The sequence below is a fragment of the Bacillus sp. FSL K6-1006 genome (assembly GCF_038593175.1).
In the GTDB taxonomy this organism is placed as follows: Bacteria; Bacillota; Bacilli; order Bacillales; family Bacillaceae; genus Bacillus; species Bacillus safensis.
The window spans coordinates 2,301,053-2,416,395 of the sequence record NZ_CP151970.1; the positions used below are offsets into that span (position 1 = coordinate 2,301,053).

General features: G+C 39.9%; 126 protein-coding genes and 4 pseudogenes (2 of these 130 running past the window's edge). 22 read left to right on the plus strand and 108 right to left on the minus strand.

Annotated elements, in window-relative coordinates; all coding sequences use genetic code 11:
* The 17 genes from glyS to rpsU all read right to left on the minus strand — a co-directional run.
* Nucleotides 1-54, minus strand: the start of a protein-coding gene (glyS, locus tag NSS65_RS11890; RefSeq protein WP_120208221.1) for a glycine--tRNA ligase subunit beta. The gene continues 1,992 nt to the left of window position 1, outside the view; the window shows 54 of its 2,046 coding nt (coding positions 1-54); the start codon lies at nucleotides 52-54; its stop codon lies off the left edge, out of view.
* Nucleotides 47-934 carry a glycine--tRNA ligase subunit alpha gene (gene glyQ, locus NSS65_RS11895; protein ID WP_012010611.1) on the minus strand — a complete coding sequence of 296 codons (888 nt, stop codon included), beginning with the start codon at nucleotides 932-934 and terminating at the stop codon, nucleotides 47-49. The genes glyS and glyQ overlap by 8 nt, the downstream gene beginning before the upstream one ends.
* Before the next feature lie 328 nt (nucleotides 935-1,262).
* Complete coding sequence (recO, locus tag NSS65_RS11900; RefSeq protein ID WP_034280128.1) at nucleotides 1,263-2,033, minus strand: DNA repair protein RecO; 771 nt, start codon at nucleotides 2,031-2,033, stop codon at nucleotides 1,263-1,265.
* Between the two features lie 35 nt (nucleotides 2,034-2,068).
* Entirely contained in the window at nucleotides 2,069-2,212 is a 144-nt protein-coding gene (locus NSS65_RS11905) for a YqzL family protein (RefSeq protein WP_003217288.1), read from the minus strand.
* A gap of 148 nt (nucleotides 2,213-2,360) precedes the next feature.
* Complete coding sequence (gene era / locus NSS65_RS11910) at nucleotides 2,361-3,266, minus strand: GTPase Era (protein ID WP_007501305.1); 906 nt, start codon at nucleotides 3,264-3,266, stop codon at nucleotides 2,361-2,363.
* On the minus strand, nucleotides 3,259-3,657 hold the full coding sequence (locus tag NSS65_RS11915; protein WP_008356263.1) for a cytidine deaminase: 399 nt from the start codon (nucleotides 3,655-3,657) through the stop codon (nucleotides 3,259-3,261). Before NSS65_RS11915 ends, era begins: the two co-directional genes overlap by 8 nt.
* A gap of 113 nt (nucleotides 3,658-3,770) precedes the next feature.
* Complete coding sequence (locus NSS65_RS11920) at nucleotides 3,771-4,157, minus strand: diacylglycerol kinase family protein (protein ID WP_024423020.1); 387 nt, start codon at nucleotides 4,155-4,157, stop codon at nucleotides 3,771-3,773.
* Nucleotides 4,135-4,614, minus strand: coding sequence for an rRNA maturation RNase YbeY (ybeY, locus tag NSS65_RS11925; RefSeq protein ID WP_024423021.1), 480 nt, complete (start codon nucleotides 4,612-4,614; stop codon nucleotides 4,135-4,137). The genes NSS65_RS11920 and ybeY overlap by 23 nt, the downstream gene beginning before the upstream one ends.
* Nucleotides 4,615-6,702 (minus strand): HD family phosphohydrolase, encoded by a 2,088-nt coding sequence (locus NSS65_RS11930; RefSeq protein WP_186365570.1) that lies wholly within the window; start codon nucleotides 6,700-6,702, stop codon nucleotides 4,615-4,617.
* A gap of 138 nt (nucleotides 6,703-6,840) precedes the next feature.
* Nucleotides 6,841-7,800 carry a PhoH family protein gene (locus NSS65_RS11935; RefSeq protein WP_046311804.1) on the minus strand — a complete coding sequence of 320 codons (960 nt, stop codon included), beginning with the start codon at nucleotides 7,798-7,800 and terminating at the stop codon, nucleotides 6,841-6,843.
* A gap of 3 nt (nucleotides 7,801-7,803) precedes the next feature.
* Complete coding sequence (gene yqfD, locus NSS65_RS11940; protein WP_041118008.1) at nucleotides 7,804-8,994, minus strand: sporulation protein YqfD; 1,191 nt, start codon at nucleotides 8,992-8,994, stop codon at nucleotides 7,804-7,806.
* An 18-nt stretch (nucleotides 8,995-9,012) separates the two neighbouring features.
* Nucleotides 9,013-9,294: a sporulation protein YqfC gene (gene yqfC, locus NSS65_RS11945; RefSeq protein ID WP_012010618.1), complete on the minus strand. Its 282-nt coding sequence runs from the start codon at nucleotides 9,292-9,294 to the stop codon at nucleotides 9,013-9,015.
* 205 nt (nucleotides 9,295-9,499) lie between these two features.
* On the minus strand, nucleotides 9,500-9,997 hold the full coding sequence (locus NSS65_RS11950; protein WP_024427958.1) for a hypothetical protein: 498 nt from the start codon (nucleotides 9,995-9,997) through the stop codon (nucleotides 9,500-9,502).
* Nucleotides 9,998-10,028: 31 nt separating this feature from the next.
* A complete protein-coding gene (gene floA / locus NSS65_RS11955) occupies nucleotides 10,029-11,021 on the minus strand; it encodes a flotillin-like protein FloA (RefSeq protein WP_024423026.1) in 993 nt (330 codons plus the stop codon).
* Nucleotides 11,022-11,048: 27 nt separating this feature from the next.
* Complete coding sequence (locus NSS65_RS11960) at nucleotides 11,049-12,362, minus strand: nodulation protein NfeD (RefSeq protein ID WP_070326492.1); 1,314 nt, start codon at nucleotides 12,360-12,362, stop codon at nucleotides 11,049-11,051.
* Nucleotides 12,363-12,501: 139 nt separating this feature from the next.
* Nucleotides 12,502-12,951 (minus strand): GatB/YqeY domain-containing protein, encoded by a 450-nt coding sequence (locus tag NSS65_RS11965; protein ID WP_034280115.1) that lies wholly within the window; start codon nucleotides 12,949-12,951, stop codon nucleotides 12,502-12,504.
* A 14-nt stretch (nucleotides 12,952-12,965) separates the two neighbouring features.
* Nucleotides 12,966-13,139, minus strand: coding sequence for a 30S ribosomal protein S21 (gene rpsU, locus NSS65_RS11970; protein WP_003152957.1), 174 nt, complete (start codon nucleotides 13,137-13,139; stop codon nucleotides 12,966-12,968).
* Nucleotides 13,140-13,321: 182 nt separating this feature from the next.
* Here rpsU and NSS65_RS11975 point away from each other — a divergent pair, with 182 nt between their 5' ends.
* On the plus strand, nucleotides 13,322-14,251 hold the full coding sequence (locus NSS65_RS11975; RefSeq protein WP_144496227.1) for a Na/Pi symporter: 930 nt from the start codon (nucleotides 13,322-13,324) through the stop codon (nucleotides 14,249-14,251).
* A gap of 42 nt (nucleotides 14,252-14,293) precedes the next feature.
* Here the strand turns inward: NSS65_RS11975 and mtaB are convergent, their stop codons facing one another.
* From mtaB to gpr, 12 genes are all read right to left on the minus strand, one after another.
* Entirely contained in the window at nucleotides 14,294-15,652 is a 1,359-nt protein-coding gene (gene mtaB / locus NSS65_RS11980; RefSeq protein WP_024423030.1) for a tRNA (N(6)-L-threonylcarbamoyladenosine(37)-C(2))-methylthiotransferase MtaB, read from the minus strand.
* On the minus strand, nucleotides 15,652-16,422 hold the full coding sequence (locus NSS65_RS11985; RefSeq protein ID WP_024427953.1) for a 16S rRNA (uracil(1498)-N(3))-methyltransferase: 771 nt from the start codon (nucleotides 16,420-16,422) through the stop codon (nucleotides 15,652-15,654). Before NSS65_RS11985 ends, mtaB begins: the two co-directional genes overlap by 1 nt.
* 23 nt (nucleotides 16,423-16,445) lie before the next feature.
* Nucleotides 16,446-17,381, minus strand: coding sequence for a 50S ribosomal protein L11 methyltransferase (gene prmA / locus NSS65_RS11990; RefSeq protein WP_034280111.1), 936 nt, complete (start codon nucleotides 17,379-17,381; stop codon nucleotides 16,446-16,448).
* 22 nt (nucleotides 17,382-17,403) lie between these two features.
* The gene (gene dnaJ, locus NSS65_RS11995; protein WP_144496228.1) at nucleotides 17,404-18,537 is read right to left on the minus strand and encodes a molecular chaperone DnaJ; all 1,134 of its coding nucleotides are present in this window, start codon (nucleotides 18,535-18,537) and stop codon (nucleotides 17,404-17,406) included.
* Between the two features lie 165 nt (nucleotides 18,538-18,702).
* Complete coding sequence (gene dnaK / locus NSS65_RS12000) at nucleotides 18,703-20,541, minus strand: molecular chaperone DnaK (RefSeq protein WP_041086261.1); 1,839 nt, start codon at nucleotides 20,539-20,541, stop codon at nucleotides 18,703-18,705.
* 24 nt (nucleotides 20,542-20,565) lie between these two features.
* Entirely contained in the window at nucleotides 20,566-21,123 is a 558-nt protein-coding gene (gene grpE / locus NSS65_RS12005) for a nucleotide exchange factor GrpE (RefSeq protein ID WP_024423035.1), read from the minus strand.
* Nucleotides 21,124-21,186: 63 nt separating this feature from the next.
* The gene (gene hrcA, locus NSS65_RS12010; protein ID WP_003217350.1) at nucleotides 21,187-22,218 is read right to left on the minus strand and encodes a heat-inducible transcriptional repressor HrcA; all 1,032 of its coding nucleotides are present in this window, start codon (nucleotides 22,216-22,218) and stop codon (nucleotides 21,187-21,189) included.
* 81 nt (nucleotides 22,219-22,299) lie between these two features.
* Nucleotides 22,300-23,439 carry a radical SAM family heme chaperone HemW gene (gene hemW / locus NSS65_RS12015; RefSeq protein WP_075623535.1) on the minus strand — a complete coding sequence of 380 codons (1,140 nt, stop codon included), beginning with the start codon at nucleotides 23,437-23,439 and terminating at the stop codon, nucleotides 22,300-22,302.
* A gap of 114 nt (nucleotides 23,440-23,553) precedes the next feature.
* On the minus strand, nucleotides 23,554-25,392 hold the full coding sequence (gene lepA, locus NSS65_RS12020) for a translation elongation factor 4 (protein ID WP_024423038.1): 1,839 nt from the start codon (nucleotides 25,390-25,392) through the stop codon (nucleotides 23,554-23,556).
* Between the two features lie 141 nt (nucleotides 25,393-25,533).
* A complete protein-coding gene (locus tag NSS65_RS12025) occupies nucleotides 25,534-25,866 on the minus strand; it encodes a YqxA family protein (RefSeq protein ID WP_024423039.1) in 333 nt (110 codons plus the stop codon).
* A 13-nt stretch (nucleotides 25,867-25,879) separates the two neighbouring features.
* Complete coding sequence (locus NSS65_RS12030; RefSeq protein WP_046311822.1) at nucleotides 25,880-27,088, minus strand: stage II sporulation protein P; 1,209 nt, start codon at nucleotides 27,086-27,088, stop codon at nucleotides 25,880-25,882.
* Nucleotides 27,089-27,154: 66 nt separating this feature from the next.
* Nucleotides 27,155-28,270, minus strand: coding sequence for a GPR endopeptidase (gpr, locus tag NSS65_RS12035; RefSeq protein ID WP_144496229.1), 1,116 nt, complete (start codon nucleotides 28,268-28,270; stop codon nucleotides 27,155-27,157).
* A gap of 198 nt (nucleotides 28,271-28,468) precedes the next feature.
* Here gpr and rpsT point away from each other — a divergent pair, with 198 nt between their 5' ends.
* Entirely contained in the window at nucleotides 28,469-28,735 is a 267-nt protein-coding gene (rpsT, locus tag NSS65_RS12040) for a 30S ribosomal protein S20 (RefSeq protein ID WP_024423042.1), read from the plus strand.
* Between the two features lie 134 nt (nucleotides 28,736-28,869).
* Here rpsT and holA read toward each other — a convergent pair whose 3' ends face one another.
* On the minus strand, nucleotides 28,870-29,889 hold the full coding sequence (gene holA, locus NSS65_RS12045) for a DNA polymerase III subunit delta (RefSeq protein WP_034280095.1): 1,020 nt from the start codon (nucleotides 29,887-29,889) through the stop codon (nucleotides 28,870-28,872).
* A gap of 236 nt (nucleotides 29,890-30,125) precedes the next feature.
* On the opposite strand from holA, the gene NSS65_RS12050 reads away from it, so the two are divergent.
* Nucleotides 30,126-30,260 (plus strand): YqzM family protein, encoded by a 135-nt coding sequence (locus NSS65_RS12050; protein ID WP_012010638.1) that lies wholly within the window; start codon nucleotides 30,126-30,128, stop codon nucleotides 30,258-30,260.
* A gap of 39 nt (nucleotides 30,261-30,299) precedes the next feature.
* Here the strand turns inward: NSS65_RS12050 and NSS65_RS12055 are convergent, their stop codons facing one another.
* The 3 genes from NSS65_RS12055 to NSS65_RS12065 form a co-directional block, all read right to left on the minus strand.
* On the minus strand, nucleotides 30,300-32,627 hold the full coding sequence (locus tag NSS65_RS12055; protein WP_144496339.1) for a DNA internalization-related competence protein ComEC/Rec2: 2,328 nt from the start codon (nucleotides 32,625-32,627) through the stop codon (nucleotides 30,300-30,302).
* Nucleotides 32,620-33,189, minus strand: a complete 570-nt coding sequence (locus NSS65_RS12060; RefSeq protein ID WP_024423045.1) for a ComE operon protein 2 — start codon at nucleotides 33,187-33,189, stop codon at nucleotides 32,620-32,622. Before NSS65_RS12060 ends, NSS65_RS12055 begins: the two co-directional genes overlap by 8 nt.
* Before the next feature lie 65 nt (nucleotides 33,190-33,254).
* Nucleotides 33,255-33,884, minus strand: coding sequence for a helix-hairpin-helix domain-containing protein (locus tag NSS65_RS12065; RefSeq protein ID WP_046311827.1), 630 nt, complete (start codon nucleotides 33,882-33,884; stop codon nucleotides 33,255-33,257).
* 90 nt (nucleotides 33,885-33,974) lie between these two features.
* Here NSS65_RS12065 and comER point away from each other — a divergent pair, with 90 nt between their 5' ends.
* Nucleotides 33,975-34,823, plus strand: a complete 849-nt coding sequence (comER, locus tag NSS65_RS12070; RefSeq protein WP_024423047.1) for a late competence protein ComER — start codon at nucleotides 33,975-33,977, stop codon at nucleotides 34,821-34,823.
* A 48-nt stretch (nucleotides 34,824-34,871) separates the two neighbouring features.
* Here comER and NSS65_RS12075 read toward each other — a convergent pair whose 3' ends face one another.
* From NSS65_RS12075 to NSS65_RS12110, 8 genes are read right to left on the minus strand one after another with little or no spacing between them, the layout of a single operon-like run.
* On the minus strand, nucleotides 34,872-35,615 hold the full coding sequence (locus NSS65_RS12075; protein WP_041106941.1) for a class I SAM-dependent methyltransferase: 744 nt from the start codon (nucleotides 35,613-35,615) through the stop codon (nucleotides 34,872-34,874).
* Nucleotides 35,612-35,968: a ribosome silencing factor gene (gene rsfS, locus NSS65_RS12080; RefSeq protein WP_003217467.1), complete on the minus strand. Its 357-nt coding sequence runs from the start codon at nucleotides 35,966-35,968 to the stop codon at nucleotides 35,612-35,614. Before rsfS ends, NSS65_RS12075 begins: the two co-directional genes overlap by 4 nt.
* Nucleotides 35,969-35,981: 13 nt before the next feature.
* Complete coding sequence (yqeK, locus tag NSS65_RS12085) at nucleotides 35,982-36,545, minus strand: bis(5'-nucleosyl)-tetraphosphatase (symmetrical) YqeK (protein WP_111926437.1); 564 nt, start codon at nucleotides 36,543-36,545, stop codon at nucleotides 35,982-35,984.
* Nucleotides 36,535-37,104: a nicotinate-nucleotide adenylyltransferase gene (locus tag NSS65_RS12090; RefSeq protein ID WP_070326485.1), complete on the minus strand. Its 570-nt coding sequence runs from the start codon at nucleotides 37,102-37,104 to the stop codon at nucleotides 36,535-36,537. Before NSS65_RS12090 ends, yqeK begins: the two co-directional genes overlap by 11 nt.
* A 13-nt stretch (nucleotides 37,105-37,117) precedes the next feature.
* The gene (gene yhbY / locus NSS65_RS12095; RefSeq protein WP_008342507.1) at nucleotides 37,118-37,408 is read right to left on the minus strand and encodes a ribosome assembly RNA-binding protein YhbY; all 291 of its coding nucleotides are present in this window, start codon (nucleotides 37,406-37,408) and stop codon (nucleotides 37,118-37,120) included.
* Complete coding sequence (aroE, locus tag NSS65_RS12100; protein WP_061109378.1) at nucleotides 37,402-38,244, minus strand: shikimate dehydrogenase; 843 nt, start codon at nucleotides 38,242-38,244, stop codon at nucleotides 37,402-37,404. The genes yhbY and aroE overlap by 7 nt, the downstream gene beginning before the upstream one ends.
* Before the next feature lie 21 nt (nucleotides 38,245-38,265).
* Entirely contained in the window at nucleotides 38,266-39,366 is a 1,101-nt protein-coding gene (yqeH, locus tag NSS65_RS12105; protein WP_034661381.1) for a ribosome biogenesis GTPase YqeH, read from the minus strand.
* 2 nt (nucleotides 39,367-39,368) lie between these two features.
* Nucleotides 39,369-39,890, minus strand: coding sequence for a YqeG family HAD IIIA-type phosphatase (locus NSS65_RS12110; RefSeq protein WP_008356191.1), 522 nt, complete (start codon nucleotides 39,888-39,890; stop codon nucleotides 39,369-39,371).
* 361 nt (nucleotides 39,891-40,251) lie between these two features.
* On the opposite strand from NSS65_RS12110, the gene NSS65_RS12115 reads away from it, so the two are divergent.
* A complete protein-coding gene (locus tag NSS65_RS12115) occupies nucleotides 40,252-40,392 on the plus strand; it encodes a sporulation histidine kinase inhibitor Sda (RefSeq protein ID WP_003217327.1) in 141 nt (46 codons plus the stop codon).
* A gap of 135 nt (nucleotides 40,393-40,527) precedes the next feature.
* Here NSS65_RS12115 and NSS65_RS12120 read toward each other — a convergent pair whose 3' ends face one another.
* The 4 genes from NSS65_RS12120 to NSS65_RS12135 form a co-directional block, all read right to left on the minus strand.
* Entirely contained in the window at nucleotides 40,528-40,677 is a 150-nt protein-coding gene (locus NSS65_RS12120) for a hypothetical protein (RefSeq protein ID WP_162842499.1), read from the minus strand.
* Nucleotides 40,678-40,755: 78 nt separating this feature from the next.
* Nucleotides 40,756-41,484: a GDSL-type esterase/lipase family protein gene (locus NSS65_RS12125; RefSeq protein WP_259455941.1), complete on the minus strand. Its 729-nt coding sequence runs from the start codon at nucleotides 41,482-41,484 to the stop codon at nucleotides 40,756-40,758.
* Between the two features lie 84 nt (nucleotides 41,485-41,568).
* Nucleotides 41,569-42,309, minus strand: a complete 741-nt coding sequence (locus NSS65_RS12130; RefSeq protein WP_144496230.1) for a polysaccharide deacetylase family protein — start codon at nucleotides 42,307-42,309, stop codon at nucleotides 41,569-41,571.
* 157 nt (nucleotides 42,310-42,466) lie between these two features.
* On the minus strand, nucleotides 42,467-43,588 hold the full coding sequence (locus NSS65_RS12135; protein ID WP_024427938.1) for a tetratricopeptide repeat protein: 1,122 nt from the start codon (nucleotides 43,586-43,588) through the stop codon (nucleotides 42,467-42,469).
* Nucleotides 43,589-43,809: 221 nt separating this feature from the next.
* On the opposite strand from NSS65_RS12135, the gene sigK reads away from it, so the two are divergent.
* Both sigK and NSS65_RS12145 read left to right on the plus strand, forming a co-directional pair.
* Nucleotides 43,810-44,538: an RNA polymerase sporulation sigma factor SigK gene (gene sigK / locus NSS65_RS12140; RefSeq protein ID WP_034738387.1), complete on the plus strand. Its 729-nt coding sequence runs from the start codon at nucleotides 43,810-43,812 to the stop codon at nucleotides 44,536-44,538.
* Between the two features lie 663 nt (nucleotides 44,539-45,201).
* Nucleotides 45,202-45,684: a DinB family protein gene (locus tag NSS65_RS12145; protein WP_144496231.1), complete on the plus strand. Its 483-nt coding sequence runs from the start codon at nucleotides 45,202-45,204 to the stop codon at nucleotides 45,682-45,684.
* Nucleotides 45,685-45,706: 22 nt separating this feature from the next.
* On the opposite strand, the gene NSS65_RS12150 is transcribed toward NSS65_RS12145, so the two are convergent.
* From NSS65_RS12150 to NSS65_RS12180, 7 genes are all read right to left on the minus strand, one after another.
* On the minus strand, nucleotides 45,707-45,997 hold the full coding sequence (locus tag NSS65_RS12150) for a DUF3986 family protein (RefSeq protein WP_227001671.1): 291 nt from the start codon (nucleotides 45,995-45,997) through the stop codon (nucleotides 45,707-45,709).
* Nucleotides 45,998-45,999: 2 nt separating this feature from the next.
* Nucleotides 46,000-46,428, minus strand: a complete 429-nt coding sequence (locus NSS65_RS12155; RefSeq protein ID WP_061109382.1) for a hypothetical protein — start codon at nucleotides 46,426-46,428, stop codon at nucleotides 46,000-46,002.
* Between the two features lie 35 nt (nucleotides 46,429-46,463).
* The gene (locus tag NSS65_RS12160) at nucleotides 46,464-46,889 is read right to left on the minus strand and encodes an NUDIX hydrolase (RefSeq protein WP_041118041.1); all 426 of its coding nucleotides are present in this window, start codon (nucleotides 46,887-46,889) and stop codon (nucleotides 46,464-46,466) included.
* A gap of 279 nt (nucleotides 46,890-47,168) precedes the next feature.
* Nucleotides 47,169-47,360 (minus strand): hypothetical protein, encoded by a 192-nt coding sequence (locus NSS65_RS12165; protein ID WP_034280052.1) that lies wholly within the window; start codon nucleotides 47,358-47,360, stop codon nucleotides 47,169-47,171.
* 107 nt (nucleotides 47,361-47,467) lie between these two features.
* Nucleotides 47,468-48,871 carry a polysaccharide deacetylase family protein gene (locus NSS65_RS12170; protein ID WP_065214611.1) on the minus strand — a complete coding sequence of 468 codons (1,404 nt, stop codon included), beginning with the start codon at nucleotides 48,869-48,871 and terminating at the stop codon, nucleotides 47,468-47,470.
* A 159-nt stretch (nucleotides 48,872-49,030) separates the two neighbouring features.
* A complete protein-coding gene (locus NSS65_RS12175; RefSeq protein WP_144496233.1) occupies nucleotides 49,031-49,585 on the minus strand; it encodes a delta-aminolevulinic acid dehydratase in 555 nt (184 codons plus the stop codon).
* Between the two features lie 16 nt (nucleotides 49,586-49,601).
* Nucleotides 49,602-50,168, minus strand: coding sequence for a GNAT family N-acetyltransferase (locus NSS65_RS12180; RefSeq protein WP_313960052.1), 567 nt, complete (start codon nucleotides 50,166-50,168; stop codon nucleotides 49,602-49,604).
* Between the two features lie 261 nt (nucleotides 50,169-50,429).
* Between NSS65_RS12180 and NSS65_RS12185 the strand changes: the two genes are divergently transcribed.
* From NSS65_RS12185 to NSS65_RS12205, 5 genes are all read left to right on the plus strand, one after another.
* Nucleotides 50,430-50,756, plus strand: a complete 327-nt coding sequence (locus NSS65_RS12185; protein ID WP_034280046.1) for an uberolysin/carnocyclin family circular bacteriocin — start codon at nucleotides 50,430-50,432, stop codon at nucleotides 50,754-50,756.
* 933 nt (nucleotides 50,757-51,689) lie between these two features.
* Complete coding sequence (locus NSS65_RS12190) at nucleotides 51,690-52,595, plus strand: hypothetical protein (protein ID WP_231122779.1); 906 nt, start codon at nucleotides 51,690-51,692, stop codon at nucleotides 52,593-52,595.
* Complete coding sequence (locus NSS65_RS12195) at nucleotides 52,558-53,097, plus strand: stage II sporulation protein M (RefSeq protein WP_241770699.1); 540 nt, start codon at nucleotides 52,558-52,560, stop codon at nucleotides 53,095-53,097. Before NSS65_RS12190 ends, NSS65_RS12195 begins: the two co-directional genes overlap by 38 nt.
* A gap of 21 nt (nucleotides 53,098-53,118) precedes the next feature.
* Nucleotides 53,119-53,664, plus strand: coding sequence for a hypothetical protein (locus NSS65_RS12200; protein WP_034280043.1), 546 nt, complete (start codon nucleotides 53,119-53,121; stop codon nucleotides 53,662-53,664).
* Nucleotides 53,657-54,325, plus strand: a complete 669-nt coding sequence (locus NSS65_RS12205) for an ABC transporter ATP-binding protein (RefSeq protein ID WP_144496235.1) — start codon at nucleotides 53,657-53,659, stop codon at nucleotides 54,323-54,325. Before NSS65_RS12200 ends, NSS65_RS12205 begins: the two co-directional genes overlap by 8 nt.
* A gap of 37 nt (nucleotides 54,326-54,362) precedes the next feature.
* On the opposite strand, the gene NSS65_RS12210 is transcribed toward NSS65_RS12205, so the two are convergent.
* Entirely contained in the window at nucleotides 54,363-54,656 is a 294-nt protein-coding gene (locus NSS65_RS12210; RefSeq protein WP_024423071.1) for a spore coat protein, read from the minus strand.
* Nucleotides 54,657-54,906: 250 nt separating this feature from the next.
* Here NSS65_RS12210 and NSS65_RS12215 point away from each other — a divergent pair, with 250 nt between their 5' ends.
* Nucleotides 54,907-55,119, plus strand: coding sequence for a hypothetical protein (locus tag NSS65_RS12215; protein WP_024427922.1), 213 nt, complete (start codon nucleotides 54,907-54,909; stop codon nucleotides 55,117-55,119).
* Between the two features lie 40 nt (nucleotides 55,120-55,159).
* On the opposite strand, the gene NSS65_RS12220 is transcribed toward NSS65_RS12215, so the two are convergent.
* The 4 genes from NSS65_RS12220 to NSS65_RS12235 all read right to left on the minus strand — a co-directional run bounded on the left by NSS65_RS12220 (nucleotide 55,160) and on the right by NSS65_RS12235 (nucleotide 60,344).
* Nucleotides 55,160-56,500, minus strand: a complete 1,341-nt coding sequence (locus NSS65_RS12220) for a sugar porter family MFS transporter (RefSeq protein WP_034280034.1) — start codon at nucleotides 56,498-56,500, stop codon at nucleotides 55,160-55,162.
* 81 nt (nucleotides 56,501-56,581) lie between these two features.
* The gene (gene araA, locus NSS65_RS12225) at nucleotides 56,582-58,003 is read right to left on the minus strand and encodes an L-arabinose isomerase (RefSeq protein WP_144496236.1); all 1,422 of its coding nucleotides are present in this window, start codon (nucleotides 58,001-58,003) and stop codon (nucleotides 56,582-56,584) included.
* A gap of 17 nt (nucleotides 58,004-58,020) precedes the next feature.
* Nucleotides 58,021-58,725, minus strand: a complete 705-nt coding sequence (locus NSS65_RS12230; RefSeq protein ID WP_070326478.1) for an L-ribulose-5-phosphate 4-epimerase — start codon at nucleotides 58,723-58,725, stop codon at nucleotides 58,021-58,023.
* The gene (locus NSS65_RS12235) at nucleotides 58,719-60,344 is read right to left on the minus strand and encodes an FGGY-family carbohydrate kinase (protein WP_144496237.1); all 1,626 of its coding nucleotides are present in this window, start codon (nucleotides 60,342-60,344) and stop codon (nucleotides 58,719-58,721) included. The genes NSS65_RS12230 and NSS65_RS12235 overlap by 7 nt, the downstream gene beginning before the upstream one ends.
* A gap of 273 nt (nucleotides 60,345-60,617) precedes the next feature.
* On the opposite strand from NSS65_RS12235, the gene NSS65_RS12240 reads away from it, so the two are divergent.
* On the plus strand, nucleotides 60,618-61,706 hold the full coding sequence (locus NSS65_RS12240) for a GntR family transcriptional regulator (protein WP_070326476.1): 1,089 nt from the start codon (nucleotides 60,618-60,620) through the stop codon (nucleotides 61,704-61,706).
* Nucleotides 61,707-61,724: 18 nt separating this feature from the next.
* Here the strand turns inward: NSS65_RS12240 and NSS65_RS12245 are convergent, their stop codons facing one another.
* From NSS65_RS12245 to NSS65_RS12300, 12 genes and pseudogenes are all read right to left on the minus strand, one after another.
* On the minus strand, nucleotides 61,725-62,735 hold the full coding sequence (locus tag NSS65_RS12245) for a serine hydrolase (RefSeq protein ID WP_070326475.1): 1,011 nt from the start codon (nucleotides 62,733-62,735) through the stop codon (nucleotides 61,725-61,727).
* Between the two features lie 6 nt (nucleotides 62,736-62,741).
* Nucleotides 62,742-63,191 carry a MarR family transcriptional regulator gene (locus NSS65_RS12250; protein ID WP_081338912.1) on the minus strand — a complete coding sequence of 150 codons (450 nt, stop codon included), beginning with the start codon at nucleotides 63,189-63,191 and terminating at the stop codon, nucleotides 62,742-62,744.
* Nucleotides 63,192-63,291: 100 nt separating this feature from the next.
* A complete protein-coding gene (locus tag NSS65_RS12255) occupies nucleotides 63,292-64,017 on the minus strand; it encodes a DsbA family oxidoreductase (RefSeq protein ID WP_034280019.1) in 726 nt (241 codons plus the stop codon).
* A 140-nt stretch (nucleotides 64,018-64,157) separates the two neighbouring features.
* Nucleotides 64,158-64,715 carry a 6-phospho-3-hexuloisomerase gene (gene hxlB / locus NSS65_RS12260; protein WP_034280016.1) on the minus strand — a complete coding sequence of 186 codons (558 nt, stop codon included), beginning with the start codon at nucleotides 64,713-64,715 and terminating at the stop codon, nucleotides 64,158-64,160.
* On the minus strand, nucleotides 64,712-65,344 hold the full coding sequence (gene hxlA, locus NSS65_RS12265; RefSeq protein ID WP_024423080.1) for a 3-hexulose-6-phosphate synthase: 633 nt from the start codon (nucleotides 65,342-65,344) through the stop codon (nucleotides 64,712-64,714). The genes hxlB and hxlA overlap by 4 nt, the downstream gene beginning before the upstream one ends.
* 239 nt (nucleotides 65,345-65,583) lie before the next feature.
* On the minus strand, nucleotides 65,584-65,940 hold the full coding sequence (locus tag NSS65_RS12270; RefSeq protein WP_029708013.1) for a winged helix-turn-helix transcriptional regulator: 357 nt from the start codon (nucleotides 65,938-65,940) through the stop codon (nucleotides 65,584-65,586).
* A 77-nt stretch (nucleotides 65,941-66,017) separates the two neighbouring features.
* The gene (locus NSS65_RS12275; RefSeq protein WP_034280011.1) at nucleotides 66,018-66,887 is read right to left on the minus strand and encodes an alpha/beta hydrolase; all 870 of its coding nucleotides are present in this window, start codon (nucleotides 66,885-66,887) and stop codon (nucleotides 66,018-66,020) included.
* 240 nt (nucleotides 66,888-67,127) lie between these two features.
* Complete coding sequence (locus NSS65_RS12280) at nucleotides 67,128-67,475, minus strand: YxiJ family protein (protein ID WP_034280008.1); 348 nt, start codon at nucleotides 67,473-67,475, stop codon at nucleotides 67,128-67,130.
* 66 nt (nucleotides 67,476-67,541) lie between these two features.
* A pseudogene (locus NSS65_RS12285) lies at nucleotides 67,542-68,150 on the minus strand (hypothetical protein).
* A 94-nt stretch (nucleotides 68,151-68,244) separates the two neighbouring features.
* Nucleotides 68,245-68,859: a hypothetical protein gene (locus tag NSS65_RS12290; RefSeq protein WP_034280005.1), complete on the minus strand. Its 615-nt coding sequence runs from the start codon at nucleotides 68,857-68,859 to the stop codon at nucleotides 68,245-68,247.
* A 103-nt stretch (nucleotides 68,860-68,962) separates the two neighbouring features.
* A complete protein-coding gene (gene blaBPU, locus NSS65_RS12295) occupies nucleotides 68,963-69,751 on the minus strand; it encodes a BPU family class D beta-lactamase (RefSeq protein ID WP_034280751.1) in 789 nt (262 codons plus the stop codon).
* 125 nt (nucleotides 69,752-69,876) lie between these two features.
* Nucleotides 69,877-71,040, minus strand: a complete 1,164-nt coding sequence (locus NSS65_RS12300) for an acyl-CoA dehydrogenase family protein (RefSeq protein ID WP_034280002.1) — start codon at nucleotides 71,038-71,040, stop codon at nucleotides 69,877-69,879.
* Between the two features lie 144 nt (nucleotides 71,041-71,184).
* Between NSS65_RS12300 and NSS65_RS12305 the strand changes: the two genes are divergently transcribed.
* Genes NSS65_RS12305 through NSS65_RS12320 form a run of 4 tightly spaced genes read left to right on the plus strand, consistent with a single transcriptional unit; the run spans nucleotide 71,185 to nucleotide 74,227 of the window.
* Nucleotides 71,185-71,949 (plus strand): amino acid ABC transporter ATP-binding protein, encoded by a 765-nt coding sequence (locus NSS65_RS12305; RefSeq protein WP_034280000.1) that lies wholly within the window; start codon nucleotides 71,185-71,187, stop codon nucleotides 71,947-71,949.
* Nucleotides 71,946-72,806: an amino acid ABC transporter substrate-binding protein gene (locus NSS65_RS12310; protein WP_326134823.1), complete on the plus strand. Its 861-nt coding sequence runs from the start codon at nucleotides 71,946-71,948 to the stop codon at nucleotides 72,804-72,806. Before NSS65_RS12305 ends, NSS65_RS12310 begins: the two co-directional genes overlap by 4 nt.
* Nucleotides 72,803-73,501 carry an amino acid ABC transporter permease gene (locus NSS65_RS12315; protein WP_025092844.1) on the plus strand — a complete coding sequence of 233 codons (699 nt, stop codon included), beginning with the start codon at nucleotides 72,803-72,805 and terminating at the stop codon, nucleotides 73,499-73,501. The genes NSS65_RS12310 and NSS65_RS12315 overlap by 4 nt, the downstream gene beginning before the upstream one ends.
* 12 nt (nucleotides 73,502-73,513) lie before the next feature.
* Entirely contained in the window at nucleotides 73,514-74,227 is a 714-nt protein-coding gene (locus NSS65_RS12320) for an amino acid ABC transporter permease (RefSeq protein ID WP_034279995.1), read from the plus strand.
* A gap of 35 nt (nucleotides 74,228-74,262) precedes the next feature.
* Here NSS65_RS12320 and NSS65_RS12325 read toward each other — a convergent pair whose 3' ends face one another.
* From NSS65_RS12325 to NSS65_RS12430, 22 genes and pseudogenes are all read right to left on the minus strand, one after another.
* On the minus strand, nucleotides 74,263-75,093 hold the full coding sequence (locus NSS65_RS12325; protein WP_034280749.1) for a manganese catalase family protein: 831 nt from the start codon (nucleotides 75,091-75,093) through the stop codon (nucleotides 74,263-74,265).
* Nucleotides 75,094-75,219: 126 nt separating this feature from the next.
* Nucleotides 75,220-76,260, minus strand: a complete 1,041-nt coding sequence (locus NSS65_RS12330) for a 2,3-butanediol dehydrogenase (protein WP_024427903.1) — start codon at nucleotides 76,258-76,260, stop codon at nucleotides 75,220-75,222.
* 70 nt (nucleotides 76,261-76,330) lie between these two features.
* Complete coding sequence (locus tag NSS65_RS12335) at nucleotides 76,331-77,551, minus strand: MFS transporter (RefSeq protein ID WP_065214601.1); 1,221 nt, start codon at nucleotides 77,549-77,551, stop codon at nucleotides 76,331-76,333.
* A gap of 371 nt (nucleotides 77,552-77,922) precedes the next feature.
* The gene (locus NSS65_RS12340; RefSeq protein ID WP_144496238.1) at nucleotides 77,923-78,672 is read right to left on the minus strand and encodes an SDR family oxidoreductase; all 750 of its coding nucleotides are present in this window, start codon (nucleotides 78,670-78,672) and stop codon (nucleotides 77,923-77,925) included.
* Between the two features lie 138 nt (nucleotides 78,673-78,810).
* Entirely contained in the window at nucleotides 78,811-79,932 is a 1,122-nt protein-coding gene (locus tag NSS65_RS12345; protein WP_144496239.1) for an ABC transporter permease, read from the minus strand.
* Nucleotides 79,925-81,091, minus strand: coding sequence for an ABC transporter permease (locus tag NSS65_RS12350; protein WP_065214599.1), 1,167 nt, complete (start codon nucleotides 81,089-81,091; stop codon nucleotides 79,925-79,927). The genes NSS65_RS12345 and NSS65_RS12350 overlap by 8 nt, the downstream gene beginning before the upstream one ends.
* A 19-nt stretch (nucleotides 81,092-81,110) precedes the next feature.
* On the minus strand, nucleotides 81,111-82,049 hold the full coding sequence (locus tag NSS65_RS12355) for an ABC transporter ATP-binding protein (RefSeq protein WP_070326604.1): 939 nt from the start codon (nucleotides 82,047-82,049) through the stop codon (nucleotides 81,111-81,113).
* A gap of 5 nt (nucleotides 82,050-82,054) precedes the next feature.
* Nucleotides 82,055-82,912 carry a dTDP-4-dehydrorhamnose reductase gene (gene rfbD / locus NSS65_RS12360; RefSeq protein WP_268480905.1) on the minus strand — a complete coding sequence of 286 codons (858 nt, stop codon included), beginning with the start codon at nucleotides 82,910-82,912 and terminating at the stop codon, nucleotides 82,055-82,057.
* Nucleotides 82,913-82,952: 40 nt separating this feature from the next.
* Nucleotides 82,953-83,897, minus strand: a complete 945-nt coding sequence (gene rfbB, locus NSS65_RS12365; RefSeq protein WP_268480907.1) for a dTDP-glucose 4,6-dehydratase — start codon at nucleotides 83,895-83,897, stop codon at nucleotides 82,953-82,955.
* Nucleotides 83,894-84,451, minus strand: a complete 558-nt coding sequence (gene rfbC / locus NSS65_RS12370) for a dTDP-4-dehydrorhamnose 3,5-epimerase (protein WP_070326467.1) — start codon at nucleotides 84,449-84,451, stop codon at nucleotides 83,894-83,896. Before rfbC ends, rfbB begins: the two co-directional genes overlap by 4 nt.
* 22 nt (nucleotides 84,452-84,473) lie before the next feature.
* Nucleotides 84,474-85,343 carry a glucose-1-phosphate thymidylyltransferase RfbA gene (rfbA, locus tag NSS65_RS12375; protein ID WP_070326466.1) on the minus strand — a complete coding sequence of 290 codons (870 nt, stop codon included), beginning with the start codon at nucleotides 85,341-85,343 and terminating at the stop codon, nucleotides 84,474-84,476.
* A 43-nt stretch (nucleotides 85,344-85,386) separates the two neighbouring features.
* A complete protein-coding gene (locus NSS65_RS12380) occupies nucleotides 85,387-87,843 on the minus strand; it encodes a beta-ketoacyl-[acyl-carrier-protein] synthase family protein (RefSeq protein ID WP_070326465.1) in 2,457 nt (818 codons plus the stop codon).
* A gap of 8 nt (nucleotides 87,844-87,851) precedes the next feature.
* Nucleotides 87,852-88,880 carry an aminomethyltransferase family protein gene (locus NSS65_RS12385; RefSeq protein WP_081338909.1) on the minus strand — a complete coding sequence of 343 codons (1,029 nt, stop codon included), beginning with the start codon at nucleotides 88,878-88,880 and terminating at the stop codon, nucleotides 87,852-87,854.
* 20 nt (nucleotides 88,881-88,900) lie between these two features.
* The gene (locus tag NSS65_RS12390; protein WP_070326464.1) at nucleotides 88,901-90,208 is read right to left on the minus strand and encodes a DUF6365 family protein; all 1,308 of its coding nucleotides are present in this window, start codon (nucleotides 90,206-90,208) and stop codon (nucleotides 88,901-88,903) included.
* A gap of 1 nt (nucleotide 90,209) precedes the next feature.
* Nucleotides 90,210-93,386: a hypothetical protein gene (locus tag NSS65_RS12395; RefSeq protein WP_070326463.1), complete on the minus strand. Its 3,177-nt coding sequence runs from the start codon at nucleotides 93,384-93,386 to the stop codon at nucleotides 90,210-90,212.
* A 3-nt stretch (nucleotides 93,387-93,389) separates the two neighbouring features.
* Entirely contained in the window at nucleotides 93,390-93,911 is a 522-nt protein-coding gene (fabZ, locus tag NSS65_RS12400; protein ID WP_081338908.1) for a 3-hydroxyacyl-ACP dehydratase FabZ, read from the minus strand.
* A complete protein-coding gene (locus NSS65_RS12405) occupies nucleotides 93,908-94,204 on the minus strand; it encodes a phosphopantetheine-binding protein (RefSeq protein WP_170825866.1) in 297 nt (98 codons plus the stop codon). Before NSS65_RS12405 ends, fabZ begins: the two co-directional genes overlap by 4 nt.
* 24 nt (nucleotides 94,205-94,228) lie before the next feature.
* Entirely contained in the window at nucleotides 94,229-94,972 is a 744-nt protein-coding gene (gene fabG / locus NSS65_RS12410) for a 3-oxoacyl-[acyl-carrier-protein] reductase (RefSeq protein ID WP_070326461.1), read from the minus strand.
* Entirely contained in the window at nucleotides 94,972-95,907 is a 936-nt protein-coding gene (locus NSS65_RS12415; protein WP_070326460.1) for an ACP S-malonyltransferase, read from the minus strand. The genes fabG and NSS65_RS12415 overlap by 1 nt, the downstream gene beginning before the upstream one ends.
* A 2-nt stretch (nucleotides 95,908-95,909) precedes the next feature.
* Complete coding sequence (locus tag NSS65_RS12420; protein WP_070326459.1) at nucleotides 95,910-96,320, minus strand: acyl-CoA thioesterase; 411 nt, start codon at nucleotides 96,318-96,320, stop codon at nucleotides 95,910-95,912.
* A 669-nt stretch (nucleotides 96,321-96,989) separates the two neighbouring features.
* Nucleotides 96,990-97,241 (minus strand): annotated as a pseudogene (locus NSS65_RS12425) (formaldehyde dehydrogenase, glutathione-independent); the annotation flags it as partial.
* A gap of 56 nt (nucleotides 97,242-97,297) precedes the next feature.
* On the minus strand, nucleotides 97,298-97,531 hold the full coding sequence (locus NSS65_RS12430; protein WP_326254156.1) for an SDR family NAD(P)-dependent oxidoreductase: 234 nt from the start codon (nucleotides 97,529-97,531) through the stop codon (nucleotides 97,298-97,300).
* 21 nt (nucleotides 97,532-97,552) lie between these two features.
* Between NSS65_RS12430 and NSS65_RS12435 the strand changes: the two are divergent.
* A pseudogene (locus NSS65_RS12435) lies at nucleotides 97,553-97,749 on the plus strand (IS5/IS1182 family transposase); the annotation flags it as partial.
* Between the two features lie 137 nt (nucleotides 97,750-97,886).
* Here the strand turns inward: NSS65_RS12435 and NSS65_RS12440 are convergent.
* From NSS65_RS12440 to NSS65_RS12460, 5 genes are all read right to left on the minus strand, one after another.
* Nucleotides 97,887-99,605 (minus strand): ABC transporter ATP-binding protein, encoded by a 1,719-nt coding sequence (locus tag NSS65_RS12440; protein WP_046311874.1) that lies wholly within the window; start codon nucleotides 99,603-99,605, stop codon nucleotides 97,887-97,889.
* Nucleotides 99,605-100,168: a GNAT family N-acetyltransferase gene (locus NSS65_RS12445; protein ID WP_268480941.1), complete on the minus strand. Its 564-nt coding sequence runs from the start codon at nucleotides 100,166-100,168 to the stop codon at nucleotides 99,605-99,607. Before NSS65_RS12445 ends, NSS65_RS12440 begins: the two co-directional genes overlap by 1 nt.
* Nucleotides 100,169-100,894: 726 nt before the next feature.
* A complete protein-coding gene (locus tag NSS65_RS12450) occupies nucleotides 100,895-101,668 on the minus strand; it encodes a class I SAM-dependent methyltransferase (RefSeq protein WP_268480944.1) in 774 nt (257 codons plus the stop codon).
* Nucleotides 101,669-101,766: 98 nt separating this feature from the next.
* Nucleotides 101,767-102,981, minus strand: coding sequence for a formaldehyde dehydrogenase, glutathione-independent (gene fdhA, locus NSS65_RS12455; RefSeq protein ID WP_024423097.1), 1,215 nt, complete (start codon nucleotides 102,979-102,981; stop codon nucleotides 101,767-101,769).
* Between the two features lie 400 nt (nucleotides 102,982-103,381).
* Nucleotides 103,382-103,984: a class I SAM-dependent methyltransferase gene (locus tag NSS65_RS12460; RefSeq protein ID WP_034279979.1), complete on the minus strand. Its 603-nt coding sequence runs from the start codon at nucleotides 103,982-103,984 to the stop codon at nucleotides 103,382-103,384.
* A 320-nt stretch (nucleotides 103,985-104,304) separates the two neighbouring features.
* Between NSS65_RS12460 and NSS65_RS12465 the strand changes: the two are divergent.
* A pseudogene (locus tag NSS65_RS12465) lies at nucleotides 104,305-104,379 on the plus strand (YjcZ family sporulation protein); the annotation flags it as partial.
* A gap of 43 nt (nucleotides 104,380-104,422) precedes the next feature.
* On the opposite strand, the gene NSS65_RS12470 reads toward NSS65_RS12465, so the two are convergent.
* The 7 genes from NSS65_RS12470 to NSS65_RS12500 form a co-directional block, all read right to left on the minus strand.
* A complete protein-coding gene (locus NSS65_RS12470) occupies nucleotides 104,423-104,578 on the minus strand; it encodes a hypothetical protein (protein ID WP_223251019.1) in 156 nt (51 codons plus the stop codon).
* Nucleotides 104,579-104,743: 165 nt separating this feature from the next.
* Nucleotides 104,744-104,878, minus strand: a complete 135-nt coding sequence (locus tag NSS65_RS12475; protein WP_065214597.1) for a YrzI family small protein — start codon at nucleotides 104,876-104,878, stop codon at nucleotides 104,744-104,746.
* Between the two features lie 450 nt (nucleotides 104,879-105,328).
* Entirely contained in the window at nucleotides 105,329-105,559 is a 231-nt protein-coding gene (locus tag NSS65_RS12480) for a YrhC family protein (protein ID WP_070326454.1), read from the minus strand.
* 72 nt (nucleotides 105,560-105,631) lie between these two features.
* Nucleotides 105,632-106,780 (minus strand): bifunctional cystathionine gamma-lyase/homocysteine desulfhydrase, encoded by a 1,149-nt coding sequence (locus NSS65_RS12485; protein ID WP_326134825.1) that lies wholly within the window; start codon nucleotides 106,778-106,780, stop codon nucleotides 105,632-105,634.
* A gap of 1 nt (nucleotide 106,781) precedes the next feature.
* Complete coding sequence (locus tag NSS65_RS12490) at nucleotides 106,782-107,705, minus strand: cysteine synthase family protein (RefSeq protein WP_326134826.1); 924 nt, start codon at nucleotides 107,703-107,705, stop codon at nucleotides 106,782-106,784.
* Between the two features lie 46 nt (nucleotides 107,706-107,751).
* Nucleotides 107,752-108,447: a 5'-methylthioadenosine/S-adenosylhomocysteine nucleosidase gene (mtnN, locus tag NSS65_RS12495; RefSeq protein WP_024423101.1), complete on the minus strand. Its 696-nt coding sequence runs from the start codon at nucleotides 108,445-108,447 to the stop codon at nucleotides 107,752-107,754.
* Between the two features lie 15 nt (nucleotides 108,448-108,462).
* Entirely contained in the window at nucleotides 108,463-109,104 is a 642-nt protein-coding gene (locus NSS65_RS12500; RefSeq protein ID WP_326134827.1) for a methyltransferase domain-containing protein, read from the minus strand.
* Nucleotides 109,105-109,290: 186 nt separating this feature from the next.
* On the opposite strand from NSS65_RS12500, the gene NSS65_RS12505 reads away from it, so the two are divergent.
* A complete protein-coding gene (locus NSS65_RS12505) occupies nucleotides 109,291-109,494 on the plus strand; it encodes a YrzA family protein (RefSeq protein WP_024423103.1) in 204 nt (67 codons plus the stop codon).
* A gap of 38 nt (nucleotides 109,495-109,532) precedes the next feature.
* Here the strand turns inward: NSS65_RS12505 and NSS65_RS12510 are convergent, their stop codons facing one another.
* The 3 genes from NSS65_RS12510 to greA all read right to left on the minus strand — a co-directional run bounded on the left by NSS65_RS12510 (nucleotide 109,533) and on the right by greA (nucleotide 112,532).
* Entirely contained in the window at nucleotides 109,533-110,198 is a 666-nt protein-coding gene (locus NSS65_RS12510) for a YrrS family protein (protein WP_268416834.1), read from the minus strand.
* Between the two features lie 67 nt (nucleotides 110,199-110,265).
* A complete protein-coding gene (locus tag NSS65_RS12515) occupies nucleotides 110,266-112,008 on the minus strand; it encodes a penicillin-binding protein 2 (protein WP_034279959.1) in 1,743 nt (580 codons plus the stop codon).
* 50 nt (nucleotides 112,009-112,058) lie between these two features.
* Nucleotides 112,059-112,532 carry a transcription elongation factor GreA gene (gene greA / locus NSS65_RS12520; RefSeq protein ID WP_008358505.1) on the minus strand — a complete coding sequence of 158 codons (474 nt, stop codon included), beginning with the start codon at nucleotides 112,530-112,532 and terminating at the stop codon, nucleotides 112,059-112,061.
* 789 nt (nucleotides 112,533-113,321) lie between these two features.
* Here greA and NSS65_RS12525 point away from each other — a divergent pair.
* The gene (locus tag NSS65_RS12525) at nucleotides 113,322-113,504 is read left to right on the plus strand and encodes an Ig-like domain-containing protein (RefSeq protein ID WP_255290962.1); all 183 of its coding nucleotides are present in this window, start codon (nucleotides 113,322-113,324) and stop codon (nucleotides 113,502-113,504) included.
* A gap of 52 nt (nucleotides 113,505-113,556) precedes the next feature.
* Here NSS65_RS12525 and udk read toward each other — a convergent pair whose 3' ends face one another.
* Together udk and NSS65_RS12535 are read right to left on the minus strand one after the other, a co-directional pair.
* Entirely contained in the window at nucleotides 113,557-114,189 is a 633-nt protein-coding gene (gene udk / locus NSS65_RS12530) for a uridine kinase (RefSeq protein ID WP_024423106.1), read from the minus strand.
* A 7-nt stretch (nucleotides 114,190-114,196) separates the two neighbouring features.
* Nucleotides 114,197-115,343, minus strand: partial view of a U32 family peptidase gene (locus NSS65_RS12535; protein ID WP_065214592.1) — the 3' portion only. It continues 122 nt past the right edge of the window; 1,147 of the gene's 1,269 nt are visible here — the last part of the coding sequence; its start codon lies beyond the right edge, outside the window; the stop codon is at nucleotides 114,197-114,199.

The window sequence follows — 115,343 nt, forward strand, 5'->3', positions numbered from 1 at the left end:
ACGAGCCGGCATCTCTTCTAAGCCGATTTCAAGTAATACATCTTGTTTATTCATGAGAAGCCGCCTCCTCTTTTAGCATAGGGAATCCCAGTTTTTCGCGTTCTTCATAATAGGTTTTGGCTACTTTTCTTGCTAACTGACGCACTCTTCCGATATAACCAGTTCGCTCAGTCACAGAAATAGCACCCTTTGCATCGAGCAGGTTAAACGTATGAGAGCATTTGAGGACATAATCGTATGCCGGGTGAACAAGCCCTTTGTCCATTTGGCTATGTGCTTCTTTCTCATAGGTTGTAAATAGCTCGAACAGCATGTCAGTATTAGATGTTTCAAATGTATAAACAGAGTGCTCATATTCAGCCATTAAGAATAAATCTCTGACCGTAAATCCGTCTGTCCATTCAAGATCGAAGACATTTTCTTTGTCCTGGATGTAAGAAGCAAGACGTTCAATACCGTATGTGATTTCAACAGAAACGGGCTTACATTCTAAGCCGCCGACTTGTTGGAAATACGTGAACTGCGTAATTTCCATCCCATCAAGCCATACTTCCCAGCCAAGTCCTGCACAACCAAGAGATGGATTTTCCCAGTTATCTTCCACAAAACGAATATCATGTTTCAGCGGGTCAATGCCAAGTGCCTTCAATGATTCAAGATATAGCTCTTGAATATTGTCAGGTGATGGCTTAATGATCACTTGAAATTGGTGATGCTGATACAATCTATTTGGGTTTTCTCCATATCTGCCATCAGCCGGGCGTCTTGAAGGCTCTACATAAGCTACCTTCCACGGCTCTGGGCCGATGCTTCTGAGGAACGTGTATGGACTCATCGTTCCGGCACCTTTTTCTGTGTCATACGCCTGCATTAATACGCAGCCTTCATTTGACCAATGCTTTTGCAGCGTCAAAATCATGTCTTGAATATTCAATGATCGCACCTCCATCTTTTCTAGACCAACCGCTATGTATGGCGGGTGGGATGAGAACCTTGTAAGAGAACACAAAAACTCCCGTCTCTATGCTCGCAAGGTTCTTGCAAACATAGGGACGAGAGTTTTTCCCGCGGTTCCACCCTATTTGCTGGTGTAGTAGCACCCAGCCGCTTTGTTTTACGTTGCTCAAGAATGCCTTTCGTTACGCCTCCATCCTTAGCTCACACCGCCCTAAGGTCGCTTTTATGGATTTTACGTAAGTACTTCTTTCTGTCAATGCAACATATTTTATCTTAGATGATCTTACAAAAAGTCATGGGAGATGTCAACTTTTGTTTTCCCCGCCCATTAGCTTTTTCATGGATTCCATCTGATTCATGAATTTTTTTGATTTTAAATAGAGGCCGGAATATTCGTCATAGTAGTGATCAAGCACTTGACGAATTTCTTGTTTCGTCTGCTGTTTCACATCAACCTGACCAAGCCTTGATAAATCAAAATAATGAAACAACCGGAGCAGCCTTGCAGCTGCGGGGGATAAGGGCAGTTTATATGGATCTTTCGAAAAACAATTTTGGCAAATGAAGCCGTTATCTCTTATTGAGAAATGGAACTGTCCTTCTTTTTGACCACAGTGCACACATTGATCAAGTTCAGGCTTCATCCCCATCACTGATAACATTTTGACCTCTACGATAAATAAAATAATATCAGCATCTGTACCTTCGTTGAGATGACGCAGAGATTGAAGCAGAAGCTCAAACAAATAAGGGTTTGGCTTTTTTTCTTCTGTCCCTTTATCCATCAATTCCGTCATATATGCGGCATATGCGGTCAGAAATAAGTCTTCCCGAATGGCCCGCATACTTTCAATCATTTCGCCTTGCTGGAGCGTTCCAAGTCCTGTTGATGATTGGATGAGAAAGGTGCCGTATAAAAACGGCTGGCTTATGGCTGACAGGCGGCTGTTTGATTTTTTTGCGCCTCTTGCCATGACACCAATTTTCCCATGTTCTCTAGTGAGCAGCGTGACAATTTTGTTTGTTTCGCCATAATCTGTTGTTCTAAGGACGATTCCTTCACTTTTAATGAGCATTTGTCTACACTCCGAGCATTGGAGGGGGTCAAGAATTATAAGATTGGAAAATCAAATCGTGCTATCTCTTCTTCAAGTACATCGGGTCTTTCCAGGTTCTCCTTTTCTAACTCTTTGAAAAGCAGATACGTGTCAACGCTTCCTGTTTGTGAAAATACGTTCCATGTAAAATTCAACATAAAAACCCCACCTTTCTTTATTAGAAGCAGCAACGCTACATCCAACATATTAATTTTATCTTGACCAGGCTACCTCCATTTCATGATAAACAATTTTTACTAATCGAACCGCACCATTGTCAGATTTGCTGACAAATGCAGCGATTTTTTAATATTCGTCTTCTCTAAATCCAAAATCACGCAGGTGAGTGGATTTATTACGCCAGTCCTTCTGAACTTTGACCCAAAGCTCTAAATACACTTTTGAGCCTAGAAGTGCTTCAATATCTCTGCGCGCTTTTTGTCCCACTTCTTTTAACAAGCTGCCTCGTTTACCAATGACGATCCCTTTTTGCGAATCACGTTCTACGACAATGGTCGCCGCGACATGGATCTTGCCATTTTCATCTGGCTTAATCGATTCAATCGCAACCGCAATACTGTGCGGAATCTCTTCTCTCGTTAAATGCAGCACTTTTTCACGAATTAATTCAGAAATAATAAACCGTTCTGGATGATCTGTTACTTGATCTGCCGGATAAAATTGAGGGCCCTCTGGAAGATAACCTTCAATCTGCTGAAGAAGCGTGTCGATATTGTTTCCTTCAAGTGCTGAAATTGGCACAATTTCCTTGAATGGGTAACGTGTGCGGTATTCATCAATTAAAAGGAACAGTTCATCTGGGTGAATTTGGTCAATTTTATTAACGACTAGGAACACCGGTGTAGATGTTTGCTTTAGTCGTTCAATGATGAATTCATCACCTTTGCCATAGCCTTCCTGTGCGTTAATCATAAACAAGATCAGGTCGACTTCCTTCAGTGTATTTTGAGCCACCCTCATCATAAAATCACCAAGCTTATGCTTAGGTTTATGAATCCCCGGTGTATCGATAAAGATCGTTTGTGATGTGTTTGTTGTCAGAACACCTTGCACTTTGTTTCGCGTCGTTTGGGGCTTATCGCTCATGATGGCGATCTTTTGTCCAATGACACGATTAAGAAAGGTTGATTTCCCTACATTTGGTCTTCCAATAATTGATACAAATCCTGATTTGAAGCTTTCGTTAGTCATTTAAATCCTCCGGTGAAAATGCGCCTGGCAATAGTTCGTTTACTGTTGTTTCGTATATATGTCCTTTTAAGTTCGTTAGAATCACTGGCATATCAGGTGCACATAGCTCTGAAATGACCTGTCTGCATGCGCCGCACGGCGAAACAGGACGGTCTGTATCAGCCACCACTGCTAACATTTGAAAAGATGTAATGCCTTCTGAATAGGCTTTAAAAAGTGCAGTTCTTTCCGCACAATTACACATACCATATGCTGCATTTTCAATGTTGCAGCCGCCATACACTTTTCCATCATTCGACAGTAATGCTGCACCGACTTTGAATTTAGAATAGGGTACATATGCAAAATCTCTTGCTTTGATTGCTTCTGAAATCAACTCTTGTTTGTTCATTCCTAGTTCCCACTTTCAGAAGAAATGGTACCACTGTCACATTTATATTTTACATAATTCTCGTGACATTTTCACGCCCATTTCTAAAAATGTTAATAAATAGTAATATTGTTCTATTGCATGATCTTCGGTAAGAAGATGATCAACCCAATCATAACCGAAATCGCGGCGTAAACGCAAACAGCGCCTGCCGCAGCGTCCTTCGCTCTCTCTGCAAGCGGGTGCCTTTCTTCTGTCATCAGATCCACTGTATGTTCAATGGCTGTATTGACAAGTTCAAGCGCAAACATCCCCCCGCAAAGAAGAAGAACGATCAGCCATTCAAATGGGTCAATGCGGAACCAAAAGCCGCAGATCACCACGATGATGGCTGCGACTGTGTGAAATCGAAAATTCCGTTCATTCAAGAATGTTCGCCATATTCCTCTAAATGCATAGTAAAAACTCCGAAAAAAACGGGCGAGCGGCCTTCTTTTCTTACGATGATCTCGAAAGGCCATAATCATCCAGGATTTTTGTCTGTTTGGCGAACATTTCTTTTTCATCTTCCTCTGTCATATGATCGTACCCGAGCAAATGGAGGAAGCCATGAATCGTTAAGAATCCAAGCTCTCTCATAAAGGAATGTCCATATTCCTCTGCCTGCTCTTTCGTTCGATCCACACTAATGATAATGTCACCAAGTACAGGCGGGATATCATCTGCTCCAATGATTTCAATCTCCCCTTCTCCTTCTTCCTCAAGTGCAAAGGAGATTACATCTGTTGGTGCGTCTTTTCCGCGGTATTCTTTATTGATTTGATGAATCTCTTCATTCGAAACGATCGTCACTGATACTTCCGCTTGATCCTTGACCTCAAGTTCGTCTGCAGCAAACTGAAGAAGCTTTTCCACTTCTTCAAGCTGCTCTTTTGATACTTGTCCTGTTTCATCTATTAAATCGATTAACAATGTCATTTACTTCACCTTCTGCTTCGGGGCATCTGGATATTCAATCCGAGAATGGAAAATCCCCTTTAATGTTGTACAAATCGTTTGGCTGATAATATTTAATTCTTTAAATGTGAGGTCACATTCACTAAATTGCCCGTCCTGCATTTTATCTGAAATAATGCCTTTGACAAGCTTTTCAATCCGCTCTGGATTTGGATTATGCATCGAACGAACCGCCGCTTCAACGCTGTCAGCCACAGAAATAATCGCTGCTTCTTTTGATTGCGGCTTTGGACCAGGGTAACGGAATTCTTCTTCTGTCACCTGATCATCACGCTCTTTCGCCTTATAGTAAAAGAACTTTAAAAGAGACTTCCCGTGATGCTGTTCGGCAATGTCGACAAGTTCTTCAGGAAACTTCTTTTCTCTCAGCATATCAGCGCCATCTGTCGTATGGGCAATAATAATATTTTTACTCAGCTGAGGAGAAAGCTTGTCATGCGGATTATCAATGTTCATTTGGTTTTCGATAAAGTACTGCGGTCTTTTCGTTTTCCCAATGTCATGATAATAAGCACCGACCCTTGCTAAAAGACCATTTGCGCCGACTGCTTCACATGCAGCATCCGCTAAATTCGCCACCATGACACTATGATGATATGTACCTGGTGTCTCGGTTAAAATCTTTTTGAGCAGCGGATGATTTGGATTGGATAATTCAATCAGTTTCATTGTGGAAAGAATACCAAACATGCTCTCAAAAACAGGCATTAACCCAATGACCAAGATAGATGATGCAAACCCTGAAACAATCGCCATCATGAGGTTCACACCGATTTCAAGCCCTGATGGTGAAGAATTTTGGATGAGTGTAATGGATAAAACCACAAGTACATTCACCAAAGCAACCAAAAGCCCAGCCTGCAATATTTTTGATCTTGCATTATGTTTTCTTAAAAATAAAATACCCGCCATCCCGCTCATCAGATAATAAGCGCAGATCACATAGTTAAAGACGCCGGTTACTCCTTGATTAAACATCATACTGCCGCAAAGAGCAAATACAAGACCGGAGAAGATCGCCAGCCGCTCATTAATGAGCAGCTTGATCAGCATCGTGCCAAGTGCCACTGGCACGACATAGCCTATCGTCGTATACTTCGTTTCCTGGAAGAGGCTGAACACTTCCATGATAATTAATATAATCGTGAAAATAAGCGTGTAAAGCAGTAACGACTTATTCTTATGGACAAGCGATTTTTTCCTCGATTCAAGGGAATGAACAATCGCTGCTAAGAAAAGTCCAATTAATATGAGAAGACCACTTACAGGCTTAAATAAATTTGAGCTGTTTAACAGACCCGTGAGTTCTAATTTGCGATAAACTTCCCGGTCAATGAGCTCTCCTTCTTCAACTAAGATTTGCCCCTGCTTAATTTGCACAGGCTGAATATTGTCAGCCGCTTCCTGTCTTTTCTTCTCTGTTGCCACTGGGTCAAATACATAGTTTGGAATGATCGCAAATTCACCGATTTCTTTCGCCGCATTTAAGTATTTTGATGGAATCGAATTGTTTTTAAGCTCTGTTTTGACTTGTTTTTTCTCATCTTGTAATTTCGCTGCTGTGATTTCTTTACTCATCAGTGAATTCACCACTGTGATGATGGAATCCTTAGTAAATGAGAGATTTTCATCACTTGCTTGGAGCAGTGCTTTGATGGATTGATCCGAAACAGCTTCCTGCATATCTGTTGTGAGCTTTTCTTTGACACGCTTGACCATTTCTTGATCTGATGGCGCGTTCTCTTTATCATCAGCTGCTTTCTTCTCTTCTTTAATGGCTTCAAAGAGGGATGAGATGAGGTCTACGCGATTATCAGAATACGCTTTTTTGAGCGTATATTGATCTTCTACCTGATCTGTTGCTTCTTGTTTCTTTTCTTCTGTCGCTTCTTGATCATCAACGGTTGACGGAGAATAGATGGTCTGTTCGCTCACTGAAAATAAATCCAAGTCGAGCGATTCAGGCTTTACATGGAAGAAGAGCACCACGAATAAAATGGCTGCTAAACCAGCGTACAGCAAAACATTTAAATAACGTGAGCGCTCCATTTTCTGAGGTTCTTTTTTAGACAGTAGTCTTTTGCGCTTACTGCCTTTTTGATTCTTTCTCAAGGAAAGTACCTCCTTTTTTACTTTAAACCACGATCGAAACAAAATGACCCGATGAAGACGATCGGGTCACTCAGTTCATTTTTGCTTTTCGTATGCGCCAATGATCTTCGCCACAAGCGGGTGTCTGACCACATCTGTCTGGTCTAATTCAATAAATGAGATGCCCCTGATCTCTGCAAGCATGTCCTTTGCAGCTGCAAGACCTGACTGCATGCCCTTTGGCAGATCAATCTGTGTAATATCTCCTGTAATGACCATTTTAGAGCCAAACCCAAGTCTCGTCAAAAACATTTTCATTTGGGCAGGTGTTGTATTCTGCGCTTCATCTAAAATCACAAATGCATCATCAAGCGTCCGGCCTCTCATATAGGCAAGGGGCGCTATTTCAATCACGCCGCGCTCGATTAGTCGTTCCGTATGATCACTGCCAAGCACATCATGCAGGGCATCATATAGTGGTCTTAAATAAGGATCTACTTTTTCCTTTAGATCGCCTGGTAAAAAGCCAAGACTCTCTCCTGCTTCAACAGCTGGTCTTGTCAGGATTATCCGTTTCACATGTCCATTTTTCAGCGAATGGACCGCATTGACGACTGCCAAATACGTCTTCCCTGTACCAGCAGGTCCAATTCCAAAGACCAGGTCATCTTTTTTCATCGCCGCAGCATATTCACGCTGGCCGATTGTTTTCACCCTGATCGACTTTCCTTTGGCATTTTTCGTAATTTCATCTTCATACATATTTTCAAAATAATTCAGCTTGTTTTTTTGCGCCATTTTAATGGCATAGACGACATCCCGTTCAGATATCTCAATTCCTTTACGGATGAGATGTAAAAGAGATGTGATCAAACGGCTTACTGTATCTCTCGATGCTTCCTCACCAGAAACATACACTTTTTCTCCACGCGTAATAATGGAGACGTTCAGCTCGTTTTCCATTAGTTTCAGATAAGCATCTTGATTGCCAAATAAAGCAATCGCTTCGTTTGGGCTATCCAATTTTTGTTGAATCTCAAGTAAATGTTCTGTCATTCTCTAGTCTCCCTGAACAATAGGTGTTGGTTGAACAATATCTTCTATTACTTGGTAAAGGATGATTAACTTAACTTTACCATTCCCTGTTGTCTCGTGCAAAACTTTTTCACTTTTCACCTCTCCTGTTTGACCTAGCTTCTCTTCTAATTCTTTTTTACCCATTTTAATCCCTGCTTGAACCGCTTCTTTATTTGTGTATTCGCGATTTATTTTCTCACTTTCGCGTGTAATTTCCTTTTCATAAGAGAATGGGAGCTGCATGTTTAAGAAATGAAGCGGATGAACTTCTGTTTCTGTTTTTGGCTGCTTAAAATCATCCTTTTTAAAAGAAAAGCCCCAAAATGGCAGTGAGCCTCCAAATGCGGAGAGCTTGTGCTTTGTCTTCATTTTACCCGTAAAAACGTCAAAAGATGTTCGAAGAGGGACAGAAACTTCTGAACGATACCACGTTTCACCATAGATTTTCGCTTTGGCTCCTACCGTTTTTTGCTGATCTTCACTGCCAATGAGTCCAGAGACAAGCATCTGTCCTTTCTTTACATGTTCATCAACCGCGGCAAGCGGCTCCCCTTTTTCTACATACATTCTCGTGATGACAGCCTTTTTCTTGGCGACGATATGCTGAGGACTCGTGTATTTTTCTTTTTCAGGTTCATTTTTTTCCACAACTTTCATTTGAAAGGTTGTTCCGTTTAGTTCTACGCCGACCCATGTGATGCTTTGAATATTGGTTGTCAGGGATTTTTGAATTTTTTCAGGTGTTCCCATTAGAAACTGAAAACGTCCTTTTTGCACCCCAATGTCGTCTAAATGCTTTCTCATTTGATGTTCAGTTTCTGGATTGGCTCCTTTAATATCGATTTTCCATACCATGTTTGAAAGCGCCAATATCGTCACTAGAAAGCATACAATCCCAAGGGTAAATCCGATATTCTTCCTTGACCATAGGAGTAGAAATGGAAAGCCCTTTTTTTGATGAAATGAACATGTCACGTCATGATGTCTGCGTACCTTTCTGAAGGCATGTACATCTGATAAGCGAATAAATAAGCGCACGCTGTCTTGACGGCGGCTCACTTGAAACATTGTGATCCCCTGCCTCGTGCACTCATTAATGAGCCGCTCAATGCCATTTCCTTTGATCTCCACTTCCACTCTGCCAATAAAATAGGCGAACCATTTATTCTTCACGCTTCTCCCCTCCGTCAGTTAAGAATCAATATAACGGACCTCATCGATTTTCCCTTCCAATAAAATCTCTTCTGGCAAAATCGTTTTAATCACAAAATCTTTCCCTGAAATAATGCATTGTCCCTGTTTGAGCATCAGCCTTACCTCTTGATCACTGAAAAGCAAAAGCCCTTTATGGTTCTCTATGTAAATGTGGAGTCTGCCAACCATCGTAATACGGGGAAGATCCATCATCACGTCTGGAGGGATTTCAAGTGTTCTTGTCAGCCATGCTTTAAGTCGATTTTTTCTTTTTCCCATTCAATAAGAACCCCTTCCCACCTCATGTGTATGAGATCAAACTGAAAGATGGTGAGACTGATGAGAAAGCCTCTATATCATCCTATTCCTCAGGGGTTCATATCATGCTAATGAATCCCGTAAAATAGCTGTTTCAGCATTTTCTTTAAGAAAAAATATCATCAGGCAAAAAAAGCCCCCTTTTTCATAAAGGGGGCTTTCTTCTTTATCTTTTATATGGCCGTTTCATCGTTCTGTGCGGCTTTTTCGCGCGCGGCTCTCCAAATACTTCTCCAAGGATCATTCCTTGAACAATTGTATCTTGGTTCAGCTTCTCAATGAATTTTGGCCTCATTTCAGCAGATGCAGCCTTTGGCCTTGTCAGCTCTCTTTCAAGCGATTGGAACTCTTTGTTCAGCTCGTTTTTTCTTTCTTCCATTTCGGCAAGTGTAGCCGTATAGCGATCTTGTAAGGACTGAGAAGTTTTTTTCTTCATCCCGCCATGATCATGTACATCACCGAAATCGTCCAGCTGATCCGTCACGACTGGATCTGGACTTGTTTGCTTTGTTTGCTTTTGGGGCACCTGCTTACGCTGAGGAGCGGGCTTCTTTTGCTGATTCTGCTCTTCGTTCTCCTCTTGTTTGCCGATCTTCCCAAAGACGGCAGAGATGATACCGATGATAATCGCAATTAGTAGCGGATTTTCAAATAGAATGTCCAATGGGCTCCCTCCTTAAAGCGTGAGAGGATGCTTATTTGTTTTCATTATCAGATGGACCTTTTGTCATTTTGCCAAATGAATCTCTCATATCCGTATCAGCATCGATATTCTTAATGTTCATGTAGTCCATGACACCAATATTGCCTTCACGTAATGCTTCAGCCATTGCAAGTGGTACTTCAGCCTCTGCTTCAACGACTTTCGCGCGCATTTCTTCAACTTTCGCACGCATCTCTTGTTCTTGTGCAACAGCCATTGCGCGGCGTTCTTCTGCTTTCGCCTGTGCAATGTTTTTGTCTGCTTCTGCTTGGTCTGTTTGCAGGATCGCCCCGATGTTCTTACCGATATCAACATCTGCGATATCAATCGAGAGAATTTCAAATGCAGTACCTGAATCTAATCCTTTACCAAGAACCGTTTGAGAAATCATATCAGGATTCTCAAGAACCTTTTTATGATTATCTGATGAACCGATTGTAGAGACAATCCCTTCACCTACACGGGCAATAATTGTTTCTTCCCCTGCACCACCGACAAGTCGGTCGATGTTTGCACGAACTGTAATACGTGCTTTTGCTTTGACTTCAATCCCGTCCATCGCAACACCAGAGATAAATGGTGTTTCAATGACTTTAGGATTTACACTCATTTGAACTGCTTCCAGTACGTCACGGCCTGCTAGGTCGATGGCTGCACAGCGGGCAAAGTTCAATTCGATATTCGCGCGTTGAGCTGCTATTAATGCGTTCACAACTCTGTCCACGTTACCACCTGCAAGATAGTGGCTCTCCAGCTGGTTAATCGTCACATCAAGACCTGCTTTATGTGCTTTGATGAGCGGGTTGACTACTCGGTTTGGAATCACTCGGCGCAGTCTCATTCCTACAAGTGTAAAAATGCTCACTTTTACGCCAGCCGCTAGGGCAGAAATCCACAGCATCACCGGTACAAAGGTGAAAAAGATCGATAGAACAATCAAACCTGCTGCGATAATCACAAATAATAGTAAAGTAGATGGATCCATTTTATTCCTCCTCTAAAATCAGTATATCTATACTTTCCTCACGACAATGCGTGAGCCTTCCGCTTTCACAATTTTTACTTGTTCATCTTTATCGATAAATGCACCTTCTGACACCACATCAATGCGCTCATCTCCGAGTACGATCGTACCAGATGGACGAAGTGCAGTGGCTGTCACTGCGATTTGCCCAACAAGATCTTCTCTTGTTTCATTTGAGACATAACCGCTTTCCTTATTGGTTGAATCGGTTAAAATGAACTTTTTAAAGAATTTCATACGTTTCCCCAACACCTTTGTCAATAAAATAACTGCTATGGTTGAAACAGCAGTGGCAATCAAGATGGAAATCGCCATTTCTGTAAAGCTTCCAGCTGCTAAAAATAAGCTGACAACGACACAGATCAGTCCAATGACACCTACGATTCCCCCTGGCAAAAACAATTCCAGAATGATGAGTGCAATCCCTGCTAAAAACAGGAACAACGTCTCATATCCTGCAAAACCTGCCACGAGATGACCATAAAAGAATAGAAGAAGCGCTGTCACTCCCATTGTGCCCGGGACCCCAAAGCCAGGAGAATAGAGCTCAACAACTAACCCTAAGCTTGCAATGGATAAAAGGATTGGAATGACAATTGGGTGCGTAAGAAAACGCGCAACCTTTTCAGCAAAGCTCACTTCATCGTATTGAACAGAAGCGTCTTGTAATTTCAGCTTCTGAAGCAAGTCATCCATATTTTTTGCTTCCCCTTCTGCATACCCGAATTGAAGCGCCCGGTCTGTGTTGAAGGTGAGCAATTCTCCTTTTGGTGCACCGGCTTCTTTTGCGTCTATATCTACATCTGCCATGGCAAGAGCATACTTTGGATCACGCCCTTGCTTTTCGGCAGCATCACTCATTTCAGCAAGCCATAGAGATTCAGATTTTTGATCGGCAGCATTGCCTTCTCCATCAATGATCGCAGCAGCCCCCATTTTTCCATTCGGGGTCATATAAATTTGATCGGCATTTAATGCAAGGAATGCCCCCGCTGAAAGCGCTCTATGATTGACAAACGCTGTCACTGGGATATCGGAAGCACGAATCGTATCTGCGATTTTAAGCGCTGCATCAACTGCACCACCCGGTGTATTGATGTCGAGAATAATATGCTTCGCCCGTTCCGACTTTGCCTGCTCAAACGATCGTTCAATGAATTTAGAAAGTCCTTTTTCTACTGTATCTTCAATTGGGATAACATGAACTTTCTGATCTGCTGATTTCGCGGTCAATTGAACCCCTAATAACAAGCATATTATAAAACAACTGAAGAGAGCAATAGAAATTTTTATTTTTTTCATCTATTTGGTGATCCCTCCTCTCTTTCTTCATTTTACCGTTCCTTTACATACGTTACAAATGTATCATAGGTTTCATTTTTATATGACAGAATCACGAGGGCATAAAAAAAGTATCCTTCTAACAATAGAAGGATACTTTTTATTGAGACAGCTGCTCGCTGACAAGTCTGTTAATGACAGCTCCATCAGCTTTACCTTTTACTTTTGGCATAATAGCGCTCATGACTTTACCCATGTCAGCCTTCGAGGAAGCACCTGTTTCAGCGACCGTTTCTTTCACGATCGTTTGCAGTTCTTCTTCAGAAAGCTGTTCAGGTAAATAAACGTCTAATATGTCAATCTCTTTTTGAACTTTATCTACTAAATCTAAGCGATTAGCTTTCGAAAATTCACGGAGGGAGTCTTTACGTTGCTTAATCTCGCGGGAAAGGACGGTTAGTTCCTCATCGCCGGTCAAACTGTCTTTCTTAAGCTTAATTGCTTCATTTTGCAGCGAAGCCTTTACCATACGAATGACAACAAGCTTGTCTTTCTCACGGTTTTTCATCATAAGCTTCATATCAGAATTTAATTGCTCAAGAAGACTCATAAAATCCACCCTCTTTAGAATTTACGTTTTCTAGCAGCTTCAGACTTTTTCTTACGCTTTACGCTAGGCTTTTCATAAAATTCACGCTTTCTTGCTTCTTGCAATGTTCCAGTTTTGGATACACTGCGTTTAAAGCGACGAAGAGCATCTTCAAGCGATTCGTTTTTTCTAACGACCGTTTTTGACATTCTCTTTCCCTCCCTCCGAATACACCAATCGACTGCATTAAAAAAAGATATACATGCAAAACATGTACCTAGACATTATAATATAAGCCCAGTGTGAGGTCAACTAAGTGATTTGGAAATATATTTTCGTCATGAGCAGGTAGACAAGTCCATATATTCATTGGTAAGAGGAGGACTTTTCTATGATGGCGATCATTTATTTTTGTGCACTTATTTTCATTTTTTTATGGTCAATGGGTTTGCTGAGAAAAGGATTAATGGCGCTTGCGTCGTCTCGTATTGAGAAATCACTTCTTCTCTTTACAGATCACCCGGTCAAAGCATTCTTGGTCAGCATTGTGTTTACAGGGGTTCTACAAAGCAGTTCTGCTTTTATGGTCATCGTCATCGGCTTTGTCAGTACTGGCATTCTCTCTTTTAAAAAATCGATCCCAATGATTCTTGGAACCAATATCGGCTCAACGTTTACGACAGAATTTATCGCCATTAAAATGGACGTATTCATGTGGGTTTTGATCATAACCGGTCTTGTATGCATTCTTTTTGGCAGGACATCTTTTAGACATGCAGGAAAAAGTTTATTTGGGCTCGGGATGATCTTTTTTTGCATACAAGGCTTTTCAAAAATTGCAGGGATGATGACAAGCCAGCCTGAGACATTGCGTTTTCTTGAAATGATGCAGCATTCAGACTGGACAGCGCTGCTTTCGGGTACCATTTTCACAGCAATTGTTCATTCGAGCTCAGTCTGTATCGGTATTTTAATGGGATTTATGAATGAAGGAACTGTGGCACTTCAGGAAGGCATCAGCTTTGTGTTGGGGTCCAATATTGGGACATGTATTACGGCTGTGATGGCTGCGATATCCGGCGGCTACGCAGCACGTCAAACGGCTTATGCACACGTCGTATTTAATGTGCTCGGGGTTCTTTTATGCCTGCCGTTTCTCGCCCTGATTACAGAGGTTGTTGCCCTTCTCGCAAGCTCTCCTGCCCAGCAGATTGCGCATTTCAGCCTGCTGTTTAATGTGGCAAGCTCTCTCCTCTTCTTTCCGTTCATTCGCCCTTTTCACGCATTGATCTTGTGTCTCATGCCGAATCAGTCAAAATAAAAGAAACCGGCTTGCTCTTTTGGCTGCCGGTTTTTTTATCTATTATGAGGTCATTCTCACTTTGTCTGGCTGCACATCATCGCTGATGCGAACGAATTGTCCTTCGTTATAAGGATAGCCCGCTTTCGTAATTTTCACTTTGACCAGACGGCCGATCATGTCCTCTGTCCCTTCAAAAACAACCTTCATGTAGTTATCGGTATAACCAACATAAAGATTGTGGTTTCCTTCTTGTTCTTTGAAGGATTCTTCCGGAATAATCTCTAGCACATCACCTTCGTATGCTGATGCGTACTCTTTCGCAAGCTGGTCAGAAAGAGCGATCAAACGGTGGACACGTTCGTTTTTCACATTCTCATCCACTTGATCTTCCATTCTTGCAGCAGGGGTACCTGTACGTTTGCTGTAAGGGAAGACGTGCAGCTCAGAGAATTGATGATCTTTGACAAAATTGTACGTTTCCAAGAACTCTTCTTCTGTTTCCCCAGGGAATCCAACGATTACATCAGAGGTGACAGCAAGTCCCGGCAATGCTTTTTTCAGCTTTGTTAAACGCTCTGCAAAGAATTCCATCGTATATTTACGGCGCATTCTTTTCAGCACAGTATTTGAGCCAGATTGAAGCGGGATGTGTAAGTGTCTGACAATTTTATCTGACTGATCAAGCACTTCAATCACTTCATCTGTAATTTGACTTGCTTCAATAGATGAAATACGGATTCGTTTTAAGCCAATAACACGTTCATCTAATTCTCTCAGAAGCTTTGCAAAGTTATAATCCTTTAAGTCTTCTCCGTATCCGCCTGTGTGAATACCTGTCAGCACAATTTCTTTATAGCCCGCATCAACAAGCTGCTGCGCTTGATTGATGACCTCTTCTGGATCACGAGAACGAAGAAGGCCGCGCGCCCAAGGAATAATGCAGAATGTACAGAAATTGTTACAGCCTTCTTGGATTTTTAATGAAGCGCGCGTTCTGTCTGTGAAGGCAGGAACATCAAGTTCTTCAAACACACGTGCTTTCATGATATTGCCAACCCCGTTGATCGGCTGTCTTTCTCTGCGATATTCTTCAATATAGCCTAGTAATTTATGTCTGTCCTGTGTTCCAACCACAATATCAACACCAGGAATCGCCATGATTTCTGCTGGTGATGTTTGCGCATAGCAGCCTGTTACACAAATGACACCATCCGGGTTATGACGAATGGCTCTCCTAATGACTTGGCGGCTTTTCTTATCGCCTGTATTCGTGACCGTACATGTATTAATGACATATACGTCTGCTTTTGATTCATACTCTTTTCTTTCATAGCCAGCTTCTTTAAACAGCTGCCAGATCGCCTCTGTCTCATAGTGGTTGACCTTACAGCCAAGTGTATGGAACGCTACTGTTCCCATCATGATTCACCTCTTAATAACTCTGTTTGATAAGATATAGCGGAAAGCGCATATAAAGGAGCAGTTTCTGTTCTTAAAATGCGTGGTCCAAGCCCGCAAATGACTGCACCAAGCGTTTCAAGCTCTTCAATCTCCTTTTCTGCCAAACCGCCTTCAGGGCCAAAAACCACTAGCAAGGTTTGTCCGCCTTTCATCTGTTGAAGCACAGTTTGAAAGCGGCTTTGCTCTCCTTCTTTCGATGATTCTTCGTATGCAACGACACATTTATCGAATTCACCAGCTAATTGCGTCAGCTCTTTAAACGTTGATACTGAATAAACACGGGGAATGATATTCCGGTAGGACTGCTCGGCTGCTTCTTTCGCGATTTTCTCCCAGCGCTCTCGTTTTTTATGGGACTTTTTTTGGTCAAGCTTTGTAATAGAACGAGCCGCTTGAAACGGGATAAAAGCACTTGCGCCAAGCTCTGTGCCTTTTTGGATAATGAGCTCAAGCTTATCTCCTTTTGGAAGACCGCTTGCAATCGTCACCCTAATCGGAAGTTCTCTGTCCTGATTTGTCCAGCTTTCAAGGTGACAAATCACTTCTTCCTTTGTTATTGTATCAATTTTACTGAGCGCTTCAAAGCCGTCTGTCGTTAAACAAAGGATTTCCTGTCCTGCTTTCATCCGCATGACATTGGAAAGATGATGTACATCTTCACCTTTTATAACGATGGCTCCCTTTAACGTCACTTCTTCTTTCGTGAGGTCGATAAAATATCGTTGCATACGTGTCCTGACACCTACTCGCTTTATTTTTTCGCTATAATGCTGACCCAATCTTCCATTGACAGCACTTCAACAATGTCAAAACCCGCCTCTTCTAATGCTGTTTTGACCTGTAATTTCTTTTGTCCAATGATGCCTGATGTAATGAAATAGCCATCTTTCTTCAATAGTTCATAGGCTTGATCTGTAAAGCGCAAAATCACTTCTGCCAGAATGTTGGCGACAATTACATCACGCTCACCTGAAATTCCGTCAAGCAAATTGTTTTGTTTGACCGTCACTTGGTCACTTACACCATTTAATTCGATGTTTTGCTTCGCACTTTCTACCGCAACGGTGTCGAGATCAAAGGCTTGAATGTCCTTTGCACCAAGCATCGCTGCTGCCACACTTAAAATTCCAGAGCCTGTTCCAACATCAATCACCGTATCGTTTTCCTTTACGTAGCGCTCAAGCGCCTGAATGCAAAGGACGGTTGTTGGATGCGTACCTGTTCCAAATGCCATTCCAGGGTCCATTTCAATAATCAGTTCATCAGAATGAACTGGTGTATATTCTTCCCACGTGGGAACGATGGTGAATTTTTCAGAGATTTTCACAGGATGATAGTATTTCTTCCATGCGGTGGCCCATTCTTCTTCATTTACTTCACAAATTGACAGTGTATTGCGTCCAAGGTCAATATCGTATAGAAGAAGGTTGTTGATGGCTTCTTTGATCTCATCTACCGTTTCCATCAAAAAGCTGTTCATTGGAAGATAGGCTTTCACAATGACACCTTCATCTGGATAGTCATTCGGATCGAGCTGGTAGATCTCACCGTATACATTTTCACGTTCCTTGACTAAATCAAGCGGGTCCTCAATCACGACACCACTTGCACCTGCTTCATGCAAAATATTGGTGATCGGTTCCACCGCTTCATTTGTTGTATGGACGCTAATTTCTGACCACTTCAATACTACCAACTCCTTATCCGTCTTACTCGCCTTTAAATGCGCGTTTTACCTTATCGAAAAAGCTCATTTCTTGTTCGTCTGGTTTATTTCCGCTCACTTCAGCAAATTTTCTAATGATATCTTTTTGATTGTCTGTTAAATTTGTCGGTGTGACGACACGTACAACGATATGCTGATCGCCTTGGCCGTAGCCGCGTACATTTTTCACACCTTTTCCTTTGAGTCTAAACTTCGTGCCAGTTTGAGTGCCAGCAGGAACTTTTAATTTTACTTTTCCGTGTAATGTCGGCACTTCAATTTCGTCACCTAATGCAGCCTGCGCAAAGGTAAGCGGCATCTCGCAGTAAATGTCATCTCCATCACGTTCGAAGAATTCATGCGCACGCACATGGAATACAACAAATAGATCGCCTGGAGGTCCTCCATTTACGCCTGGTTCACCTTGCCCAGACACTCTGAGCTGCTGGCCATCATCAACACCTGCAGGGATCGTCACGTTAATTTTCTTACGCTTACGCACTTTGCCAGATCCGCCGCATGTTGAACATTTATGATCAATTTGTTTCCCTGTTCCGCTGCAGTAGTTACATACTCTGCGGTTGACCACTTTACCAAACGGAGTAGATTGCTCAACATTTAACTGACCAGAACCGCCGCAATGTGAACAAGTTTTTGCCTGCGTACCAGGCTTTGCACCTGATCCATGACATGTTTCACAAGATTCTTCACGAGGGATTTCAATGGTTGCTTCTTTTCCAAATGCCGCTTCTTCAAACGAAAGCGTCATTGTATATTGCAGGTCCGCTCCTTGGCGCGGTGCATTTGGATCTCTTCTTCTGGCTCCGCCGCCAAAAATACTAGAGAAGATGTCATCAAAGCCGCCGAAGCCGCCAAAGTCTCCTCCTCCGCCAAAACCGCCGCCGCCAAAGCCTTGGTTTGGATCGGCATGACCGAACTGGTCATAATGCGAACGTTTTTGATCATCAGAAAGGGTTTCATAGGCTTCTTTTACTTCTTTGAATTTCTCATCTGAGCCAGCTTCTTTATTAATATCAGGGTGATACTTTTTTGAAAGCTTGCGGTATGCCTTTTTGATTTCGTCCTTTGAGGCGCTCTTACTTACGCCAAGCACTTCATAGTAATCACGCTTACTCATCTCTTCACACTCCCGATTTTCTCACATAAATACGATTGTATCATTTTGATTTAACCTTTTTCAATTCCTTTCAGCGTTGAAAAGAAAAAAAGTCAAAGCCAAGAGATCCTGACTTTGACTTTCTGACGAGTACGTTTCAGCAGTCTTTTTCAAAAGTAAAGGTGATTATTTTTTCTCTTGATCGTCGTTTACTTCTTCGTATTCTGCATCCACTACATTGTCATCTGCTTTTTGAGCACCTTCAGCGCCTTCTTGCTGAGCTTGTGCTTGTTTTGCAGCTTCTTCATAGAGCTTTGTCGTTAATTCTTGAACGATTGTTTGCAGCTCATCTTTTTTCGCTTTGATGTCTTCAAACTCGCCTTTTTCGATCGCAGCTTTTAGCGCATCTTTCGCGTCATTTGCTTTTTTCACTTGCTCTTCATCGATTTTGCCTTCTAGATCTTTTAATGTTTTTTCAGTTGTAAACACTAATTGATCTGCTTCGTTGCGCACTTCGATTTCTTCTTTTTTCTTCGCATCTGCTTCAGCATTTTCTTCTGCTTCTTTGACCATTTTTTCGATCTCATCATCAGAAAGACCTGAAGAAGATTTGATTGTGATGTTTTGCTCTTTGCCTGTACCCATATCTTTCGCACGTACGTTGACAATACCGTTTTTATCGATATCAAAAGATACTTCGATTTGCGGTACGCCGCGTGGTGCCGGCGGGATATCAGTCAATTGGAAGCGGCCTAATGTTTTGTTATCTGCAGCCATTGGGCGCTCACCTTGCAGGACATGGATATCTACAGCTGTTTGATTGTCAGCAGCTGTTGAGAATACTTGTGATTTACTTGTTGGAATTGTTGTATTACGTTCAATCAGCTTCGTGAATACGCCGCCCATTGTTTCAATTCCTAAAGAAAGTGGTGTTACGTCAAGAAGAACAACGTCTTTGACATCTCCTGTGATCACTCCACCTTGGATGGCTGCACCAAGTGCAACTACTTCATCAGGGTTTACACCTTTATGAGGCTCTTTGCCTGTTTCTTTTTTGATTGCTTCTTGTACTGCAGGAATACGAGTTGATCCACCAACAAGGATGACTTTATCAATCTCACTAGCAGATAAACCAGCATCTTTCAGTGATTGACGTACAGGTGTCATTGTACGCTCTACAAGATCTGCAGAAAGCTCTTCAAATTTAGCACGCGTTAACGTTAATTCAAGATGAAGAGGACCTGCTTCTCCAGCTGTGATAAATGGCAGTGAGATTTGTGTAGAAGATACACCAGAAAGATCTTTTTTCGCTTTTTCAGCAGCATCTTTTAAACGCTGAAGCGCCATTTTATCTTTAGAAAGATCAATACCATTTTCTTTTTTGAATTCAGCCACTAGGTGATCAATAATGACTTGGTCAAAATCGTCTCCACCAAGACGGTTGTCCCCAGCAGTTGAGCGCACTTCAAAGACGCCGTCTCCAAGCTCAAGGATCGATACGTCAAATGTACCGCCGCCAAGGTCGTATACAAGAATCGTTTGATCTTCTTCTGTTTTATCTAAACCATACGCAAGTGCAGCTGCTGTTGGTTCGTTGATGATACGTTCTACTTCAAGACCAGCAATTTTACCAGCATCTTTCGTTGCTTGACGTTCTGCATCGTTAAAGTAAGCAGGAACTGTGATAACAGCTTTTGTTACTTCTTCGCCAAGATAGCCTTCAGCGTAAGATTTAAGGTGCTGAAGAATAATTGCAGAGATTTCCTGCGGTGTATAGTTCTTACCTTCAACTTCTACTTTATAATCAGTACCCATATGTCTTTTAACAGACATGATCGTGTTCGGGTTTGTAATTGATTGACGTTTTGCTACTTCACCCACTTGGCGCTCTCCGTTTTTAAAAGCGACAACAGATGGTGTTGTACGTGCTCCTTCAGCGTTAGCAATGACTTTTGGCTCGCCGCCTTCAAGTACTGCAACACATGAGTTTGTTGTTCCTAAGTCAATCCCAATGATTTTACTCATATTCGATGACCTCCCATTATGTAGTTATTGATTTACTTTTACCATTGATGGACGAATAACTCGGTCTTTGAGTTTATAGCCCTTTTGCAATTCTTCTACAACGATATTTGAATCGTAGTTTTCATCTTCAACTTGCATGACGGCTTGATGAAGGTTTGGATCGAACTCTTTGCCGACAGCTTCAATTGGTTCTACGCCTTCATTTTTCAACGCTTCTACCAGCTGGCGGTAAACCATTTGCATTCCTTCTAACAAACTTTTCGTCTGCTCATTGTCTGGATCAATTCCAAGCGCTCTTTCAAAGTTATCAAGAGCTGGGAGAAGATCACTGACAACATGTTGAGAACGATATTTTTGCACGGTCTCCACTTCAGTTCGAGCACGGCGTTTATAGTTTTCAAAATCTGCTTGAACACGCAGAATTTTGTTTTCTTTTTCATCTAGAAGCTGCTGCAATTCATCGATTTTTTCTTGGAAGGCAGACTGTTCATCATTTGTTACTTCCTCAGTATCTGCTTGAACTGCTTCTTCTTGTGCTTCAACCTCTGCTTCTTGCTCAGGTGTCTGTTTTTCTTCTGACATTGTGTTCACCTCCCTCAAAAGATTCAAAAATACGAAGGGGCTGTGCCCCTATCTTTTATCACCCTACTCATCATACAAATTGGAAAGTGCGTTTGACAAGTCTTTTGATACATGATGCAAGAGACTGACAACCCGCCCATAATCCATACGGGTTGGACCAATGACGGCAATGGAGCCGAGTGATTTTTGATCAATCGAATAAGTAGCTGTGATTAGGCTGCAGTTCTCCATCGCTTCCAAATTGTTTTCTGAACCGATTTTAATGGTGATTCCTTGCTGATTTGGATGAAACAGCTGCATGACATCATTCTTTTGCTCAATAAGCATCATGAGTGAGCGGATGCGGTCAATGTCATGAAACTCCGGCTGATTCAACATATTAATCTTCCCGCCAAAGAAAAGTTTTGATTCATTTTGAGTCGATGTAAATGTATTGCCGAGCGCATCTAAAATATGATCATAATCTTTTAAATGCGTACGAAGAAGCATCACAACTTCTTTATACATTCTGTCCTTCAGCTGATCCATCGGGACTCCGGCTAGGCGGCTGTTTAAAATATTCATCAGCTTCTCAATATCGGAGACATCGAGATGCTCAGAGAAGGTAATGGTTTTGTTTTCAACATGTCCGCTGTCTGTAATCATGATCGCCACTGCTTTGTTTGGCTGAACAGGGACAAGCTGAATTTGCTTTAATCGATTTTCACTTAGCTTTGGACCAAGCACAATCGATGTATAGTTTGTGAGATCTGATAAAATTTCCGCCGATTTTTGAACTGTCTTTTCCAGCTCAAAAATTTTCTCCTGAAAGGCCGACTGGATGAGCACAAGCTCTTTAGACGACAGTTTTCGCGGAGAGAGCAAATGATCTACATAATAACGATATCCTTTTTCGGAAGGAATTCTTCCTGATGAAGAATGGGTCTTTTCAATAAAACCAAGTTCCTCCAAATCAGCCATTTCGTTTCTAATCGTCGCAGAGCTGAATGTAATGTCTTCTTTTTTAGAAAGAGTCCTTGATCCAACTGGCTGCGCCGAACGAATAAAGTCATTAATGATGACTTGCAGAATCAAAAGCTGACGATTTGTTAACATCATCATCACCCCTGTTAGCACTCTCTTTCAACGAGTGCTAATTGTATAAACAAAATTACCAAACTCAAATTAAAATGTCAATTATAACTCACCGAGAAACGCTTGAAATACTTCATTGCCTAACAATTTTCCTTTTCTTGTTAAACGTATCCCCATGTCATCTTTTACAATGAGGCCTTTTTCTTCTAAATCTTCAAGAACAGTGGAAAAAAGTGCTTCTGGTGCAGCACCATATTTTGCTTGGAAATCAGCGCTTTTCACCCCTTCGATTTTTCGAAGACCTAAAAACATTTCTTCTTCTATTTGCTCTGCTTTTGTGACCTGATGTGTTTCCTTATACGGGAACCCTGTTTGGTCAATCAGCTCCAAATAATGTTTCACCGGCCCTGCGTTCACATTTCGGATGCCATCTACATACCCGTGTGCGCCTGCACCAAAACCAAAGTAATCTTCATTGCTCCAATAGGTCAGGTTATGCTGGCTTTCAAAGCCAGGTTTGGCGTAATTGCTAATTTCGTACTGCTTTAATCCATGGCGCTCCATTTCATCCATCACAAGCTCATACATTTCAGCCTCACGTTCTTGCGGCGGTAAATGAAGTTTTCCTTTTTGCATTAAGTTGTAAAAAACGGTTTTCGGCTCGACGATGAGTGAGTAAACCGAATAATGCTCTGCCCCCAGCGAGAAAGCCGTCTCAAGTGAATTCATCACATGATGCTTTTCTTGATGCGGCAAGCCAAACATGAGATCAAGGCTAATATTGTCAAATCCAACCGCTCTAGCTCGCTCAAAGGATGTAAGGACATCCTTCTTTTGATGAACTCGTCCAATTTTCTTGAGCAAATCGTCTTCAAAAGTTTGAACGCCAAAGCTCAGCCGATTCACGCCGGCTGCTTTAAGCACATGCAGTTTCTCAAGCGATAATTCGTCTGGGTTTGCTTCTACTGCAAATTCAATCAGGTTTTTTGTCGGCTTTAATACGCGGTGAATGCTGTTCATGAGCTGGTCTAGCTGGCTGACAGTCAGTGATGTCGGGGTTCCCCCGCCAATAAAAATCGTCTTTAGTTCCTGCTCGCCTTTTTGCTCGATCGTGTGCTGCATCTCTGTCTCAAGAGCCGCTAAGTATTCGTCGACTGGCTGCGTTTTAATGAAAAATTTATTGAAATCACAATAGTGGCAAATATGCTCACAAAATGGAATGTGAATGTATGCTGCTTTCATTTGATGACACCTTCTTTACAGGTAAAGAGCCGCAGTTTATCGCTGCGGCGTCTTTGTTTGTTATCGACTATAAACGTCAAGGCAGACATTGTAAAGCAGGTAGCCTTGAGGATTTTATTTTTTCGGTGTGCTGTCGTCCATCTTCAGCACGGCCATAAATGCTTCTTGCGGGACTTCAACAGACCCCACTTGCTTCATGCGCTTTTTCCCTTCTTTTTGCTTCTCAAGAAGCTTTCTTTTCCGGGAAATGTCTCCACCATAACATTTAGCAAGTACGTTTTTACGCATCGCTTTAATGGTGGAACGAGCAACGATTTTTTGACCGATCGCTGCTTGAACCGGCACTTCAAAGTGCTGGCGTGGAATCAATTCTTTTAGCTTTTCTACGATGATCTTGCCTCGTTCATATGCATAATCGCGGTGAACAATAAAGGAAAGGGCATCGATTTTTTCTCCATTCAGCATGATATCCATCTTCACCAGCGTCGAAGGACGATAGCCAATCAGCTCATAATCAAAGGACGCATAGCCTTTTGTGTTGGACTTTAGCTGATCAAAGAATTCGTATACGATCTCTGCCAAAGGAATTTCGTACACAATGCTCACGCGGTTCGCATCAAGATACTGCATATCAATGAAATTCCCGCGCTTTCCTTGGCAAAGCTCCATCACAGAGCCTACATAGTCATTCGGCACCATCATTGTGGCTTTTACATACGGTTCTTCAATTCGCTCAATCTTTTGCGGATCAGGCAGATTGGATGGGTTATCTACGACGATTTTTTCTCCATCTGTCATATATACATCATAAATAACACTTGGCGCTGTCGTAATCAGATCAATTTTAAATTCACGTTCAATCCGTTCTTGTATGATTTCCATATGAAGCATTCCAAGGAAGCCGCAGCGGAAACCGAAGCCAAGTGCTTGGGATGTCTCTGCCTCATATTGAAGTGAAGAATCATTTAATTCAAGCTTTTCTAACGCTTCTCGTAAATCGTTGTATTTTGCTGTATCAATCGGATAAAGTCCGCAGTATACCATTGGGTTTAGCTTTCTGTATCCTGGAAGTGCTTCTTTCGCAGGGTTCTCCGCACTAGTGATCGTATCCCCTACTCGTGTATCACCGACATTTTTAATTGCAGCGGTTAAGTAGCCAACATCTCCAACGGTGAGTTCGTCTGTTGGCATGGCTTTTGGTGTGAAAACGCCAACTTCAAGTACTTCAAATTCTTTTCCCGTCGCCATCATTTTAATTTTCTGACCAGGTCTGACGGTTCCTTCGACAATTCGTATGTACGCAATAACGCCGCGATACGCATCGTAGAGAGAATCAAAAATAAGGGCTTGAAGTGGTGCTTCTGGATCTCCAGCGGGAGCCGGCACCTTTTCAACGATTTGTTCTAAAATATCCTCGATTCCAATACCCGCCTTAGCAGAGGTGAGAACAGCTTCAGACGCATCCAACCCGATGACATCTTCAATTTCTTCTCTTACACGCTCAGGCTCTGCACTTGGCAGATCGATTTTGTTGATAATCGGAAGAATTTCTAAGTTGTTATCAAGAGCTAAATAAACGTTCGCAAGTGTCTGTGCTTCAATTCCTTGTGCTGCATCTACTACGAGAATCGCACCCTCACAGGCAGCTAGGCTTCGAGATACCTCATAGGTGAAGTCGACATGCCCTGGTGTATCAATCAGGTGCATGATATATTCTTCTCCATCCTTCGCCTTATACTTCAGCTGGACAGAGTTTAATTTAATCGTTATGCCGCGTTCACGCTCTAAATCCATGGAATCAAGCAATTGTTCTTTCATTTCTCGCTGCGTAATCGCCGCCGTTTTTTCCAAAATACGGTCCGCCAATGTGGATTTCCCATGGTCAATATGGGCGATAATGGAGAAATTTCGAATTCTTGATTGCCGTTCTAATCGTTTTTCTTTATCTGTCACAATCTATCACTCCTACTATAAAACGCGGGTTGCGCTAGGTTAGATTATATCAATAGGGCTGTAAAGATTCAATCGAAATCAAGAAAAGCCGCTTATTGGTCAGCGGCTTTGATCAAAAGGGTGATATCTCATGAAATTCGTTTATTTCCCATTCACCCAATCATAAAGAGAACGGGCTGCATGTGTCATGCCATCAGACAGGGCTTTTCCTGCCTTGGAAAAGGCATTAAAGCCCTCTATTTCCTCCAACTGTTTTTGTTTTTCGGCAAGATCCTTTTCTGTAACAGCCGTTCCTAAGATAGAAGCTTCCTTCTCTTCATTGTCGTTCATTTGAATGGAGAAAGCTCCTTTTAATTGCGGATCATGGTAGCCCTTCATTTGCAGCATGCCATTATTCGCTTGCTGCATTCCTAAAAAGACACCAAACAGCAAGACCAATCCTAAAATAATGGTTTTTCCAATAAATGAGCCCATCCCCGTCACCACCTTAAGAGCGTTTTTTCTCATCCTTTGCTTTGCCGTCAACCTTTTCCGCGTCCCAGAAAATATCGCTGAATACATCAGCTGCCGCATTGGATGCATTTCTCAATTCTTCCATATTATTATCTACTCCACCAAATTCTAAAAGAAGGGCTTTGTCGGATAAATCTTGATTATAGATTCCATTATCGCCAATTTCTCCTTTGGCAAACACACCGACACTAAGACCTTTATATTTTTTCTCCATCAAATGGTGGAACTCTGTCGCAAGCTTTAAGTTTTTCTCATAGCTTTGATTCTTCTTCCCAACAACAAACGCAATTCTCGCATATTTCTTCCCTTTGATTTCGACAGTCGTATCTTTCTTTCTTCTTGAGTCCCGGTGAATATCAATTAAATAATCGAGGTCATCATTTTTCGCTAAGGCTTCTTTCACGACCAATCTTGATTCATTATAAGACTGCGGATACTTTAATCCTTTTTTTAACAGTCTTTTTTCAATTTCCGTTTTGTCGACTGTATTGCCGATTCCTTGCTGATCAAGCGCCTTTCCAAACATGTCGCCGACAAGGGTGACATTCACTTTTGAGTGCCGTGCATTATTTGGATTCGTTTCTCCTTTTAAAAATGGTAAATATGATTCCGTATTATGTGTGTGATAAATGTACACAGCTTTTCGTTTTCCTGTTGACCGGTCCGGTTCTTTGGCAGGCTTTTTCGGCGTATCATCATCGAGCTTGTCCAGCTCAGCCAAATTTGCTTCTTTTTCATCTTGGATTACTTCACTAGGCGGCGGCGATTCCATTGGCATATTGGTATAGTCTGTTCCTTCACCCGCTAAGATGATTTTTGTATCAAAATGTTCAAATCCTGGGAGTTCTCTTCCTAGGAAACTGCGCGGGTCTTCTAAATTAATACTGGTTGCAAGCTTCAGTGACAGCCCAGAGAAATGAAATCCTTTTTGAGCTTCTGGAACTGCTGAGGCGAAATATTGGTTTTCCATGCCCATTAATGTGGCAAAAAATGCGCCAGAGAGCTCATCTGCTACACCATATAACGAGGCTTGCGGCCTCAGCTCGGGTTTTAAAGAGGTCAAAGCCCCTGATATCACAAACACCACAACAAGAGAGGCAATAAATAAGAAGATGCTTTTTACTACTTTCGTTCCATTAATCGCAACGACCAACTGTCGAGGACGGCGGGGTCTTTTTTTCATGATTTACTCCCTCCAGCACGCTTTCTAGTAATTACACTATGAGCGAGCTAGAGAAAGTAGAACCGATTAATGATTATATGAACCCATGTTATCTTGAGTGATTTTTTGATGAAGCGCTGTGTTTAATCCGTTGGCAAGTACGTTTGCCATATCATCAATGAATGTATCGACTTCCTTAGGCGTGACCATTAAATTTTGCCCCAGGGGCGCAAGCACTTCGTGGATCAGCTGCCTTTTCTCTTCTTCAGGAAGGGTTCCTACGATGCCTAAGAATGATTGACGCGTTTCTTCATCTGGCAAGTCCTCTTCGTTAAGCACTTTTTTCTTCCCGAATGTCAAACCAGCCGGCACAAGAGAGCGGGATGGTCTATCATCTTTTAGTTCTCTACCAAAATGCTTTAAGACATAATCAATTGTGTCACTTGCAATGGTTACTGCATCCACCACTGTCGGAACGCCAATCGCAATCACTGGAATTCCCAATGTTTCTTTGCTTAATTCTTTTCGCTTATTCCCTACACCAGAGCCGGGATGGATACCTGTATCAGAAATTTGAATGGTTGTATTCACTCGTTCCACCGCACGAGCAGCAAGGGCATCGACCGCGATGACAAAATCAGGCTTAGACCGCTCGATCACGCCTTGGATAATGTCACTTGTTTCAATACCGGTCAGTCCCATCACACCAGGTGACAAAGAAGAAACCGGGCGATAGCCTTCCTGAACATTTTCCGGCTGCAATTCAAAGAGATGGCGGGTTACAAGCAGGTTTTCAACTGTGAGAGGACCTAGTGCATCTGGCGTAACATTCCAGTTTCCCAGCCCTACTACAAGGCAGCTTGCATCAGCCTGAATGCCTCGGTCTTTTAAAAACTGAGCAAAATGATGGGCAAAGACTTCAACGACTTTTTCTTGCATCTCAGAGTCTTTCTCTCGAATACCTTGCGCCTCAAACGTCAAGTATGTCCCTGCCTTTTTGCCGGTCAGCTCCTCCCCTTCTTTCGTGATTTCCACAGTACGTATGCGGATGCCCTGCTCTTCTTTTTCCTTTTCGACAATCCCTTGGATCCCGTCCTTTTTGACGACATTCGGATTGTTCTCTTGTTCTAGTATCTCTTTTGTTTCAACAGCGAGGTCTGTCCGGATTTGATAAACGCTTAAATCAAGTTTCTGTTTCTCCATAAAAAGACTCCTTCCACCAAGTAATTAACAGTAGTCTTTCCATCTCTTGAAAGAAACATTCGAGTACGTCATCAATGAAAAATACTTTACATTTATATTGCATTCTAAAGGTGTGTTTGATAGAATACAATTTGTTCTATTGTGAAGATTTAACCTTAAGACAATTGTGTTTAGGTTGTATCTTAGGAGGTGAAACACATGCCAAATATTAAATCAGCGATCAAACGTACAAAAACGAATAACGAACGCCGTGCACATAACGTAACAATCAAGTCTGCGATGCGTACTGCGATTAAACAAGTTGAAGTTTCTGTAGCTAACAACGATGCTGAGCAAGCAAAAGCTGCTCTTGCTTCTGCTGCAAAACGCATTGACAAAGCCGTTAAAACTGGTCTTGTACACAAAAACGCAGCTGCGCGTTACAAATCAAGACTTGCTAAACAAGTAAACGGACTTTCTGCATAATGCTTGCAACGCCTCAGTGATGAGGCACCTGTTTAACTGTACGTCCGTCCTGACCGGCCGAGCCTTAAGGACAGACTGGCAATTATACATCTAAACAAAAACGACCCTCTTTTTAGAAGGTCGTTTTTTTATGTTCAAGCGCCTAACAAACGAAGCAGGAACAATTCTAACAGCAGCTGCTTGTCCTTTTTACCGGTTTTCATTTCATAATCAATCGTTGAAAGCTCTTTGACGATCTGCTTGAGCTCTTCTTCTGAAAACAGTCTTGCCTGATCCATCGCAAGTTTGACCCGAAACGGATGGACTTTTAGATTTGAAGCAATTTGTTTTTGTCCATATCCTTGCTGAGCGAAGTACTTCGTCTGCAAAATCAATCGAAATTGAGTTGAAATGAGTGCTAATATTTTAATGGGTTCCTCATTTTGCTTCAGCAGGTCATAAAACATCTGCATGGCCTCAGAGCGGCGTCTGTTTACGATTTGATTAATCAGCTCGAAAATATTTTGCTCTAAGCTTCTTGCAACGAGCTGATTGACATCTGCTAACTCAATTTCTTCCCGCTCTCCAATATATGTACTTAGCTTCCGAACCTCTTGGAATAGAGAGGAGAGACTTCCGCCGCATAGCATCACAAGCTGCTCAGCCGCTTCAGATGTAATCGTCTTTCCTTCTGTCTTCACCAGTGTGATGGTGAAATCAGTTGTTTCTTTTGGGTTTAACTCTTTCGCCTCAACGACAGCAGCTTTCTTTTTTAGCAATTTGGTGATTTTCTTACGCTCATCCAGCTTTTCATATGGTGCCAATAACACGAGAATGGTATAGGGCGCTGGCTTTTCTAAATAAGCTTCTAACACAGAAAGCTCATGCTCAATCTTTTCCTTTTTCTTTTCAGCTGTAAGAAAATAAGGATTCTTGATCACGACGAGACGTCGTTCTCCCATAAACGGAAATGTTTCTGCATCCGTCACAGCCTGTTCAAGCGGCACTTCTTCCATATCGAAGACGGAGTAATTAAAATCCTTCGTTTCTTCCTCTACTACAGCTTGTCTCAATTTAGCAGCGGTTTCTTGCAGTAAATATGTTTCTTTCCCATATAAGCAATAAACGGGATGGATATCCCCTCGTTTTAAATTATTCCATACATCAAAGACCATCAATTGACTCCCTCTCTTTCACTTCCTCCTCTATCCTAAAGTGTGTGAAGACATTAGTAAAGAGGAAGCTGAAAGTGCCGCCTCCTCATTTATAGTAAACGTCCGGCGCAAGCTCCCGGGTCAGCCTGCTGTCAGACGATATTCATAAAATGATCATAAAATGGAAAACGGTTACTTTACCTTCTAGCAATTCCAAATGAGTTCAAGTATACTAAAATTAGCCAGGAGGGATGAAAATGAATGAATTTGAAAAAAATGTTCAAAGCAAGCGGAATGATGTGACCGACTCAGCCGTTGGTTTTATCGTCACATTCGGATTTTTCGCCTCAATGTTTATTTTGGCAACCATTATACACCTCGTTGGATCTTAACTTCATGAAGGTTACATGACTGCCGTTTTGGCAGTTTTTTTATTGATTTTGTAAGATATCATATGGAGGATGAGTGTAAAACGTTCCTTCCTCATCGAGAAATTCATACGTCACGCTCCCGTCGGTATCTGTACGATACACCTTCATTTGCTGGTCCTTTAATTTTTTCAAAACTTCCTGATGTGGATGCTGATAACGATTGCGTTCACCTGCTGAAATGAGTGCATGTGAGGGCTTGAGATGCTGAAGCCATTCTTCGCTTGTTGACCCTTTACTCCCGTGATGTCCAACCTTTAAGATATCTGCCCGCAGATGAGGAAAGGCTTCTATCATGTCTCGCTCCCCTTCTTGTTCAAGATCTCCAGTGAGCAGAAACCGCTTCCCGCCTAGAGTAAATGTCAAAACGAGTGAATCATTATTCTTAGTTGTAACCCAATCACGCGATGGATGAAGGACCTGAAATATTTGCTCTCCAATCTGAAGCTGATCTCCTCTCTCTAATTCATCAAGCATGATCCCTTGATCAGCTGCTTCTTTTAACAGCTCCACATCCTCTGGACTCCGTGCAAAGCCTTTTGGAATAGCCAGCCGCTTTACTTTATTTCGTTTGATTAAACGAGCTGCTTCTCCCATATGGTCTTGATCCGCATGCGTGAGAATAAGAACATCAAGTTTTGCTATTCCTTTAGAATGCAGAAACGGGATCAGCGTTTGATCACCGATCGTAGACACCTTACGTCTTTTTTTCCACGGTTCTTCTTCAAAAGAAAGTCTGCCTCCTGTATCCACAAGCAGATGCCCCTTTCGATAGGGCAGCTGAATAAACAAACTATCCCCCTGTCCTACATCCAGCATTGTCACTTCCCCTTTTTCGAGAAAATTCGGGGTGAAATAGTGTGCACTCAAGACACCAATAAGAAAAAGGATCGGCAGTGCATAGGATTTCACAGAAGTTTTGCTCTCCATCACAAATAACAGAACAATTAAGGCGCTCACCTCAAGCAGAATATGCCACCAAGCAGACTTCATAAAAATCAAGTTGAATTCATCAAAAACAGCCATATTGGCTGACAATTGATGACTAAGCTGAATCACCGAATCAAGCAGCTGAAACAATGTTTGTCCAAGCGGAAGATAAATCATAGTTAGAATAAAAAAGAGTAAGGACAGCGGCATAACGACCGTCGTATAAAAAGGAACAAATATCATGTTCAAAGGTACACTCAGTAAAGAGAATTGATGAAAATGATATAAAAGAACAGGAAGTGAAGCAAGCTGTGCAATAAAGGAAATCAGGAATAATTGCATGACTGAACTTTTTGCTTTTGATAAAATCCTAGTCGATAACAAAATAAAAAACGTGACCGCGAATGAAAGCTGAAATCCGATATCAAATAAATAAAGAGGATGAATCGCTAATAAGAGTAAAAATGTTGCACTTAATACCACAGCAGAAGGCTGTTTCATTTCTTTTGGCAGACTAGTCATCACTAAATAGATTCCTGCCATGAGGCAAGCTCTTAAAACAGATGGTGCAGCACCTGTCAAACAAGCATAAATAGGAAGAAAACATAAGAGAAGAATACGTGCTGTCTCTCTTGTCACGCCCACACGAAGGAGACACCAAAATAAACATGCAAGAAGCGTTTGCACATGCAGTCCTGAGATTGCTAGTAAATGAATAATGCCGAGCATTTGATAATCTCTTAATGTGTCAGGTTCTATCAACTCACGATCGCCAAAAATAAGTGCCTGTACAATGCCAACAGAGTGTTTAGGCACATGATCTTCTAAAAATTTCAAACCCTTTTGCCTTATCACTTGAAGAAAATAGGAAGACCCGTCTTTTTTTGTACAGTTTTTGATCGACTGTGGCAGAAAAATGGCGTCAATTCCTTTTGATTTTAAAAATTGATCGTATTGAAACCCGTTAGGAATGGTTGCGTGCTTTGCTGGACGAACATCACCTGTCATGTGACAGCTCATACCAGGTTCTACCTCTTTTAATGCCTCTTTTTCACGCTCTGTTTGAATTGTATAAAAAGTGGCTAGTTGTTCATGGTCTGTTGAAACAGTCGCTGAAAAACGATTGCCATCTGTTTTCGGAATACTTTCAATCAAAACGGAACCAGATAGGAATTTTTCTAGTACGGGTTGATCCGTTTCAAGAGACTCATGAATCATAAAAATGAGTATATAGACAGCACCGCATAGGCTGACCATTAAAAAGAGCTGAGGCATTTTTTTCAGTAGGCTGAGAAGTAATATGATGAGAAGAAAGAGAAGGAAATACATATGAAGATGATATGCAGCCAGAGCAATTCCAACAGCTGCTGAAATTGCCCCAAACGGCAAATATTTAAACATAGGAAGTAAATAATTGATTCGCCTTCTCATGCATATCGCGAATTTCTGTTTCGCTAAGTCCTGATTCACTCAGCTTCCCAATTAAATCTGCAACAAAGGCCAATTTTTCTTGATTTTTTAAGTCGATGATCATTTCATCTAATTCAACTTGCTCTGTTTGAACACCCGCCTGCTCGAATAAATCAATCGCATATGGATGATTTTTATAATCCTTTGCATAGTACACTGTTCGAATGCCCGCTTGAATGATGGCTTTACAGCACTGTAAACAAGGAAAATGTGTGACATATATTTCAGCATCAGCTGTAGGTGCACCAAATTTGGCACATTGTAAAATAGCATTCATTTCCGCATGGATGGTGCGAACACAGTGATGATCAATGACATAGCACCCTACATCCGCACAATGAACATCACCGGCAATGGAGCCATTATACCCCCCTGCAATGATGCGCTTGTCCCTTACGATGGTCGCTCCAACAGCTAACCGCTCACAGGTGCTTCGTAAAGCAAGCAAATGGCTTTGTGCCATAAAATATTGATTCCATGAAATTCTTTCCACGAGCTGATCCCTCCAGAATGATGGTTGATATTAAGTGTACATGCCTTTCTTCTCTAACGTCAATTCTACTTCACGGTCAATTGACTTTTCAGCCGTTCAATCGTCTTTTCCCCAAAACCTGAAATGTTCCGCAAGTCTTCAATTTGTTGAAATTCTCCGTGTTCCTCTCTATACATAATGATAGCTTCGGCTTTAGCTGGTCCTATGCCGTTAATGGTTTGCAATTCGGCTGCATCGGCCTGATTGACATTCACACCTTCACTCTTTTCAACGCCCGTTGATGCGTCAGCTGATGCTGTTTGCGCCTCTCTTTCCGCTTCCCCCTGCTTACGAACATAAATCATCATACTATCCTCTAATTTAGCTGCTTGGTTGATTTCAATCGAGTCTGCTTTGCTGGTAAAGCCTCCTGCCCTTTGAATCGCTTCCTCTACCCGAGCATCAGATTGAAACGTATAAACACCTGGCTTCCTTACAGCTCCTTTGACCTCTACAAAAATCGTCGATGGCTCTTTTTCTGTCTTTTCTTGTTTGTCTTCTAATGTGACTTGTATGTCTTTATTTTCCTTCAATACACTTGGCTCTCTGTTGCCCTCTCCTTTTCCAGTGAAAAAGAAGAAACTGAAGATGATCACGACTATGAGTCCAGCGGCGATATAAAGACTGTATTTTTTTAATGAAATGAGTCGTTTCACTTACTCACGCTTCTTTCAATCATATTTTTCTACTGCTCAACATACTGTTTAGAAGATAACAGATCCAATGCGTCTAAGGAGGGAGAACGTTTGAATATAGGGTTAATCGGTACAGGAAACATGGGTACCATACTTACTGAGGCATTTATTGAATCAAAGGCAGTCAATCCCTCATCGATTACTATTACAAACCGAACCATTGAAAAAGCGTTCAATATAAAAAAGAACCATCCAGAGCTTGAAGTAACGAAACAGCTTTCAGGGGCTGTCACGAATAAAGATTTCATTTTTGTTTGTGTCAAACCACTTGATATTTATCCACTTTTAAAAGAGCTGAGCCCTCTTTTAACGGAGCAGCAAACCATTGTCATCATTACAAGTCCGGTTCATCCTGAACAGCTTCAGGATATCGTTCCTTGTCAAACAGCCAGGCTGATTCCAAGCATTACAAACCGCGCTTTATCAGGCGCATCACTTTTAACTTTTGGTTCATCATGCAATGCCGCGACGAAAACTGCGTTAAGACAGTTAGCTTCGTGCATTTCAACACCTATCGAGATCCATCATTCAATTACAAGAGCGGCTTCCGATATTGTCAGCTGCGGACCTGCTTTTATCAGTTTTCTCGTTCAGAAAATGATTGAAGCAGCCGTAGAAGAAACGGATATTTCTAAAGAAGAAGCCACCACCTTATCAGAGGATATGCTTGTTGGTCTTGGCCGTTTGATTGAAAAAAGAGTCTATACCCTTCCGACACTGCAAGACAAAGTATGTGTGAAAGGCGGCGTCACTGGTGAAGGCATTAAAGCACTTGAAGCAGGTGTGCAAGATATGTTTCACCGTCTCTTTCAAAACACCCATGAAAAATTCGATGAAGATCTAGAAGCGGTTGCGCATCAATATCCGCCAAGCGTGTTCACTGATGATCGCAGAAATTAATCATCTTTGCAACAAGCGAAAAAAGGGTTTTAAAAAACCATCGTTCTATTAAACGATGGTTTTTGGTTTCTTAGCTGAGATGAAATACCTTTCGGCGAATTCACCGGGGGCTTCATTTGTAAAATCAGCAGTCACTTCTATTTGTTCAAAGCCAGCGGACTCAAGGAACGCTGCATATGTTTCAAATGGAAATGTGCGCTGTTCATGTGTCTCATCATAACGTTGATACATGTCTCCGTCCTTTACAAAAAAGCTTAAATCATGAATGACCGAATACATGTCATCCCCTTTATCACTCTGCCAAATATAGCTGATCTCTTCATCTTGATCTGCATAAGTCGAACCCGGGAATACCTCTTCCATTTTATAAGGCGTATGAACATCAAAAAGTAAAACCCCATCTGCCTCTAAAAGCTGAAACATGTTTTTAAAGGTTTTTTTGACGTCATTTTCGTTTTTTAAGTAATTCAAGGAATCACAGCAAATAACGGCTGCCTGGAAGGCTTGCTCAAAGCCCGTAACCTCTCTCATATCTTGATGTAAAAATTGAATCGACTGCTTTTTCGCCTGCGCTTTTTGCTGCGCGAAGGCCAGCATTTCTTCACTGAGGTCAATTCCTGTGACCTTGTGGCCCTTTTCAGCTAACCGAAGAGAAATCTCTCCAGTTCCACAGCCTACATCGATGATGGCAGCATTCGGCTTCATATACTGCTGGATCCACTGAACCCATTCATCATAAGGTGCATGTGTCATGAGCTCGTCATACACACCTGCAAACCCTTGATAAATCATGAGTTAATGCCAAGTGAAAGGGTTTCTCTTGGCGCATCTCCCCATAGCTTTTCTAGATTGTAGTATCCTCTTTCTTCTTTGTGGAACACATGGGCAATGACATCACCTAGGTCAATCAATACCCATCTTGCTTCATCAAAGCCTTCCATCTTCTTCACTTCGATTCCGCTTTCCTCTGCAAGATGTTTTACTTCTCTTGCAATGGCTTGCACTTGTTTATCAGAATTCCCGTGACAAATGAGAAAATAATCTGCAACAAGTGAGATTCCTTGCATATTAAGGGCAATAATATCCTCAGCCCGTTTATCATCGCATGCTCCTGCTGCGACGTTTAAAATTGATGATGAATCCATCCAAAATTCCTCCTTAGTTCTTCTTATGCACAAGCGAGTTGTAAGTAGCAAGCGTATCTGGAAAGACTGGCTGATTCTTTTTCATTAGAAAACTGATGGTGTTTTTTAATGATTGGATCAGTGCACGATCTAGATCATGTTCTGCTAACTCCCTTACTTCTTCGACACCAGGGAAATGACGTCCTGGTTCAATATAATCTGCGACATAAATGACTTTTTCAAGTAAGGTCATGTCTGGTCTGCCGGAAGTATGAAATTCAATAGCTGTTAACACATCTTGATCATCAATTCCAGCTTCTTTTTTGACCAAATAGGCACCAACCGGGGCGTGCCAAAGCTCGGGCGAATATTCAAGTAATAAAGGGTTCATCTGTTCTTTTTGGATAATCCCCTTCATTTCTTCTTTTGGTCTAAATTTCGCATAATCATGAAAAATAGCGGCGATCTCTGCTTTTTTCACATCTGCACCGAACCGTTCCGCTAATGAAATGGCTGTCTCCATGACTCCGAGTGTATGTGTATATCTATGCTCTGTTAACTGCTCTTTGACACAGTTCAATGCTTCTTCACGATTCATATAAATGATGCTCCTTTATATAACGCTCAACAGCTTTCGGAATCAAATAATCGACAGGGTTCCCCTGCTCTATTCGCTGCCTAATCAATGTCGATGATACATCAAAAGCTGGAACATCTGCAAATAAAACAGGATATCCCGTACTTCCAACGTAACCCGGCCTTTTCATCCCAATAAAGGTGATCATTTGAAGCAAATCATCGATCCGATGCCATTTTGGCAAATACTCGACCATGTCCGCTCCTATCATAAAAAAGAACTGATCTTCTGGATGACGCTTCTTTAACAGATCGACTGTATCTACCGTATAAGACGGACCCTCCCGTTCCATTTCAATGAGCTCGAGCCGAAAATATGGATTTGACTGAATCGCCGCCTCCACCATTTTTATCCGGTGATAACTATCTGCTCGTTTCCGTCCAGTTTTATGAGGAGGCATATGGTTTGGGATAAACCAAATTTCATCAAGCCCCACTTGAATCCGCACCTCACTTGCCATCAGCAAATGCCCGTTATGGGGAGGATCAAACGTACCGCCGAACAACCCTATTTTTTTCATATCGCATCCACCTTTACGGCAGCTTAATTTGTTTATTTTCCTTAGATTCTTTGTAAAGGACAATCACATTTCCGATCGTTTGAACGAGCTCAGCCTTTGCACCTTTTACAAGTGCTTTCGCAACTTCCGTTTTGTCCTCGTCGCAATTTTGCAATACGCTGACCTTTAACAGTTCTCTTGCTTCAAGCGCCTCGGAAATTTGCTTGACCATATTGTCATTTACCCCGCCTTTTCCAACTTGAAAAATAGGTGATAAATGATGTGCTTGTGCACGTAAAAAACGTTTTTGCTTACCTTTTAACATGGTGTTCCTCCTAATTTCTCTATGACAATTGACTTCATTTTTCCGGCGTCAGGCGTAATGCCTGTCCACAGTTCAAAGGCTCTTACTGCTTGTCCAACAAACATGCCAACCCCATCCACTGTTTTCAAGCCTAAACCTGCTGCTTCACTGAGCAGTTTTGTTTCTATTGGATTATACACAATATCACAAACGACCGCTGTTTTTTTTGCGTTCGCTAAAGAAATCGGGGTTTCTTCAACATTCGGATACATGCCGATCGAGGTCGTATGGATGATGACATCATATTCCCCAAGCCGCTCTTCTGCTGCATTTAATGTGATTGCTTGAGATGTGATTTTCCCCTCTGCACTTTCAATTAAAGCTTCAGCTTTTTCAATGGTGCGGTTCGTAATATCAAAGCTCTTCGGTGCATACTGAGCAATTGTCGTATAAATCGCTCTTGCCGCTCCGCCAGCACCAATCAAGAGAAATGACAGCTCTGATAACGGCTGATCCAAGGCTTCAAGCAATGAATGAAGGAAGCCTTCTCCATCTGTATTGTACCCAACGAGCTGATCTCCTTCGAGCCTCACCGTATTGACGGCACCGAGGCGTTCAGCTGTCACATCAATTTTGTCGAGGTACTGCATGATTTCTACCTTGTGAGGAACAGTGACGTTAATGCCGCTGATTCCTAAGGCTTTCATGCCGCTAATCGCATCTTTCAGGTCATCACTTTCTACTTGAAAGCCATGATAATGTCCATCAATTCCAGCATCCTTTAATGCTGCATTATGAATATCCGGAGACATTGAGTGGCCAACAGGGTTACCGATTACTCCGTATAAAGGTTTCAAGGTCTCTCCCCCTTTTAACATTTAAATTAACGAACGTCTCATAAACACATGAACGCCTTTTGGCGCATAAACTTTGATTTGCTTGCCCGCATCATTTGCAGTGACCCAGCCTAAACCTGAAAAGACGATGTCCATTTTTGGCTGATCAATGGTAAAGGTATGCGGAACGAGCGGCGGGAAATCTTCCATTCCCTCTTTTGATGGCGGTGACAGCAGTTCCCCTGCATGTTTTTCATATAAATCATCTGCGTTCTCCAGCTTTGTACGGTGAATGTTCAGCTCATTTGGCATATAGCAGACAAATGATGTTCTGCCGCCTTTTACGTAATCAAAACGAGCCAGTCCGCCAAAATAAAGCGTTTGTGCTTCATTTAATTGGAACGTTCTCGGTTTCAATTCTTTTTTCGGCGTTAAAATCTTCAAGTCATTTTTGCTGACATAGTGCGCCATTTGATGGCGGTTGATGATGCCCGGCGTATCAAATAAAGCAGACCCGTCATCAAGCGGAATTTCAATCGCATCAAGTGTAGTACCTGGATATTGGGATGTAGTAATAACGTTCTCTTCGCCAGATACTTCTTTGATGATTCGATTGATAAATGTTGATTTTCCAACATTCGTACAGCCGACGACATAGACATTTCTTCCCTCGCGGTAATGATCGATCGCTTCCATCACCTCAGGTACGCCCTGGCCTCTGCTTGCACTGATCAAGAAAACATCGATAGGGTTTAATCCGTTTTCCTTTGCTTCCCGTTTCATCCAATGAATCAGACGATCTTTTTTCACGGATTTCGGTAAAATATCCACTTTGTTGCCGACAAGTAAAATCGGATTACCGCCGACAATACGGCTCAGTCCATTGATCCAGCTTCCGTTAAAGTCAAAAATATCAACGACCTTCACAATGAGAGAATCTGTCTCTCCAATGCTGTGCAATATATTTAAAAAGTCGTCTTCTGTTAAAGAAACATCTTGAATCTCATTGTAGTTCTTTAACCTAAAACAGCGCTGACAGATCACATCTTCTTTCAATAGAGATGCTGCCGGCGCATATCCTAATTGATCTTTATCTTCCGTCTGAATGGCTACACCGCAGCCAATACAAACAACCTTTTCCATTATTACTCTTCCTCCCACTGAATGTGGCCCTTACGCTTTAAGGCTCCTAAAATTCTGCGTTCAATCTGCCTGTTAAACTTTGTGAAAAATCCGTCCGAGGCAGCAACAGGAACGACCAAAATCGTATGGAAGCCATGACGATTCCCGCCAAGAACATCTGTCATGAGCTGATCTCCAATGACAACCACATCTTCTTTTTTCAACTGCATATCAGCGACTGCCTTATTAAAGGCTCTTCCCATAGGCTTTCTCGCTTTATAAATAAACGGAATATGAACCGGTTCAGAAAAAAGCTTGACCCTTTTTTCATTATTGTTCGATACAATCGTCACTTGTATCCCGTGATCTTTCATTTCTTGAAACCATTCAATTAAGCGCGGTGTCGCACTTGGACGGTCCCATTCTACTAGTGTGTTATCTAGATCGGTAATAATTCCTTTTACATTTCGTTCTTTTAATTTTTGCGGTGAAATGTGGAAAATACTTTTCACAAATTCATCCGGTAAGAAATACTTCTTTAGCACAATTTGCACCCTTTCTTCCATTGGTTTTCAGCGATTGTGTCGAATCAAATCACAATTTGTCTGTCTATCGAATACAATGAAAAAGTTTTCGACATATGATGAGGACCTTCAACAGGTGTGGATAATTTTACACACATTATCCACCTATATTCCATCACGCTTTCATTCAATTATAAACACTCTACCCACAAGTTATCCACTTAACCATGTGGATAACAGAACGATTGTTCTTGTTTCCCATTCATGGTAGATTAAAGGTACTTCAAAGACAGTCGATCAACCTATGATGATATGTCTTTTCCTCAAATTTTATGCCAACTTTTTCAGGGGAGGTGTTTTTCCCATCATATGGGTTTCTAGTATGAAAAAGCTGTCAGATGATTTACTTATAGAATCGTATTATAAAGCAAATGAAATGAACTTAAATCGCGACTTCATTGAATTAATTGAGACAGAAATGAAAAGACGTTCGCTCGGGCATATGCTCTCTGTTTCCTCTTAATTCCATATCACAGGAACCATGCCTCCCGAGCACTCTCCTTTTTTAAACTCAGGTGACTGATATTATATCACTTGCGCTATAGGCTTACTACTATTTTCCGTAAAAAACACCCCTTCTGATGAAAGAAGAGGTGTCTTAATTGCAAGGCTGTTCATTCCAAAACCATAACCCTCCGCCTACGACTAAAATGACCACAAGGAACACAACAAGAAAAGCGTAACCGATTCCTGCTCCTTGTGCTGGATAAGGCGAACACGCAGGGTAAGGATAAGGACATCCCCACATATCAGTTACCTCCTTCTAGGAAGATATACTGTTAGACTATGCTGGATGGATGGTCTTGTTTAGGCAGATGGCCATCATTTAAAAATGTTTGATGACATCACGCTCTTTGATTTCGTTATAAATAATTCTCGCCCCTTTTGGTGTCATATGATTGCCAGAAGGGTCGATCAAACCTGACTGAATCAGGGCATGATCACTATCTTCTCCAGCTTCTCGGATGAAAGCTTTCCAGTTGTCGACAAGCGGCACCTGCTCATCATTCGCTACTTCTCTGGTGATATCATTATAAGAGTTTTGCCAGGCTCTTGCCCCGCCTCTCCCGGCAAAATAAGATGACTTATATCTAGAGTAATAATACAAGCCCTTTTTCCCGCCTTCTACAACAGGCACACAGGTCATGAGAATCGGGGTTATGCCTTCTTTTCTACTTTCAGAAACAAAGTAGATTAAATTTTCTTTAAACCGTTTTTTCGTCACTCGGGGATGTTTCCCGTCTAAAATCGCCGCATCATTCGTGCCGAACATGATGAGGACGTAAGTTGGTTTCTGGTTTAAAATATCCTGCTCAAAGCGCAGTTTCGCGTCTTCAGTCGTCTGCCCGCCAATGCCTGCATTCTTCACTTGAATTTGGCCGCGCTCGACGTTTTTCATGAGATTCACCCATTTTTCAGATGTTGGATAATCTCGAAAGTCCCAGTTTGATCCTCTTGTATTGCTGTCACCAAATGCAATGACGCTTTCTTGTACTGGCTTAGAGCATCCAGCAGCAACACATAATAGGATGAAAAGGAAAACATATTTCTTCACAACATTCACCTCCAAAAGCCCTCTTCATATAGTAAACGACAAGACTTTTGGTTTCAATGAATGAATGTTTTTGACGAATGCTGCCTATTGCATCTGAACAGGCATATATGCTTTGTCGTGGTGCAGCAGTTCACTTACTTTTACAAATTCATAGCCCCTCTTCTTCAACTCAGGAATTACTTGTTTCAATGCTTCTACCGTTTGCTTGCGATTTCCCCCGCCATCATGTAAAAGGATAATATCGCCGCCTTGAATATGATCAATAATTCGACTAGCAATTTTACGTGCGCCTGGTCTTGACCAGTCCTTCGGATCTTGCGTAAAGGACCACATGACCACATCGTACCCTTGCTTTGACAGAATGCGGAATGATTTCATTGTTAAGCGTCCACCAGGAGGGCGAAATAATAAGGGACCGCCAGGCTGGAGTGAAGCGATATGGGCCGCTGATTCTTTTAATTCCCGCTTGATCTCCTTTGACGACAAAAGGTCAAAATACGTATGATTCATCGTATGATTGCCTAGTTCATTCCCCTCGTCCACAATCCGTTCTGCGATCATTGGATATGTATGAATTCGGCTCCCTATCACAAAAAAGCTTGCATTCACTTGATGCTCCTTCAGCACATCCAATATTTGATTTGTATACACTGGATGAGGTCCATCATCAAAGGTGATCGCAATCTTTTTCCGTTCCGCTCTCACATCCCAAAAGGCACGTCCCGTTTTTTCAAGATCGACTCGTTTTAATGTACGTGCCTCTATTTTATTAGGCATAAAAGCACATAGCAGCCATATACACATCAAGATATGCAGCCCTCTCATTCGACCGCCTCCTCCACCGAACATCATTACCGATAAATTACCCGCTTTCTCATCAATTCATGCTCATATCCGCTTTTTTTTCAAATAAAAAAAGCCGGCCATATTGGCCCGCTCTTTGTTTCACGTTTGGTTTCTCTCTTCAACTGTCGAACGTTGCTTAGAATTCATACAGACACTCTCCTTCTTGGATTTGATTTTGAGCCCATAATAATTTCTGATAATACTGGTTGGACTTCTTGTATTGTTGAGAGGCTTCTAAGGCTGTCGCAATTTCTAGTGAGATATCCTCTATATAAGAGTATAGGCTAAGTTTTTCCAAATAATCAATGGTTTTTTGCAGTTGGTCTTCATTGATTTCCTGAACATATAAAGCATCCAGGTACTCAAACATATGACAGAACAGCTGGTCTTCATGCTTCTTTGCAGCCAATTTCCCATCTTCTAATATGCGCAGGGCATCCGCCTGTTCATTCTGTCTAAAAAGCAGCTTCGCCAGCGTATAGAGCGTATGCGGAAGCGTTGGAAGCAGCTCTTTGCGGGCAAGATCAGCAGATTCCGTTAAATATCGTTCCGCTTCCTCTCTATAGCCAAGCTCACCATAACATTTTCCTAAATTATAGAGCGCTGAACTGTATATGCGCGGGTGATCAATTTGAGATGCGAGCTGTTTTGCCTTTTTTAAATGAGGCAATGCCCGGTCTTTTCGTTTTAAATCTTGATAATTTCCTGAGATGACAAAGAGACATTGAATGATGCGAATGGTATACGCATCATGCTGATCGTATATTTCCAGCGCCTTTAAAATATGGTGCATGGAGACATGTGTTTGTTTCATGATATAGTAGGCTTCTGCCACTTTAAAATGAAACTCTGCCTGCTCAATATCATCAAATACCATGGACAGCTGCTTTTCTGCGACTCGATAATATTTGACGGCTTCTAAATATTCTTTTTGACTAAATTCATGCATGCCACGAAAAAATGCATGGTAATAATGCAGCATATCAGATAACTCATGATTGGAGTTTTCGATTTTATCGACTAGATTAGATACTGAGAAAGGTTGATATTTTGAAGGGTGTATATAGTCAAGCATGATTTGGTGCCGAAAACACATGAGCTGATAATAAATCAGTAAATGCTGGTCCTCTTCCATCTGTTCAATTTCCGCTTCAACTTCCGCTTTCAAGATTTCCGCATCTGGAACACTGAACTGCCGTATCATTCGATACCATTCATTAATTTTCATACCTACATGTGAAGATAGAACCTTCCCCATGTTCCGAAAAAACCCCTTCCTTTTCGGTCTAATATTACATATTTTAGCACGCTTCTTGACCGCCAAGCACCGCAAAGAAACCGCAAACATATGAGGGGAGCTGTAAAAAGAGACGAACATTTTTCGAAAAACATGATTTTTTCATCGTACAGACACAGACAATCCCCCCTTCACATACATTTGAGGATATAGGCAGCGGCCTAAACATGGTGGAGGTGAAAATCGTGGCAGGAGTATTTACAGCGATGGGATTGATGGTCAAAGAATTGGTGTTTTTAGTGTCCTATGTCAAAAACAATGCCTTTCCACAGCCCCTTTCGGGAGATGATGAAAAAAAATACTTAGCCCTCATGGCACAGGGCGATGAACATGCAAGAAACATGCTGATTGAACATAACCTTCGGCTCGTCGCCCATATTGTAAAGAAATTTGAAAATACCGGGGAAGACGCTGAAGACCTCATCTCCATCGGGACGATCGGACTCATTAAAGCCATCGAAAGCTATTCCTCTGGAAAAGGAACAAAGCTGGCAACGTATGCGGCGCGGTGTATTGAAAATGAAATTCTCATGCATTTACGCGCGCTCAAAAAAACGAAAAAAGATGTCTCCTTGCATGATCCCATCGGTCAGGATAAAGAAGGCAACGAAATTTCATTAATCGATGTCTTAAAATCTGAAAATGAAGATGTGATCGATACCATTCAGCTCAACATGGAGCTTGAAAAAGTAAAAGAGTATATCGACATTCTCGACGGCCGAGAAAAAGAAGTCATCGTCGGCAGGTTCGGCCTTGATTTAAAGAAAGAAAAAACGCAGCGGGAAATAGCCAAGGAGCTTGGGATATCGCGGAGCTATGTGTCACGTATTGAGAAGCGCGCGCTGATGAAGATGTTTCATGAGTTTTACCGGGCGGAGAAGGAGAAACGAAAGCGGGAGAAGGGGAAGTGAAAATGGATTTCCCTAACTTCTAACAAAAACAGACCTCGCGAGGTCTGTTTTTGATTTCGGCACTAAGCTACTGTCTCTCTGCATTTCTTTTGATAATAGCTGCCGCCTTAGCCCTCAAGGACAGTGGCAAGGTTTTGGTCATGAACTAAGGCATGAAGGAAATCAATTTATTATGCTCCACTATTTAGAGTACTGCAGGAAATGATGGCAAAGCGATTTGCATATAAGTATTGTATTCTGCATTAATGCTTAAAAAATTTAAATACGAAAAAATAAAATATGATGCTTCGTGTATTCTTGCTAATCAATTTTTTTGAAGAGAAAAAGGCTCTGTTAAAAGTAAATGTTGATATTTGATACCTGTCAGAAAGCTTAGTATAATCAATACAGGAACAAACATTCGGGATATTAGAAGTATGAGGAAGGCGTTTAGTAATTTGTTAAAACACATTGATAAACTACCGCTTACCCAAAAGAACAACTTGCTGCAAGAGACCCTATAAACGTAACAGTTTCCAAGGGTCATGTTATGAAAACAAGGTTGATAGTATGATTGGTTCTAAACTGACACCAGATCATGTACATTGTGTCGTTTAATTCTACAAGAATATCTTTAAGAAATAGCAGTACTTAAAGAAACAATTTAACTTTGGAGTGATCATAATGATTAAGTTTTTTGAGTACAACTGGCAGGTTAGAGACGAATGGGTTAACTGGTGTCATCAACTAACAACAGAAGAGTTGTTACAAGACCGCATAGGTGGAGTGGGGAGTATTTTATACACTCTTTTTCACATTATCGATGTTGAATATAGTTGGCTCCGTGCTATTCAGGGTAAAGAAGACGTGGTATTGAATTTTGATGATTACAAGTCTCTGACGAAGGTAAAAACTCTCTCATCTACTTTACGACATGAAATCGTTGAAATTTTAAAGTTTCATTTAGATGAAAAACAAGATCGAATAGTAACAGTTCCTTGGGATGAAGATGAATACACTAAAAATGAAATATTACATCATATAATTGCCCACGAAATTCACCATATCGGTCAACTTTCTGTTTGGGCAAGAGAAAAAGAATTAACACCTGTATCTGCTAATTTTATCGGTAGAAAGTTAAAATCAGTACATTCTTATGAAAAGTAAGGTCAGTTAAAGATCCATTCATTTATTCCACAATGCCATTTTCTTTTAAAAAGCACTCAAATAATTGCTGACCTTTCTCTTCGATTTGATCATCTTCAATGGGATATTCCCCAATGAATAAGCCTAAATGATTGTATTCCTCATAACTCTTTAAGAGATTCAACCCGTAACTTTTTTGATCAAAAAACAATAACCATTTTCCTGTTTCTAAACTCTTAAAAAACACGCCTTCATAATCACAACCTTGTTCATAATATCCTACATGTACATGCATACTCTCATCTAACCTATGTATTCTTTCATCTGTACACACTTTTATCTTGCTCCCTTAACTTTCATATCTTGCTGAAAATCAATATTCCTCAACTCAACCCAATCAACAAAATCAGGTACCGTTTTTGTCGTCAAAAAGTATTGGACGATTTGATAAGCCTGATGACGGTCGACATAGCTGCATGATGGCACATGCAATGGTGATCCTGCTATGAAATGCTCGATCGTTTCGATCTTTTCTACCTTTTGAAAAGGGACTAAACAATCTGGATATCTGATGATAAAGAATCCATACGGCTCAGTATAAAAGAAAACTAGAGTCTCGCATTCCCAATCTTCCTCTATCTCAATGGAAGATTCCCCGTTACCTTGTTTCCAATACTCTTCACCCTCCTGAAAGAAGATCTTTTTCATGAATTCTTCTCCCGGATTTTCTACTGGAGCTTCTGTAGGCCCGTAGTATAAAAACATCAATATCGCTCCTTCATGCCTATATCAATTTGGATTTAACCAATTGTTCTATTCCCCTCAAAATCATAAAAAGCTTGTGTTTGCTGGTTTAATTTTAGCATGTGAGATAGCTTTGGGTTTAGCTTTTGAAAGGTTTGAGTGCTGACCCATTTTACTTCTTCAATATCCTGATCCGGATCTAGAATGTTCATCTCTCCTCCGGTGATTCCCGCAAAGAACGTAATGATAAGCGCATGATGTTTTTTATCTTGAAAGAACGCTTCTCGAACCGAATGAAGTTCATTTACTTTGACAACATACCCTGTCTCTTCTTTTACTTCACGGATGACAGCCTGCTGCAGGTGTTCACCTTTTTCCACAGCACCGCCCGGAAGTTCCCAATATCCCTTTACATTCTTGACTGTTAATAGATTTCCTTCCTCATCATAAATAATAGCTGAAACCACGTCTACTCGTTTCAAATAAATCCCCCTCAACATTCTCCATTCAATTGCCGAATATATGGCACGAACTGTTCATTTTATACATTCTTATTATACTGTATTAGTAGTCAGCGATTGGAGGCCAGAGCATGTGGATGATCATCATTTTACTTGTTGGGCTTGTGGGATTTACAGGAAATATCGTTTCTCTTTTGAGACAACTCAAAGCGTCAAACGAGAAAATCATTCAACTGTTAGAACATCAAAAACCGAAAAAAACACCTCACGCAACCGGAGGTGTTTACAATAGGAGAAATCTTATCGTTTTTCATCAAACAACATATATCTAATTCGCCGAATATAATGAAGCGCAATATGACCGAGACATAAAATAAGCCCAATCATCGCAAGGATATAGATGGGCAGCATCAAACCAGGTACATAGTTTACGACAAATCCCAAACTAAACGCTGTCAGCATATATATGCTGATCAACCTCATCAATACCATTCGAAGCCCTCCCTTTCTACAATCACTTTAACATATTTCCCCTTCATCCTTATAATTGGATTTAAAAAAGATGCGAATCCTTTAAGACTTGCATCTTTTTTACGTATTCAATTCACCTTTTTCGCCCGGGCTTCCTTCCACTGCTCAAGCTCCGAGACTGTTAGTAATTGATATCCTTGTTTGGTCAATTCTTTGATGATCGTGACAGCTGCGTTTGCAGAGGTGTCATAGATGTCGTGCATTAAGACGGTTTCTCCGCTAGACGCATGTGTAAGAATGTAATTTGCGACGTATTGGCTGTTGCGATATTTCCAGTCTTCAGGATCTACGTCCCAAAGCGTGACTTTCATGTTGACAGCCTCGTTGATCTGCCTGTTTGTTCCACCATATGGCGGTCTAAAGTGAGTCGGTGTGAACCCGCCTGCTTTTTCAATGATTTGCTGTGTATCTTCTACTTGTTTGATGGCTTGTTTTAATGGCAGTCTTGTGAGTAAAGGGTGGTTATAGGAATGATTTCCGATTTCATTTCCACCTTTTCTGATTTCACCCAGCATATCGGGATAATATTGAACCCTGCTTCCTAATACAAAAAATGTCGCGTGTCCTTTGTTTTCTTTTAAAGCTGTTAAGATTTTTGAGGTCGTTGATGGATTTGGTCCATCATCAAATGTAAGGGCAATGGCTTTTTGATTTGGGTTGAATCCTCCCTGTTTTGGCAGTTTTACGATCTTTCTTTTTGCGATCGGTTCTTTTTTCTCGTTTTTGTTCTTTTCTTTATTGATGTATTCTGGCTTTAACATGCCTTTAAGCAGTGTTTTCTTAATCGCCAGCACTTGAGGGCCTTGTTTGACTGGTGCAATTTGCCCTGCTGGAAAGTAAAATTCAATAAAACGATCTTTGATGGCAAAATACTGATAATGCTCTGCCTTAGGAGACGTTCCTTGTTTGAGCAAATGCTCGTTTTCAGTAAGAGAGCGATCTTTTTTCAACTCCTCAAATGTCATTTGAGACAGTTTTTGCAGACTTTTTTTCTTTGATAAAAATAGATCATCAATTGATAAAAACTGCTGTTTCTTGAAATCAAAATTGAATATCTTCGTTTCTTGTGCGCCTTTTACTCCGCCTTTCCATTCATATGTATTGAATTTGATCGCAGCAGTTTGTTTGGCATAATGAGTAATCTCGTAATCTATGTTTAATTCGTATCGATGATCTTCATCGACATCACTTGCTTCACTAAACGATGTTTTGAATTTGTCCAGCGCTGTTTCTGCAAATCTTTTCATCTCTTGATCTAGCTTTTTTTGATGAAACACAGGATAGTTCACAGCATATCTCAAGTATCTCCCGTCATTCACGAGGGTCACAATTTCAACTTCTTTATAGCTCGCATCTGGTTCTACCTTCTTCTTCTCTGTCCCGCTTGCCTGCTGATTATGATAAAACGCAGCGATTCCGATGATCATCGCAAGTCCGCATAGGACGAGACTGACTTTCCATTTCATTGACACAATGATTCTCCTCTCGTGATGCCGTCATGCCTGAATGACGTGTGTTTGTAGGATAGACTTTTCATGCACCCTTTTTAGTTTGCAAATCACATAACTGTCACATTTTCGACACATTTTTAGAGAGGAATAAAAAAAGGACTTGATTTCTCAGTCCTTTGATTACTTTTGCATATATAGTTGAAATAATTTCGTTTCTTCATCAATGGAACGCGCTCGATCAAATGCCGCTCTGACCGTCTTTGAATTGTTCATGAGCTCGTACAGCATGGTCAGCACAAAAATAAATGCTGCATTCCCATCGATGTAATCGTCCGGTGCCGTATAAGATGTAGCTCCTGACTCTAAGAAAGCATCTGCTAAATTTTTCTCTCCTAGTGTGCAGCCTGTAGAGATGACATGAACTCCTTTTAAGGAGGCATACCGCTTGATTTCATCCACTCCAAAGGCAGTATCTCTAGGCTCCTCATCTTCGTAAACATCTTCCCCTAATTCAGGCAGGATAAATGTTCCTTCTTCACCGTGAAACGATAAAAGAAGGTAATCTATTTCTCCTCTATTTCTGCCGGATAACACATGAATCAGATCATTCGGTCTTCCGATCCAATGCATATCGACTTTCACGCCGAAGTTTTCAAGTGCTGCACGCAGGGCAAAAGATTCCAGCTCACTATTGGGTCCTGCTGCTAATATGATACGCATGGCCTGTTGATCCACTTCTATCTCCTCCAGACTATGATAAAAATAAAACCATTTTTTCCTCATCTGCATATGTATCAGCCCATTTTAGCGCTTTTTCTTCGACAGCGTACGACTCAAATCCAACGGAGCGATAGAGGCGCTTGGCTGAGTGATTAGTTGTCACCACTGATAAATACATTTGCTCGATATCCTGCCGTTCTCGCGCAAAGGAAAGAGCTTTTGTCATCAAGGCCTGGCCTGCTCCTTCTCCGCGGGCACTAGGTGTTACATACATCGCTGTCAGATTCGCTCGATGCTTTAACTTCTGCAAGGTTTCTTGGATGAGCGTGACTGCCCCCACAAGCTGCCCTTGATGAAAAGCGCCAAAAGTCCACATAGATTGGGCCGAAGCAAAACGCGCTTTATATTTGTCCTTTGTATTGATTTGCTCTTCCTCATAGCTCATCGCAAAACCCTCTGGATTTAATCGCAGTGCTTCTAGTCTGAGTGCTGCATATTCTTCAGCATCATCTGGTGTTAACAATCGAATATTCAGAAAACCGCCTCCAAAAGAATGATGGATACTTCCAATTTTATCTTGAAAGAAGATTTTGATCAAAGGATATTGGTCCCTCTGCACATATCTCTTTACCTATATGCAAATTAGACTCGCTTTCCCACCTGTGAAAACAAGGTATTTCAGATCATGTTTACGTGTTTTATTCTAGCAAAAACGATTCTTTTCTCACTTATCTTTTCACCTTTTTTATATTAATCTATAACTAATTCATGAAAAAAATGAAAAAAAAGGATTGCGATAAACTAAAAGATATCTTAAGATAAAATAGTAATAAAAATACAAAAAAGGGAGGAATTTGATATGACAGAAACAAGAAATGAAATCAAACTACATGTTCTTTTTGGTGCTTTAGCAGTAGGATTCCTTATGCTAGCTCTTTTTTCCTTCTCGCTACAAATGCTGCCCGTTGCTGATCTAGCAAAAGAATTTGGTATTCCAGGCAGTGTTGCAGCTGTTGTTCTGAACGTGGTTGAAGCGGGCGGGGCTGTTACAACAATTGTGTCCATTTTAACTGCTGTAGGATCAGGTGGTCTTTCTCTCATTGCAGCGGCTGGTAAAGAGACAATTCGTCAGTACCTTAAAAACGAAATTAAGAAAAAAGGCCGTAAAGCTGTTATTGCTTGGTAATTCAATTTTATGACCCAATAGAAGGAGACTTTGTTCTCCTTCTATTTAAATTTTTATGCAGGTGAGAAGATGTTATATCCATTATTATCACTACTTCTATCAATTAGAATGAAACAACAATATTCAAATCTAGCTCAGTTTATAATACGCAGGGTTTCATTTTTCAAATCGTTTTCTTCTAAACAATACATATTATTTTCTTGCATTCTTGATACTTTATTCGGATGCCTGATTGTATTCGTTATTTCTTCATATCTTTACTCTTCGGTCTATCAAATAGAATGGGAAAGTGCTTTTGTGATATTTTTGTTCCTTTTCTCTATTGTCAAAGGAATTGAATCTTATAGAAGAACGCATATTCTTCCTTTTGAAGAGTTAATACAGCTTGCACCTGTTTCCGCGAGACGCCTTTTTCAAACGCTTTTATTTTCAGAGTTGGTATGGCTTCTATTTACAAGCTTGAGTACTTATTTGATTTATTTTCTCTTTCAATATTTCATTGCTCAAACACATGACTGGATATTTTGGTTGAAGCATCTCAATGTTATATTGACAGGCTTCTTACTTTTTATCGTCAGCAATAAGATATTTGGTGCTTACATCTATAACATTGTCGTAAAAAAAATTGGGATCATTCGTGTTCTTTTTTTCGCAAGCATCTCTTTACTTTTCTTCTTATTCGGAAGGGTTCTAATATCGAACGTTATTTTCCCTTTTTATCACACCTTCCGACAACTTTTTCAATCAATTTCTTCGCTTGCAGAAGATGCGTTTTGGATTACACTTTCAAACAACTTGGTGTCTTTATATCAGAATAATCTTCAGCAAATCCATCATGCTTTATTTTCACAGGATTCGGTATTTCTACAATTTCTAGCGCTTTTTACTTCACCTGTCACATTTTTCGTGGTGATATTAGCTGCAACACTCGTCATGAAGACTCCTGTTCGCTGGATTCCGACTGGGAAAGAGCATGATCAAAGCTCAAAACATTTTAGAGATTTATATTATTGGTACTTTCAAGCACTTGATAAAATTCAGGGCTCGCTGTTTCAAAAGAATATGTTGATTCAAAAAGACCTTAAGGTGTTAAAAGAAAAAAGGTGGCTGCTGTCTAAAGAGTTTTTTAATTATATGTTCATGTCATATGAAGCCTTCTTCTATGTCGGGGTTATGACAGGTTTGATCTCGCTTATTGATCATCAAGCTTTGCAAATTCAGATATTATTCACATTAAATGTGATGATTTTAGCTAATCAAACATATGAAATGAGAATGCTGACCCCTTCTATATTTTCTTTGAGTGCTGAAAAAAAGAATATTTGGCTCTATGAGCTTTCTCAAACATCTCTTATGCAGTTTTTCTTATCAAAAATCCAGTTATTTTATTGTTTATTTTCTATACCATCACTCTTTCTACTTTTCATTAATCTATCAATCATGAGTGTATATCACCTTTTTGATGTTCAGATGCTCATTCAATTGGTGGCATTGGGGATTGGCTTTTACATTTTTCCATTGATTCAGCTGTATTTGTTTCCATTCACAACAAAATTCAATTTTATTCACGAGCATGAAATAGGGACAACCAATGAAGAAATAGAAGTTATCGATAAAGGACAGGCCTTTGCAAGGAATTTTCTCGTGCTGCCTTTCATGTACTATATGATCTTGACCTCTTTTCTACCTATTTTGCAGCATTCTACAAGTCTCATAAGCGTTCTGTTTGCTTTATATTTTGTGATCGTTTCAGTGATATGCTGGGTGTTATGCCGCAAGACCATCTATAAAGGGATTGAATATGTTGAAAAAAATAAGATGTTTTATATCGGAGAATAGACTGATTCTACGCCTCGGTTACCTCTACGCTGCTATCTTTATTGCAGCTGTGCTAATCGGAAGCCTTCTTCCTTATGATCAGATTCCTTATCTTAAAAAGGATGAAGAGATGTTTTTTCTATCTATTTTCTTAAACAATTTACAAGTTGGAATGGCGATATTAGGAATTGGAGCTTTTACAGGCGGCATCATGTCTGCAGGCATTCTTTTTTACAACGGCTACATTATCGGCAAACTCGTTCAGTATTTGATTGTCAATCACGAAGCGAAGCAGCTATTCACAGGACTCCTGCCTCATGCTTTCGTAGAAGTCCTTGGATTAATTCTGTTTTCAATCGTCAGCTCTTATCCTTTTATTTATCTCTATCGATTTATAAAAGGAGAAACAATTGAATTAAAAAAACTGACCCTAACTGTGCTTCAATTGATTTTTGCAGCAGCCATTCTTTTATTCATGGCATCTCTTTTAGAGCAATACGTTAGCCATGTACATCTACCATAGAAGAAAGGAGAATCTGGTTCCATGGAGCTACTTCTACGTCCTAAGCAATTTTTCAATCAGAATCAATCGATTAAAACCATTGTAGGCCTTGTCTTACTATCATTATTTGTGTCGACTGTCTTTTTAACATTTTTTATTATTGATTTGTTAGTAGATGAACCTTTATCCACTGGGAAACAACTTGCCAGCATTGTTTTTATCTTTTTGCTGACAATCCCGCTTTATTTCATTTTAAATTTTCTCAGTACTGTCCTAACTTCTATTTATATGTATTTTTTTCATAAAGCTTTTATTTTACGCAAAATGTATCTTGTTATTTTGGTTTATAATGCATTTCTTTTATTAGTGAATAGTGCAGCGATCTATTGTGTGATGGTGTTACAATTAGATCACTATTTTCTCTTGATTCAAATAGTTTCCTTCTTATTCAACTTATATCTTTTACGGATCCTTTATGATGGAATTATTTACTATGCTGAAGGATCAAAAAAAGCTGCCTTAGCAACTGTGATCTTGTATATGCTTGTGACGACTGCGTTTGTTATTGGAGGATTCATCAATGGCTAAACTTCAAGTGTCTCAGCTATCTTTTCGCTATGAAACAACAGAAGAGAATTCTCCCCTTCTCGATCATGTGTCATTTGATCTGAAAGAAAGTGATCGAGCTTGTATTATTGGAAAGAACGGCAGCGGTAAATCGACACTTTTAAAGATCATCGCAGGTCTGCTTCCTTCAGCATCAGAAACGATTTTACTTAACGAGCAGCATCACCCTGGAACCGCTCAATATAAAAGTCTGGTAGCATACATCCCAGATAAACCTTTAGTCTATGATGCGCTCACTGGTTTCGAGCATATGGAGCTTATCCAGTCTTTATGGAAAATGAAAAAGTCGGAAAAGGTTTTATACAAAGACACCTTTCTATCGCTTTGTGATACATTTGATTTAACTCATGCCCTAAAAATGCCTGTCAAACAATATTCATTGGGCATGAGATATAAACTTTTCTTTAATTGTATGGTGGCAAGATCTCCAGAGCTGATCATTCTTGACGAGCCTTTTACCTCTCTTGATGAAGCCTCTCAAATACAATCGATTTCTTTATTAAAAAAAGAGTTCTCTCATCGATGTGTTTTATTTACAAGCCATCAGCGCTACCTTTATTCAGAGTTAGGAAATCGTTTCTTCCAGCTGGATAAGGGACAATTAAATGAAATGGAGCATTAGACATACAAAAGGCATCCCATAAAAGGATGCCCCTTCATTACCACTTACAGCGCTTCACCGGACGGCAGCAAGGGTTTTTAATATCACTGCCGCAATCGTATTCTTCTACAATATACTCGTTGTGAGTCGATTCAGTGACCGGATAGTAGTTTTCGATTCTTTTGATGTTTTTATTGACGTTTGTGATATGCGTTGGATGAATTTTTCTGATCGTTTGTTCATTCGTTCTTGTGTTGACAATTTGACGTGTGGGGAAAACAACCGTTTCGTCTCCTCCTTGGTTTCCTCTGCGAGGTCCAAAGAAGAAATCATCTAATCGATTTCGGCTCATCTCAACACCCCTTCAAGTTGTCTTTCACTTACACTCTATCGTATGTCAGAGGCACCTTTCGTGATTAGATGCTTGTCTATTTTAAAAAAAATCCACTATCGACCTCGTTTTCTCTTTCTTTACAAAAGGACAATTTTAACATATTATACAAATGATATCTTACGAAGACAGGTCATCCATGAAAACAAAACATCAGCTCTTTTTATTCAATGCATTTTTTCCACTCATTATCAAATAAGAGGTGAACGATATGATCAACACGACACAGCCATTCGAACGAAACAAGCTAGACATTGCACTTGAACTAACTCAATTACATCTGAATCAATATCAAACAAACCATCCTGATCAGCTGAGTGAAATTTACGCGAAATATTACGCACTGCTTGAAGTGCTGGATTTGTCTTCCTATGATCAATTGATTGATTTACTGCCAAATGAGCTCAAACAGACGCTTGAGTAAAAAACCATCTACCCACATGGGATAGATGGTTTTCTTAAATTTATACACGTGCAGCCATATCGGTTTCGATTTGCTCTAAACTTCTTCCCTTTGTCTCGACTAGCACAAATCGGGTGAATAACAGCCCGATTAAGCAGATGACTCCGAATGAGGAGAAAATGACCCCAAAGCTGAATTGATCAGCCAGAATAGGGAAAACAAGTCCAACTGCTAATGATCCGGTCCAGTTAAAAGCAGAAGAGATACCTGCTCCGATGCCTCTGACAGAAAGCGGGAAGATTTCGCCGATGATGATCCAAGTGATCGGTGCCCACGAGAAGGCATAGCACAAAATAAAGCAGCAAAGTGAAATCAATGTCACCCAGTTTAAAATTCCTTCACTAACGCCAAGTGCCCCTAATGCGGCTGGAGCAAAGAAAGAAAGGGCCATGCCCGATCCCCCTACGGTGAGAATCGTTCGGCGGTCAAAGCGGTCAACAAATTGTAAAAAGATCACGGTCGTGACGACGAAAATGACACCGACAATGACTGTAAAACCTGCGGCGACCTGCGGCGCAAGACCTACATTCCGAGCGATACTCGTTGCATAATAGACAATGGAGTTCGCGCCTTGAATTTGCTGAAGGGTTGCCATTCCAACCCCAATGAAAAGAGCCATTCGGAATTTCTTTTGAAACAATTCACGAATCCCCGAGCGTTCTTCTTTGGCGACTTCTAAAATTTCCTGCATTTCTGATTCGATTTCTTCACGGGAAGAACGCAGTGATCCTAATACTTCCCGTGCTTTATGAGCCATTCCGTGTTTAATCAAATATCTCGGAGATTCAGGAAGCTTCAGCATGCCAATATAAAGCACGATCGCAAATAAAGCGGCACTTCCCAGCATCCAGCGCCAGCTGTCCGGGATGGGCTCAAACACAAACGCAACAATATAGCTGAGCAATAGACCAGTTACAATCATGAGCTGATTGAGCCCAGATAATTTCCCGCGGATTTTAGCAGGAGCGATTTCAGACATGTAAGCAGGAACCAAAGATGAAGCTGTTCCTACTGCTGTCCCTAAAAAGATTCGAGCGATGGTGAGTGAAATCTCTTCTGGTGCGACAGCTGATCCGATCGCCCCGACAAAAAAGATCACGGATGAGACCAAAATGAGTTTTCTGCGGCCAAATTTATCCCCTAAGAGACCGCTTAAGATGGAGCCAATGATGGCCCCGCCCATTAATGAAGAGACAACGATTCCAAGCCATAATGGGCTGAGCTGAAATTCTTCCTGAATATGTCCTTCCGCCCCTGCAATAATACCAATATCATATCCAAATAAGATGCCTGCAAAGGACCCGAAAAAGAAGATAAATTTGCTTGACACTTTTTTCTCCAAGTGGATGACCCCCTCACTTAATTAACCGCTTTCATTTCACCCGGTGCTTCTACTGTAACCAGTAGAAGACCTTTCCCCCTTCTATAAAACCACATATTCTGCATTGACTAGCTTTGCAAAGTGAACAATTTGATCAACCTTTAAATTGAGAGACACGACTGTATGATGGCCCCCGCCTTCTTTAATCCATGCTTTGACGCCATCCTGAAAATTCGGTTTGATTTTCCACAATACACGCGCAACTGGTAAATGAGGTGCTGCTTCCTCTGGCTCAAAGGCTTCGACTTCTTGTATGAGCCATTTGAAATGTGTTCCAAAATCCGCTATAGAGACAACGACACCCTCGCCTGCTTTTCCATCAAACACAAGACGTGCTGGATCTTCCCGGTTTCCAATTCCAAGTGGAGACACGACAATGACAGGTTTTGTATGGGCGAGCGCTGGATCTACTTCCAGCATATGAGATTGCAGCACTGCTTCCTCTCCAGACGTCATTTCATATGTGTAGTCCTCCATAAAACCAGTGGATTGATGATGGCTCATCACTTTTAATAAGCGGTCCAGTGCGGCCGTTTTCCAATCACCTTCCCCAGCAAAGCCGTAGCCCTTTGCCATCAGTCGCTGTACCGCAAGTCCAGGCAGCTGCTTCATCCCATGTAAATCTTCAAAGTTTGTTGTAAAGGCATTATAGCCGCCTTCATCTAAGAAACGTTTGATGGCGATCTCATATCGCGCCTGCACCTTGACACTTTTTTCCCACTCTTCAACTGAATACGTTCCATAATTCACATCATATTGCGTTAAATACTCAGCAAATAATGCATCTACCTCTTCGTCATCTACTGCATTTACATATTCGACGAGATCGCCTATTCCAAAGTAGTCAACGGTCCATCCTAATTGAATCTGTGCTTCGATTTTATCGCCTTCTGTCACAGCCACATGCCGCATGTTGTCACCAAACCGGGCTACTTTGATGTGAAAGCTCTCATGATAGGCAGCCGCAACGTCCATCCAATCCGCAATTTGCTGCTGCACTTCCGGCTTAGACCAATGACCGGTCACAATTTGGTTTTGTTTATTTAAACGTGCATTGATATAGCCATATTCTCTGTCTCCATGTGCGGATTGATGGAGATTCATATAGTCCATGTCGATCGTGTCCCATGGAATCTTTTCATAATATTGTGTAGCAAGATGCAAAAGAGGCTTTTGCAAAAGACTGGTGCCGCGTATCCACATTTTTGCTGGAGAAAAAGTATGCATCCACGTCATCACACCGACAACTTCATCGCGATAATTGACCTCTTTCATAAGCTTTGTGATTTGATCGGCACTGACAGCCAGGTCCTGCAAGATCACTGGATAAGGAAGTAAACCGCTTTCATTTAAAGCATCCGTCATTTTTTGTGCATCTGCTTTTACTTTTTGCAGTGCTTCATCACCATATAAATGCTGTGACCCAACGATAAACCAAAACTCTTTTTTCAGGCTTGTTAACATAGATATCCCTCGTTTCTTTATCTTGAAGGTTTTTGTCCGTAATACGCATGCTTTCCATGTTTTCTTAAGTAATGTTTATCTAAAATTCGCTGCGGCAATGGCTCAGCAAATTCGTTCAATTGCTTGGCAAAAAGATTCATCTTGGCGACTTCATCTAAAATCACACTGTTTGTGACCGCACTTTTAGCATCCTTCCCCCATGTAAATGGACCATGCCCTTGAAGCAATACACCCGGCACCGCCATCACATCTAGGTTTCTTTTCTCAAACGTTTCGATGATCAGCTTGCCCGTTTCTACCTCATAACCCCGATTGACTTCTTCTTCTGTTAGAAAACGAGCGCACGGAACGGCGCCGTAAAATGTATCGGCATGTGTTGTGCCCATTGCTGGTAAATCAAGTCCTGCCTGCGCCCAAACGGTTGCCCACATGGAATGGCTATGTGAAATGCCGCCAATTTCCTCATAGTGTTTGTAAAGAACTGCATGTGTAGCTGTATCTGACGAAGGGCTCAATTCTCCTTCCACCACTTCACCATCAAAGTTCACCACGACCATATCTTTTGCTGATAGTTGGTCATACGCTATGCCGCTCGGCTTAATCACAAACAAACCACTGTCACGATCACATGCACTGACATTACCCCATGTAAATTTCACAAGTCCGTATTTTGGCAAATCTAAATTTGCTTGATACACTTCTTCTTTTAAGCGATCTAGCATACCGTCGTCACTCCTTTCTTTGGCATGAGATGCGCTACCGCTGCTTCTTCAATCGCAAGACCATTTTGATAGCGCTTTAAAAATTCGTTAAAGCCTTTGACATCGAGTGGATCGGGCTCCATGAGTTCTTCTGATGTATGGGCAAATACGCGATGGGTGAGAAATTCAGCCAATGTTTGCTGCTGCTGATGGACCATATACGAAGCAAGGACAGCCATCCCAAATGCACCGCCTTCTCCCGCTGTTGAAACGACTGATACAGGTGTATCCAGCGCTGCGGCAACCATTTTTTGTCCAACGAGCGGTGTTTTAAATAATCCCCCATGCCCTAGTAAGCGGTCGATCACTACATGTTCCTGTTCCTTTAATCGGTCCATGCCTATTTTCATAGCACCAAAAGCAGAGAACAAATGGGTGCGCATGAAATTAGCAAGGTTAAAGCGGCTTTCAGGAGACCTGACAAAAAGAGGTCTTCCTTCTGGCAGTCTCGTAATATTTTCACCAGAGTAATAGCCATAGCTTAAGAGTCCGCCGCCATCTCGATCTGCTTCTAAAGCTTGCTGCAATAAGGATTCATATAACCTTTCTGACTCCACTTGCAGGCCAAGTGCTTCAAATGCCTCTTTGAATATATTCATCCAAGCGTTTAGGTCACTTGTACAGTTATTCGCATGAACCATGGCAACTGGCAGTCCATCCGGCGTCGTGACAAGATCCACTTCTGGATACACACCTTTTAGATCCTGCTCCAGCACAATCATGGCAAAAACCGACGTCCCAACAGAAATATTCCCGGTCCTTCTTTCTACACTGTTTGTCGCCACCATTCCCGTTCCAGCGTCACCTTCCGGCGGGCAAAATGGAATGCCTGGCTGCAAATGTTTTCCTTGATCTAAAATGGCTGCTCCTGCTGCCGTTAACACGCCAGCCTCCTCACCTGCTAAATAAACACGCGGCAGAAGGTGCCGGAGCTTCCACGGATAGCCTTTTTCTGCAATCAATGCTTCAAATTGCTGGAGCATTTCTTCATTGTAGTCCTTCGTTTGTTCGTCAATTGGGAACATACCTGACGCATCGCCAATACCAATGGCCTGCTTTCCGGTTAACAGCCAGTGAATATATCCTGACAAAGTGGTCATATATTCTAATCGGGATAGATGTTTTTCCTCTTCTAATACCGCTTGATACAAATGGGCAATGCTCCATCTTTCTGGAATATGAAATTGAAATACGTCTGTCAGCTTTTGACTCGCCTCGATGGTCGTTGCATTCCGCCATGTTCGGAACGGAACGAGAACCTCTCCTGTATGATCACATGCCACATAGCCATGCATCATCGCTGATACCCCGATTGAGCCAATGGTTTGAATGGTCACACCATACTTTTGCTCGGCCTGTTCTTTCATCTCTCGATACGCCACTTGCAGACCTGTAATGATATCAATTAAGTTGTACGTCCATATTCCATCTTGGAGAAAACTTTCCCATTCATATGCACCTTGTGCAATTGGCTGAAATTCCTCATCTATTAAAATCGCTTTAATTCGTGTTGAACCAAATTCAATGCCTAAAGATGTCCGTCCTTCTTTCAAGGCTTTGGCCGTCTCTTTGTGATCCACTCTACGTTCACCCCCATTTTTGATAGCGGTTTCAATTTTCTTTTTCTAGATTCATTGATTCTCTAGTACAATCACAATATAATATTTGTACGTACATATGTCAATAATAAATATAGTTGTACATACATAATGCGACAAAAACTTTCATTTTTTCTGAAGGGGTCATAACAGAAAAGGGAAGCGCCTGTTTTTGATCCGACAACCATGTTAAAATATGTCCATACAATTTCTTCTCAATCCGAGTAGATGATCAACTGAGAAAGAAGTGAAACGATGAAAAAGAAGTACCAGATCATTATTGATGATATAAAAAGCAAAATACTCACAGGGGATTATCGGATCGGGGAGCGTATTCCAACCGAATCAAGCCTGCAAGACATATATCAAGTGAGCAGACATACAGTTCGAAAAGCCATTTTGGAATTGTCCAGCGAAGGATTTTTGCGCAGCGAAAAAGGTTCAGGCACATTTGTGACCAATCAATATCAAACAAAACCTGCGGGACATGCACATATGAAAACGATTGGTGTCATTACAACATACATATCCGATTACATTTTTCCTTCTATCATTCGAGGCATTGAAAGCCGTTTAAACGAAGAGAACTATTCCTTGTTACTGGCAAGTACAAATAACGATGTTGAGCAGGAGAAAAAAGCGCTGGAAATGATGCTGTCCTTTGGAGTGGACGGACTTATTGTCGAGCCGACGAAAAGCAATTTATATAACCCAAACATCTCGTACTATTTATCCTTTAAAGAACAGGATGTACCGCTCATTATGATCAATGCTTATTATGAGCAGCTAGAGGTTCCTTTTCTCTGTTTGGATGATGTGAAGTCCAGCTATTTAGCCACAAAAGAGCTGATCACCTCTGGACATCAGCAAATTGGGCTTATTTCAAAAACAGATGATTTACAGGGGAAATATCGGATGAAGGGCTATATTCAGGCGCTAGGTGAAGCGAAGCTTAATTTCCTGCCTGAGCATGTGCTTTTTTTCGATACAGAATCGAAGCAGCATTTAGGGGAGCAAATTTCCACATTCCTGATGGCGCACAGACATGAGCTGACTGCCCTTGTTTGCTATAACGATGAGGTGGGTTTAGAAGTAGCCAATGTATGCAGCGAAATCGGGCTGTCCATTCCAGATGATCTCTCGATTATTGGACAGGATAATTCGTATATTGCCCAGAAAAATGCCCATGTGAAGCTGACAACACTGACCCATCCTCAGGAGCAAATGGGCCGGGATGCAGCTGACTGGATGATTAAAAAAGTACAAGGAAAAAAGAATCTCCCTGATCAAACGTTTTACGAGCCTGAATTGGTTCCAGGTGAAACGATCAAACGAATAAAATGAGCCCCTACTCCAAGTGGCTCATTTTATTTTAGATTCCAGCATATCCAGCAGATCATACGCTATACGATCGGGAGAGTCTTGCGTGATTCGATTACGGTAGTTGGATAAAACGACCACGCCTGTTTTTGAATGCGGGCGGAAGCCCATGAAACTGGAGAATCCAGACGTCGCCCCATTATGGCAAATGAGTCCTGTGTCATCGATGACCCAGCCGAGTCCCATTGACATGTTCCTGCCCATATCCCGTCTTGGTTCATGCGTGATTTTCCAAAAAGAATCCGCATCTGCGTGTAGATGGCTAGAGAGAAATGACAATAAATCTGTGATGGTCGAGCGAATAGCGCCAGCTCCTTGATAGTCAAGCATATGAAGCGGCGGAACCTCTTTTCCATTTTCCCGATGCCCTAAGATCATCTTTGCTTCTACATTATCCTTAATCGTAATAAAGGTACTTGATAGATGAAGCTCATCCACGATATATTCCATCAATAGCTGTTCATATGTTTTGTGACGAGACCAGCCCATGATTAAACCAAGCAGACCCATACCCACATTGGAATAACGAGATGGAAAGCTTTTTGGCTGATTCCACTTTTTCGAATTTAACAGTTTCATTAATTCATCGAGTGAATACTGACAGAACATATCTCTTCTCACTTTAGGAAGGAAGCATAGCTGCAAATCTCTAAGAAGACGATGCGGAGGAAGACCAGACGTATGGGTTGCCAGCTGCTCTATTTGAATGGGGTGATTCTTTCGAATGTGAGGACAATACAGAGAAATCGAATTATCGAGTTTCATCTGCCCTTTTTGCATCATGCTTGCCAATATACTTGTCGTAAAGACTTTTGAAATCGAGCCAATCTCAAAAATGACATCCTCTGGCTGCACTCGCTTTTGTATAGGGTGATCCCCGAAATGAAAGACATGCGTTTCCCCTTGATGAATCAGTCCGATCACAAGCAGCGCCTCCTTCTTTTTCTCTGTATAAGAGGAAGCGATTTTCTGTACTTCTTGTTTGAGCGTCATTCATTCTCATCCTTTCTCTTCGTTTTGATGTGGGATCAATTGATCAAGCTTTTCATAAATCGATGTCAATGTGGAGATCTCATCGAAGGATAATGCTGAATAATATTTTTCAATAATCGCAAGCTCTACCTTTCGCATATTCTCAAGGTACGTTTTTGCCTTCTCAGAAAGTTCAACATGCAATTCCCTCCGGTTATTCGGGTTAATGCTGCGGCGAATCCATTCTTTTTTTTCAAGCGTGTTTAACAATTGACTCACTGCACTTTGAGTGATGCCTAATTGCTGGGCAATTTGAATAGGAGAACTTCCCCTTTTCTGCTCAATAAAATTCAGTACAATATGCTGCTTATCGGTTAACTCATCTACAAATAATTCTTCAAACTCTAATCGGAGCTTTTGATGGATGCGGGCTTCGATATTGTTTAGCTCTTGAATCATAGCTGTTTTGGATGTCACTTTTATCACCTTCATAATTAAGATAACTTAAGTATAAAGCAACCTTTATATTAAAACAAGAAAAAATCCCCATCTTTTAGAAAGATAGGGAACTTGCCTATTACGCTTCTTCTTTAGGGGTAGGCACCGCACATACGCCATCTGCACATGCTGCTTCAAATGAATTGGCAGACGCTTTCTCTGCTTGAGCTGCTTCCTCTGTCCAAGCTGTTTCAAGTGCGCGCAGGAACGTATCGGCCGGCTGCGCACCTGCAACTGAATACTTGTCATTGATCAAGAAAAACGGAACAGCATTGATACCAAGCTGTCTCGCTTCTTGTTCATCTTTTCGGACATGATCGGTAAATGCTTCGCTGCCCAAAACTTGCTGTACTTCCTTCTCATCAAGACCTGCTTTTTCTGCAATTTGTAAAAGGGTTTGACGATCACCAACATGCTTTCCATCTGTAAAATATGCTTGAAACAGTTCTCCCATGACAAAATCGCCTTTCCCCATTTGACCAGCATATTGCGCCAATCGATGGGCATCAAAGGTGTTGGTCAACACGAGCGGATCAAATTGAAAATCGATCCCTTTCTCTTTGCCGGCCTGCTTCACCTGCTCATTCATCGCCATGGCCTGGCTGCGGCTCATGCCATATTTTTTGACGAGCATATCATGAACGTCATGATCGACTTGAGCAGGTGCGTGGGGATCAAGCTCAAAGCTTTTAAACTCTATCTCTACCTGGTCCTTCTCTGGGAATTGTTCTAGCGCTGTTTCCAGCTGTTTTTTTCCTATATAACAAAAAGGACAGGCGATATCTGACCAAATTTGTACTTTCATGTTCATCTTCCTTCCGTGCTTGCACTTTTTCTTTAACGATGTAACTATTATAGTTACATCAAATCGGTTATGTCAAGATTCTGGGCTTGATTGAAATGAAAAAGCCTCTCCTTTTAAGAAAGGAAAGGCGTTGAAAATGACTATTCTAAATTTGCATGGTGACCGTACATTGTATGTGTATCGAGCTCTTTCATTTCCATTAACCGCAAAATGACCCCATCGTAAGTCAAAAGAAGCAGCTGCTCAAATAGTGAACCCATTGGCTGAATGGTATGATGACTTCCTTCCTGTTGATCCTTCGGTGCACCTGACAATAAGATGACTTCATCCGATAGATCAGCTAAAGGTGACTCAGCAGAAAGCGTGAACGCTGCCACTTTTCCGCCAATTGCTTTTGCCTTTTTTGCAAGGACAAGCAAAGACTCTGTGCGACCAGAGCCGCTCCCCACAATCAAGAGATCCTTTTTGGTAAAAGAAGGCGTATTCGTTTCTCCAATGACATAAGCCTTGACGCCAATATGCGTAAGTCTCATCGCAAACGATTTTCCCATCAAACCAGACCTGCCTGCACCTGCCACAAAGACTTTTTGTGCAGATAAAATACTTGTGACCAGGCGCTCTGCTTGTTCGTCTTGAATGGCTGGCGAATGCTCAGAAAGCTCATTTAAAATGGCCTTCACATAGTCGCTGGTCTTCATGATTGTGCGATCAGCTGCTTCATTTGTGCCGCTACTTCTGCTTTATTGTCCTGGCTTGCGATACCGCCGCCGACAATGATTAAATCAGGGTTTAATTTCACGACTTCAGGTAACGTATCAAGCTTAATTCCGCCTGCAATCGCTGTTTTTGCCTGCTTGACGACTTGTTTAATTGTCATAAGGTCAGCAAATGAGTTTTGACCAACCGCTTGCAGGTCATAGCCTGTATGCACACAAATATAATCGACTCCAAGCGCATCCAGCTCTTTTGCACGGCCTGCGATATCTTTGATGCCAATCATATCAACTAAAATTTGTTTTCCTCTTGCTTTTGCTTCTTTCACCGCTCCTTGAATGGACATATCTTCTGCCGCTGCAAGAATGGTGACGATATCTGCTCCTGCTTCGGAGGCCTGCTGCACTTCATAGCCGGCAGCATCCATAATTTTCAGATCAGCGAGTACACGTAAATTCGGAAAAGCCTGCTTGACTTCTTTTACAGCACGAAGCCCTTCGTTAATCACAACAGGTGTCCCAATTTCGACCACATCAATGGATGCTTCTACTTCTTTGATCAGCTCAATTGCCTCTGGTATATTCACTAAATCTAATGCTAATTGTAATTTCATCAACTTTCACTCCCGTTTTTCATCTCATCTTCAAGAGCTCCGCGGATGATGCATCTTGAACGATGAAATGAGTATAACAACAGGATGGACGCAATCCAAGTACGCACTTTTTTTTTACATACTATACTTTTCCGCATATGGTTACAAAAAAGATACTGTCTTTTGGCCAGTATCTCAGCGTAAAGACAAAGGGCTAAAATAAAGTTATTTTAGCCCTTTGCCTACAATCGGTCATCTTTCTATTTATCATCTTTTAAAAAATTACTGTCGAGATACTGTTTTCCCCAATCATACATCGCCTCTAAAATCGGCATTAAGCTTTCTCCTAGTTCTGTGAGAGAATACTCAACCTTTGGCGGGACGACAGGATAAACCTCCCGGTGCACAATGTGATCTTCCTCTAATTCTCTTAGCTGATTGACAAGCATTCTTTGCGTAATCCCAGGCATTAACGACTTTAACTCACCAAAACGTTTTGTCCCTTCTCTGCCAAGGTGCCATAAAATCAGCATTTTCCACTTACCGCCGATAATATTCAGCGTCAGCTCTTTTTCGCAATTGAATACTTTATTTTCCATTCGTGATGACAACAACATACACTCCTTTAATTTCAAACCATTTACGCTTTATCATATACTGCGGCAAAATGAATTGCCCAAGCATACGGTCTTCGTTATTGATTTTGTTTTTTGACAAAAGCCATCACAGCCTCTGTCATTTTTTGTGCTTCTTTTGGCGCTCTGTCTGATCCAAACCATTTGTTCAGATCACTATGGCTTAACGTATGAACCCGAAAAACAAACCGAGAGCCTTTATCATGATTTAGTTTTTCTGCAAATCGGTACACCTCAGGATTTTCCCAGCCCGTGACCAAATAGACAGGAGGTACATTCGCTTGATTCATATAAGTGACAGGTGATGCCTTTGTCCAATTTTTCTCTTGTTTGCCAAAGACTTTTTTGTACGATGGGATGGCTTGTATAAATTGATTGAGGTTTAACGGCCCATCTAAAATCACGATGGAATTAATCGCTTTTGGCGACAGCCCCACACGTTTTAAGTAGGTCGAATCTGTGGCAACCAGCGCCGTCAAATGACCGCCCGCTGAGTGACCCATGACATTGATTTTTGATGAATCAATTTGATATTCATCCGCATGATCCTTTACCCATTTAATGGCGTTTGCTGTATCATCTGCCATCTGCTCATAGTTGGCATCAGGGTGAAGCCTGTAATTCATTGAAACAAACACATACCCTTGACCTGTAAAATAATCAGCCTTTGAAGCGACTCTATTCTTATCGCCGCCTGTCCAGCCGCCGCCATGGAGATAGATTATCACAGGATGCTTCTTCTTTTTGTATTCATCTTTGCCCTTTGGCATATACATATCGAGTGTTTGCTGTTTGTTTTGTGTGTCTGCATAATGGATATTGGTTGTCGGCTTAGGCTGGTTGAAACGGAACACAAAGAATGCGCATACCAATAAACCAGCGATGACCGCCGCAAATAAGAGCCATTTCATGAATCGATTCAATGTCATTGCACCTTTCTATGTTTGGGATGGGGAAGCACGAGTTTCAGCAGATATGTAGATAAACTAGCACGAAACTAAATTCATATGGGATGTGCAGAGCAATACAATTGATCAAGTCGTAAGATTCATTATACTCCTTAAAGTGGTGAAATTCATTGATTTGCTCTAGAGGGTTGACATCGAAATCAAGAATTAGATTCTGGATTTTTCATCTAAAAACCATGTCATAGTTTATCCTCCAAGAGGTTATTGTATAAATGCAATGATTCGTTTTCTTGTTTCTTCATGGTACTGGACATAGGAATGTAATAAAGGATACGATTCAAGGACGTGTTGAAATGATTTGATTTGAGGGTATTGCTCTTCAAATGACTGACGCAGCACGTTTAACTGTTTTTTTGGAATTCGTTTATGATCGATCACATAACTTAAGCTGCCTGTCACAAGAGTGAAAAATTCATAAAAATCATCGGACCACATACCAGTTTCCTCCTCAAAAGATACGATATCTTCTGGATAAGCGGAATGAAAACAATATTGATAGCGCTGCTTCAAATCATTGATTAATTCTTGTTTATCTTGGCTGGTGTTCATGGATCCACTACACCTTTCTCTCAATGCTTTTAGGCAGGTTAAAATTTAAGAAGAATATAGTCCTTATTATTCAATATTTGTGTAATTTTGAATGAATTCATTTCTAATATCTTCTGGAAGTTTCTGATTTGGAAATACAACAGAAATCCAACCTAATACAACCTCATTTAAAGTTCTCCACGTTTTTAACGTTTGGCTATTCATCTGTTCTAATTGATGAATAGCTAATACTCCAATCTCATAACCCCTTTCGCCATAAATGATCCATTTCGCAGAAGGGGAAATCCATATCACACGTGAAGCAATATTCATTAAACTATCATTTACGCTATGTATCGGTTAATCCGTTAAGATATCAAGGTAATCACTTGGTGTTATATTTAAAGGAATTTTCACCCAAGGATAATAACCAAATTCCCGATAAAAATCATTCATACATCTCGAATCATCTAAAGCAGCCATTAGTATGTATTTATCTCTGTGTTTCAAAGCTAAACCTTTTAACATCTCCCAGCTATCATCTGATAACAACCAATGAAATTCTTCAAATAAATAATGAGGTTTTTTTGTTTTAAACACTTGATCAGGGAATGTTTTTGTACTGTGAACGAGCGAATGAATAAACGATTGAACCTGTTCAAGTTCTTTTGGATCGGATATAAATAATTTTTTCACTTTATGCTCCTCTCATATCTTCGGGTGACTGATGATCATTTCTTTGGCTATTTTATCAAATCATTGATACTCTCCACTTCAAACCTCATGAACATTACGAATAATTTGATAGCAATTGACTGAAATATTCATTGAATGTTTTTTGATCCTTCAATAACAGTTCTAACCAATTTGCTAAATCAGGATGATCCAGTGGTTTCCATCCTTCTTCTAATAAAATATTTTGGGGACACTCTTTTTTTGATACCATACCTATTATACAAATTTCCAAATCTCTATCTGCTAGAATCGCCCACTGCAAAGAACGGGATAACCAAACCACTATGTTTGAGTTCGTAATTATATTATCCGCTATAGAACCTTTTGGGTGCGTCCATAGTGCATTTACATAATCCTCACCTGAAATGTTCACACTCGCTTTCAGCCAATGATAATAACCAAACTCCTTCAAATAGTAATCAACTGGATCTGGCTTAAGGACTGCGGTCAAAAATTCTCTATCACGTGTTGAATTTGATAACTCCTTGATTGTTGGTAAAATATCATCACTTAATGCCCAATCAAACTCTTGAAACAAAAAACAATCAAAATTCTTACGGAAGACTTGCTGTGGCAGCCCTTTATTTTGATCAAATACATGATCCACTAAATTCTGATAGAACCTGAATTCTTTTTCTGAACGAACAAATAAGGGCTCAGGCTGGTTCAAGCAAAAAGCCTCCTTCTCATGTGATATCACTATCATTTTCCTAAAACTAACCCATATATCATCATCTTATCAAAATATCCCCTTTTATATATAAAAAAGCATCCTAAACGGATGCTTCCATCAAATGATATTTTTTCAAAATACGATAGGTAATTTCTTTTGCTTTTAGTCCGGTGCCTTCGATATTTGTGGCGAAAATGTAGGTTTTGTTTTCATGTTTGATGAAGCCTGCGTACCAGCCGATGCCTGAGCCGGAGCCTGTTTTTCCGTATAGGGTGGCATGTTTCTCTTCTTCTTGTATCATCATTCGTTTGACGGTTCTCATGACAGACAGGTCAAATGGAAGACTTTCTTCATATAGCTGTTTGAGGAAATGGACTTGTTCTACTGGAGAAAGTTTCAACGAACTGCTTAACCAAAATTGATCGATTCCGCCTGATATGTCTTCGTTCCCATAATGAATGGCTTTCACCCAATGATTCATGCGTTCTTCTCCGATGTCACGCGCCATGGCTTGATAGTACCAGACGACTGAATCTCTCATGCCAGAGCCCAGTGTATGATCCTTATTCCAGTTATCAATCTCTCTTTTCACTCCGTCCCAATATTTGATGTCGTATTCATCTCTCACTGCGCCTGTTTGGAGTCCGATGAGGGCATTTGCCACTTTAAATGTCGATTGTGGGGCAAATCGCTCGTTCGCTCTTTTTTTGTTATACACCCATGGCGATTTTTCTTTTACTTCTTGGATGACAAATGTGCCTTCTCGGTCTTTCATGAATTCATCTACTGACCACGCTGGAGATGTTCCCTCACTTGATGAAGGCTGGCCGATACAAAATGCCATCAGCATGATGGTGCAAAACAGCCATTTCATATGCTTTTTCTTCAAAAAAATCGCTCCTTTTCCTATGATTTGTATCGATTGTAGCATGCCTGAGTGATGAGACATAAGGTACGCTTGTCCTCTTTTCTGCCAAATAAAAAAAGCCGGTTTCATCCGGCTTTTTGATCATATTAGCTTTCTTTTTTCTCTTCAATGGCCTGCTTCGCAATTTTTGAAATCGTCATATCATCCATTGGCGGGTTATGGAGCCCAGCCCGGATATCTCGATAGTAACGCTGAAGCGGACAGCCGAGGCTTAAGCTTTTTGCACCGACTAAACGCATGGCTTTATCGACCACTTGCAGACTATGATTAACGACTGTATGCTTCACAGCACCGAATTCATTGATTAACAGCTCTCTTTTCTCAGGCTTTTCATACAATGTTGTCGTTGAATAGATGACGTGGCGTGCTTGCTTTAGTAGTAAATCAATTTCGCCAATCAGTGTTTGGACATTCGGCAGGTCACTAATCGTTCCGCTGATACTGTTCGGTGAATGTGTGATGGCATACTGTACAGCATAGTCTCTTGCCGCTTGTGCAATTCCTAAATAGCAGGAAGGAATATGGGCGATCCAAGGGTTTAACGTACCGCCCCGAGGTCCTTTTTGCACTTCAACAAGCATATCATCTGATACCACAACTTGATCTAAGATTAAATCATGGCTTTCTGTTCCTCTCATGCCGACAACATCCCATGTTTCTTCTATAGAAACACCTTCTGTGTCACGGTGAATTAAGAAGAATCCCATCGCCTCTTTTTCTTCGATCCATACGCCGACTAAAAAGTATGTGAGAGCTGGTGACATTGTTGTGAAAATTTTACGTCCATTGATCACCCAGCGATCACCTGATTTCATCGCTGTTGTCCCAGGCTTGCCGCCTCTTGTTGGGCTGCCTGTCTGCGCCTCACTCACAGCGCGGTTGACAAGGGCGCCCTTCTTCACTTCTTCCGCAAAGAATTGCAGCTGCTTCTCATTCCATAGTTTCTTTTCATAAATTTCACCAACAACTCCTTGGTGCCACCCAATCGATAAGGCAGTCGCTCCGTCCATGCTGCCAAGCGTTTCTTGAAATAGAACCATATCTGTTACAGATTGACCCCCGCCTCCATATTCAGCGGGAAGAGACAGGGCTGTATATCCCATGTTTACTAATGATTCGATATTCTGTTTAGGAAAATAAGCGCCTTCATCATGTTTTTTTGCGTTTTGTTCAATCGTTTCACGAAGAGATTCCAGCTGATTAAGCCATGTTTTTTGAAAATCGGTATCGACAAATAATGCTTTAGACAAAACGTATCCAACTCCTCTGTTTCTCACAATCTATGATATCTCATTTTTCCAATCGGAATGAATAAAACACACTTTACTTATAGGATTTAATGTGTTAAATTTTATCAATATTAAGTACATCTGTCAAAGGAACGTGATGCTTTTATGATCTCAGCTACTAATCTACATAAATCTTATGGGCAGACCCATGTGTTAAAAGGCATTGATTTCACCGTACAAGAAGGTGAAGTGGTCGCAATTATTGGACCGAGCGGATCAGGAAAAACAACACTTCTCCGCAGTTTAAACAGCCTCGACATTCCAGACAAAGGAGAGCTGACTGTTGGAGAAGCCACGATTCAATTTGAACGATATCATAAAAAAGATCTTTTAAAACTAAGGCAGCAATCTTCCATGGTGTTTCAACATTATCACTTGTTTCAAAATAAACGAGCACTTGAAAATATTACAGAGGGATTGATTGTGTCCCAAAACATGTCTAAAAAAGAAGCTGAAAAGGTTGGAGAGCAATTTTTAGCGCGGATTGGACTGCTTCATAAAAAGGATGCATTTCCGAGTGAATTATCTGGCGGTCAGCAGCAGCGGATTGGAATTGCCCGCGCTCTTGCGATGAATCCTGCGGTGCTTTTGTTTGATGAACCAACGTCCGCACTTGACCCAGAGATGGTCGGAGAAATCCTTGAAATGATCAAAGATATTGCGAGCCAAGGGATGACGATGGTCATTGTGACGCATGAAATTTCGTTTGCAAAGGACGTAGCGGATACCGTGATCTTTATGGCAGATGGAGAAATCGTTGAAAAAGGCTCCCCAGAAGACGTCCTCATGAAGCCTAAGCATGAACGAACGAAACAATTTTTATCTAGGATTCATCGCGGAATGTGGCAAGGATCGGAGGAAGACATATGAAGCAAAAGACAGCATTCATGACAGCTGGTGTCCTTCTGATTCTCCTCTCCCTGATTGGCTGCAGCAGTGTGAAAACAACAACAGATGATGGAAAACAAATTGTGAAAGTCGCACTGAGTGCAGAGGTCAATCCACCCTTTTTAGCCACAAATGACCGAAACGAACCGATTGGCTATAACATTGATTATTTAAATGAAGTGGAAAAAAGACTTCCACACATACATTTTGATTACATCTTTGGCGAGGAAGAATCCAATTTAATTGGTGTTGGCGCAGGGAAGTTTGAAATGGCAGCTAATTGGTTTTTCAGTAACCCTGAACGCGAAAAACGGTTTCTTTACCCTCAAGTTCCGTACGGCTATTCGATGACAGGATTAATTGTGAATGAATCAAACCGGGATATTCAATCGCTTGATGATATGACATCAAAAAAGCTCGCTCCTGTCAGTCCCAGCGGCGGATTGCGTTCCATATTAAATCAATATAATGAAGAACATGATCCAGATATTCCGCTGACAACCATTGAAAGCCCTTCAAATGAACTCAACTTAAAGCGCGTTGAAAGCGGACGGTCTGATGCGGCTTTTATGAATATTTCGACCTTCGATACCATACAAAAGCATCTCAACCTAAAGGTCAAAGTTGGCGGCATTGTGTCAAAGGAGCCGATTTATCTTGTCTTACAGCCGAGTGAGAAGCAGCTTGCAGTAGATTTGGACCGGGTCACACAAGAGATGATTGATGATGGAACACTACCTAAGCTTGCGAAAAAGTGGTTTGGGGTTGATTTCTTTCAAGATATTGACTACATCTCAGAGCAAGGCTATCAATATGAAGAAAGGAAGGAAGCGTCATGACGTTTACAGCTGGAGATTGGCTGCGAATCTTTTTACAGGTGCTTGAACGCCTGCCACTCACTTTTCTCATTATTGCGGTGTCATTGTTTTTCGCCATCATAATAGGGCTCTTATTTGCATGCATTCGTATAAAACAAATCCCAGTGCTGAAGCAATTGGCTGTTATCTATTTATCTTTTACACGAAGTACGCCATTAATTGTTCAGTTATTCTTAATTTATTTTGGACTTCCTCAGCTTTTACTTGTGGCAGGAATTCAAATCAATCATTGGGATCGTGTGTTATTTGTGATGATGACGTTCTCTTTACATACGGGGGCTTATTTATCTGAAGTTTTTCGCAGTGCGTATTCGTCTGTTGGGAAGGATCAGCTGGAAGCCGCCTACATTGTGGGAATGACAGATACACAGGCCTTGATCAGGATCATTATCCCGCAGGCCTTTCTCATTGCCCTGCCAAACCTCGGAAATTACACCATTGATCTTGTGAAAGACACGGCGATTGCCTTTACGATCGGACTCATCGATATTATGGGACAGGTGAAAATCATCTTAGGAAATAACTATGGAATCGGCATGTTTGAAGTGTATGTGATCATTGCGATTGTGTACTGGCTCATTTGTATGAGCATTGAACTAGTCACCATGCTGCTTGAAAAGAAATTTGTAAAAGGCCGTACCAGTCTGTCACGTTAAGGAGGCGATTTGATGCAAACCATTGATATTCCATTTGCGATTGACCAAGTACCACATATTCTAAAAGGTGTTCCTTTCACCTTATTAATTGCACTAGTTTCTATGGCTGTGAGTCTTGTGATCGGATCTGTTTTTGCTTTCATTCGCCTCTTTCGCATCCCTGTACTCAGACAGCTCGTTACGCTATACGTCTCCTTTTTTAGAGGAACGCCGCTTATTGTTCAACTGTTCGCTTTCTTTTATGGGCTCCCTTTTCTTCTAACCAGTATGAGCGGCACATTCGGACTGACCTTTCATCCAGATATGGTCTCCCCTTTAGCTGTGGCTCTTATTACCTTCAGCCTGCATTCAGCCGCTCATTTAACAGAGGTGGTCCGAAGTGCACTTCTGGCAGTAGATAAAGGGCAGCTTGAAGCGGCAAAAATTGTAGGCATGACCACACGTCAGGCGATGATACGTATTATTTTGCCGCAGGCATTTGTTGTGGCCTTACCAAACCTAGGCAATCAGCTCGTTCAGTTATTAAAAGCGACATCTCTTGCGTTTACAATTGGGGTACTCGAAATCATGGGTATTTCCCGGATCATTGCAAATGACGGCTATCAGTTTTTAGAAACTTATCTCGTCTCTGCTTTGATCTATTGGCTGCTGAGCATTGTCTTTGAATTAGCCTTTGCATTATTAGAGAAACGTGTCAGTGTATACGGAAGAACTCTCGGACGTTAAAAAGTCGATCAGGCACAAAAACCTGATCGACTTTTTTATTCACCCTTTTTTGGTGTGTTAAATAGTTCTTTTGGTGCGGGTTTGAGCTTTGGTGCAGAGCCGAATACGACAGGTGCAGAAATATATCTGAACTCTCCTTTTCCATCCATGCTGCGGCCATGTGCCCATCTGCCTTGCTTACTTTCTTCCCCTCTTGAGAAGTTAAACAAGTCATAGGATACTTGCTGTTTTTCTAGTGAACGAGGGAAGGTGGTTGGTACGACGACATCTCCTTCTCGCTCTTCTAATTCTTTAATTGCGGCAAGCCACATATTTTGATGGTATGTATCACGAGCAATGAGGAAGGAGAGCATATCTTTGACGCCGCGGTCATCTGTCATTTCGTAAAGTCTTGTGACCTGAAGGCGGCCCTGGGCCTCTGCATTTAAATTGGCTCTGAAATCCGCCATTAAATTTCCGCTTGAAATGATGTATTTGGCATTCCACGGGTATCCTTGACTATCCGCTGCCATTGCCCCTAAACCTGCAACAATCGCATGCTGCGGGTTCATTCCGCCCATGACAGCTGCAAGTGCAGGATCACTTTGGTACGCCTCTTCTTGTTCTTTAACTGGTGCATTATCAAGTAAACGCGCAATCATCGTTGCCAGCATTTCGACATGACCAATTTCCTCTGTTCCTACGTCAAATAATAAATCCCTATATTTTTGATCTGCCCGGCAATTAAAGCCTTGAAATAAATATTGCATCATCACGCTGATTTCACCATATTGACCGCCTAATACTTCTTGTAATTTCTTTGCATAAACCGCATCAGGCTTTGAGGGCTTTGCTTCATATTGCAATTCTTTGATGTGATAAAACACGATGTCATCTCCCTTATCATTAAACATCTTTTCAATTATCACTATTCAACCGCAGCTCTCTTTATGAAAATGATCTGAATACATAAAAAAAGAGAATGGCTTATGCCATCCTCTTTGTTATCTTACTTATTCAGCACTGACTAAAATTTTCACTTGATCTTTTTCATTGATTAATGCATGGAAGCCATCCTCGATCACATCGTCCAGCTTGATTTTTTTCGTGACGAGTGTGTCTGCAGAGAAATAGCCTTTTCTCATTAGGTTTAATACAGATGGGAATACGTCTCTGTAGCCGATAATTCCTTTTACTGTACGTTCTTTAATGACAATGTCATTCGGCATAATTTCTGCGCCTTTTTCCCAAATGCTTACAATCACTGTTTCGCCTGAAATTCTAGTTGATTGGATTGCTTGCTTCAATACAACAGGTACACCTGTCACTTCAAAAGAAACATCGACGCCACCGTTTGTACGGCGAGCAATTTCTTGAACAACATCTTCATACTGAGATGGATCTACAATGATCGCTCCAAGCTCTTTTGCTTTCACTTGGCGCTCTTTTGATAATTCAACTGCATAAATATCAGTAGCACCAGCTGCTTTTAATGCTTCAATGACAAGTAAACCGATTGGTCCGCAGCCAAACACAGCCGCTGTATCCCCAGCTTGTACTTTACTAGAACGAACCGCATATAAAGCAACTGCAGAAGGCTCGACAAGCGCGCCTTGCTCATATGAGATTTCGTCTGGTAATAAATGAAGTAATTCTTCATCGACTGATACATATTCAGAGAATCCACCGCCGCCTCCGGCAAGTCCTAAAAAGCCCATGTTTTCGTCTAAGTTATAAGCACCTTGATGCCCGTGAGTTGCAAAAATAGGTTCAACCACCACTCGATCGCCTACTTTGTAATTGCTCACGCCTTCTCCTACTTCAACAACTTCACCAGAGAACTCGTGTCCCAGTGTAACGGGTGCTTTTTCTTTTGTAAGTGGATGAGGTTCATTCACAGGAATGAAGATCGGTCCGCCTAAATATTCATGTAAATCACTACCGCAAATGCCGCACCATTTTACTTTAAGTTTCACTTTTCCTGGAGCAACTGTTGGTTCATCAATTTCCTCTAGTCGAATGTCCTTTTGATCGTGCCAGCGTAGTGCTTTCATTTATAAGACTCCTTTTCTCATCAATTTAATTAACTTACTTAAATAATGATAACATAATTTTTTTAATTTTCTAAGTAGGATGCACTATTTTTTTGACAGTCAATGGACGAAAGATGACAAAACATAGCAATAGACAGATAAGAAGCATACATAGACACCCAATGATGACGGAAATTCTGATCGATAGAATATGAGCGAGTCCGCCGAATATTCCTGTCATGGTCATCGTCAGAATGGCTTCAACCAAAGCATAAAAGCTGGCTACCCTCCCCATCACCTCTACGGGGATATTTGTTTGATAGAACGTCATAAAACCTGTATTCGCAAATGCTAAAAAGAAGGCTAATATAAAAAATCCACCGGCGGCTGCAACTAGACTGCTGGAAAATGCATAAATAAGATAGCCAAACGCCACAAACAAACTGCCGATTCCAAGCATCAGCGAAACTGACAGCCTTTCGACAATGACCGAATTAAGACTTGCCCCTGCGATAATACCCGCTCCAGCTATACTGACAAGAAGGCCATATTGTGTATCAGTCAGCATCAATACTTCTTTTGCAAAGGCTGTTTCAAGTGAGTCTATGGCCGTAGGAAGGACCGATATCGCGGCACTAAATAATAAATATACCGTCATGATTTGGCGTGACGTCAGACTAAAACGCAGAACAAGCTTTGCATCCTCTTTTAACATTGAAAGGGAAAACCGCTTTTGGGCAGCATCTGTTTTGAGCAAATTCGGTAAACACATCGTTAACAAAGCAGATATCAACAGGCAGATCGCATTTACATAAATTGAAAGCACAGGAGTCCCGATGAGAAAGAGCAGACCTGCTGCTGCGGGCCCAAGTAAAAATCCACCTGATTGTAATAAAGAGCGAATGGCATTAAACCGTTTTCGGTTATCCGCCGGGATTAGTCCTGTCATATACACCATCGACGCTGGATGAAACATCGCTTGTGCCATCTGTATGAAAAACACCATGACATACAGGATGATCAGATGTCCTGAAAATAAGGCAAAAGGGATGCATGCAATGAGCAGAGCACGCGTAATATCTAAACTGATCATCACATTCCGCTGATTCAGCCTGTCAATCAAACTGCCGGACCAGCTATTGGTCAAAAGAGCAGCAGCCGGTCTTAGTAAATAAACTGCTGTTACAGCAAGTACAGAGCCCGTTTCTTGAAAAATAAGCAGATGGAGAGCAATCATATAAATCCATTCTCCTATGTTCGCGATCCCGATGGCTCCAAGTAAAATACTCATATCCCGCCAATGTTTTTTCATCATGGTCCCCCCTATTTGTCATAAAAAAATCCCGCCCCCAAGACATGTCTGTCTTGAGGACGGGATTTACTCCGCGTTGCCACCTCAGTTCATTCATCTGTTGCCAGATGAACCTTAGCGGGTGATCATTCACCCTTCTCTGTAACGGGAGAAGTTCGCTGCACCACCATCCGAGGGAATCCGGTGCAGAGCTAAGAGGCTTGGTTCCATCATGCTTCCCAGCTCCTTCTCAGCTTGACGGAGTTCTCTGTGTGGGGCAGCTATGATGTACTCTTCTCTATTTGCGCTGTGTCTTTTTTTCATCACGATCTTCAGCTGAATTGTTACATATTGTACTGCGCCTCGATCAAAGCGTCAATATTTTTTTCATGTTAATCCGCATAAATCATTTTTCTAGTCATGCCGCCATCAACAACCAAATCTGTGCCGGTCACAAATTGATTGTCTTCATCTGTTAAATAAAAACAGGCTTTCACAATATCCTTTGGCGTACCCACTCGATTGGAAAGATGCTGCTGATGGTCAATTTCTCGAAGACTTTTCTCATCCTTCGTTTCAATCCATCCAGGGGAAATGCTATTCACCGTAATGTGATCCTGACTAAAAGAAACCGCCAAGGCATGAGTAAGCGTGGAAATCCCGCCTTTTGATGCAGCATATGCTTCCGTATGAGGCTCTGACATGGTCGCACGGGTAGAGGAAATGTTCACAATGGAACCGCCGTTTGGATTCTCTTTGATATAACGTGCTGCTTCTCTAGCGCATAAAAAAGTCCCTCTTACATTTGTATGCAGCACATGATCCCACTCATCGACCGTTAACTCATAAGGCGATGCTGTGCACATGACGCCGGCATTGTTGATGAGAATATCAATCGTTTTGCAGTGCTCCGCAGCAAACGACATTAAGCGCTGAATATCCTTCTCCCGTTTCACATCCGTTTTAATGAAATAAACTTCATAGGACTCCTTTCTCAGCTGCTCCTCCAAACGCTTTCCCTTTTCTTCATCTATATCCGCAAGCACCACACGCGCCTCTTCTTTTGCATAACCGCAGGCGATCGCTTCACCAATACCATTGGCTGCGCCTGTGATGATGACGGTTTTATGTTGAAAATTCATCATTCATCCAATCCTTTCTCCATGAGATGTTGTCGTCTATCATATCATTTTGAGGAGTACGCATGAATAAAAAACCCTCTATCGCAATTGAGAGCCATAGAGGGTTTTTAAAAACTAAAATGAAACGAAGAAAAGTGATTAATAGGATCTAATATTTTTCAAACCAATCACCATAAAAACAATCGTAAAAGCTGCTAAAACTGTTATGTCTAATAATAAGATTGATTGGTTGACCGTACCACTCATGATCTCACCAAAACCAGACATCATCCACGTTTGCGGTATAGCCAAAGAGACCTTCTTCATAATGTCTGGAACGATATCTAAAGGCCAATAAATACCACCCAGCATACACGATCCTACGATAACAATTGCACTAAATACTTCAGATTGCTTTTTTGTATGAGATAAGGTGGCAATCATAAAACCTAAACTCACGACTAGCCCTATAACAAATGATCCAAACACTAGAATATGAATTACGTTTCCTAAGTACACATGAAAGAACACAGATAAGACAGTCAAAAGAACACCCAGTTGTATCCATCCAAGGAGGAAATAAGCCACTAAATAGCCCAGAAGCACATATATTTTATGAATTGGACTCGAAAGCAATCTTTGCCATGTATAATCTTTATATTCCAAATGAATAGATGACACAGAGCTTGAAATCGCAAACATCATAAACATAATGGTAAAGCCAAGCGGTATTAAATTTGGTTGCTGGCTTGCTTGATCATCTTGATTTTTTTCAATCAATGAAATGGTGCCAGATTCATTTAACTTGTTCAATGCATTAGAGAGAGAAACACTTTTCTGCTTTTTCACACCCTGATTGATTTGATAAATGATGGTAGCTGTCTCTTTTAAATAAGGAGATAAGACTGCATATTCTTCAGTTTTCTTATAAACTGTCACATCAAAAATTTCTTTATTTTCTTTTAGATGGGACTTTAATTGGTTTGCGACTTTCACAGACGCCACTACCTTTTCTTCAGATACTAAATCTTTTGCGTCCCTTTCAGTCGCCTTTACCCAGAGAAATTTGGTGTTTTTTTCGAGAATTTGAAAAATTTCTTGATCCAGTTTCCCTTGACTAGGCTCTAGAATAAAAGCAACTGTAGGTTTCTTTGAATCAGATGCGGTACTTCCAAAGATAAAACTAAATACGATTGGCATAACAAATAAAAAAATGAGGGTCAATGGGGACTTTAATGTTTCTTTTAACTTTAACGTTATAATGGCTAATATTTTATGCATAACGATGCTTCCTTTCAAAAGACATTCTTAATAAAGCAATGATGAAGAAAGCTAGTCCCATCCCACAGCTAAGTAATAATCCGCTTTGAATTTCACTAAAATCAGCACCTGCCATACTTTTCAAAAACATTTGAAGTGCAAGAGAATTAGGTAAAAAATAGCTGATATCAATCACCCATTGTGGGAATAAGTATAAGGGCACCATACTCCCACCTAAAGCAGCTAACACTTGAGTTCCTAAAATCCCTACACTGTTAAACGTTTTTTCTCTATTGATAAAAGAACCAATCAGCACCCCGAAACCCGCAGCATTTAATATAAAACTACATCCGATCATAACAACAGTAAAAGGCTCTCCCCAGTTCACCTTAAAGACAAAACTAGTAAATAAAATAATGACCGCAAGTTGAATCATACTCATCAAAACAATACCCAATAACTTCCCAACGATGTAACTAGTATTGCTTAATTTTGATACAATCAGCCTTTTATAAACATCTTCTTCTTTTTCCTCTATCATACTTCCAACTAGAAAAACAACAGTCATTAATAAAAAAAGCACACCCATCCCACCTGCGTAGTATTGGAAGGATGTAATCGGCTGGCTGTTGATATGAATATTCCTCTCGTTCACCAGTTCTTTTTTCAGTTGATCAGACGCGATTTCCACTTCTTTACCTTGATTCAACGGCAACAGAATACGATTCATATGATAATTTTGAAAGAATTGCAAAACCACATTTTCCAGAACCATTTCCTGTAAGTTTGAATTAGGCCCTTTGAGAATATTCAATTGCACATGATCATAATTCAATAGGCTTTTTTCAAAATTCGGCTTGATGATTATACCCATTGTAATGTCTCTACTATTTAAATCTTTCTCTAGCTGATTTTTCGAGGTGACCTTCACATCAAATATGTCACTTAGTTCACTCTTAGACACTGTTGAAAGAAACATTCTACTTGTAGCGGACTTATCTTGATCTGTTATTCCTACTCGAAATGAATTGATCCTGATTTCACTATCTTTCTTCATGTTATCTCCAAATGCTGCACCTAAAATAGCAATTAATATGATAGGCATAAAAAAAAGTGTAAAAAAGCTTTTCTTATCCCTAAAAAACAATAATAGATCTTTCAGTACAACCCAAATGCTCATATGCTCACCTCTATTCGGTCTAGTCTCGTAATTTCTTACCTGTTAAATACAAGAATACATTTTCTAAATTTGGTTCTACAACTTCTGCTGAAATAATTTCAACTTTCATATCTGTTAATACTTGAATTAACTTACTAATAAATTCTTGAGGTTTTTGATCTGATATTTTAAATTTTTGACCATCGACATTAAAATTTTTTGAAGGGTAGTTTTCTCGAATATGCTTACACACTTTTTCAATATCTGCTTTATTATTTTTAATCGTTAAAATTATTTCTCTTTGTTCTTCAACAAGTTTACTTAATTCAGCAATTGTCCCTAGTGCAACAAGTGATCCTTGATCAATGATTCCAATTTTGTCACATAAGTATTCAACTTCTTCCATATAGTGACTCGTATAAACAATAGTCATTCCATCTTGATTTAATCTTTTGACAGTTTCTAAAATATGATTTCTCGATTGAGGATCTATTCCAACTGTTGGTTCATCCATAATTAAAATTTTTGGCTTATGTAAAATAGCACAACCGATATTGACCCTTCTTTTCATCCCACCAGAGAAAAGCTTGACTTTATCATTTGCACGCTCTTCAAGTCCAATTAATTGAAGAGTTTCTCTCACTCTTTTTTTTAATAATTTTCCTTTCAATCCATACATTCTACCCCAAAAGGTTAAATTTTCTTTTGCCGTCATATTGAGGTATAATGCAATTTCTTGCGGAACAATTCCAATCATTTGTTGTGCTTTTTTTTGTTGCCTGTTCATATCATACCCTTCGATTAATACGTAACCATCTGTTGGTTGGTAGAGCCCTGTGATGATACTAATTAAAGTAGATTTTCCTGCTCCATTTGGCCCTAAAAAGCCAAATGAATCTCCTTTTTCAACTTTGAAACTTATTTCTTTTAATATTTGTTTATCACCATAGTTTTTTACTACTTGATTGACTTCTAACAAAGGTCTCACCACTTCCTTCTTTCTTTTAGGTATTGCGAAAGCCCGACACGCCAATTAGGTAATTCATAACCGATTACATTCGAAAACAGCAGACTATCCAGTACAGAAAATTTTGGTCTTTCGGCAGAATTTGGGTATAATTTCGAATTAACTTTTGAAATTTGTGCTACGTTTCTTTTTGAATACCTCAGTATTTCTTGCGCAAAAGTATATCTCGAAGCTATACCTTTATTAACAATATGATAGATCCCAAAATGATTTGTTAGTATGAGGTCCAGTGTAGCGGAAGCAAGGTCCACTGTATATGTAGGGGATCCAAATTGATCCGTAATTACAGGAATATCTTTTTGTATTTCAGACAAATCCAGTATCTTATCTACAAAATTCTTTTTTTCGCCCCTTCCAAAAAGCCAAGAAGTACGAATTATAAAATAACGTGTTGTTGATTTCTCTATATACTTTTCTCCTAACCTTTTAGATTCTCCATAAACATTGAGGGGGTTTGGTTTATTTTTCTCAGTATATGGAATATTTTGCTCTCCATTGAAAACATAATCAGTACTAAAGTGTACAAAAATTGCGCCTATTTCATCAGAGGCTTCAGCAAGATACTTTGTAGATGTCCCATTAACAAGTATTGCTTTTGCTGGTTCAACTTCAGCTTTTTCAACATCTGTATACGCTGCGCAGTTGATAACAATTTGTGGCTTCAACTTATTAAAGACTTTAACTATTTCTTCTTTTAAAGTGATATCGAGTTTTTTTTTATTAAAAGGATATACAGTATATAGTTTGTTTAATTTTAATTGTCTAAGAAGCTCACTACCTAAGGATCCATCTGACCCTATTAAAAGGATTCTCATTGTCATACCTTTCTTAAATTTATTTAAGTGATGGTTAATCCTAATTGTGATTATTCGCATACCACATCACAGTCTTTTTTAAAGAATCATAGAAGGAATAAGATGGAGACCATTGAAGTTCATGTTTTATTTTTGAATTATCTAAGGCATAGCGTCTATCATGCCCTAGTCGATCTGGGATGAATTCAATCTTATCAATGGGCTCTTCTAAAATATCTAAAATTGTTTTTACGATATCCATATTACTTTTTTCATTGTTTGCTCCAATATTGTAAATTTCCCCAGGTACTCCTTGATGTAATACTTTATCAATAGCAGAACAATGATCCTCAACATATATCCAATCCCTTACATTTAAACCATCTCCGTATAATTCGACCTTCTTTCCCTCCAAAATTCTTTTGATTGAAAGTGGAATTAACTTTTCTGGGTATTGATTTGGTCCATAATTATTAGTGCATCTTGTAATATTCACATCAAGACCGAATGTGTGATAATAAGATTTCACTAACAAGTCTGCCCCTGCTTTACTTGATGAATAGGGATTGTTTGGTGATAAGCTGGAATACTCCGTGAACATACCATTAGATAGAGATCCATATACCTCATCAGTTGATATTTGAATAAATTTAATCCCATGAAACTTACAACAAACTTCAAGTAATTGGTGAGTACCTACTATATTTGTTTGTATAAATGGAGAAGAATTAATAATACTTCTATCCACATGTGTTTCAGCAGCAAAATTAACAATAACTTGTATTTTATTTTCCCGTATTATATCAGTAACTATTTTTCTATCAGTGATTTCGCCCTGTATAAAGGAATAATTTTTTAAGTCATCTAATTTTATCAAATTTTTTTCATTTCCAGAATAGGTTAATTTATCTAAGTTAACAAAATTATAAAAGGGATATTTTTCAATCATATATTTTAGAAAATGACTCCCAATAAAACCTGCTCCTCCAGTAATCAGTAAGTTCATCTAAAACCCCCTCCTACAATACTTGAATGTTTGAAGATAGGGAGCCTTACATCTTTTTTTGAAAGAATTGGTTCTTTGACTGGCCATCGAATATCTAGATATGGATCATTCCATCTTATTCCACAATCGTGTTTTTTTGAATAGTATACATCTGTTTTGTAAATAACATTTGTATCACTAGTTAACGTACAAAAACCGTGTGCAAAACCTTTTGGTACAAATACCTGCTTTTTATTATCTGCTGTCAATATGACAGAAATCCATTTACCAAACGTAGGTGATTTAGGTCGAATATCAACGATGACATCGTAAATTGCACCCGAAATCACTCTTACTAATTTAGATTGAGCAAAAGGAGGCTCTTGAAAATGAAGCCCCCTTAATACCCCTGCATCTTTAGAAAATGAATGATTATCTTGCTTAAAAGTTACATTTATACCAGCCTCATTAAAATCACGTTGATTATATGTTTCAGAAAAGTATCCTCTTGCATCATGATAAATATCTGTCTCAATCACAAAAACACTTTCCAATTCAGTCTCATATATCTGCATAATTAACCCTCTCTGATAAATTTTAATATTCCTCTATTAAGCTCAGTAAATACTCTTTATAAGAATTGTTAGAATATTCATTAGTCATTTTTTCTAGTTCATTTTTTGAAATATAATTCTCATTATAGGCAATTTCTTCCAAGCAAGCGATTTTCAAATTTTGTCTTGTTTCAATCGTTTCAATAAACTGAGAAGCCTCTAGAAGCGAACTATGTGTTCCTGCATCTAGCCATACATGCCCTCTTCCAAGTAATTGTAAGTTCAATTGGTTTATAGCTAAATATTGATTATGAATATCTGTTATTTCCAATTCTCCACGTCTAGATGGTTTTAACTGTTTCGCAAAACAAACCGACTGATGATCAAAAATATATAAACCCGTAATGGCATAACTTGACTGAGGTTTTTGAGGTTTTTCTTCGATTGATAGAACACGGTGATTTGCATCAAAGTTAACAACCCCAAATCTTGCTGGGTCACTAACTTTATATGCAAATATCGTGGCTCCCTTTTTGTGTTTATGACTTGTCTTTATTTTTTCTATTAATTGATGACCATAAAAAATATTATCACCGAGTATCATTGTTACTTGGTCTTTTCCTATAAATTCTTCACCAATTATTAATGCTTCAGCTATTCCTGACGGTTTCTGCTGTATCATGTATTCGAAATGAAGACCAAATTGAGAACCATCTCCAAATAATTGCTCAAATTTTGAAATGTCATGTGGACTTGATATAAATAAAATGTCTCTAATACCCGCCATCATTAAAACTGAAAGCGGATAGTAAATCATAGGTTTGTCGTAAATAGGAAGAAGTTGCTTTGAAATAATTTTTGTTAATGGGTACAGTCTTGTACCACTGCCTCCCGCTAAAATAATTCCTTTCATGTTTGATCTCCTTCATTATTAAATTGAACCAGACGAAAACATGCTATTCTTCATATTTACTTATCACAACAGATTGGTAATTACCTCCATATGAAAAAGAATTCACTAGAACATGTGAAGCCGAACTAGTATGTAAGGGTTTCTTTAAGTAATTTAATTTCCCCTCAAAGATTCCCTCTTTTAAAAGACGTATACCGGTGTAATGACCTTTTAATGCAAGTAACGCATCAATAATTCCTATAAAGCCAGCCGTTCCATGTGTCTCTCCAAATGTATCTTTCGTCGTTCCAATTAGTGGACTTTTTATAGAAAACAATCTACGCATCGCATTAGCTTCAGCTGCATCAAATATTTTATGTCCACTAGCTGACGAAGAAATATAATTAACATGATTCTTATTTAAGCCTGCATCTTCAATTGCACTTAGCATAGCTTGCTTCCACGATGTCCCTTTCGGATCAACTTTACCAATTCCGAAATTGTCAGAAGTCATCCCAAAACCTTTCACTTCCCCCAGAATTTCAGCGTCTCTTTTTTTTGCCTGATCTAGTGACTCTATTACAAATGCAACGCTGCCTTCTCCTAATATATTTCCACTTCTATTTTGATCAAATGGCCTTGCTTCATCATCAGTTAAATATCCATTTATTTTGGACATTCCAGCCATCATAGGTTCATTAAATTCGTCAGAAGATACGACAATGACTTGTGTACAAAGATCTTGCTGAATTAAATTCGTTGCATAATTTAAAGCATTTATTGCTGAAACACCCCCAGCGCAGATAGTTGAGGTGGGGCCTTTTAGTTTAAAATTTAAGCCAATATTCCCTGCAGCAGCATTCATCACAGTGTTTGGAAAAAGTCTCGCATTTGCCTTTTGGGCACCTTGTTCGATGACAACTCTATTAAACGCTTCAACAGTATCAATAGGACCTGTACCTGTAGCAAATAAAAGACCAACTTTTTCCGTATTATTATTTGTTATTTTCAGTTTTGCAGAATCTAATGCCATTTTCACAGCTACATTTGCTTGTTTACTAATGGGATCCATTTTCCGCAGCAATTTTGGATTAATAAATTTTTTATATTCGATATCAGGCAAAAGTGCAGCTTTTTTATATCCATATTTTTCAAAATCAAACTTTCCATTCTTTGAGAATCCATCCATACCGCTAAGCAACAAACCTTTAATTTCTTCATAATTTGAGGCATTACCTGCAATAGCCCCAACTCCTGTTAAAACAACTCTTTTATCACTTTCTTTTTTCTTTTTCTCTTTTTCCGAATGATGTTTCCCAAATGTGATGCTGACATTATTTCCTCCAAAAGCAAATGAATTAGATAGAATGACATCTAATTGTGCTTTTTGAGGTATATTCGGTACAAAATTTAGATTATACTGTCTTTCTTCTTCTTTAAAATTAATCGTTGGTGGAATGACACCATTTTTCAAAGCGAGTATACTCGTTACCGCCTCTGTGGCACCAGCTGCGCCCAACATATGACCTACCATTGATTTAGTTGATGACACTGGTATATTGCTTTCTTTAATAATGGCTTTGATTGCCTTTGGTTCTGATAGATCATTAGCAGGAGTACCAGTACCATGACCATTGATATATGACAAATCCTCACCTTGTAATTCAGACTGCTCTAAACAACTTTTCATTGACCTTGTAGCACCTAATCCTGCTGGATCAGGAGCTGTTTGGTGATAACAATCAGCAGACATTGCATAATCTAAAATTTCTGCATAAATGCGAGCGCCTCTTTTTTTAGCATGTTTTAAATCTTCTAAAACTAAAAATGCTGCACCTTCACCAATGTTAATACCGTTACTTTTACTATAAGGAGAACAATGCCCAACACTTAGCGCTTGAAGCGAGTTAAATCCACTTAATGACAACTTAGTTAATGGGTCTACTCCTCCTGCAAACATCATATCTGCTTTTCCAGACCTAATCATATCAGTCGCATGGCCAATTGCATTTGTACCGGCTGCACATGCATTAGATATGACAGTTTTGGGTCCTTTTACTTTTAAATATGTTGACACATGATCTGCTGGAACATGGATTGGATATTGATAGATAAGCGAAGGGTTTGCTTGATCTAATCCTTTCTTGATCCATTGATCATGAAATTTTTCACCACTTAATATACCACCGAGTGAGGTACCTAGAGTCACACCAACTCGATAAGGATCCACCTCATGAATGTCGAAGCTAGCAGTCAATGCTGCTTCTTTTGCTGCGATAACTGCAAATTGACCTGCACGGTCCATTGAATTCATTTCACTTTCGCTCAAATAACGCTCTGGGCTGAAGTTTTTTACTTCCCCACCAAATTGAGACATCAAATCCGAAGTATCTATTGATTCAATTTTTTTTATGCCACTTATCCCGTTAGCGGTGTTGTTCCAGAACTCCTCTAAACCTATACCATTTGCGCTTATAATCCCCATTCCAGTAATAACAACTTGATGCTTTTTATATCTCATTGTGTACCTCATATCATCTTGATAGCCCAAGATTTTGGTGCTATATATGGTGAGGAGATTGTGTGTATAGTTAAATTCTCATCTAATCCATCGAAATTTAATTGTAGTTCTAGCCCAGAGACAGCAAAATCATCTTCTAACAGCGCTAAGCCTGTATACTTGTTCGTTACTGGATTTCGAATTAATTGGAATACTTCACCAATCAGTTTGCCTTCAACAATGATTTTTCCATTTGTAGATAGTTGATGGTCTGAGGTTAAATGGAAACCAACTAGACGTCTACTTACTTTTTTCTTTTTTAATGCTAAAAGCATTTCTTTTCCTAAGAATTCCTCCTTGTCAAAATGAACCATCCATTCTAAACTAGCTTCAAATACATTTAGCCCATTTATATCTCGTTTTGTATTAGGCTGTCTGACTTCTAGCATTGCTAGTTCAACAACTTCCATATCAATTTTTAATGGCCGGATATCACCAAATTCAAGTGAGAGAATAAAATCCTCCAACTGAAATTTTGCCGATGATGCGTCAAAAGCAATGACTTTATAGCCATATTCTCCTGTTACACCTGTTCTAGCAAAAATAATGTGATTGTCACTCCACTTTGTTTCAAAGAACGTCTGGAAAGGCAAGGAAGAAATATCTGTGTCGATCAATTCTTGTCCCACTTTCCAAGCATAAGGACCTTCAAACGCCAATACAGCTGTTGAAGTTGAAATGTCCTCTAGTTGTATGGAACCTTCTAAATGGTTCTCAATATGGCGAAGTACAGTGTCACGTTTAAATGGAGATGTTTCAATTAACATATAATCCTCTTGTTTATAAATAGTAAGAACATCAACAATGTTCGCGTTTTCGTCTAAAATTAGTGTAAAAACTGTTCTTTCACTATCCATAAATTCTAAATCGACAGTTACTAAACTATTTACAAATTCCTCATGATCTTCTCCACTTATCTTAAATACCCCCACTTCATTTAATTCAAATAAAGCAACAGATTCTCTTAAAGCTTGATATTCCTTATCTATTCTTTTCATAATGTAACCTTCTTTACTAATTATTTTTGAATGAAATACAGCATATCTTTTGCATTTGGTGTATTTTTAATTAAATTTACGTATACTTCTTGTTTTTCGATAAACTCATGTTTTGTCTTTTCACAATAAAGTAGATTGTGTATTTTTAAACCCGCCTCTTTTATATCAAAAATCTCTACTGTTTCCAGGACTTCTAATATAGGATTTTTATCAAATAAATCTTTCAATTCATTTATCCAGCCATTAGGAAATGTGATAAATGGATAAATTCCATCAGGCAAAACCTTTAACCATTTATCCATAATTTTCAAAAGATTGTTTTTTTTCCAAGAAGATGGTAAAACAGGCCGTTTCTGTTCATCAAGAAAGACTTTTGTATTAATTAAACTAAGAACTGGCACAGATCCAACCAATGATTTTGCCATAGTAGCTGAGGTAATATTATCTGTGACGAACAAGTCGCATGATAGTAACAAATCGTCATAATCCTCTAAATCTAAAAAAGGTAATGGAATAAAAGTAACCTTCTCATTGAGATTAATAGGAATAAAATTGTTGTCCGGTGACACTCCTACAATCACAATCTTAGATTTGATTGCTTTTACAGATAAATACTCTGTCAATAACTCTTGAATGAAGAATTCATAATTATAAGTACTTTTCATATGACTGCCTGTCTCCATCAGTTTCATCTTTACTAATAAATTTGCCCAAGCAGATTTAGAAAGCATAATTAACTTATCTTCATTATATAGGCATTGGTATTTTCTTCTTGTTTTTTCCCTAACTTGTTTATTGATTTTTAAGTCTTGTGGATATAAGGAAACAGGGAAAATTCGTTCGTCTCTCAGGTTCGGGTTATTAACTGGACACGTCCTAATAATTTTCATTTGATTTGGAACACTTCTCACAATATTTTGTTGTTTCTGTGCAGCCTTCTTTTTAGAAGAATGTGCAAACAATTGATTCTTTAATATTTTTTCATTTGGTCCAAAGCTAAGAGAGTCAATAGTTGCAACTGGAATATTGAGTTCTAATATTTTATCCAAATCTATTAAGGGCGATTCTATATCTAAATTATGATAGTCTGCAATAATGATTGCTTTAGCCTTTATAGTTTCTGCTGTATCTTTCACGATATGAGATTGTAGTGTTTTTCTTGGTAAAGCTTTCGCTTTCATATTTGCATTTAGCACATAATTGATATGGTTTTGACTTGTTAAGAAAAAAGTTTTGATTCCCCCTTCTTCCAATTGTTTAGCTAAAGTTACTGCATTATGAAGTTCACCAATACTAAATTGACTTGGGGCAATGAATAAAACACTCATACTATATCTCCTGACTGATCAAATATTTTTTTGAGTCTTCCAAACAATTGCTAAAAGCTACCATAAAGCCATCTTTTAATACATGTCTCGATAGTAAGAGGATAATTTCGATTTGCCTTTCTCCCCATTCATATAAAGTAATTTTGCAGTCTTTATTTTCCGACCATATAGTTACAAAACACCCCTGTTTGATTTCTAATATAATATTGGATGTGTTTAGATATGTCTTTCCTTTTTTTCCTGTTATTTTGTAACTTTTTTGTTCAAAATCTTCAGTATAATGAATATAGCTTTTTCCGCTCCATACATTCCATACAGAATGGAAGGCGAGTTGCTCATTATTTATATAATTGGAGGAGAGTTCACCCTTCACTTTTAATAAAGGACTTCCTGAACATATCAAATATTGAACTTGAAAGTCTGTAGATGCACATTCAACACCCTCCCAAATAAAACCTCGATGATCTTGTATGTTTAATGGACGATGCTCAAATTTACGATGTGAACCAACATCAAAAATCAGTCCACGGTTTAGCGTCATCGGTCCCTCAATCAAATGTGGAAAGATTCCCAATGGTACTAAAAAATGCTGCCCCCAACTCTTTAAATTTGGGAAGTTTGATTTCAATAATTTACTCTCTAACATTCTTAAGCTTGTAATTGAAGCCTGAAATGCAGGCACAATTTCTACTTGAATTTCTTCATTATAAAATTTATATATCTCTATATCTCTTTTTTGCTGAATTGATTGTTTCATCAATTTCTCTTCATTATAAACAACAAGACTAAATCGCTTTTTCCTAACAAATTGAGAAGTATCTTGCTCAAATACTATTTCTCCACAAATGATACTTTCTTCTCCATTTATTGATGCCGGAAACGTAAGTAACAAAGTTTGTCCCCCTGCTAAGTCGATCTGTCTGACTTCTTGATAATCAATAGATGGTATAGAAAGGGTCAGTGTTCCATGTTTTGGCGAGAGAAGAAAGTTTTTTAAACTCAGCTTTAAGTTTACGTCCTTTCCCCTTTGAACAATCGTAGTATGCATCTGCATATCGACCGATTCAACTAATGAGAATGTCATATCATTAGAATTATAAAGTGCTCGATACTTCTGTAATATATGATTAATTCCCTTTGTGCTTAATCGGAAATAATGAGTACTTATAGGTCGTAAAATACGATCTATTTTCTTTATCCACATTTTTTTAAAAAATAAAGGGAGAATGGAGAGTTTCTTCTTAAATTGACTAAATTCTCTTTTTTGTTCAAAAGACAATGAAGGCATCCAACTCAATCCATAATTAATACTTTTCACTTGACCTTCCCACATAAATCCAATGGATATTTCATTCGTTTCAAAAACAGACCAGGGCATAGAGTAACTTATCGGATTTGTTGGTAAGTCCATATCTTTCTTAAATTCATAGTCATGTATCAGAAAAGGGAAAGATTCCTCAATTTGTTTTTCTTTTAAAATGCCCTCTTTTAATGGGATATACATAGTACTTCCCTGCATTAAACACCAAGGATTTAATTTGATAGTTCCTGATTCTAAAAGATAATCATCAACCTTAATAACTTCTTCACTTTTTAAGGTGATTTTTCTAATAAGTATAATTTTATCCTGTTTTTTTTCAGCAAGATAAATTTCATTTCTCTTACTAACAAATACGTCTATGTCCTTTTTCTTGTACTCTCTCAGACCATTCTTATACGGCGTATTGATATCGGGCCATGCTTCAATCAATACATCTCTGTTTAAAAGTTTATGAAAGCATTTGAGCGTTCCTGAATGCTTATCAATTTTTAATTGCAGATCTATATTCTCTAAAATGATAAAATCTTCATTATCTTTACATATAACTCCAAATGGATCTATCACATGTATGTGATGAGTTTCCTTTAATAAGAGTTTCTGATTATTTTTAGCTGTCACTTTAACTTTATAGTTCCCTTTTTTATAAGTAGGAAGGGGTAATGTTAAATTTTCAGTCGCGTTTGGTGCAATATTAACTATCTTCCTTTCTTCCTTACCTGTTTTATTCACTAAGTCAATTTTGACACTAGTCGTAACCTGTTGATTATTTTTAACCAACAGAATAGAATTTTTATATAATTCTGTTTCCACTAAAACATCATCATGCATTTTTAATTCCAAACGATCTTTTAAATATATTCCATATTCAAAATCAAAAGAACAGGGGCCAAATTTTATGTTTGTTTGTAATCCCTTTTTTGAATAATTCCCAACAACAACTGGTATTTCAATATAAATTTTCTCTCCTTGTTTCACAAGAAAACGTCTTTTTTGAAATAGAAACTTATTTCTTTCTTGAAATTGAGCTTTCAAATGAACTAAAATGGTTTGGGTTAATTTATTTTCAAATTCGTATACTAGGGTTACTCGCTGTCCTACGATTACATGCTGTCCTTCTCTTATATACTGTTGAAACATAAATCTTTTATCTTCAAATTTTGCAACCTTATTACTTAACACATCCACCCAACAACTAATAACTTCTTCTCCAAAGTTCATTCGATACTCAGCTGCTTCCATTCCATTCAACTGAATAGTATCAATATTCGAGGAACGGAAATTTTTTGATACCTCAAGCCCTTTCCAGCCTTTTTCCATGATATTTTGATCCAATTTCTCCACTTTATAGCTATCTTTTAAATATGAAATAATATAGGGAAGATAGCTTTTAAGACATAAATATCCGTCGTAGTCTACTTGATTAGAACGGGATCGAATAAAGCCAACTCTTTTGTATAGGGGTAGAGCATTTACATTATTAGGATCCACCTCCACTTCAATTGTTTCAAATCCTTTTTCCACTAACATTTGTATGGATGTTGAGAAAAATAGTGCTGGTAAAGGACCATTGCGAAAACCATCAGCTATCACAAATTTACTTCCCCAAACGCTGCTTTCGGATGCAGATCTTTGTCCACTCATTTTCGAAAAAAGCATTGTTCCAATGATTTGCTGGTCATATACAACACACAAATATAAAATAATGTCCACTTCTTCTATCATTTGTTTCATATTTTTTTCATTTAACAAGTACCCATGATTGACAGGGCCATATTTTAACCTATTATAAAAATCAGCTAATTCTCTAGCATCATGTACAGTACATTCACGAATATGGAATTTTTTATTATTATTCATAATTTATCCCTTTGTAGGATTAAGTGTCTCTGGCTTTTGTGATACAGTTAATACGCCCTTTGCCACACATGTCTTATCTACGTAAGCCTCTACTCTCACCTTTGACATCACTTGATATGTACGTTCTATATGAACCTTCAATCTTAATTGGTCACCTGGTACAACGGGTTTTAGAAATTTTAAGTCCTTAATGCCAACAAGGTAGCCAACACGATGTGAAATATCAGTAGTAGCATTTAATTCGATTGAAGCTGCCACCTCATTCAGGGTCTCTTCGGAATATTTTAAAATGCCTGTACAATATACAACTGCTGTAGCTTGAGCCATTGCTTCGACAATCAATACGCCTGGCATGATTGACTCATTTGGGAAATGCCCCTCAAAATATGGTTCAGAGATTGTAACATTTTTAATCCCTATGCCTTTTATGCCTGGGGTTAATTCAACGACCTTATCGAGCATGAGAAAAGGCCAGCGATGCGGTAATAGTTTTTTAATTTCATTCACATCTAATATTCGATTCAAGCTTTTTCACTCTCCATATTTTCTTCAATATAATCGGCTAACTTGTTCACCGAGCTAAAAACTTCTATATTATCATCGAAAACTGTCACCCCAAACTCATCTTCAATAACCACAAATAATTCTAGTGCATCAATGGAGTCTAGCCCTAAACCTCTGCCAAATATGGGCTGGTCATCTGTAATAATGGAAGGATCTATTTCTAAATCTAATTTTTCAACAAGTAATTCTTTTATTTTATCTGTAAGCTCTCTTCTGTTTTTTGCTTTTTCTTTTGTCTCTACATAATTAAGCAAACTAATCATCCCTTTATTTAAATTTTATCCGTTTATTAGACCACCATCTATTATGAAAACTTTCCCAGTGATATATTCAGATAATTGCGAAGCCAAAAATGTCACAAGATTTGCGACTTCTTCCGGTCTTCCTAGACGTTTAAGCGGTATAAGTTCTAGCATCTTATTAAGAGTTTTTTGATCCATTTTTTTGGTCATTTGGGTTTCAATAAATCCTGGTGCAACAACATTTGCTCGAATATTATATTGTGCGACTTCTAGTGCTAAACTTTTTGTAAATGCGATAATCCCCCCTTTAGAAGCAGAATAATTTGTCTGTCCAATAGCACCTGAGATACCACTCGTGGAAGCTATATTAATGATCGTTCCTTGTTTCTTTAAAATCATTTGCTTCACAGCTTCTCGACAACATAAATAAGTACCCTTCAAATTTACTTGGATTACCTCATCAAACTTTTTGCTACTCATAATCGGGAGAAAACCATCTTTTGTAATACCACTGTTGTTTATTAGAATATCTATTTTCCCAAACTCTTTTTTGATTGCTGAAAACAATCTTTTAACATCTTGCTCCTCACTTACATCCGCCTGATAAATAGATGCTTTGCCTCCACTTTCAATAATCTCATTTCTAATGTTTTCTGCACTTTCTTTGTTATTTTTATATGTTAAAATTACAGTAGCCTTCTCTCGAGCTAATGATTCCGTAATTGCCTTTCCTATCCCTCCAGAAGCACCTGTAATAACGGCCACCTTTTCTTCAAACATTAAACTGTCCCCTCTTTCCTTTTTTTTACGATTTTTTTATATGCCATAAATGAATCAGTCGGTAAAAACTTAGGCTTCATTTGAAAGGATCTTGCTAAACCTGTCAACGTTTTTTTTGGACCTACTTCGATGATATTTTTTAGGTGTAATGATATTAATTGTTCAACTGTTGCACTCCAAAATACGGTGTCTGTACATTGTTTGATTAGATCTTTCCTAATCTCTTCTACTTCAGTACTAGGCAAAGAAGTATTATTAAGAATAATCGGAATTATCGGTGTATTGAATCGGAATTTTTTAATATAATCGCTAAAATTTATCTGTGCTTCGGCCATTAAATTTGAATGAAAAGCATGACTGACTTTTAGAAAATTAGCTTTTACACCTTTCTTAAATTCAAGTTCCTGATAAATTTTGTTAATTTTTCCTTCAAGTCCAGATATTACTGCTTGAAGTGGTGAATTGATAGCTGCAATGTCTACTCCTAGCTTTTTAGCATCGATAAGTATTTCCTGTAAAATTTCACTTTGCGAACTAACGATTGCTAACATTTTTCCTCTTTCTGTCGTATTTTTCATAAAAACGCCTCTTTTATGTACTAATTGAACAGCTTCTGAAAATGTGAGAGCTTTTGCAGTAACTAGTGCTGAAAATTGCCCAACACTATGTCCTGTGGTTATGTCTGGACTAATTCCCTCTAGTTCTAAAAGTCGCTGAATGCCTACACTATGTAATAAGATAGCTGGTTGAGCAATATCTGTAGAAGTCAATTCCAGTTCGCTACCATTAAAGCAAATCTTTTTGAAGTCAATATGTAATTGATCAGCAGCTTCTTCAAAAAGCTGATTAAAAATATGTGGATATCTCACATAGAAGTCCTTCATCATGCCAATATATTGTGACCCTTGCCCCGGAAAAATAAATGCAGTATCCATTTTCAACTCCTCAAAAAAGTTTTTATTTTATTATCAATATCTTTAGGTATTTTCAACAATAAACCTATATCTTTGTCGAGAAATACATGTTGAGTTTTTCCTTGCACAAGTAAAACTTTCCCTCTTTTACGCCGTACTTTATAATGAAAAATGAGCATCGGCTTATTCGATAATTCAAGTGCTGTTTCAACTAATATCGTATCTCCAAATTTGGCAGACTGCTTATATCGACACTCTAAATCAATAACTGGTAACGTAAGCACTTGATGTAGTCTTTGAAAATCCACTCCTGCGACGTGAGCTAATTCAATTCTACCGATCTCAAACCAATTCAAATAATGGGAATGATGAACAATCCCCATTGAGTCACATTCAACATAACGAACAATAATTTCAGAAGTTACCCATTTCATGTCTCTTCATCACACCTATAATGATTATTTCCTATTAAAATCACATTAGAAATAGTAATTTTATCAGAATGACAGACTTCATTATTCCATTAATCCCATTTAATTCTTTATTATCCATTTACTAATTATCATATCGGTTCAAAATAGATAAATTAAACCATTTTTGTGTAAAAATATTATTTTTTTTGAAGAAAAAACCTATAATCATCTTAAATGTTTTTTTATATTTAATAATTTAATATTTAGGTATAATAGATCTTTTCTTTCTATTATCTTCTTCCTTCAAGTTTTTCTTGTGAATTATGGATCAAATTATACATTTGCTCAGGATAAAATATTTTAAAATAATGATTAAAATACTTATTTCCATAAGAAGCTCTTATTATAATTTTTGAACAAAATCATTGTTTTGAGGAGATTTAGATTAATTAGATTAAATATAATTAGAATTACACTACTGAAGAATAGAAAACGAGGGTAAATAGGGAACATCATAAATTGTACTGTTTTTAATATACGTATTTTTAGAAAAGAAAAGGCCTTATGACTTGTCATAGTCATAAGGTCTTTTCTTTTAATCTATTTACGTTAATTGTATCGAGAAAGCATCCCGTGCGGGTCAATGACGGTCGCATTGACGGCTTTGGCGATCTGTGCTCTGCCGCTTTAAATGGATTTCATTAGACTGCGATGATATTGCATTACAGGGGTTTGAACTGTCACAAAGGTATGAGCTTTCGCCCAGCCAAGTCCAATTCGCACTTTCAGAGAACCGACTTTTGCATCGGCATCCACTGCTCATGGATCTTCTGTTACGTAAAGCCCTGGAATTCCAAGCTTGCCGCCAACTTTGGTAATATCCATAATCGTATTTAAAACAGTTGCTGGTGCTTCTACCTGGTCTCCATGACCTGGAGCTTCTTGCCTGTTCCAACCTCTGCTCATTGCCAAATGAAAATATCAATCGTTTTGCAGTGCTACGCAGCAAACGACATTAAGCGCTGAATATCCTTCTCCTGTTTCACATCCGTTTTAATGAAATAAACTTCATAGGACTCTTTTCTCAGTTGCTCCTCCAAACGCTTTCCCTTTTCTTCATCTATATCCGCAAGCACCACACGCGCCCCTTCTTTTGCATAACCGCAGGCGATCGCTTCACCAATACCATTGGCTGCGCCTGTGATGATGACGGTTTTATGTTGAAAATTCATCATTCATCCAATCCTTTCTCCATGAGATGTTGTCGTCTATCATATCATTTTGAGGAATCTCGGCACAAAGCTGAATTTGTATGACTAGATCAACTGATCAAAGAGGATCACCTGCTTCGTAAAATTGAGCAGTAATTGATTTTTCATTTATCGTAGATAAAGTAAAAACATATTATAGCGAAATCAGAGGTCCTCCATCTCTTGATTTGTTGTTATTTAGAGTCTAATTGAATATATAAAATGATTAAGATTTAGGAAGTAGGATGTTGTTCTTGACCCATTTCCATTTCATTCGTTTTTTTAACGTCTTTACTTTCAAAGAATAACAAAAGCAACTGACTCGAAACATTTTCGTTTAATCTTCAGTTAAACGACCATTTTGCCAAAGCTGTTGATAATACGGATGAGTTTTTTGTAATTCTTCATGTGTGCCTTGACCTGACAAGCGTCCGTCTTCAAAGACAAGGATTTGGTCTGCACTTGTAATCGTGGATAACCGATGGGCGATAATGATGGTCATCCGGTTTTTCGTTAACGCTTGAAGAGCAAGCTGCACTTCACGCTCTGATTCGTTATCTAAGTTCGATGTCGCCTCATCAAGTAATAGGATTCTCGGATTTCGTAAAATCGCACGAGCAATCGCAATACGCTGTTTTTGACCACCCGAAAGCTTAATACCTCCTTCACCAACCTCTGTATCGAGGCGTTTATCCAGCTGCATGACAAAATCATAGGCATAGGCTGCTTTTAATGCGGCAAGTACCTCTTGTTCACTTGCTCCATTCGTCCCGTACATGACGTTGTCACGAATCGTTCCGTTTAATAACGGTGCATTTTGACTTACATAGCCAAACAGCCCACGCCACTCTGTTAAATTAAATTGCTCAATGTTTTCTTTGCCATACAGTATCGCACCTGATGACACGTCATAAAAACGTTCAATAAGGGAGAACATGGTCGTTTTCCCGCCACCACTTCGGCTGACAAAGGCCGTTGTTTCATTTGGCTTTAACGTAAACGTCATACCTTTTAACACGTACTTTTCGTTGTACTTAAACGACACATTTTCAAAAAGAATCGGCTGTGACGCAGCAGTTACCGGTTTACCGTCTTGGACTTCACGCTTCTCATCTAGAGCCTCGACAATACGCTCTGTTGCGCCAAGTGTTTTTTGTAAATCAGTAAAGAATGTCGCCATTTGTGTAAATGGCATAATAATTTGTACTAAATAAATCATGATTGCCACAAGCTCGCCAGAACTAATGGCACCTGAAGCAACCTGTGAACCGCCATACCCAAAAATCGCAATGATCACAACCATCATGAGCAGCGTCATAAGTGGTGAAAGAATCGCAACAATTTTTGCTTCTTTTAATCCGTACTTGTACAGCTGCTGAATTTGCTTTTCTCCGCCTGCTAGCTCTTGCTGCTCTGTTTGCGAAGCTTTCACAAGGCGAATGTTTGTTAAAATTCTCCCTAATCGTCCGCCAAATCCTGCCAACTCATCTTGATTGGCTTTCGAAATCGCGTACATTTTTTCTCCTAACGGATACGTCACAAAAATTGTGAGTGGTACGGCGATCAGTAGCAGCAGCGTCATTTTCCAGTCAATCCATAGTAAAACAACGATTGCACCGAGTATCGCGAAAAGCCCCGATACAAACGATACGAGCTTTTCCGTTACAAACTCCTTTACGACGTTTGTATCCTGCGTAATTCGACTCATCGTTTCGCCAGATTCATGTGCATCGTAATATGTTAATCGTAAATGCAGCATATGCGCCCATACTTCTGTTCGTAAATTCGCGACAATTCCTTCACCTAAACGACGCATCATATAAAATGTAACCGCACTAAGCATCGCCTGTACAATTAAAACACCAATGACTGGTAAGAGTGACGTTAATGCAAAACCAGTATCTGAAATTTGGTTAATAAGCTTCATTGTGAGTAGTGGCACAGCAAGTCCTGCTGCCACCTCTACGATACTTATAAAAAATAAAAGAACTAATTGACTATTCGCCATTTGACTGCGCTTCATCAAAATCCAAAGCTGTGAGATTTTCCCTTGCATTATGATTCACTGCTCACTTTCGTCATGACCTTTTCAAAACGGAAAAACTCATACTCTTCATCCGATTCCGGCTCTTTGCCTTCAACATTAGGTCCGGGGTTGCCTTGGTGATAAAACTCAACAATTTTAAAGCCGCATTTATTCACGTAAAAATGAATATTACGCTTTTCAAAATATGGTGTGTGCAGCTCCCAAACCTTCGTCTCTGGGAACGCTGCTTCTATCGCTTCCCACATTTTAGTTCCAAGACCTTTGCCATGTGCATTTGCCCTTGTATACAGGAAGTCCACTTCGTTTCGCTGGGTTTCGTTATTCATTTTCAATACGACACCACCAATTCTTTCGGCGTTTAGTAAAAGTTGACGTACAACCGATTCTTTAGCAGTAAGTGAATGATTGAAATCTTCCTCAGACGGGATTGGTCCCATTTCTGCCGGATCTTCCGCATCTGTAAAACGATCTTGTAACCCTTTCGTAAATGCCTCTTGTAATTCTGCCTTAAATGCTGCTAGCTCGCCCTGCGGTACAGGTGCTAACGTCATTTGTTGATTTAGTTTTGTCATTTCTAAACAAACCCTTTCTTTTAAACTGATTAAAATATTCGACCAACTGTTAAAAATAGCTCACTATAATGGCCTAGACTCCGTATTTTCGAATCCAACCTTCCGCCTTATTACTCCATTTCATTGAGAAACCCAACCATTTACCAAGCCAAGTTAGTAGTGCTCGAATGTTAGGTCATGTTAAGTTCACAAGAAATAGTGTAAAGTATGGAGTAACTCTAGAGTAAAGAAAGAAATAAAAAATATATTCGAAGAAATAATTATCAGCTAAACCTCTTATGTAAAGCGACGAGAAAATAGGTTGGTCGGTACCAACGGAGAAACTTTACGAGCAATCTACGCCATTTTTTTAAAAAACTTGGGATTAAAATACGGTATTGTGTATGCAAAAGGAGATGACTTAAATGAGTAGTCTGGAGATGTGAGCTGACTATTTGTCGCCTATATGACCGTCAGCAAGAATGAAACCAGCTGGGTTCTATGAGATTATTTATCATCAAGGACCTTATGAAGAAACCTTAGAAAGTATCTCTTTCGTTGATATGTATTGTATATTCAATGTGAATTCCACAAAAAAGAGCCGTCCCATTTATGGAGCGGCTCTTTATTGTTAAACATTTATCGAGAAACCAATACCATTTGCTGCGCCTGTGATGATGACGGTTTTCCCTTTAAAATGTAGCATATGATTAATTTCTACCAATGACTCGTATGAATGATTTACTTTTACCCTTTCCTGAAAAGAGCAATCCAGTCATCCACCTCTATTGATTCTATCTGATCCTCTGTCATGTTCAATCTATAATATTGCTTTATTTTCTCGTTAGCATCTAACATGTATTTTGTAACGATCTCTTCTTCCTTTAAAGTTTTCGTTGTTCGCTTGACCCATTCTTGAAAAGGGTAACGTTTTTTTCGTTCCATTGATCTTACTTCTTTTATTCCCTCTTTATAAAACAATTCCCGCCATTGTTCTGTAGATAGACAGGACACATGACTTGGGTCTCTCAATCTTTCCAGCTCATTGATAAATAGTGCAAGCTCTTCATCATTTGGCGAAACATTATCAATAAAGAAAAACAGACCATTTGACTTTAATACGCGAGATGCCTCTTTGGCAAACTGTTCAGGGTGCGGGAAATGGTGTGCTGCAATTCGGCATGTGACCATATCAAATGTGCCATCTAAAAAAGGAAGGCTTTCTGCATCCGCTACTACATAAAAAATTTGTGGATACGCTTTTAAATGAAGTGATGTATGAGAAAGCATCTCTTTTGTTAAATCCGTCGCAAACACTTGATTCACATATGGAGCCAGTGCTTTTGCGGTATGCCCGCCACCAGTTGCTATATCGAGTACGACCCAGCTCTGTTCTGGGGCTGCCCATTCAACAATTAGATCAAGGTCTGCTCCCTTTGCGTGAGTTTGACTCGTCACATACTTTTCTGCATTTCTTCCAAATTGTTCTACTACTCTTCTTTTGGCCTGATCTGAATTCATCTAATTCCTCCCCTTTGAAATGGATTTGTATATTCTATGTGATTTTCCACAATAAAGAGCCGTCCCATTTTATTGAGCGGCTCCTTTCATGTTAAAAATTATCGAGAAAGCATCCCGTGCGGGTCAATGACAAATTTCTTCGCCACACCCGAATCAAAGTCACTATATCCTTTAGGGGCTTGATCAAGGTCAATGACGGTCGCATTGACGGCTTTAGCGATCTGTGCTCTGCCGCTTAAAATGGATTTCATTAGACTGCGATGATATTGCATAACAGGGGTTTGACCTGTCACAAAGGTATGAGCTTTCGCCCAGCCAAGTCCAATTCGCACTTTCAGAGAACCGACTTTTGCATCGGCATCCACTGCTCCTGGATCTTCTGTGACATAAAGCCCTGGAATTCCAAGCTTGCCGCCAACTTTAGTAATATCCATAATCGTATTTAAAACAGTTGCTGGTGCTTCTCCCTGGTCTCCATGACCCGAAGCTTCAAAGCCGACACAATCGACGGCACAATCAACTTCTGGCTCCCCTAAAATATTCGTAATTTGTTCGCCGATTCGATCATGTTTTCGTAGATTGATCGTCTCACAGCCGAAGCTTCTTGCCTGTTCCAGTCTTTGCTCATTCAGATCTCCAACAATCACAGCAGATGCGCCAAGAAGCTGAGCCGAATGTGCTGCTGCAAGACCTACCGGCCCAGCACCTGCAATATATACGGTCGAACCAGGCTTTACTCCAGCCGTATAAGCACCATGAAAACCTGTCGGGAAAATATCGGAAAGCATCGTGAGATCTAGTATTTTTTCCATCGCTTGATCTTTGTCTGGAAATTTGAGAAGCTGAAAATCTGCATATGGAACCATGACATACTCGGATTGGCCGCCAACCCATCCGCCCATATCTACATATCCATAGGCAGAGCCTGGGCGGTCCGGGTTTACATTTAAGCACACATGGGTTTTTTGTTCCTTACACATGACGCAGCGTCCGCAGGCAATATTAAACGGAACGGACACGAGGTCCCCTTTTTGAATAAACTCCACATCTCGCCCAACTTCCACGACTTCACCCGTAATTTCATGACCAAGGACAAGCCCTTCAGGTGCAGTCGTACGCCCTCTCACCATGTGCTGATCACTTCCGCAAATATTCGTCGTCACTACTTTTAAAATGACGCCATGCTCACATTTACGCCCCACATTGGCTTTAGGTACACCCGGGCCGTCTTTTAAGACCAAATCAGGGTATCCAATATCCTCAACTGCTACTTTTCCTGCTCCTTTATAAACGACACCTTTGTTTCCCGACATGATTTCATTCCTCCCTTTTGTTTAAAATGAAGTCTCTACAATTTTCTCTATTTCTTAAGCAATTTCCTTCTTCAAACAGCACATTATGTGAAAAAGAAGGAGGCACATGTCTATGTGAGAAAGAAAAATGTGTCTTCCAGCGAAATAAAAAAGAAAATATTGAAAAAAAAGCTAAACTTTTGCAGAACGGTGTCGATATAAGAAATAAGCCAGACAGGTATCCTTAATCGACAAACAAATTCCTTATATATACTATCATTCCTTACACACCTGGCTGGCGCCTATATCACATACAAAAGGCTCTTCTGATGAAGAGCCTTTTTTTATTGCAGGCAAAGAGGCTCCTCTGACGAAGAGCCTCTTTTTTGAGTGCTTGTTCATTACCTGGGAAATATTTTCATCATTTTAAGGCTTTGATACAGATGTATGTATCATAGTGATAAACCGAGACTTCTCTAAAGTGATATGCTGAAAACAGACGGCTGATCTCTTCTTCACTGTACGATGAAAAAGATGTTGACCGTTTTTGTTCGTTGATCAGCTCCTGCTTTTGGAAGGATAAAAATACTTCTCCATCCACTTGAAGGACGCGGTACACTTCCTTCATGACTTGCTCAATATCCTTCAAGTAATAGATCGTCTGCACCGTAAATAATTTATTGAATGATCTGTCTTCAAAAGGTAATTGCTCAGCCTTACCAAGCGTAATAACGGCTTTGTCCTGTTCCGCAAGCTTCTTATGTTTTCTTTTTGCATATTTAATCATATGACGAGAGGCATCCACTCCATATACTTTTCCGCGGTCAAGTTTTTCAGCTACCTTTGATAAGGTGATGCCTCTTCCAGTCCCAATTTCTAAAATTCGGTCATTTTCTTGTATATTTAAGAGTTGAAGCGTCCATTCATTGATATTATGATGATTTTTTTCCATATAGCGGGCAACCCATTTTGAGAACAAGCCTTTTGGTTCCCTCATTTGTTTTCCAATCCAGCTTTGAATCAATGTTAACACCTGCTTTTCACCAGTAAATAAACTATTTACAAATTTTCTTACTTTTCATATCGGCTCTCACCTAACAAAAATTAAGACCTAGTCCTAATTTATTTGTCTTTTATAAGACGCTCCTTTTCAGAAAATGTTTCGCAGAAAGTGAAAATTATTTTTTAACCTGAATAGGCGTTTTCATTATTTGTGCTCAGATTGATTTCGTTTTCTGCATGAGCTGCATAATTTATAAATGTATCTTGATTAGATAAAGGTGGTGCTAGATTATGGGCTTTGGCGGTTATTCTGGAGGCTACTGCGGTGGCTACGGTGGCGGTTTTGCAGGCGGATTCGCATTGCTTGTTGTACTGTTCATTTTGTTGATCATCATTGGTGCAAGCTGGATTTGCTAACGTAAAAGGAGCAGGAAACGTCATGGTTTCCTGCTCCTTTTCTTTAATACCAATAAGTCCGGTACTGATACATATAACGTCTGAGCATTTCCTCTTGCTCTCTTTGCATGCGGTATGGATTGCCGTATCCGTGCTTTAAGGAATGCGGAATAGATGCATACCCGTGCCCCACAGACGGAAATCTCATATATGGTGACATCGACATTCATAGATCACCTCACAATCACCTTTTACGGTATCATATGTGCAGGTGATCAATGTGGAGCGTGTCTAAACCTGGTCCTTCTCCATCGTATAACAATCAAGCATGGCTAGCATCATAAACATGTCAATCTCCTCCTTTTCACATTTTTCATTTCCTGTTTTAGTTCATATACTTTAGTTGTTTCTGTTTCATTTCTTCATAAATTGTTTCGACTTCTTGTTCGTAAAGAACGGTCTCAATGTCCTTGTATTTCCGCTTAATTGTCAAAGTAATAAAAAATAAATGGATTGTCATATACGCTCACCTCCCTTCAGTTCGCAGCACGCGAAATAGCCCGCAGATCTTCTTTATCAGTTGATCTGCGGGCACACAAAAATGCAGATCAAAAGACAGTGTCTTCCAACCTGCAATGGATGATACGTGTGAAATCCTCGTTTACTTAAACAGTTTTGAAGCGTGCACCGTATAAGGCAAAGGAAGGACACGAACTCTTCCACAGGCTGATGACATGATGAAATTGTTGGTTGAATTGATCACAAGTAGATACGAATAACATATTCTTCAGCCTCCTTTACGTTTTTTTTTAATTACTTTGTAAGTATATCCAGCAAGCACCATTTTGTAAACCTGTTTTTAGTCATATAGGTGATTTTTGTGTTTTTGACTAAATTTCTACAGTTATTCTTGTCCGATTATCCAATACAATAAAAAAAGCCTCCTCAGGCAAATGAGGAGGCTTTCGAATTAATCTTCATCTAATTCTTGCAGTTTCTTTTGAAAGAAAATCGCGCGTTTAACACAAACAAAAGCTGCTAATAAGAAAACACAATCTATTCCCATCATCAGCATTTTTGGAAATGCTTCGATGTGCTGGTTCGGTAAGATCGTACCAATATATAAAAAGGTGCTGACAGCAAGCAAAATAAAAGCGTACTGCTTGTAATCTGTCACTAAATCACTCCACTTTTTCTTCACTTGTTTCACCTTCCAGTTATCAATGTCTATTCATAGCTTAACATAGTGAGAGAAAGCGAGGAGCATGTAAATCTATCCATTCGCCAGTGCGCTTAGTCCTTGCTTGATATCATGTAGTAAATCATCCACATCTTCAATTCCGACGGAAATACGAATTAAACCATCTGTGATGCCAAGCTCCTCCCGGCGGTCTTTTGGAATGGACGCATGGGTCATCCGGGCAGGGACAGAAATTAAGCTTTCAACCGCTCCAAGGCTTTCTGCGATTGTAAACAGCTTAAGCTGGCTTAAAAATACATCGACATGTTCTTCTTTTCCAATATCAAAAGAGATCATGCCGCCGAAGCCGGATGCTTGTGTTTTCGCAAATTCATGTCCAGGGTGAGTATCGAGACCTGGATAATAAACACGTGTGACGGCTGCATGTTGCTTTAAAAACTCAGCGATTTTCTGTGCATTTTGTTGATGTGCTTCCATTCGTAGTCCAAGCGTTTTCATCCCTCTCATGAGAAGCCATGAATCCTGCGGTCCAAGAATTCCGCCTGTCGAGTTTTGAACAAAGTGCAGTTCTTCTCCAAGCTCTTTCGTCGCTGTGACGACAAGCCCGCCTACAACATCACTATGGCCGCCTAAATATTTAGTCGCACTGTGCAAGACAATGTCTGCGCCATATTCAATCGGCTTTTGGAAATACGGTGTGAAAAATGTATTGTCGACAATCATCAAGATGTTGGCTTCTTTTGTCAATTCGCCGATGGCTTTTAGATCCGTCATTTTGAGTAAAGGATTGGTTGGTGATTCAATGTAAACGGCTTTTGTTTCAGGTAAAATGGCTTTTTTCACTGCTTCAGGATCACTTGTGTCAACAAAGGTTGCAGTAATGCCAATACGGTTTAGCACCTTTGTGATGACGCGGTAGGTTCCGCCGTACACGTCATCTGTCAGGACAATATGATCTCCGCTGTTAAACAGCATCATCACAGCCGTAATGGCTGCCATCCCTGAACCAAATGCGTAGCCGCTTGCTCCTCCTTCAAGATCTCGAATAACTGTTTCCAGTGCAGTTCTTGTTGGATTTGCTGTTCTGGAGTATTCATACCCCGTATGTTCGCCTGCTTTCGGCTGCTTATAAGTACTCACTTGATAAATCGGCACAGACACGGCGCCTGTTCTTTCATCACCCGTTGTTCCGCTGTGAATCATCATTGTTTTTGGTTTCATGCTATTTTCCTCCCTCATAAATTCCTTTACTTAAATATCGCTCACTGCTGTCAGGAAAAATGGTGACAATGACTGTCCCAGGTGCTGCTTTCTTTGCTTCCTCTAAAGCGGCAAATAAAGCGGCACCAGAAGAGCTGCCGATGAGAACACCTTCTTTTTCAGCTGCTTCTTTCACCATTCGAAACGCATCATCATCACTGACAGTGTAAATCTCATCGAATAAAGCCTGCTCCATATAATCTGGGATAAATTCAAGGCCAATTCCTTCCGTTCTATGCGGGCCCGGGTCCCCTCCATTTAAAATTGATCCTTCAGGCTCCACAACCACTGTTTTTAACGCCTGATGCTGCTCTTTTAAATAGGCGGCACACCCTTGAAAAGTCCCGCCAGATCCTGCTCCAGCCACGAATACATCGATATTCCCTTTTAAGTCGGACCATAATTCGGGACCGAGTGTTCTGTAGTAAGTCAATGGATTTACTTGGTTTTTAAATTGTAAAACACAATAGGCATTGTCAAGGCTTGCCTCTAGTTCAAGGGCTCGATCAATCGCACCCTTCATGCCTTCTTTTCTCGGCGTATGAATAATTTCTGCACCGAGCGCCTTCATCAGCTGTTGTTTTTCTTGACTAAAATGTTCTGGTACACAAAAAATGGTCTGCAATTGATGCTTCCTTGCACTTAGGGCCAGCCCAATGCCTGTGTTTCCAGCAGTCGCTTCAATAATTGTTCCGCCTGGACGCAGTTTGCCAGATGCAAATGCTTCTCTAATGAGCATATCACCTAATCGATCCTTAATACTTCCACCTGGATTCATCATCTCAAGCTTTGCATACACCTCAACGCCTTCTGGGACGCCAATCCCTGACAGCTTTAAAAGCGGTGTGCGGCCAATTAATTCTGTAATATCCTTTATGACAGCCATATGATTCCCTTCCTTTGCATGGAAAAGAAGGGGGAAACCCCTTCTTTTATTGTGTTTGCTTTATCATACGCAAGACAAGATCGGTTGAGTGAATCGCTGCTTGCTCAAGGAATTGATCAAAGGAGATATTGGATTCTTTCCCTGCAATATCCGATAGCGCACGAACGACAACAAATGGCGTGCCAAATAGCTGGCAGACTTGCGCAACGGCTGCGGCTTCCATTTCCACTGCATACAGCTCTGGAAACTTCTCTCTCACAAACGCTACACGATCCGGATCATTCATAAACGAATCTCCTGTTGCAATCGTTCCTTTTGCCACTTGAATATGATCAATTTCTAAAGCAGATTCTTCTGCCAGCTTCACAAGCTTTTCATCTGCAATGAAAGCAGCTGGAAGTCCCGGCACTTGTCCATATTCGTAATCAAAGATGGTCACATCTACATCATGATGTCTCACATCAGTAGAGATGACAATATCACCTACATTTAATGAGTGGTGAAAACCGCCAGCAGATCCTGTATTGATCACATAATCTGGCTGAAAGCGGTCAAGCAGTAATGTTGTGCTGACCGCTGCATTTACTTTTCCAATCCCTGATTTTAATAAAATCACTTCTTTATCTTCATAAACACCTGTTGTAAATTCACACCCAGCGATGTTTTCTTGTGTAGCATTTTTTAGTTGATCTCTTAAAATCGTCACTTCTTCTTCCATTGCACCTATAACTGCGATTTTCAAATCAAAAACATCCTTTCATTCCCTTTTCTTCGCTTCTACGATCCAAACAAAATCATTCATTTGATGAAAGGATGTGCTAAAACCTTCTTCTTCAAAGATTTGCTTTAGCACATCAATGGATGGATAATATTCCGTTTCTAAATCCTCTGCAAGCTGGTCGAACCCTGCGTCTCTCGCTTTGTCGATCTGAGCTTGATGTGTTGCTTGATTTTGAAACATTGTATCAGCAAAAACTATTTTACCATCTGAGTGAAGGATGTTGCTATAGGTGTGAATGGCTTGTTTTTTTTCATCATCCGTTAAATGGTGGAATGCATATGAGCTGACGATCGTATCTGGCTCAAAAGGCGGCGCTGGAAATGATAAAAAATCCCCATCATGAAATAGATCTGGCAGTCCTTTTTGAAGAGCCGCTTTCTTCATGGCATCTGATGGTTCAACACCAAACACGTTTTTATCAGCTGCAAGGAGCAGCGCTGTTAGATTCCCCGTACCGCTTCCAAACTCAAGAACATCTTGGCCTGAACGGCGGGCAATTTCTTTTAAAATAGCCGGATACCGGCGAAACACTTCTCTATACTGCTCGTCATGACCACTTACCGTGTCGTCATAAGAGTCGGCCCAATGATCAAATAAAGAAAGAAATTCGCGTCCCATTTTCTTTCCCTCCACTTTATCTATTTATTCCTATGCGTATAGTATGTTTTATTCCATCGAACAGTTCCTATCCTACCACAACTTCTGTTTCTTTCCTACTAAAAAATACTGGGAGAGACAGAAAAACATTTGCCCTTCTGAGGGAGAGAGATTAAGATGAATGAAGAGTATAGAGAGGTGAATCAAATGGATTTTCAGCTGGATTTTTTAAAGGATAAAATAGAATTTTTTGAAGCAACATCTTTAAAAGAACTTGAACAAAAGATCCAAAAACAAATTGAACATAATCAGGCGATTCTGCTGACCGTTCATTCTGTCAGTCATCAAACGACTGTGATCGATGAGCGGATTTTGTATACAGCAGTTGTTCATTTTAAAGCAAATGTTTAAACAAAAAAGATAGCAGATCTGCTATCTTTTTTTCATGTTCATCTTAATTTTTCAACCTTCACAGGTTTCCAGCCTTTTTCATCTACCCACGTAATTTCCACGCGGTAGCGTTCACCTGTTGTTTTATCACGGATGGTTCCTTTTGCATCTTGAGGACCTCCGTTATTTCCTAACCAAAGAACAGTCATTTGATCTTCTGAAATTCCTGTCGCATAGGACATAGCTTTGATCATTTCTTTCCAGTCTTTTGAGCTGGAATCATAGGTTGCTGTATGTGAACCGGATTGCTCTGTTCCTACAGGCTCCCAGTCATCGTTTTCGTATGTTTTGTCTACGTCACTTGTTTTGCCGCCATCTGTTTCTTTGGCGTCTTTTAACGCATCTTTATTAGGCTTTTCTTCATCATCTGTCTTCTTCGTTTCGTCGTCTTGATCAGATGAATCATCTTTTTTTGCATCTGAATCATTGGATGTGTCTTTCTTTGGATCTTTCACATCTTCTTGTGAGTTTTGTTTATTTTCACTTGTTGCAGGTGCCGTTTTTGATGGCGCATCCGCTACATCTGGATCTTTCGGCTTATTAAAAATTAACAAACTCGATGCGACAACCAAAATAAGCACCACAACGATACCAATTAATATGTTAAGCACCATATTTGCCTTTCTGCGCTTATCACGATGTTCAAATCGAGAATTTCTACTCAAAATCTCTGCACTCCTTTGCCTCTGTTCCCTAAGTCGTTACTATTCTAACATGTCATGAAGGGATGTTCTATGTCTGTTTCTTTTCAATTTCATTGACCTTTTTTACAATATCATAAAACGCATCATTTGTCTTAGCCCGGCCACTTGTCTCATCAAGGTGAACAACGACAAGGGCGTATTTTGGTTTTTCTACCGGAAAGTATCCAGCAAACCACTTATGATAAAGCGGATTCCCCTTTTTGTCTTGACTGCCGGTTTGGGCAGTACCTGATTTTCCCGCTACATCGTATGGCAAATCTTGAAACCTTCTTCCTGTTCCCTTGTCAGAGGTCACCACCTGCCTTAAGAATTTTTGCAGCTTTTGAGCTGTATAGCGGTCAATGCTGCCCCCTTCAGGCCGTTTGTTTTGAAAGGACAGCATCGTTGTTCCGTTTTGATACAGCACTTTTTCTGCGATTTTCACTTCTTTTCGTTCTCCTCCTCTTGCGATCGCAGCCATCATATTCGCGATTTGCAGAGGTGTCGTTTTCACATTTTTTTGTCCTATTGCGGTTTGTGCAATGGCTTTTTTGACATGCTTGTCTCTTTTATCTCCCCACACACTGCCTGTTTCTTCACGATCAAACTGTTTGAAGTGCTGCTTATGATAGACATCCCCTTCCCAGCCAGCTCGATCTATGAGTCCAAGCTTTGCAGCCGTCTTTTCAATGATTTGATCATCTGTTTGAATGAGCTTTTCAGCAAGTGCCGCAAAGGTATAATTGCAGCTCTGCGAGAAACTGTCCGTCAGATTCAGCACTTCCTGTTTTCCTTCAGGCTCTCCATATAAATTCTTTCGACAGTCATACATGGTTTGTGGCTGGTCAAGGTTTTTTTCGATTGCTGCGGCAAGTACAGCTGTTTTAAAGACAGAGCCTGGAGCAATCGCTGTCAGCATGTAATTTCTTGCCTCATGCCGGTTTTTGCTTGTGACATTTGGGGTACTTGCCATTGCCAGTACACTGCTGCTTTCAATGTCGAGCAGAACGGCACCGCCTTTTTCAACGCCTTGGTCTTTGAGCACCTTCTCCATTTCAGCCTGCATGTCTTCATCTATCGTTGTCTGTACCTGAAGTGGATAAAAGGAATGAGCTTCTGCTGTATATTTGACGTCCATACCGAACAAAGGGTTTCCCCTTCCGTCCACATGATATAACAATTTTGTGTCTTGTTCGGGTAATAGAAATTCGTCAAAGGTGCTTTCCAGCCCAAATGTGCCGATTTCAGTACGTATGGAAAGCTCTTTTTTGTCAGGATAACGCTTTCTGAGTAGTTCTGGATTTTCGCTTGTGAAACCTAATGTGTGGAGGGCAAGTCTTTTTTTGTCCTTCTCTTTCATATATACGCCGTACACACCTGAATATTTCATATCATTGATGTCTTTCAGTTTTTTTTTCGTGATGTCATCTTTTAAAATGAGAGGTTTTTTCGTTTCTGTTAACTGTTTTTTGAGTTCATCCTCTTCCATCTCAAGAATAGAGGCGGTTTGCTGTAAGCGTGGAAGATCATATTGCAGGAAAGGAAATAAGATAACCGCAGGCTGTTCTTTTGTAAGAAGTGCTTGGCCGTTTCGATCTAAAAACTCACCGCGACCGTCTGAAATAACGACTTCTTCTGTTCGCTGTTTAACACTTTCTTGTATTAAATTGATATCAAGCTTTGAAAACGATTCTGTGAAGAACAGCTGAATTTCTGCCAGTCTCATCAGAAGACCGAGCAATAGTATAAAAATAATCGCACCTGTCCATTGAATTCTTCTTTTTTTGCGCATAAAAACACCTCGTCCCTATTGTGGACGAGGTGTTTACCTGATAAACGTGATTATGAAATTTTTACAATTTGGACGAACATTTCTCCGCCAGGTGTTTGAACGGTTACTTTGTCATCTACTTGTTTACCTAAAAGGCTTTTTGCAATAGGTGAATCGTTTGAAATCTTGCCTTCGAACGGATCAGCTTCTGCACTTCCAACAATTGTGTAAGACTCTTCTTCCCCGTCTGGTAATTCAACGAATGTCACCGTTTTACCAAGTGAAACCACATTTGAGTTTCCTTCATCTTCGATAATTTTAGCATTACGAATCATATTATCAAGCGTTGTAATACGGCCTTCTACAAACGCCTGCTCTTCTTTAGCAGAATCATATTCCGAGTTTTCAGAGAGGTCTCCAAAACTTCTAGCGATTTTAATACGCTCTACAACCTCTTTACGTTTAACCGTTTTCAAATATTCAAGCTCTTCTTCTAATTTACGTTTTCCTTCTTCTGTCATTGGAAATACTTTCTCTTGTGCCATGAATCATTCACTCCTTCTATTAATCCTCATCATACAAACTTTCTGCACGTGAGTGACGACTGAAATATACAAGAATGAGGACATGTTCAGGCCCTCATTCCTTCTGTACCATATTCGTAAAAGTCCATCTTACATGGCGTCCCTTTTAGATGCAACTATTATGCCTTTTATTAGACAGGACCACTCGCAGCGGTCTAAAATCGCACAAACTGTGGAAAGGCACAGGAAGCTCCTGTACCTCGTTCGGCCATTTCGATCATATGTAGAAGAATAGCTTATCCATTCTCCATCTTCCAATACATAATATGGTCAGTGTACGATATGTCTATGCTATATTATTACAAAATTGCATTTTGATCAAGAATTGTTTGAAAATTTGTGATGATTTGTTTGTCGTTTTTTTAATATACTTTTTCAACTTCATTCTTTCGCTATGTGGTAGTGATTTCTCCATCTCTTCTTTTCTTCATTGTTTTCTTATCATATCAAACCCTTAAGATTTTTTCCGAGAATGCTGCTTTAATAAATGTTCACACACAATTAACAAATATTAACAAGGAAATATTTGGTTTTTGTTGAATTTTATCAATGCAAGACCAAATACATGCTAGGGAGTGTTTTAAATGAACATGAAGAAAACAATTGTTTCTGTTCTATCCATCTCTACCTTATCTTTTTCACTAATGGGCATGGCTTCAGCCAAAGAAACAGCGGATTTCACAGTCAATAGCTGCTCCTCGGGATTTAAAACATTAGATGTAAATTTCGATTCAAAATTACGATTTACCTATGAGAGTTGGTGAGCAATGCTCAGTCTATAATGCTGCAGCAACACGTTATTGGACAGATAACCAGAGTGTTGCTTCTGTAAGCTCTAGTGGGCTAGTGACCGCTCATTCACGTGGCGATGCCACTATCACTCTTTATAAAGGAACGTCTGTCTTAGGACAAGTTTTTGTGAGAGTTTGGTAAGATGATGCTGAAAAGACCTTTACACTGTAAAGGTCTTTTTCTTCTCCACCATTTACTCTGCTCGGTTTTGAAGAATCGTTTGAATTTTTGTCACCATTAAGTCTATCGCCACATGGTTTTGGCCGCCTTCTGGGATGATGATATCGGCGTATCGTTTCGTCGGTTCAATGAATTGATTATGCATCGGTCTGACAACAGATACATATTGTTCAATCACAGAATCGATCGACCGGCCTCTTTCCTTCGTATCGCGTAAAATACGGCGGATGATGCGAAGGTCTGCATCTGTATCAACATACAGTTTAATATCCATTAAGTCTCTCAAACGTTCGTCTTCGAGCGCAAAGATACCTTCAACGATAATGACATCCTTCGGCTCAACATGAACCGTCTCTTCTGAACGTGTGTTTAGTTTAAAATCGTATATTGGTTTTTCAATGGATTCGTATCTTAGGAGCTGTTCCAAATGCTCAAACATCAAGTCATTGTCGAATGCAAGCGGATGATCATAGTTCGTGAGCAGGCGCTCTTCAAATGGCATATGACTTTGATTTTTGTAATATAAGTCTTGCTGAAGCATGAGGATGGAATGTCCTTTAAATTTTTCATAGATTGAATTGGTGACGCTCGTTTTACCTGAACCCGAGCCGCCAGCAATACCAATGACAACTGGTTTACTCCTCATGTGGCTGTTATTTCCCCTTTCTCATCATGTTGCTAGGGTATACTTTTTGATCAAGCTTGAATTTGACGATTTGCAGCGGATGACGAGCAGCATCTAGTTCATTTCCTTTTTCATCCCAAATCGTTTCAATTTTGCATGTGAAATTCTCAATTTCTGGTCCGAAGAATTCGACTTCGTCGCCTTGCTTAAAGAAGTTACGCTGCTGCAATGTCACGATTTGTTCTTTTTCATCATAATGAAGAACAAGACCTGCGAAATCAAATGTCGTTTTCTTTCCATGAATGCCAAACATTTGTTCATCCGTTCCTGGTACGCCTTCGAAAAAGGCTGGTGCTGTGTCACGGTTTGCGCATTTATCTAATTCATCTAACCATTCCTGCTGAATGACAAAATTGTCTGGATCAGCACAATACGCATCAATGACTTTGCGGTATACACTTACAACAGTGGCAACATAATGAATGGATTTCATCCGCCCCTCGATTTTTAAGCTGTCAATTCCCATTTCGATCATTTGAGGAATGGATTCAACAAGCTTCAAATCTTTTGGACTCATTGCAAATGGCGCATCTTCCTCACCAAATAAAGGCGCTTCCTCAGACCCTTCTAGTTTATAAAGATCATAATCCCAGCGGCAGGACTGGCAGCAGCCTCCGCGGTTAGAATCTCTTGCCGTCATATGGTTACTGAGCACGCAGCGGCCAGAGTATGCGATACACATCGCACCGTGAATGAATGTTTCGATTTCAATATCGACCTTTTCTTTCATTTCTCTAATTTCTAGCGCACTAGTTTCACGTGCGAGCACCACACGCTCAAGCCCTTCTTCCTTCCAAAACTGAACAGCTTTCCAATTTGAAAGAGATTGCTGTGTGCTTAAATGGACTTCAAGCTTCGGTGCAACACGTTTACATGTTTCAATGATCAATGGATCAGCTACAATAATGCCTGCTACTCCAGCGCTTTCGATCCCTTGAAGGTATTCCTCCAGCCCGTCCATGTTTTCATTGTGGGCGAAGATATTTGTTGTCACATAAATGCGTGCGCCATATTTGTTTGCAAATGCGACACCTTCTGCCATTTCTTCAATTGAAAAGTTATCTGCATTTGAGCGAAGTCCAAATTCTTTCCCGCCAATAAAAACAGCGTCAGCT

Bases quoted from the DNA above. Each gene is read 5' to 3' on its own strand.
- NSS65_RS11915 (WP_008356263.1), bottom strand. From the start codon at position 3,657: ATGAACAAACAAGAGTTGATTTCAGAAGCAATCAAAGCAAGAGATTTT.
- NSS65_RS12350 (WP_065214599.1), bottom strand. From the start codon at position 81,091: ATGAGCATTTGGGTTGTACTGAAAGATCTATTATTGTTTTTTAGGGAT.
- hrcA (WP_003217350.1), bottom strand. From the start codon at position 22,218: ATGTTAACAAATCGTCAGCTTTTGATTCTGCAAGTCATCATTAATGAC.
- NSS65_RS12215 (WP_024427922.1), top strand. From the start codon at position 54,907: ATGATCAACACGACACAGCCATTCGAACGAAACAAGCTAGACATTGCA.
- NSS65_RS12145 (WP_144496231.1), top strand. From the start codon at position 45,202: ATGATTAAGTTTTTTGAGTACAACTGGCAGGTTAGAGACGAATGGGTT.
- NSS65_RS12500 (WP_326134827.1), bottom strand. From the start codon at position 109,104: ATGGGACGCGAATTTCTTTCTTTATTTGATCATTGGGCCGACTCTTAT.
- yhbY (WP_008342507.1), bottom strand. From the start codon at position 37,408: ATGTTAAAAGGTAAGCAAAAACGTTTTTTACGTGCACAAGCACATCAT.
- NSS65_RS12505 (WP_024423103.1), top strand. From the start codon at position 109,291: ATGGATTTTCAGCTGGATTTTTTAAAGGATAAAATAGAATTTTTTGAA.
- NSS65_RS12185 (WP_034280046.1), top strand. From the start codon at position 50,430: ATGACAGAAACAAGAAATGAAATCAAACTACATGTTCTTTTTGGTGCT.
- rpsT (WP_024423042.1), top strand. From the start codon at position 28,469: ATGCCAAATATTAAATCAGCGATCAAACGTACAAAAACGAATAACGAA.
- NSS65_RS12030 (WP_046311822.1), bottom strand. From the start codon at position 27,088: ATGAAAAAAAGACCCCGCCGTCCTCGACAGTTGGTCGTTGCGATTAAT.
- floA (WP_024423026.1), bottom strand. From the start codon at position 11,021: ATGGATCCATCTACTTTACTATTATTTGTGATTATCGCAGCAGGTTTG.
- NSS65_RS12120 (WP_162842499.1), bottom strand. From the start codon at position 40,677: ATGTGGGGATGTCCTTATCCTTACCCTGCGTGTTCGCCTTATCCAGCA.
- NSS65_RS12515 (WP_034279959.1), bottom strand. From the start codon at position 112,008: ATGCGCAAAAAAAGAAGAATTCAATGGACAGGTGCGATTATTTTTATA.
- NSS65_RS12470 (WP_223251019.1), bottom strand. From the start codon at position 104,578: ATGTCACCATATATGAGATTTCCGTCTGTGGGGCACGGGTATGCATCT.
- NSS65_RS12055 (WP_144496339.1), bottom strand. From the start codon at position 32,627: ATGTTTAAATATTTGCCGTTTGGGGCAATTTCAGCAGCTGTTGGAATT.
- holA (WP_034280095.1), bottom strand. From the start codon at position 29,889: ATGGTCTTTGATGTATGGAATAATTTAAAACGAGGGGATATCCATCCC.
- NSS65_RS12430 (WP_326254156.1), bottom strand. From the start codon at position 97,531: ATGAATTTTCAACATAAAACCGTCATCATCACAGGCGCAGCCAATGGT.
- NSS65_RS11985 (WP_024427953.1), bottom strand. From the start codon at position 16,422: ATGCAACGATATTTTATCGACCTCACGAAAGAAGAAGTGACGTTAAAG.
- yqfC (WP_012010618.1), bottom strand. From the start codon at position 9,294: ATGGGAAAAAGAAAAAATCGACTTAAAGCATGGCTGACAAGAACACTT.
- NSS65_RS12450 (WP_268480944.1), bottom strand. From the start codon at position 101,668: ATGAATTCAGATCAGGCCAAAAGAAGAGTAGTAGAACAATTTGGAAGA.
- NSS65_RS12335 (WP_065214601.1), bottom strand. From the start codon at position 77,551: ATGAAAAAACATTGGCGGGATATGAGTATTTTACTTGGAGCCATCGGG.
- NSS65_RS12420 (WP_070326459.1), bottom strand. From the start codon at position 96,320: ATGAAATGGGTAACTTCTGAAATTATTGTTCGTTATGTTGAATGTGAC.
- NSS65_RS12050 (WP_012010638.1), top strand. From the start codon at position 30,126: ATGAATGAATTTGAAAAAAATGTTCAAAGCAAGCGGAATGATGTGACC.
- NSS65_RS12090 (WP_070326485.1), bottom strand. From the start codon at position 37,104: ATGAAAAAAATAGGGTTGTTCGGCGGTACGTTTGATCCTCCCCATAAC.
- era (WP_007501305.1), bottom strand. From the start codon at position 3,266: ATGACTAACGAAAGCTTCAAATCAGGATTTGTATCAATTATTGGAAGA.
- NSS65_RS12205 (WP_144496235.1), top strand. From the start codon at position 53,657: ATGGCTAAACTTCAAGTGTCTCAGCTATCTTTTCGCTATGAAACAACA.
- NSS65_RS12305 (WP_034280000.1), top strand. From the start codon at position 71,185: ATGATCTCAGCTACTAATCTACATAAATCTTATGGGCAGACCCATGTG.
- NSS65_RS12345 (WP_144496239.1), bottom strand. From the start codon at position 79,932: ATGCATAAAATATTAGCCATTATAACGTTAAAGTTAAAAGAAACATTA.
- rsfS (WP_003217467.1), bottom strand. From the start codon at position 35,968: ATGGATTCATCATCAATTTTAAACGTCGCAGCAGGAGCATGCGATGAT.
- NSS65_RS12415 (WP_070326460.1), bottom strand. From the start codon at position 95,907: ATGGATACTGCATTTATTTTTCCGGGGCAAGGGTCACAATATATTGGC.
- NSS65_RS11905 (WP_003217288.1), bottom strand. From the start codon at position 2,212: ATGTTGAATTTTACATGGAACGTATTTTCACAAACAGGAAGCGTTGAC.
- greA (WP_008358505.1), bottom strand. From the start codon at position 112,532: ATGGCACAAGAGAAAGTATTTCCAATGACAGAAGAAGGAAAACGTAAA.
- rfbD (WP_268480905.1), bottom strand. From the start codon at position 82,912: ATGAGAATCCTTTTAATAGGGTCAGATGGATCCTTAGGTAGTGAGCTT.
- NSS65_RS11965 (WP_034280115.1), bottom strand. From the start codon at position 12,951: ATGAGTCTTCTTGAGCAATTAAATTCTGATATGAAGCTTATGATGAAA.
- NSS65_RS12330 (WP_024427903.1), bottom strand. From the start codon at position 76,260: ATGAAAGCACTACGCTGGCACGATCAAAAGGACATTCGACTAGAGGAA.
- mtaB (WP_024423030.1), bottom strand. From the start codon at position 15,652: ATGGGAACAGTAGCGTTCCATACACTTGGCTGTAAGGTCAACCACTAT.
- NSS65_RS12075 (WP_041106941.1), bottom strand. From the start codon at position 35,615: ATGATTTATCAAGGGTTTGCAGGTGTGTATGACGAGCTCATGACACAT.
- NSS65_RS12340 (WP_144496238.1), bottom strand. From the start codon at position 78,672: ATGAATTTTCAACATAAAACCGTCATCATCACAGGCGCAGCCAATGGT.
- hemW (WP_075623535.1), bottom strand. From the start codon at position 23,439: ATGAAAGCAGCATACATTCACATTCCATTTTGTGAGCATATTTGCCAC.
- gpr (WP_144496229.1), bottom strand. From the start codon at position 28,270: ATGGAGAAACAGAAACTTGATTTAAGCGTTTATCAAATCCGGACAGAC.
- NSS65_RS12485 (WP_326134825.1), bottom strand. From the start codon at position 106,780: ATGAAACCAAAAACAATGATGATTCACAGCGGAACAACGGGTGATGAA.
- NSS65_RS11960 (WP_070326492.1), bottom strand. From the start codon at position 12,362: ATGAAAAAAATAAAAATTTCTATTGCTCTCTTCAGTTGTTTTATAATA.
- recO (WP_034280128.1), bottom strand. From the start codon at position 2,033: ATGCTCATTAAAAGTGAAGGAATCGTCCTTAGAACAACAGATTATGGC.
- dnaJ (WP_144496228.1), bottom strand. From the start codon at position 18,537: ATGAGTAAGCGTGATTACTATGAAGTGCTTGGCGTAAGTAAGAGCGCC.
- NSS65_RS12320 (WP_034279995.1), top strand. From the start codon at position 73,514: ATGCAAACCATTGATATTCCATTTGCGATTGACCAAGTACCACATATT.
- NSS65_RS12210 (WP_024423071.1), bottom strand. From the start codon at position 54,656: ATGAGCCGAAATCGATTAGATGATTTCTTCTTTGGACCTCGCAGAGGA.
- NSS65_RS12270 (WP_029708013.1), bottom strand. From the start codon at position 65,940: ATGTTGTTGTCATCACGAATGGAAAATAAAGTATTCAATTGCGAAAAA.
- NSS65_RS12440 (WP_046311874.1), bottom strand. From the start codon at position 99,605: ATGCAAGGGAAAATCTCACAGCTTTGGATTTTGATGAAGCGCAGTCAA.
- rpsU (WP_003152957.1), bottom strand. From the start codon at position 13,139: ATGTCAAAAACGGTCGTTAGAAAAAACGAATCGCTTGAAGATGCTCTT.
- NSS65_RS12240 (WP_070326476.1), top strand. From the start codon at position 60,618: ATGAAAAAGAAGTACCAGATCATTATTGATGATATAAAAAGCAAAATA.
- NSS65_RS12395 (WP_070326463.1), bottom strand. From the start codon at position 93,386: ATGAATAATAATAAAAAATTCCATATTCGTGAATGTACTGTACATGAT.
- yqeK (WP_111926437.1), bottom strand. From the start codon at position 36,545: ATGAATCGTGAAGAAGCATTGAACTGTGTCAAAGAGCAGTTAACAGAG.
- yqeH (WP_034661381.1), bottom strand. From the start codon at position 39,366: ATGGAAAAGGTTGTTTGTATTGGCTGCGGTGTAGCCATTCAGACGGAA.
- NSS65_RS12165 (WP_034280052.1), bottom strand. From the start codon at position 47,360: ATGGTATTGATGAGGTTGATCAGCATATATATGCTGACAGCGTTTAGT.
- NSS65_RS12155 (WP_061109382.1), bottom strand. From the start codon at position 46,428: ATGTTTTTATACTACGGGCCTACAGAAGCTCCAGTAGAAAATCCGGGA.
- NSS65_RS12315 (WP_025092844.1), top strand. From the start codon at position 72,803: ATGACGTTTACAGCTGGAGATTGGCTGCGAATCTTTTTACAGGTGCTT.
- udk (WP_024423106.1), bottom strand. From the start codon at position 114,189: ATGAGGAGTAAACCAGTTGTCATTGGTATTGCTGGCGGCTCGGGTTCA.
- NSS65_RS12390 (WP_070326464.1), bottom strand. From the start codon at position 90,208: ATGAGTGTTTTATTCATTGCCCCAAGTCAATTTAGTATTGGTGAACTT.
- NSS65_RS12475 (WP_065214597.1), bottom strand. From the start codon at position 104,878: ATGACAATCCATTTATTTTTTATTACTTTGACAATTAAGCGGAAATAC.
- fdhA (WP_024423097.1), bottom strand. From the start codon at position 102,981: ATGTCGGGAAACAAAGGTGTCGTTTATAAAGGAGCAGGAAAAGTAGCA.
- NSS65_RS11930 (WP_186365570.1), bottom strand. From the start codon at position 6,702: ATGGAGCGCTCACGTTATTTAAATGTTTTGCTGTACGCTGGTTTAGCA.
- NSS65_RS12445 (WP_268480941.1), bottom strand. From the start codon at position 100,168: ATGACAAAACTAAATCAACAAATGACGTTAGCACCTGTACCGCAGGGC.
- NSS65_RS12200 (WP_034280043.1), top strand. From the start codon at position 53,119: ATGGAGCTACTTCTACGTCCTAAGCAATTTTTCAATCAGAATCAATCG.
- NSS65_RS12025 (WP_024423039.1), bottom strand. From the start codon at position 25,866: ATGGGCTCATTTATTGGAAAAACCATTATTTTAGGATTGGTCTTGCTG.
- NSS65_RS12190 (WP_231122779.1), top strand. From the start codon at position 51,690: ATGAAGACTCCTGTTCGCTGGATTCCGACTGGGAAAGAGCATGATCAA.
- NSS65_RS12380 (WP_070326465.1), bottom strand. From the start codon at position 87,843: ATGAGATATAAAAAGCATCAAGTTGTTATTACTGGAATGGGGATTATA.
- NSS65_RS12280 (WP_034280008.1), bottom strand. From the start codon at position 67,475: ATGAACACCAGCCAAGATAAACAAGAATTAATCAATGATTTGAAGCAG.
- NSS65_RS12230 (WP_070326478.1), bottom strand. From the start codon at position 58,725: ATGCTAGATCGCTTAAAAGAAGAAGTGTATCAAGCAAATTTAGATTTG.
- NSS65_RS11975 (WP_144496227.1), top strand. From the start codon at position 13,322: ATGATGGCGATCATTTATTTTTGTGCACTTATTTTCATTTTTTTATGG.
- NSS65_RS12275 (WP_034280011.1), bottom strand. From the start codon at position 66,887: ATGACATTGAATCGATTCATGAAATGGCTCTTATTTGCGGCGGTCATC.
- dnaK (WP_041086261.1), bottom strand. From the start codon at position 20,541: ATGAGTAAAATCATTGGGATTGACTTAGGAACAACAAACTCATGTGTT.
- NSS65_RS12135 (WP_024427938.1), bottom strand. From the start codon at position 43,588: ATGGGGAAGGTTCTATCTTCACATGTAGGTATGAAAATTAATGAATGG.
- NSS65_RS12490 (WP_326134826.1), bottom strand. From the start codon at position 107,705: ATGGCTGTCATAAAGGATATTACAGAATTAATTGGCCGCACACCGCTT.
- NSS65_RS12310 (WP_326134823.1), top strand. From the start codon at position 71,946: ATGAAGCAAAAGACAGCATTCATGACAGCTGGTGTCCTTCTGATTCTC.
- rfbA (WP_070326466.1), bottom strand. From the start codon at position 85,343: ATGAAAGGAATTATTTTAGCGGGAGGCAGTGGTACAAGACTGTACCCA.
- NSS65_RS12385 (WP_081338909.1), bottom strand. From the start codon at position 88,880: ATGAAAAGAATAGATAAGGAATATCAAGCTTTAAGAGAATCTGTTGCT.
- hxlB (WP_034280016.1), bottom strand. From the start codon at position 64,715: ATGAAGACCAGCGACTATGTGAAGGCCATTTTAAATGAGCTTTCTGAG.
- NSS65_RS11920 (WP_024423020.1), bottom strand. From the start codon at position 4,157: ATGGCCTTTCGAGATCATCGTAAGAAAAGAAGGCCGCTCGCCCGTTTT.
- NSS65_RS12245 (WP_070326475.1), bottom strand. From the start codon at position 62,735: ATGACGCTCAAACAAGAAGTACAGAAAATCGCTTCCTCTTATACAGAG.
- NSS65_RS11935 (WP_046311804.1), bottom strand. From the start codon at position 7,800: ATGACAGAACATTTACTTGAGATTCAACAAAAATTGGATAGCCCAAAC.
- NSS65_RS12255 (WP_034280019.1), bottom strand. From the start codon at position 64,017: ATGAAAGTACAAATTTGGTCAGATATCGCCTGTCCTTTTTGTTATATA.
- ybeY (WP_024423021.1), bottom strand. From the start codon at position 4,614: ATGACATTGTTAATCGATTTAATAGATGAAACAGGACAAGTATCAAAA.
- fabG (WP_070326461.1), bottom strand. From the start codon at position 94,972: ATGTTTGAAGAAAAGGTGGCCGTTATTACAGGTGCTTCTGGAGGGATA.
- NSS65_RS12115 (WP_003217327.1), top strand. From the start codon at position 40,252: ATGAAAAAGCTGTCAGATGATTTACTTATAGAATCGTATTATAAAGCA.
- grpE (WP_024423035.1), bottom strand. From the start codon at position 21,123: ATGTCAGAAGAAAAACAGACACCTGAGCAAGAAGCAGAGGTTGAAGCA.
- rfbB (WP_268480907.1), bottom strand. From the start codon at position 83,897: ATGAACTTACTGATTACTGGAGGAGCAGGTTTTATTGGGAGTCATTTT.
- NSS65_RS12130 (WP_144496230.1), bottom strand. From the start codon at position 42,309: ATGAGAGGGCTGCATATCTTGATGTGTATATGGCTGCTATGTGCTTTT.
- NSS65_RS12195 (WP_241770699.1), top strand. From the start codon at position 52,558: ATGTTGAAAAAAATAAGATGTTTTATATCGGAGAATAGACTGATTCTA.
- hxlA (WP_024423080.1), bottom strand. From the start codon at position 65,344: ATGAAATTACAATTAGCATTAGATTTAGTGAATATACCAGAGGCAATT.
- NSS65_RS12525 (WP_255290962.1), top strand. From the start codon at position 113,322: ATGAGAGTTGGTGAGCAATGCTCAGTCTATAATGCTGCAGCAACACGT.
- rfbC (WP_070326467.1), bottom strand. From the start codon at position 84,451: ATGCAGATATATGAGACTGAATTGGAAAGTGTTTTTGTGATTGAGACA.
- araA (WP_144496236.1), bottom strand. From the start codon at position 58,003: ATGTTAACAAGCCTGAAAAAAGAGTTTTGGTTTATCGTTGGGTCACAG.